The organism is Rhodopirellula baltica SH 1 (assembly GCF_000196115.1).
Taxonomy (GTDB): Bacteria; Planctomycetota; Planctomycetia; order Pirellulales; family Pirellulaceae; genus Rhodopirellula; species Rhodopirellula baltica.
Genome location: NC_005027.1, coordinates 1 through 115,343, shown reverse-complemented (window position 1 = coordinate 115,343; position 115,343 = coordinate 1). Strand labels below are relative to the sequence as shown.

The window sequence follows — 115,343 nt, the reverse complement described above, 5'->3', positions numbered from 1 at the left end:
GCTGGCTGCTTCGATGAAGGTCGGATCGTTAAGCAACGTTAGCGCCTGTTGAGGCGTGTTCGCGTTGGCTCGAATCGCGACGCAATCCTCACGACTGGGGGCGTCGAAGTTGGCGAGCATTGGGTGCAAAAACGTTCGCTGCCAGTGCATGTAGATCCCGCGACGGTATTGATTGTCGCCGGCTGTCGAGCGATAGCTGCGGCTGGGGAATTGCAGGTTCGAGTAGTAGCCATCCGGTTGATATGGTTTGACCGATGGGCCACCGATTTCGAGGTTCAGCAAACCCGAGACAGCCAACGCGTTGTCGCGAACGATCTCCGCCTCCAAACGACGCGGTGGGTGGTAAGACAGCAAGCGGTTCTCGGGATCGATTTCAGACAACTCCGGTCGAACGCGACTGTCCTGCTGATACGTTCGGCTGGTCAAAATCAAACGAGTCACGTGCCGTAGATCCCAACCGGAATCGATCAGTTCGATCGCGAGATAGTCAAGCAGTTCCGGATGCGAAGGCGGGTCGCCTTGAGCACCCAAGTCATCGACCGCCGCGGTCAAACCGACGCCGAAGAATTGCTTCCAAAGTCGGTTCGCGACCACTCGGGCTGTCAACGGATTGTCTCGATGCACGATCCAGCGAGCCAGATCCAAACGGGTGAGACGTTTGGCATTGGCGTCTTTGTTGTCTGCTTCTTTGTCCGTTGCGATGCCATAGCTTCCGAGGAAACCCGGTGTGGCGGGTTCAACAACGGCGCCGGATTTGTCCTGCCAATTGCCACGCGGCAAGACTCGCACTTCCATTGGCTCGGTTGCTTTCGTCACCATCGTCCATGTCCGCCCGTCGCGGCAGGCGAGGTAGCGGTCACGCCAATGTTTGATCGCACCGGCATCTTTGGCTTGTTTGGGATTGGACATCATCCAGCTCAACAAGGCGTTGGGTTGGCTGATTGAGTCGCAGATCTGAATCGCCTCCAATTCCGCTGCATCAAACGGTCGCAACCGGACCAACGGCGACGACTCGAATGTCACTTCGGTGTCGCTAGCCAATCCTTTGATCTCCGCGATCAATGACTGACCTTCCTTCAATTGCAGCGGTCCCGACAGCTCAAACACCGCTCGCATCGGATCGTCAGCGTGTTTGGATTGATCGATCATGAACTGATGCGGACGCTGTTTGACCGCGCGTCCGGCAGCGTCGGTCGCCGGGACGGACCAACGGGAAGCAACGTTTTGCTGAGCGACCGTGCTGGAGAAAGAGGGCAACCAGCGGTTGGCTCGGGCGAATGAAACTGAAACGTCCGTGCGAGTTCGCTTTGCTTCTTCCTTTTTCTCGTCCTTTGGTTCTTCTGACCCGGATTCTTCCGACGTTGGCGGTTTGGTCTCCTCGATGTAGAAGCGGACTTCGACATTTTGAGGTGACTGGTTGGCCGCCGTCAGCAGGTTGACTTGGATTGACTGTGGCGACAAAGATCCGAGCGAGACCGATTCATCGTTGGCCGTCCATGCTTGAACTTTTTTGTCCTTCGATGGGACGGAAGCCATCGGAAGCGACTGCCAACCATCGGCTTCTCGTTCGAGCCAACCGTTGACGTTTGCCAGCCAATCATTCGCGGCGGTCTTTTGGTCGTCGGGCATTGCCGCCAATTGCAATCGAGCCAGCTGAATGAGTTCCTGTTTGGCTTGCGTTTGCTCTCGCAACAAGGCGGGGCTGGTGAGTTCGATTTCTGGAGGGAATGGGAAGTTGTTGTTGTATCCCTTCAAGTCAGGGTTGGGCGTGTATCCATAATCGCTGTAGACACCCCACTGTTCGATGTCCGCGAAGAACGCACCCAACGAATAAAAATCCTTGGCGGTGAACGGGTCGAATTTGTGATCGTGACATTCGGCGCATCCCGTGGTCAGCCCCATCCACGCCATGCCGACGGTTCGGACGCGGTCGGTCGCATACTTGGACAAGTACTCACCGGGTTGAGCACCGCCTTCGCGGGTGATCATGTTCAGTCGATTGAAACCTGACGCAATCAAGTCATCCGTTTTTGGGTTCGGCAGCAAGTCGCCGGCGAGTTGTTTGATCGTGAACTCGTCAAACGGCATGTTGTTTTGGAAGGCGTCGATCACCCAGTCCCGATAGGGGAAAATGTGTTGGTTTTGGTCGCCGTGGTAACCAACCGTGTCCGCGAATCGGACCAAGTCCAACCAGAACGCCGCCATGCGTTCACCGTGATGTGGGTTTTCGAATAGTTCGTTCAGTTGTTGATCAATGAGTGCTGACCGAGCGTCGGCGGATGCCTGCGTCTCCTGAACGCGAGTGAAGAAGTCTTGGGTTTCCTCCCAAGTTGGCGGCAATCCAACCAGATCCAAATGCATTCGTCGAAGCAATCGATCCGGTCTCGCTGGACCGGAAAGATCGTGACCCTTCGCCAGCAAACGGGCGCGTATGAAAGCATCCACCGGGTGAACATCATTGCTTTCGACCGTTTCATCCCACTTTGTCAGATCGGGGACTTCGGGGCGCTGGATCGGACTGAACGACCAGTGTTCCTCGTAAGGGGCACCCTGAGCGATCCACGCCTTCAACAATTGCTTTTGTTTCTCGGTCAATGTCTTGTGCGAATCCGGCGGTGGCATGACCAGTTCCGGATCTTCATGATCGATTCGCGCGACCAATTCGCTGCCATCGACGTCCTCGGGCACAATCGCGGCATAGTCGATCGCTTCCTCGCGAACATCCAGCCGCAAACCGGCTTGGCGATTGTTCTCATCCGGTCCGTGACAGAAGTAGCAGTTCTCGGAAAGGATCGACCGGATGTCTTGATTGAACGAGATCTCAGGTTCGTCGGCCGAAGCGCTGACGAGCCAGGAACTGCTTAGCCCGAGCAAACAAACGGTCGTCCACCGTAAAAAATCAAAAGGGAGCAATCGGAAATGCATGGGTGGAGAAACCACGATGAATGGCAAGATGGGAAGGAGAGTGGGCGGGAAACTCATTGTAACAGATCGACTCAAGATGTCAGCGAAACGGATTCGGTTCCGCGAGCTTCCTTGCAATCAAAGGCAGGGGAAAACGCCTGTGAAACTCAATAGAGTCCATAGAGCAGGGCGATCCATTCGTTGCCGCGTTGTGATGCATGAATCGCCGATTGGTCTGGCAGCACCGAATTTGCCGGTTGTACTAAATAGTTGTCCTCGAGATGCCGATGATGACGAGGATTCCAGTTGTTACATCCATCGATCAGCCGCGTGGGCCGAGTTTTATGATTCTGTTTTCGATCAAGCTGCTCAGCAGTCTTCGCAAAGCGATCGCGGGGAGGAAATATCCTTCTCAGCTCGCCTGGGGATTGGCATTGGGCCTTCTCATCGGCCTGATCCCTCACGGCAACCTGTTGGCAGTTGCGTTGGTGTTCGGAGTTCTGATGTTGCGTGTCAACCACGCGATGGTCGCTCTGACGGCAATCGGTGTAACGATGGTTGCACCTCGGTTGGATCCGATTTCGGATCAATTTGCCCAGTGGTTTTTCTCGCAACAAGGCGTGTCCGAAGTGATGGCCCAAGCGTGGGACTTTCCGCTGGTGCCTTGGACAGACCTGAACAACACCGTCGTGATGGGAAGCTTTCTGATCGGCCTGATTTCGCTGGTTCCCGCCTTTGCAATTTCTTATCCGATGTTCAAAGCGGTCTCGGGCAACTGGAACGAAGACGATGATTTGGAAGACGATGTTGTTGTGACACCCGCTCGCAAGCGACGTTCACAAAACACGGAGCAACACTTCGTCGACGCGCCACACAGCAAAGTATCGGAGCCGCACTTCGCGCCTGATACTGCACAGGAATCGGATTCGTCGACCGTCGATGCGATTGCTTTTGATTCCGAAGCCAGTTCAGGACGCGTCTTTGATTTTCGCCGCGTCGATGGTGCGGAACCGGTCCTGGCTAAGATCTCGCCATATCGAGATGAACGTGCCGATTCGAAACGAGCCTCCGCAGCGATTGACGCACCCGCGAGCGACGTTTCCTCCAAACAAAACACAACTCACATCGAAGTCCTCGACGCGGATTCCGATCTGCATTCGATGTCAAACGAGAAGGCCGTGGCATTGGGATCGGGCAACTCCAATCGCCCAGCCCTGACCACGAACGACGACCAACATAAAATCGATGAAGCGCTCAGTTATCTGCTTCGTCAATTGCGCGATTCGCAAGACAAGGATGCAGCATGATTCGTTGGAGATTCTTACTGACACGGCTTATCGTTGTCGCGACCATTTTGATGCTGCTGTTTTGGGGCCTCGGCCCGATGGCCAGCTACATCACGGTTCGCGGGTTGGAAGCCTCGACGGGAGCCCGAGCCGATATCGGTGCGACTCGCGTTGGCCTCTTTCCACCCCAGATCCAATTCGATTCGGTGCATGTCGCTGATCCACGTGATGACAAAGAGTTCCGGAACGCTTTCCAAGCGGACTCGGTGAACTTGGTCATCGACGGCGATGCGTTGCTCCGTCGACGCTGGGTGATTCGACAAGGCAGCATCGCTGGTTTACAAATCGGAACCACTCGCGAAACGAGCGGACACCTGGAAGAAACGCCGGACGAAACGGAAGCGTCCGGTCCTTCGATGATCGGAAACTTGCTTTCGTCGGCAACAAACGGGCTGAGTGCTCGTGCCGAAGCGATGGGCAAGGATCTCCAAACCGTTCGCACCGGGGAAGAGATTCGACGTCGTTGGAAAAGCGAGTACGAGCGTTTGGTTCAACAAACCAAAGAACTGGAAAAACGCGTCGAAACCATTCGCGAAGCAGCCAGCGGGATCGACAACCCATTGCGAGATTGGCCGGAATTGCAGCGCACGTTGGCTGAATCCGAAGCCGCTCGTGAACAGCTGATTTCGTTGCGCAACGCAATGAACGCGATGCCCGATCAAATGAAGAGCGACTTGGCTCGTTTGGAAAAAGCAAAGCAAGCTGACCTCGACAAGGTCGACGCGTTTGTGCCAGGCGACCTGAGCGAGTCAAAAAACTTTGGAGTCGATTTGGTCAGTGCCGAAATTCGACGTTCGCTCTCGCAATTGCGTGACTACCTCGACAGCGGACGTACGCTCGCCAACTACACCGTCGTTGCACCCGATACCGAACGAGTTCGTGGTGAAGACTATGACTTCCTCGGACGCAATCGACGTCCGGAATTGATGATCCGTCACTGTGACGTCAGCGGCACGATGCGTGCCGACGGCAAAGTCTTCACGTTGACGGGCGTGGTCGAGAACATGACGCCGACACCAGAATTGTTGGCCGATCCAACGCGAGCTCGCTTGCGGTTGGAAGGTCCTGAGACCGTTGATGTCGACTACGTTCGCGATCGTCGACAAGGCGAGCAACTCGATCGTCTGACCCTTCACTGGCCTCAAATGGATGCCGACCCGATTCACTTGGGACGTGGCAAAGACGTTGGAGTCGCAATCGCAGGTGGCGTTCGCGAAGTATGGGTGCAGTTGAGCAGCCGCGGTGAACATCTCGAAGGTCGTTTGGTCAGCAAACAAACCGGCGTCAACATGCGTTTGGATGTCAAAGGCGACGCGGGAGCTTCGACGGCGGCGATCCAAATGAATCAATCACTCGCCAACGTGGACCACGTCGAGATCGATGCTGAGTTCAATGGAACTTGGGAAGATTTGGATCTGAAGCTGAACACCAACCTGGGTCAGGTCTTCAACGACGCCGCCAAGACGGCCATCGCCAGCCAAATGGAAGCTTCCAAAGCAAAGGTTGCTGCCAAGGTTGATGAGGCTCATCGTGAGCAGATGTTGGAGCTGAACGAGTGGATGCTTGCACAACAAAACCAAGCTCAATCGTTGTTGGCCAAGGCTGACAAATCAGTAGAAGATCTCAGCCGAAAAATTCTGAGCGAAATCAATGGAGCTGATCAGTACCTTGGCAAGCTCAAGACCGCGTTTGGATCCAGTTTGCGGTAGTTCGACGAAGCAACGAGCGAAAAACAAGTGTCGGACAGCAGACGCAGCCTAGGCTTCCCGCCTGTGTTTCGCAGAATCGAAGGCTGGAAGCCTAGGCCACTTATTTTTCGCTGAGTCTGAACGGGTTGTCGATTTGATGAGCCGTACCGCGTTAGCGGCGGTTAGTCAGACGCCAACCAGGGCTGACGCCTATCGGCAAATTGTTGTCATTCGGTATGCGACGAAATCAACAGGCTGCTAAGTGACGATGACGCCGCGAGCGTGATCGTGATGACAAAGGCCGGAGGTGGGTGCACGAGTCAATCGTGCGTCGACCTCCGGCCTTTTTGCATGGCCCAAGGGCAGAGCGATGGCGAAGCGTAAAACCTTGGCATTGGCGTTCTAATCTATAGCCCTGGGCATGGTTTCTTTGGGATCGGGTGCGTTGGCATCGGCGGCAACGCGAGGTTACACTCGCTGCATCTTGTCGCCCTGGAATCCGCCACCACCATCTAACCCCAAGAACTGCCAAGATGCTGCCTCGCCGACGTTTAGGCCAAACGGATATGGAACTCACGACGCTTTCGTTTGGAGCGTCTTCGATCGGACAGGAGTTCCGAAGCGTCGATTTGGGTGAGAGCTTGCAAGCTGTTCGGGTCGCACTCGACAGCGGCATGAACTTCATCGACACCGCCGCGTTCTATGGACGCGGGATGAGTGAGATGATGCTTGGTCGAGTCCTGCCTGATATTCCACGTGATCAGTACTACCTGGGGACCAAACTCGGGCGTTACACCGGCGAGCATTTCGACTTCAGTGCCAAACGCGTTACCGAAAGCATCGACACGTCGCTTGAACGAATGAAGGTTGACCATCTCGACATCGTGCTGTGTCACGATTTGGAATTTGTCGAGATGTCGCAGATTGTCGAGGAAACGATTCCCGCGATCCGACGCGAAATCGCGAAGGGCAAAGTCCGATACGTCGGGGTCAGTGGTTACCCGATGAAGATGTTCAAGTACGTGATGGCAAACACAGACATTGATTGCTTGCTGACGTACAACCACTACACGCTGCAAAACGACATGGCACTCGAGTTGGTGCCTTTGGCAAAAGAGAAAGGTGTTGGTCTGATGAACGGCGCTCCGTTCTCGGCGCGTCTGTTGACCAACGCGGAATTGCCACCTTGGCACAAAGCAACTCCGCAAGTTCGTGAGGTTGCTGCCGCCGCAGCCAAACACTGCGCCGATCGCGGCAGTGACATCGCCAAAATTGCACTTCAGTTCAGCATCGCAAACGAAGATTTCGCGACTTGTATTCCCGGGTCGGCCAACCCAAACCGAGTCGCTCAGTGGGTTGAGTGGGCGCAAGAGCCCATCGACGAAACGCTGGTTGCTGAAGTCAAAGAGATTCTGAAACCAATCCACAATTGGTTCTACATCGAAGGCCTACCTGAGAACAACGACGAGCCAGTCGCTTCGTGAGTTCAGACATGTGGCATTGGCTTCCAACCAGTGAAGTATGAAACACAAGGGCGTTAGCCCAATGGCACTTACTTTAAAAATTCACCCTCCCCCTGGGAGGGTCGAGCGAAGCGAGGGGAGGGCTACACACCGGGTTTTAGGTTCGCCCTCCCCGGCCCGAAGCGGGCCGACCCTCCCTGAGGGAGGGTGAAGTAAGCGTCATTCGGCGTTAGCCCCGGTTAGCGTCTGACAACCGCCGCTAACGCGGTGCGGCTCATCAAATCAACAGTCCGCTATGCCACATCCAATCCATCCCCACCAATCTCCCCCACAAAGAATCAACATGACGTTTAAATCTGCCATCACGGTCAGTCTGGTCGAAGAAGCTCGCGGAGGTCCATTCGTTTACTGGGACGGTCTCAAAGACGCTTGCGAAAAATCAGCAGCACTCGGCTTTGATGCCATTGAAATTTTTGCTCCCGGACCCAACGCGGTGGATGAGGCTGAGCTCAAGGGACTGCTCCAAGAGCACGGCTTGGTTGTCGCCGCGGTTGGCACCGGGGCTGGAATGGTCAAGCACGGTTTGAGTCTTACTCACGCGGAAGCAGATCATCGTGCAAAGGCTCGAGACTTTGTCAAACAAATGATCGACTTCGGTGGCAAGTACAACGCGCCCGCCATCATTGGATCCATGCAAGGAAAATGGGGCGGAGACATCTCTCGCGATCAAGCGTTGGCATTCTTGCGAGAGGCGCTTGATGAACTGGGCCCCTACGCTGCTCAATACAACGTGCCGTTGTTCTACGAGCCGCTGAATCGATACGAGACCAACCTGCTTCGCACGGTCGACGAAGGCGTTGAGTTTTGCAAGACGTTGTCGACTGACAACATCAAGCTGCTTGCCGATTTGTTCCACATGAATATCGAGGAAGCTGACCTGGCCGCCGCCATTCGTGCTGGCAAGGGCTACGTGGGACACATTCACTTTGTCGATTCAAATCGCCAAGCCGCAGGAATGGGGCACATGAATCACGAACCCATCATCCAGGCTCTCAAAGACATCGGCTACGACGGTTACTTGTGTGCCGAAGCATTCGCGTTGCCGGATTCTGACACCGCCGCGCGAAACACCATCGAAGCGTTCAAACGCCTGACCGCTTGAGATGATCGGAACCGAAAGTGGCATAGGCTTCTAGCCTGTGGTTCGAGAACACCTATCGGGCTGTTGATTTAGTGAGCCGTACCGCGTTCGCGGCGGTTGATTAGACGCCAACCGGGGCTAGCGCCCGACGGCTAGTTGTTATCATTCGAGATGCAACTAAATGAACAGCCTGCTATGCCACTGAGCAACAAGTCGACAACCCCTGCCATACTTCCCCACCACGAGATGAACTGAATATGTCACGCACTTTGATTGGGTCACGTGCCCTGATTTGGATGATTGCCATCGCAATGGCACCCTGGGTGGTCGCCGACGATCGACCCAATATTTTGTTCATCATGTCGGATGACCACACCAGCCAAGCGGTCGGGGCGTACGGAAGTCGCCTTGCGTACTTGGACCCGACGCCGAACCTGGATCGTCTGGCCAAGGAAGGCATGTTGTTCGAGAATGCGTTCTGCACGAACTCGATCTGCACGCCCAGTCGGGCTTGCATCATGACCGGTCAATACAATCACACGAATGGTGTGTTTGATCTCAACGGCCGAATTGAACCCAAGAATCAGCATCTCGCCAAAGAGATGAAGAAGGCTGGTTACCAAACCGCGATGATTGGCAAGTGGCACTTAAAAGCCGAACCGGCAGCGTTCGACTACTACTGCGTGTTGCCCGGCCAAGGCAAGTACTTCGATCCCGAGTTCCGAATCCAAGGAGACAAGCCTTGGCCAAAGAACACGATCAAGAAAGAAGGCATGCACAGCACCGATGCGATCACCGATATCACGCTGAACTGGTTCGACGAAGTTCGCGAAGATGGCAAGCCGTTCTTTTTGATGCATCACTACAAGGCACCGCACGACTTCTTTGAGTACGCGCCCCGTTACGAAGAGTACTTGGCCGAGATCGCGATTCCGGAACCAAAGAACCTTTGGAGCCAACCTCAATTTGGATCACTCGCGACTCGTGGTGCCAATGACGAAATGATGCCGTACATCGGCACTTCCATCGGCCGCCGCAATCCACGTCGGAATTATGCGTCGCACTACGGTGTCGATTCATGGCTCAGCGACGAAGACGCGAAACGTGAGGCATACAACATCTACATGAAGCACTACCTGCGTTGTGTGAAAGGTGTCGACGACAACCTGGCTCGTTTGTTTGCGAAGCTGGAGGAGACCGGACAAATGGACAACACTGTGATCATTTACACCGGCGACCAAGGGTTCATGCTCGGGGAGCATGACTACATGGACAAACGCTGGATGTACGACGAATCACAACGGATGCCGTTTTTGGTCCGCTACCCCAAGTCCGTTCCTGCAGGATCACGCAGCAATGCGATCGTTGAAAACGTGGACTACGGCCCCACCATGCTGGCTTTCGCGGGAGTGGAAACGCCCGAGTACATGCAAGGCAAAAGCTTTCGCGAGATTTGCGAGACCGGTCAGGAACCGGAAGGATGGAAGCAGGAGGCTTATTATCGCTACTGGATGCACATGGCTCACCATGACAATCCAGGGCACCTTGGTATCCGCACGAAGACTCACAAGTTGATTTACTACTACGGAGTCAATTACGAAGGAAAGCAACAAACGCCTCCCGGTTGGGAATTGTATGATTTGGTGAACGATCCGACGGAAGTCGTCAACCAAATCGACAATCCTGAATACGCCGAAGTTGCGAAAAAGCTGAAACAGCGTTTGGCCGATCTTCGCGAGCGAGTTGGCGACGATGGATCTCACTACCCTGCCGTGGAAGACGTCGTGCAGGAGTTTTGGGACTACAGTGACGAGGATCGCCAAAAGGCGATCGAGATTTCGCATGAGTATGCAAAGGCGAAGCAGTCGCAAAAGTAAATTTGCTGCACAATTCGAGCGGCGGTTGCAGCCGGCTGCCGCTCGAATGGTCGAGACGTCGCATTTTCGCCATGGGAAGGCGGAATTGCTACCTGACACTCGCCGCAGTTCGGCTACGGTTGCTTCCCTTCCCCACAGTTCCCTTCCAGTTTGAGTCGCAGCTATGTCACGTTGGTTGTTTTGCTTGGCGTTTGTGTTCGCAGGTTCGTTGTGGGAGGGCCTTCCTCTGGCTCATTCCGTTCGCGCGGCGGATCGTCCCAACGTGGTGATGGTGATCACCGATGACCAGGGTTATGGCGATTGTGGATTCACCGGAAACAAAGTCGTCCAGACGCCAAATATTGATGCATTGGCAGCGGAATCTTCCGTGTTGACCGACTACCACGTCGCGCCGACCTGCTCGCCGACCCGGTCGGCGTTGATGACCGGTCACTGGACCAACCGAACTGGAGTTTGGCACACCATCAGTGGTCGTTCGATGTTGCGAGACAACGAGGTGACCTTTGGTGAGATCTTCAGTGATGCGGGTTACCAAACAGGCATGTTTGGCAAATGGCACTTGGGTGACAACTATCCCTACCGAGCTGAAGACAACGGATTCACCGAGGTCTACCGCCACGGAGGAGGCGGTGTGGGGCAGACACCCGATTTCTGGGACAACGCTTACTTCGATGGCTCTTATTTCCACAACGGAAAAGCCGTCAAAGCGGAAGGCTTTTGCACCGACGTTTTTTTCAAAGAGGGAAATCGCTTCATTCGTGAATGCGTGGAAGCGGATGAGCCATTCTTTGCTTACATCGCGACGAATGCTCCGCACGGTCCGTTGCATGCCCCGCAGAAATACATCGACATGTATCCCGAGATGAACGATAACGTCGCGACCTTCTTCGGGATGATCACGAACGTTGACGACAACGTCGGACAAACTCGCAAGTTGCTTCGCGAGCTTGGCGTGCATGACAATACGATCTTCATCTTCACCACGGACAATGGGACCGCAGGTGGAGCCTCGGTTTACAACGCTGGCATGCGTGGCAAGAAAGGCAGCCCGTACGAAGGCGGCCATCGCGTTCCTTTTGTGATGCACTACCCCGAGGGCGGCTTTGCTAAATCAAGAACCAACAACACGCTTTGCCATGCAGTTGATGTTGTTCCGACGCTGCTGGACATGTGTGGCGTCGAAGCACCTGAGTCAGTCAAGTTCGACGGAACATCGATTGTTTCACTGTTGAAGGACGAGGTGGATTCGTCATTCAACGACCGGATGCTGATCACCGATTCGCAACGAGTGATTGACCCAATCAAGTGGCGTCAATCGTCGGTGATGCAGGATAAATGGCGTTTGATCAATGGGAAGGAACTGTACAACATCGCGAACGATCCGGGCCAGGAGAACAACATCGCGGGCGACCATCCCGAACAAGTCGCTTCGATGCGTGCGTTCTACGAAGCGTGGTGGGCGGAGCTGGAACCCACGTTTTCACAGACGACTGAGATGACCGTGGGACACCCCGATCATCCCGTGGTCACGTTCACCGCTCATGACTGGATCGGCCAAGCCCCACCATGGAACCAATCCGCCATCCGTGCCGCAGCTGCGGTCTTCCCAAAGAAGGCGAAGAAGCAGGAACTGACGCACAACGGTCACTGGGCAATCAACGTTCACGAGGCCGGAAAGTTCGAGGTCGCTTTGCGTCGTTGGCCTGAGGAATCGGGCGTGGCGATTGCGGCGGCTGTACCGGCTGGTGAAGATGTGCCGGGAGCGTCAGCGGCATATCGAACCCAAGACGGTCGTGCGATTCCCGTTCAGTCGGCAGAAGTTCGCGTCGATGGAAAGCCCATCGCGAGCAAAACCGTGGGTGAGGGTGACAGTGTTGTGACCATGGAAATTGAGCTTTCCAAGGGCTCACACCAGCTCGCTCCAGTCTTCAAAATTCCGACGGGTGAAGTTGGGGCGTACTATTGCACGCTCTCGCGAATTGGCAAATGAGTTTGCCGCGGTGATTCAGTTGTAGGGATTGTTCCGGCACGCCAAGGATCGGTTGTGCCGGTTAGTCGGAATGCAGCAAATTGAAATGTTAAGAAATATCGAGATTTGTCCGCTCGACAATCATCAGCCATACAAGCCGCAATAAGCGATCGATGAAGACTCCGTAAGGCGACATCAACTTAAGGATTGGTTGATGCATTGATCAAGAAAACGGAGTCTCAATTCGATGGAATCTTCATCCATGCGGCGCGGCGGAAGCGTTGCCAGGCAAGCCTTAGCGGCGTTGGTTTGTTTGGCCACCAGCGGCGGGGCGCTTGCCAACGCCGATGAATGGTGGACCCCCGCGAACCAAGTAGGAAGCGACTCCGTTCTGGTTGCACCTGAGTCGGCTCCGACGTTGAACTCATTCGGTGGCATGCTGTCGAACCAATACAGCGCCGCTCCGATGAGTGCTCAGGACGGTTTGCTGGAAGACACTTTGCAGTCAACCGCTGCCGATGTTGATCAAGAACCATCCGGTTTGCAAACGCTGGCGGATGATGAGCAGAATCAAGATGCTCTCGCCGACGATGAGTCCTTCGAAGACCGTTTGGATGCATTCGCGTCGCGGTTGGAAGCTCTCGACACGTTGGAAGAAGAGTGGACGGACTACCAAGACGGATTGGCTGCGGATGCCAAGGCCAAGAAGAAAAAGTCAACGATCAAGATCGGCGGCCGAGTCCACATCGATCATTGGTCGTTTTCCAACACCGACGCTGGCATCAATCGAATTGAGAGTGGCGGCGATCCGGACCAAAGTCCAGAAAACATCACCGCGTTCCGCCGTCTGCGGTTGGAAATCTCGGGGACCGTTCCACAAAACATGAAGTACCGTTTGCAGGTGGATTTCAACAACCCGCAGACACCCGAGATCAAAGACGCCTACCTCGGTTGGACGGACCTGCCCAACAACCAAACGTTGTTGCTGGGGAACCAGAAGCGGCCACTCGGTTTGGATCACTTGAACAGTTCACGCTACAACGTGTTTGCGGAACGTCCCTTGGCTGTGGAAGCATTCAACGAAGACGCTCGTCGCTTTGGTTTGGCCATGTACGGCCACAACGACGAGGAATCGTTCTGTTGGACGTACGGTATCTACAACCTTGAGAACATCAACACGGATGGACGTTTCATCGGTGACTCAGCCCAAGCCGGCGGTTACTCGCGTCTTTGGGGATCGCCATGGTACGACGACACCAGCGGCGGACGTGGATATTGGCACTGGGGTTTGGCCGGTGCGGTTGCGAAACCAGATGGAAATGCCGGGGCGAATGACACCAACAACAACGAAGGTCGTTTCCGCACTCGACCTCTCGCACGAAGCTCGCAGCGTTGGTTGAACACCGGTCGAATCGATGGTGCAGATTGGTATCAAAACATTGGATTTGAAAACATCCTGAACCTCGGCTCCCTGCAAATTACCGGGGAATACATCCTGACCCCGATGCAGGTGGAGGACCCAGCGGCAGGCGTGGATGACAACCTGTTCTTCCACGGCGGTTACATCTACGCGTCGTACTTCTTGACCGGCGAGCACATGCCATACAACCGGTCAACGGGAACGCTGTCTCGCGTGAAGCCACACGAGAACTTCTTTTTGGTCGATCGATGCAACGGATGTCGCGGCAATGGTTGGGGAGCATGGCAGCTTGCTTTCCGATACGACCACCTCGATCTGACGGATGGCGGTGTCAACGGTGGCGTCGGAAATCTCTACACCGCCGGCTTGAACTGGTACTGGACTCCTTACTCGAAGGTTCAAAACAACTTGGTTTGGGGTGAAATCAGCGAAAGTGGATTGGCGGCCAACGGTGACAATCCACTCGACGCACCCGTAAACGCGGGAAACTTCCTGATCTTCGGAACTCGCTTCATGATCGATTTCTGAGTTGATTGAAACGAAGCGTTGATCCAAAACCATTCTTTGTGCGGGGCTGAACCTCAGCCCCGCACACAAACCGCACAGAACTGAAAAAGGAATTTCAAATGAGCCGATCCATTCAATTCGGTCGCATCGCGTTGCTGGGACTGTTCGCGTTGACCGCTTCGGTCGTCTTCTCAAGCACCGCCAGTGCATTCGGACCCGCCTGCTGCTTCTGCCAAGCCGGACGCTGCGTTGTCGAAGTCGAAAAAGAAGAAGTGGACGTCACGTGCTTTGACGTTGAATGCGAAACCATCTGCATTCCACCCCTGCGTTTTCCATGGGAATGCGGCCCGCTGAAAAAGTGCGGCAAGGTTCGCACGATCAAAAAACTGGTCACGGACAAGAAGAAGGAAACGGTCTGCACCTACGATTGGTCCGCTATCGCCTGTTGCCCGGATTGCCGTCATCGCGCCCGTGGCATCTTTGGTTGTGGCAAAGGTTGCAATGATGGCTGCTGTGCCGCCGGAAATTGTGATTCCGGTTGTGACGTGGGCGGTTGCGACATCGGATGTTGTGCCAGCAACGAAGCCGCAGCTTCATTGCCGCCAGCCGCTTTCGCCAACAACGCGGGCGAAACGATCCAATTGGATCAACAAGAGTCCGTCGCATTGGCCTCGGCAATCAGCCGTGCTGAGCCCGACGCTGAAGGTTGGGTCACGATCACGAACCCCAACAAGACGTCGCTCCAAGCGGAAGACGATCTGATCGAAACTTCGGTTGAAGTCCTCGTTCGATAGAAAATTTTCCAGCGTCACCAACGTTCGGAACGCATACCACCGGCACGACTCAGTCGTGTCGGTGGTTTTTTGTTGCGCTGTTGAATGGCGGATCAGCCTTCAGTTCGTGGTCAGTGCAATCACAGACTGGAAGCCAATACCAATGGTTTAGACCGGAACGGTTTGTTTGCGATGTAGCAACATGTAGACGCATGGAACCAAGATCAGCGTCAGCAGCGTCGAAACCACCATGCCGCCCAGCAACGCGCGAGCAAGCGGAATCATCGCTTCATTGCCCGGTGCGAGTTGGAAGGAAAGCGGCAACATCGATGCGACCAAAGTCAAGGACGTCATCAGGATCGGTCGCAAGCGGACTTGAGCGGCGGACAAAGCTGCTTCGTGTGGGGATACTCCAGCGGCAAGTCGTTGATTCGCGAATTCGACCAAGAGGATCGAATTGTTGACGACGACGCCGATCATCATCAACGTTCCCATCATGGATTGGATGTTGAGGTACGTGTCCGTCAGATAAAGGGAAATCAAGACACCACCGATCCCCAGCGGAACGGACAACATGATGATCAAGGGATCGAGGAACGATCGAAACTGAGCCATCAACACCAAGTAAACAAGTAGCGTCGCAACGGCCAGTCCGGTACCCAGCATGTTCATGCCGCCACGCATCTTTTCAATCGGTCCGCGAAGAGCGACGGAGACTCCGTTTTCAAATTCCATGTCGGCGATCACGGCGTCAATGTCCGCCGCGACGCTTCCGAGGTCTCGTCCCGCGACGTTGACGTGAATGTCGTTGACACGGGAGATGTTGTAGTGGGCGATCTCGCCTGGGATCGTGACTCGATTGACCGTGGCGATGTTCGAGAGTGGAATCGTGATGGGACCATCGGGTGTGTCAAGCGACAGTGGCATGTTTCGCAGTTCATCCAGCGATTGGAACTGGTTCGATGCGTATTGAACTCCCATGAAGAAGTCGACGCCGCTCTTTGGGTCAATCCAAATGGTCGGCGAGTATCCGACGCTGGATCCCAACGCGGTCAGGACGGTTTGGGCCACTTTTTCTTGATCGAGTCCCAAATACTTTGCCCGCGTTCGATCAACTTGTACATCGAATTGAGGGTAGTCCAAAGACTGAGCGATCTGCACGTCTCGAGTGCCTTCGATGGGCGAGATCTCTCGCACGATACGTTCCGCGGCGTCGCGACACTGTTGCAATGTCCCCGCGGAGATTTGCACGCTGATCGGAGTCGGGACGCCTTCGTTGAGTGCCATGTTGACGATGCCACCGGAGACAAACATGAATTGTTCCAGTGGGAATTTCGCGTTCAGCTGCTCACGCAAAGTGTCAATGTATTCCTGTGTGCCGACTCGCCGGTTTTCCTGCTTGAGGTTCACGATCAAGTAGGCCGTGTCGGGACCGGAGTTCGAACTCAGAACCGTGGAGAAACCGGCTCCCTTTCCGACCGGCAATCCGATGTTCGAGATGATCGTGTCAATCGACTCGGATGGGATCACTTCTTTGATCGTGTCTTCGATCTTCGCGACCAATTCCTCGGTCTTCGGCAGCGCGGTACCGGGCACCGTTTTCAAGCGGATTTCAAAGCTGCCTGAGTCGACATTGGGAAACAACTCGGTTCCGATTTTCGGAAGCAGCAAAAACGATGCTCCCACGCCAATGATGATGACGATGGCCGACAAGGCGGGTGCATGCATGGCGGTTGAAAGCACACGCCCGTACAGTCCAGATGGTTTGGTCGAAGTTGGCTGCTCATCGCTGGCTTGTTTGCCAGAAGCCTTTGCCTGGACACGTTCCCGAACGAAGGTGGCACACATCGCAGGGACAACCGTCAACGCTAAAATGTAGGAGGCACCGATGGTCAGCGTCGCGGCCAACGAGAGTGGTGCAAAGAGATACTTGATCATCCCCGTTAAGAAGATGGCTGGTAGGAAAACCGCCAAAGTCGTGATGGTGCCCGCCAGGATCGCCCCCGAAACCTCTTGGGTTCCTTCGCGTGCGGCTTCCATCGGTGATTTGCCCATTCGCCCGTGACGGATCACATTTTCGACAACCACGATTCCAGCATCCACGACCGTGCCGATCGCCAATGCGATCCCGCCCAAAGTCATCACGTTGATGGTTTGGCCGGAGAAAGCGAATCCCAAGGCACCAATCAGAATGGCCAGCAAGATGGTCGAGACAATGATCACGGTAGGAAGCAAGCGTCGCAAAAAGATCATCACCACGAGCGCGACCAGAACCGAACCCAGACCGATTTGCGACAACAGGTTCGACATCGCTTTGCGGATGTAAATGGACTGGTCCGAAACCAGTGTCACATCGGTTGCTTCGGGGATGTCACCACGTTCCTTCATCTTGGGGATCTCATCCGCGATCCCGTCGTAGATTCGGTCCACCACCGCGATGGTGTTTTCGCCGGGTTCGCGAAGCAGCGGGCAATAGACGCTGCGGTTGCCGTTGACTCGAACGATGTTGTATTGCAACGCCGCATCATCCTTCACCGTTGCCACGTCTCGGATGAAGATTGGGCGATCGTCGCGAACGGCGATGGGAATCGCTGCGATCTCTTCGATGTCGGGCAGCGTGTTTCGAGGGTGGATTTGGTAGTCAGTTCCGCCCATGGTCGCGGTGCCGCCGGCGAGCACCAGGTTTGATTTTTTGAGTGCGTCGACCACATCGGTCGCACTGATGTGGTAGGCCTGAAGTTTGACTGGATCGACGTAAACCATCATCTGGCGGAACTTGCCGCCAAAGGGGTGAGGGATTTGCACGCCTTTCAATCCGCCCATCTTGTTGCGGACCGCGTAGTAGCCGATCGAGTAAAGTTCGGACTCGCTCAGGCCTTCGCCCGAGATCGCTGCCAGAACCACAGGCAAGTTCGACGGTTCGCTTCGCAGCGTGAACGGCCACTCGATGCCGGGTGGCAAGTGAAACATGTCACTGGCTTCCAAGTTCACGATGTCGTTCATCGCAGAGCTTGGATCGGCCCCGGGTTGGAAGAAGACTTTGATCACGGCCGCACCAGGAACCGTTCTCGATTCTTGATGTTCGATCTTTCCCGCCAGCGTCAGGGCACGTTCGACTCGCGAGGTGACGGATTTCTCCATGTCCAAGGTCGGAAGACCAGGGTAGGAGAAGAAACTGACAACCACCGGCTTTTTGAAGTCCGGAAGGATGTCAATCGTGATACCCGGGATGACGGTTGCACCGAGCACGCACAAAGCAATGGACGCGGCCAGAACCGCAAATCGATTGCGAAGAGAAAATTGGATCAACGACATCAGTGAGCGGCTCCCACGACGGCAACTTTTTGCCCGTCGATGAAGCGGCTCAAGTGAGCGTCCACGACTGATTGGCCGGGCTCAACTCCGGTGAGGACTTCGATGAAGTTTCCATCATCCATTCCGGTTGAGATTTCTCGAATCGAAATTGTGTCGTCGCCTGCAACCACGTACACGAAGGCATTGCCAGACTCATCGAACCGAATGGCTTGCGCGGGGAGCATGTTGGCCGCGTCTTGCGTAGCCAGTTGGATCGTTGCTTGTCCGAACATCCCTGGGATCAGCTTGCCATCAGGGTTGTCCATTTCGACTTCCACCATCATCGTTCGCGTTTGGGCATCGAGACTTCCGCTGCGACGCGTGACCTGCGCGGTGATGGATGGTTCCGATGCAAAGGATGGAAACGTCAGGCTGACCTCGTCACCGGGACTGACCAGAGGAGCGTGGTTTTCAGGAACGGGGATTTGCACGCGGACGCGGTCGATTTGGCTGATCACAAACAACGGCTTGCCGAGTCCGACTTCGTTAGCGGCACGGACCAAATCACCTGGTTCGATGTTTCGTTCCGTGATGATGCCGGAGAAAGGGGCTTTGATTTCGGCGTAGTCGATCCATGCGTCCAGCTCATCCAGTTCGCGCCGTACGACATCGGTCTCCGCTCGCGCGGTCTCAAGATCTGCTCGTGCTGACTCGACTCTTGCCGATGCGACTTCCACGTCTGCCTGCGCGGATGCGACGGCCGATTGGACTGCCTGTTTGCGAGCCGACTCACTGTCGCGTTTCATCCGGGCTTCATCCAGCATTCGGTTCTGCAAGGAACCTCGGCTGACCAAGTCTTCGGTTCGGTTGAATTCCGCGTTGGCGGCGGCGACGGAAGCTTCCACCGCGTCGACTTCTGATTTGGCTTGCGCGAGTTTGGCTTCGGCGGATTTTTTGCTTGCCTGGGCCAGTTCGACTTGCGACTCGGCTTGCTTTTCCTGCGATTCCGATCGCCGGATTTTGGCTTCCATCACCCGGCGTTGTTGTTGCCGTTCAGGAACCGAGATCTTGGCTAGGACGGTGCCGGACTCGACGTATTCACCGATGTCCGCAGTGAATGACTCGACATAGCCCGACGCTTGCGAGCGAAGTTCGGCTCGGTAGTAGGCGTGGACGGTCGCGGGCTGAACGCTGGTTCGAGTGACCTCGGTCGGAGTGACGGACACCGTTTTGACCGGCGTGGCCTGCTGCGGCTGAGTTTTCTTGGCGACGCGATTCGCGTCAGAGCAGCCAGCGAGAAGGCACAACGCCGCAACCGTCGCGAGCGGGGGGAAGAGTCGAGGCGGGATTGCGAAAAGCATGTTGAGACTCGAGGACTGGCGTCCTTGGCTCCGCTGGAATAACTGGAGGAATCGGAAGAATCGATCTGACCGGGCGCGGTTCGCCAAACGGTCGATGTAGTCTAGTTCGCGCAATGAGCGTTTTCGATGCGCAGCAGATTAGATCTGACTAATCCAAGGCATTCGATCGTTACCATCTGGATGATCATTTGCCGAAGTGCATTAGTAGAAACTGATGCGTTCGGGACGAGCTGAGCAAGGCGAACGAACGCTGTCTTCCGAACAGATGAACCAGGAGAGCATGGATGTCCCGTTCGTTGCTATACACGCTGATCGCCCTCTCGAGCACCGTTCCAGCGATTGGGTGTGTGGCGCAAATGAACCAGGCATCGGTGCAGAGTCCCCCGTCATCATCAGCGGTCACTGCGAGGTCCGCCGCGTTGGACCTGCATGCGGAAACGGCCCGTGAAAAATCGTCGGTCGACGAGTCCAAGATTCGCCCGGTGGCCCATCGTGATCCGGTGGCCCATCGTGATGTTGTGCAGCCAATTGCTGATCAAGCATCGGCGGCCGAATCGGTTCTTACGCTCGACGGCAAACGCGATCGGTTGCAACCACTCGAGGAAAAAGCCGTCGCCAGCAACAGCGACCATTCGCTGGCTGCTTATGAAAGTGCACCCGTGTTGGAGGTGCAAGAAAGCGGACTGGAGGGGCTGCCTCCTGAACCGGTTGTCGTTGATTCGATGGACCACTCATCCGATCTGGCAATGGTTCCGCCGCATACGGTGCAGATGAACTTGCCGACGGCGCTAGCGATGATTGACTCTCAGCACCCCGCGGTCGGATTGGCCCAGTGGCGAACGCGTGAAGCTTATGCGGCGCTGGATCAGGCCAACGTTTTGTGGTTGCCATCCATCCAAGCCGGATTCAGCTTCCATCGCCACGATGGCAACTACCAATCCAGCAACGGAGACATCGTTGATGTCAATCGAAACTCGTTCCAGTACGGATTGGGAGCCGGTGCCACCGGTGCCGGAACCACCAACACACGCCCGGGGTTGGTCGCTCAATTCCACATGGCCGATGCAATCTTCCAACCAAAGATCGCAGAGAAAGCTGCCTGGGCTCGTGGGCACGCTGCCTCGAGTGTTTTGAATCAGCAACTGTTGCAAGCCGCGACCGCTTACACGGAATTGTTGGAGGCTTACCAAGACGCTCGCGTGTTGGAAGAGTCTCGTGAACGAGTGAGAGAATTGGCAGGGATCACATCCGATTTCGCGGCCGCCGGACAAGGCATGCTTGCCGATGCGGATCGCATGCAAACGGAACTCCGATTGATCGACAGCCGATTGGTGGGAGGACAGGAACGGGTCGCGGTCGCGTCGGCACGGCTCGCTCAAGCCATCAGCATGCATTCAGGCGAGACGCTTCTACCAATGGACGTCACCGTCGTGCCATTGGAGTTGATGGCCGCCGGCGCGGACAAAGCCTCGCTGATCAGCACCGGCTTGGCTTCGCGGCCGGAACTCAAAGAGTCGCAATCATTAGTCGCCGCTGCATGCGAAGCTTACAAACGCGAAAAGTATGCACCGTTTGTTCCAAGCGTTTTGTTGGGGTACAGCACAGGCGGATTTGGAGGAGGTTTGGGCAACGACTTGAATGATGTGGACGGTCGCTACGATTTCGATGCCGTGGTGACTTGGGAACTTCGTAACTTCGGGTTGGGCGAACGAGCGGCACGCAATCGAACGTCCGCGCGAGTGCAACAAGCACGATATGAAAAACTTCGCGTGATGGACCAAGTCGCGGCGGAGATTTCAGAGTCGGCGAGCCAGATCGAATTTCGGCGTCAGCAAGTGGACCTGACACAGCAGGCAATTGCGACGGCGGAACGGTCGTACGAATCCAACTTGGAACGAATCAAAGACGGTGAGGGGTTGCCGATTGAGGTACTGCAGGCGGTTCAGGCTTTGGAGTCCGCACGTCGTGCTTATCTGCAAGCCGTGACAGCCTACAACCAAGCTCAATTCCGTCTGCAGTGGGCATTGGGTTGGCCTGTTGGTGACGGCCAGGCATCGATGGCGTACTGATTGCCCAATCGAGTCGCTACAATCCGAATTGCCGGTTTCGAAACTAACGTTCAAATCCTACGGGCTTGGCATGGTCAATCCTTACGCAGCACCGGAAGTTGACGTTGATGTTGAGGCGGAGACGACGGAGCGGCCGACCACTGCATTCCTTATCGGGTTTCGCAATGGCACGCTTTGGTCATTGATCGTGCTGGTTTTGGTAGTGCCCGCGTTCTACATCGAATTCGCGATTCCCTTCACGCAGCGCGAGACATCGGATTTATCTGCTGACGGCATGAGCTGGGCGACAACTGCGTGGCTGTGGTTCGCCGCTTGCGGAACCGGGCTGACGTTCATCACATTGCCATGGGCGATCACGGCAGGGTTTGTTAAATGGGCATCTGAACGCCGTGGGTCAGATACAACCAGATAAACATTGGCGTGTTAGGATGACGAATGAATCGCATGTGAAGCCCCACCGGCATGAGACTCACATCGTCTTCTCCAACCTCTTGGTGGGGAGGTTTTCAACGTCGCCGAGGATGGGTGAGTGTCAAATCCGTATCAGACGCCATCTGAGGAAGTTCGCAAAGAAGCGTCGGACGCGCCCGTTTGGCACTGGTTTGCAGCCAGTCTGTTCTTTCTCAGTGCGGCCGTGATCAGTAGTCCCGGTGTCGTCTTTGGAGTGGCCGGCGCGTTTCGTCCGAATTCAGGCGGGCGTCAGTATGCGACTTACGATCCAGAGGTCTTCCTGTTTGGAATCACTATCATGCCGGCAACCGCTCAATGGCTTGCTTTTGCTGTCGCGCCCGCTTTGGTTGTCATCTCCATCGGACTGATCTGGCGAGGTATCTTGGTCAGAAGAAGGTATCGAGCGACGACGTCAAGTGATCAGTGATGGTCTTGGTCGACTGAATCACGATCCATTTGGTTCTTGAAATGGGACGATCAATGAGCGCCCCGCTCGTTTCTTGATTGAGCCTATTTGATGGGGTGAGGCTGAAGGGGCACCTGCGGTTCGTCCTCGCGTGACACACCAGAGTTTTAACGAGTGGGAGAATGGCGATGGACCATGACAATCAAGATGCGGAACAACTACGTTTGTTGTCCATTTTCCACTACATCGTGGCTGGAATGTTGGCGTTGTTCTCGATGTTTCCGGTGATCCATTTGGCGATTGGCGTTGGGATCGTAACGGGGGCGTTCGATGGAACTGGGACGGGCGAAACGCCGCCCGCGTTCATGGGGTGGTTGTTCATCGTGCTCCCACTCGTATTCATTGCCGTGGGATTGACCATGGCGTCTTGCATCGCTCTGGCTGGGCGAAAGCTGATGCAGCGGAACGGCCATCTCTATTGTTTGGTTGTTGCCGGAATCGAATGCTGCTTCTTTCCATTCGGAACCGTTCTGGGTGTGCTGACGATCCTCGTTCTGACGCGTCCAATGGTAAGACAGGCCTTCGGTGTTGCTGACTCTGGGATTTGACAGTCGGTGGTGATTGCTACCCGCTAGATTGGCGATGGTTGTTGTCGATTTGCCGAAGCGGCTTGATCCGGCCTAGGCGATCACCACGAAGGACACGAAAGGTACGAAGGTTCAGGTTTGTTGTGGACGGATCGGTTTGTTTGGAATCTTGATTGCGAAGTGGCTGAGACTTCTGGTTTGCGGTCTGTCGCATTCGAATTGGAATCGGGGTTGAGATCGAAGAGATCGGTCCGTTCGTGCTGCCCTTTCGTGCTCTTCGAGTCCTTCGTGGTTTGAAGATTTGCTACGATAATTTGACAATCGATTCATCCACGTCGGTGGTTCCAGCATGGAAGGCGGTGGGTTGAGGGGGGGAGAGAATGGAATTCGATAAACTGTCTCACCGAGTGATCGGATGCGCGATTGAAGTGCATCGCGAATTGGGGCCTGGGTTGCTGGAGTCTGCCTATGAGCAATGCCTTGCCCATGAGCTCCGTAAGAATTCAATTCTGTTTCAGCTCCAGCAACCGCAGCCTGTTCGCTACAAAGACGTGGCGTTGGATTGTGGCTATCGGATCGATTTGTTGGTGGAGGGCTCCATCATTCTCGAACTGAAGAGCGTCGAGAAATTGAAGGTCCATCTGGGTTTAGTGTGGGTAGAGATTGAGTCCACCGCAGTAGAAATAGACGGCGGTCTTGAAGTTCTCTCGGTTTCGGTAGCCGCCGACGCGACGTTTGATCGACATGATCTTGCTGTTCATGCCCTCGGCCACCGCGTTTGTGATTCGGTGGGTACAGTAGCTGACGACATTGGCTAATCGCTCGGCGATCGTTTTGGCGACCTTCTTCAATGGCGTCAGCTTGGTGTGGATCACTCGCTTGTACCAGTCGCGGAAGTACACCGTTGCCGACGCCGAATCGTCGTGGTGCCAGAGGTCTCGGAGCATCTCTTTGTAGGCCCATGCTTTGCCGGTTTCGAGTTGTTGCGTGTAAACCGCATCGAAACGTTCTCGTTGATGCTCGCTGAGGTTCTCTTGGCTACTGAGCCATAGATAGCGAGTCCGTGACAAGCGTTTGTCGCCCTCCGCATCCAGCTTGCGATGTTCGCCGCGTCGAACCTTGTCGACCGCTTCGGTGGCAAGCTTCATCACATGAAAGCGGTCATGAACGATTTTCGTTTCGGCCAGTGGGATGCTTGCCTTGGCGGCTTTCACGTAGGCAGCGCTCATGTCCATCGCGATTGCCTCGACACCATCGCGTTGAGACTGTGAAAGCTGTGAAAAACAAGCGTTTCCGGCTTCTGTGTCGTTGCCATCGGAGATCGCTTCGACGGTGCTGCGGTCCAAGTCGTAGATCAGCGTGATGTAGTTCTGTCCCTTGCGAAAGGCTTTCTCATCGATGCCAATTCGTTGCACGACAGTGTCCGTCTTTCGAGCTTTGCCACGGGCGAATGCCTTCTTCACGATGTGCCAAGTCTCATCCCAGCTGGTTCGCAAAATACCTGCCGCTCCCTGACTGGAATTGCCCACGAAAAGTTGACAGTGGACCGGTCTTAAGGGAAAGGTAAACGGTGAGTCCTGTGAGTCAGGACTCACTTACGAGTGACGGTTCTTTGATCGCTTGCTCGAAATCGATTGGACTGAGGTAGCCCAGCGACGAGTGCAAGCGATGAGGGTTGTAAAATCGTTCGATGTAGTCAGATACGCCGCGTGTGGCGTGTTCGTGCGTGTCGTAAATCTGCTGTGCTTCCTCGGTTTTGTAACTCTTGAAGAACGATTCCATCGGTGCGTTGTCGTAGCAGTTCCCGCGACGGCTCATGCTTTGAACTAGCCCACTGGCTGCCAGGCGTCTGCGGAAATGATCGCTCGCGAATTGGGAGCCACGATCGCTGTGAACGATCAGGCCCGCGTTTGGCTTGCGAAAAGTAAGTGCTTGATCGAATGCCCCGACCACCAATTCCGAATCCATGTTCCGGCTCGTTTTCCAGCTGACAATCTTGCGGGAATGCAGGTCAACGAATGCACAGAGGTAAGTGGAGCCTTCTTGGGTTGGGATGTAGGTGATGTCCGTTAGCCAGACGCGATTGATTGCCTCGGTCGTGAAGTTTTGGCCAAGCAAATTTGAGGCGATGGGCTGATCATGATTGGAGTCAGTGGTCGATATTCTGAATTTGGTGCGGCGATTGGCTTGTATTCCCGCATGACGCATGCATTTGGCGACGGTATTTCGGCAGCACACCACACCGCGTTTGACTATTGCTCGTTGCATTCGCGGGCTTCCATACGCATCGTGATGTTTTTCCAGTCGGATTTCCTTGACGGCTTGAATGATTTGGGTTTGCTTGATCTCGGTGGCTGTGGGACCGCGACCGGCGAATCGGTAATAAGCGGCGCGAGTGACTTCGAGGGTTCGGCAGAGCACTGCGATCGGCCAGCGATCGCGGCACTCTCCAATGAACTTCAACCTCAGTGACTTTCTTTGGCGAAGAATGCCGTCGCTTTTTTTAAAATGTCGCGTTCCATCTTGAGTTGACGATTCTCTTCGCGAAGTCGTCTCAGCTCGGCTTCAATGGATTGGCTACCAACTACTTCGGCCTGGAATGTTCCGTCTTCGTCAAAAGACTTCTTCCACTTGCGAATCAAGCTGTCCCCGATCCCCAAGTCTTTAGCGACAGCGGTGTACGACAAGCCTTGTTCGATGACTTTCTTGACTGCGGCCAGCTTGTATTCGCGGCTAAATGTTCGACGTTTGTCCATGGATCGGTTCTCCTGTCAGAGAAGTCTGACGTGCGCCGGCCCACTGTCAACTTTTCGTGGGCAATTCCAGACGGTCTGCGTTGCCAGCAAGACGTCGATCGCGAACCGCTCAAAGAACACTGTAAAGCGACTGTTCTTCTCGGCCCAGGGCAAGTTCACTTGCTTGACGCCGTGCTCGGGACACTTCACACGTGGTGGCTTCGCATGAAGGATCGTGCGGTACTGCATCGTGTCGAGGTGTCGCCAACGTCGTTCTGAGACATGGTCGTAGCAGGCAAGTTGGCGGTCGCATTCGGGACAGCAAAACTTCTCGCCATCAGCGTGCTCGACATGGACATCAAGCTGGCCGGCTTCGAGATCAAGCTTCACGTCAGCAACCGTCCAGGGCGACCGTAGACCAAGAATCTGCTGAAATACTTCGGTGTCGTGCATGGGGGTTCTCCTTGGAGGAGAATCTTAGTGCGCCTGCAAAGGCGATTGAATAGTCAGGTGTAAGTCCTGATCGGGGAACTCGTTACCGCCCCGTAGCTGATGGTAACTGTGAGGTGGCCTGGGTTTTGGGGGCCACGCGAGTCCTTAAACTGAAAGGAACTCAAGGAACCCCAGATGCCACGAAAGACCAAGCCTTCAGCTAATCCTGAACGACGCACCTATACAGACGAATTCAAACGTGATGCAGTTGCCATGCTGCTCGACGGTCACTCAGCGACATCGATTGTTGAGCGATTGGGAATCTCTGGAACGAACCTGCTTTACCGCTGGAAGAAGCAGCAAGTCGAGTCGGCCGGACCGGTTGGCGAGGTGCTCGATAGCCGCGTTGCCGAACTCGAGGCGGAACTGCGACGAGTCGAGCGTGAAACGCGATGTTTTAAAAAAAGCTTTGATCATTTTCGGCCGAAACGAGTGAGCCAGCTCTATTCCGCAGCGGCCAGCATTATTCGCGATGGCACGGCATCGCAACGAGCAGTCGGTGAGATCCTTGGTTTCTCACGGTCTGCGTTTCAGCGATTTCAAAGCGAACCTTCAAGCCGAAGAGAACAGAGCGACATGGATGTCTTGCCAATGGTGATCACCACGTTTCATCGACACCGCAGACGCTACGGTGCCCGACGGATCGCTGCAGACCTGAAGCTACAAGGAGTTGCGATCGGACGTGAAAGGGTCGCCAAACTGCTGCGAATCGCGGGGCTATCGGCGTTGCAGCCGAAATCGTTCAAGCCGCGAACGACCGAAAGTCGGCACACGCTGGGCTACAACGAGAACCTATTGCTCAAACAGCCTGAGCCAACGAGTGTGAATCGTTTATGGGTAGGTGACATCACCTACATTCCTATCGTACGAACCGGATTCGCTTACATGGCGACCCTCATGGATCGCTTTTCCCGGCGGATCATCGGCTGGTCCTTGGAAATGGATATGACCGAGAGCCTGGTGATCAAAACGCTTCAAAAGGCGATTCGAAGTCGACAGCCTTCAAGAAATCTCATCCACCACACTGATCGCGGCGGACAGTACGCCAGCAAGAAATATCGTGCGATCATCCAACGCAGTTCGATGCGTCAAAGCATGAGCCGAGCTGGTGACTGCTACGACAACGCGTTTATGGAATCTTGCTTTGGAACGATCAAGACAGAGCTGCAGATGACCGAATATGAGAGCTATCGCGAGGCATTGAGTGAACTGACTGAGTTCATTGCCTACTACAACACATCGCGTCTTCATTCATCGCTCGGCTATCTCTCGCCGACCCGATTCGAATCAACCGTCCCCTGCTAAAAGAAGAGGACGCGTGGCCCCCAAAACCCAGGCCACCTCACTTGATCGTTGATGTAGGCACGGGTGTTGTGTCTGCCGCGAAGGTTTTTGGAAGCCACGAGTAACTCCCGCAGCAGCGACAGTCGCCTGGGGCCGAAGTCGGCTGCTGGAAGATCCCCATACTCTTCATCAACGAAGTCACAGAGTCGCTTGTGACGGTCATAGCGTTTCTTTGACGAAGCGTATTTTTGAGCGGCGTAGCGGAGGTAGTCTGCCGTGACGCACCTGACCGTTATGGCAGCATCCTCGTCCGGATGCGTCTCATAGTCCTCCGGCATTTTGCAGCCGTTGTCCTGGTACAGCTTGCAGAGGGCAAAGTACCTGGCGTGACTCTTGGGCGAGTCGTAGGTGCCGAGGTAGAAGTACCGTCCATCGAGATAGACTCGGGCTTGGCCCGAGACGTGGTAGAGGTACTTGGGGAGCTTTGCTTTTTGTCTTGGCATGCGATTCAGTTCCAATCGTTTGCGGTACGCTGTACCGCAAATGGTGAAAGTGAGTCGCGTAGCTTGACGAACTAGTAACGCCTGAGAGGCGTTTCGACCGGTGATTTACGAGGTTTTCGGCAAGTTGCCGAAATGGGCGATACAGAATTCGAATCTGTGACCTCTGCCGTGTGAAAGCAGCGCTCTAACCAACTGAGCTAATCGCCCGAAGGGCCTTTAGCCGCTGCGAGTGGGACTCGCCGCGGTACCAGGGGCTTCGTGGCGGAAAGATTAACTTCCGCGCCGATGTGTGACAAGACTCGATTGCTGGATGGGGGGAAGGCTGGTGGGTGTGCCCGGAACTTTCCGCACGATGACCGGTCCCTCGCTGACGCGTTCGGGTTGGGATGAAGATGGGTGGGGGTGGTTGGGGGTGAACAATTGATTTGCCCTGGGGACACGAAGTGACGCGTTGCAGATACACTGCTCGCCATGAATTTTCCGGATCCCTCTCGCTCGACTGAATCAGATGCCTCGCACAAGCCCGGCGGCCGCACGGACGATCAGTATGAGTTGGTCGACTTTGGTGGCGGGCGAAAGTTGGAACTGGTCGCCGGACGTCTGATCGATCGGCCGTCTCCTGCAGCGGATGGTTTGGCTGCGAAACAACGTGCGCGGTGGAAGGTGGTGGCCAGCCGTTTTGACGAAAAAGAGAAACGATGGAATCATCGGGCGGAGTGGAAACCGGGACGCTGTGTCGAGTGTGGCGGATTCCGTATGCCGGTCGCGCCGACTCCATATGGACACATCGGTGTCTTCCCGGAACAACAAGCCAATTGGGATTGGTTGCGAACCCATTCGTTGCCGGAAGCCTCAGCGGACAATCGTCCCAAGGCACTCAACTTGTTCGCATACACCGGTGCATCGACCATGGCGATGGTGTCGGCTGGGTTCGCGGTCGCGCATGTGGACGCAGCCAAACAGAACGTTCAGTCGGCTCGTGCGGCGGCCGAAGCGAACGGATGGAACGATCCACCGATCCGTTTTTTGGTCGATGATGCGGTCAAGTTCACGGCTCGAGAAGTCCGACGCGAAAATCGGTACCACACGATAGTGATGGATCCACCGGCCTACGGGCATGGTCCCAGTGGGAAGGCTTGGCGTTTAGCTCGCGATGTGTGGCCGTTGATCGATGACAGTTTGAAGTTGTTGGAACCGGATGCGTTTCGATTGCTGATCACAGGGCATTCGCCAGACGTTGACCAAGACGATGTGCAGGCGTACTTGGTGGACCGGATTCCTCAGACTGTTCAACCAGCGGGAACGCTTCGGTTCGATACGGGACGTCTCCGGTTGCCGGACCAGTTTGGTCGGAAGCTGGACGCGGGGTTCTTTGTTCGCGTCTGGAATGAAGGCTAGCTAAAACGGAGAAATTGCAAATTGCAAAGTGATCAATGCAAAATGGCAATTGATTGTGGTGGTGTGGCCTTGCTGACGCTGCGGGTTTGCGGTGCGCGTGGTCTCGGCGGGGGACCGCCGAGTTACGGGTTGGCGGAGGTTCGGGTTGGTTAGGATTCTTATTCGTTGGATTCGCTTGGGGCCGCGGGTGCGGGTGTAGGTTCGCAGTGATCCATGTAGTCCAACTGCACGCGAACGATTTCTTTGGTGCAATCGAAGAACGCATCCAAGACATCGGGGTCGAAGTGTGAGCCGCGGCCTTCCTCAAGAATCGAGAAACACTTCTCACGTGGCATCGCCTTCTTGTAAGGTCGCTCTGCGGACAGGGCGTCGAACACATCGGCGACGGCGGTGATTCGGCCTTCGAGAGGAATGTCACTGCCAGCCAACCCGAGCGGGTAACCCGAACCATCAAATTTTTCGTGGTGGGTTTGTGCGATGCTGGCGGCGAGTCGCATCAATGCACTGCCGTTGCTAAGCATATCTGCACCAAGCTCCACATGCGTTCGCATTCGGCGAGCATCCGTGCTGGTATGAGGCTGGATGATTTGGTGGCCAAACTTGACGTGGTTCTGGATCACGTCGAACTCTTCTGGTTCGAGTTTGCCAGGTTTCAGCAAGATGGCATCGGGAATGGCGATCTTGCCAACGTCGTGCAACTGAGCGGCCATTTCGATGTCACGAACAAACCAATCGGGCAATCCCATCCCGGCGGCGATGATCCCGGCGAAGCGACCGACTCGAATGACGTGGTTGCCAGTGTCATTGTCTCGCATTTCGGCGGCGCGAGCCAAACAGTAGATGACTTCGCGGCGGGATGCTTCCAGTTCTCGTGTGCGTTGTTCGACTTTGAGTTCCAGTTCGGCAGCATGATGCTGCAGTCGATCCTGAAAACTTTTGCTTTGCAATGAGTTGCGGACGCGAGGTGTCAAATCCATCGGGTCAACAGGTTTGAGCAAAAAGTCAGTCGCGCCCAATTCTAAGCAGACTAATTTGATTCGTTCATCCGTGTTGGCAGTCAGGATCAACACGGGCAAGTGTTTGAAACGTGGGTCCTGTCGCACCCGCTCCAAGACTTGGATGCCATCGACATTGGGCATGTTGATGTCGAGCAACAACACATCCGGCATGCTGGTTTCGAGGATTCGAAACGCGGAAGTCGAATCGGTCGTCGTTTCAAAATCTCGATAACCCGCTCGTTCCAAGTACTTCTTCACGACCAAAACGTTGGCGATCTCATCGTCAACGATCATGATCTTGCCGGGCAATGCCGCGACGGGCTTGGCGGAGTTTCCTTGAGGAAGAACACCATGACTTCCAGGAACGACGGGCGCGCTGAAGACGGCCGTATCAGTGGAGGTATTGGAAGCGTTCATCAAGTGTGGTCCGAAGGGAGCGGTTTCAAAAAGAGCAGTGTCGAGGACGTTTCAAAAACATGCCTCACGGTACGATGCGCAACGCGGACCAGCACCAATTGATGGAGATTGCTTTTTGCCCCCCGAACGACCCGAACGATTGTGTCGGTCGCACCGATCGAGAAAACCTCGCCAGCAGAAACCGTTGTTCGACGATTCTCGCATTGCGTTTCTCGACAGCACGTTCACACGGTGAACTCAGACCGATTGTGGCAACGGTTCAGGAAGGATCATGCGTGCACGAACTGATTCAATTTGCGACAGATAGGTTTCGCAGTCCGCTGGATTGGCTGCCAATGCGGCGTCGATCAAGTCACGTGATGGTTGGGTCAGGTCGCCATAGCCAACCGTACCGCCGGCTCCCTTCAGCCAATGGGCGCTGAGTTCTAAAGCATCAAAGCGTTGGTCGCGAAGCTCGTTTCGCATGTCCACCAATCGCTGGTCGAGCCGAACGATGAAGTCTGAGACAATGGCGTGGAAGTCTGGGTCGTCCAGCGGCAACGCACAGTGAATTGGGTTGATGATGGTCGCTGGATCGACCGATGCGATCGCGGGACTGAGAGAGTCGCTCTGGTTCGATTCCTTTGACAGATCCATTCCCGGGATCGCCACTCGACCATGCAGTTCGCGGATGTCGTTGAGAATCGATTGAGCGATGTCGGGCGAACCATCTTTCGCAGCTTGTTCCAATGTCCGTGCCGGTTCGGTGAAGACATCCAAACCGACGGTTCCGCCGGCACCTTTGAGCCAGTGGGCTTCGCCGTGCACAAAGTCAAACTTGGATTCCTGGATCGCTTGTTCAATGCCATCCAATCGGGTGTGCAATCGAGACACAAAGTCACCCGCAATGGCGCGGAAGTCTTCGTCGTCCATCGGCAAGGTTGGCACAATGGCGGAAGATGGCAAACCACTTGATGCTGCCGCTGGTGAACCAGATGACGACAAAGACGCGGAAGCGGCGGATACTGGTGTCTGCATCGATGGCAGAATGCCTGCACTGCTGAGGCTCGCCGCGGAGGACGTTTCGTTCGCCATGGTTTTGGTATTGAGCAACGTGCCCGGATCGACCTCTCCCAAGTATTGCGAAACCATTTCCAGCAACTCGTCCAAGTTGACGGGTTTGGTGAGGAAGTCATCGCAACCAGCATCCATGCACTTCTCGCGGTCACCCCGCATGGCGTTACCGGTCAGTGCGATGACAGGCGTCGTGTCTTCTCGCTCACGCAGCAATCGTGTGGCGGAGTAACCATCCAAGACGGGCATCTGCATGTCCATCAGTACCAATTCGTATGGATATCCCGACTCGTTTCCTTCGGCGATCATGTCCAGAGCTTCCTGACCGTTTTCGGCGCTCATCACGGTCGCACCGGCGCGTTTGAGCACCAGTTCGATGAGGCGACGGTTGGCTTCGCCGTCGTCGACGACCAACACTCGTTTGCCGGGCAGTCGCAGCAACTCCGAGCTGACCGAACCGGCTGATTTTTCTTGGGCCAATCGAGCCAGTTCTTCGGGACTGACCATGTCTTGCAGGCTTGCAATGCTGGTCGGAAGTTCCACGCGGAAGGTACTGCCGATCCCTACTTCGCTGTGTACCGTCAGGGATCCGCCCATTGCCTCGGCCAGACGACGGCTGATTGACAGCCCCAATCCCGTTCCACCAAATTTACGAGTGGTCGAACTGTCGGCTTGCACAAACGAGTCAAAGATTTTGGCTTGCTGATCCGGTGTCATCCCGATACCGGTGTCAATGATGTCGACGCGAATGATTGGGTCGTAACCTTCCAACGCATTGGATGGCGTCTTCAATAGCGACGTGACAATCGACACAGATCCGCTTTCGGTAAACTTGATCGCGTTGCCAACCAAGTTCGTGATAACCTGCCGCAATCGAGTTGGATCGGACTGGATCGTTCTTGGGATGGCAGTTCGGAAATCAACCTTCAACGCCAAGTTTTGCTCGTCGGCTTTGACCTTCAACGTGTTCGCCACATCCGTGACGATGTCGTCCAGGCTGGTGTCGATCGTCTCGGTTTGCAGGTGCCCCGATTCAATTTTGGACAAATCCAGGATGTCGTTGATCAGTTCCAACAGGTGCGCACCCGAGCGATGGATCATGTTCAGGTGGTCAACGGCTTCGTCACCGTTGGACACCAATCCGCGGCGCAGCACATCAGTGAAACCGAGGACCGCATTGAGTGGCGTTCGAATTTCGTGACTCATATTGGCCAGGAAATCACTTTTGGCTGCGTTGGCGTTTTCGGCAGCATCACGAGCTTTCGCGAGAGCGACCTTGTTTTCTTCGATCAGCGTGATGTCCTCGAACGTCACCAGATAACCTTGCCCGGCGATGGGCGTGCAATTGACGCTGAAGGTCAGCATGCGACCGTTGTTATCGAATTGAAGAATTCGATCCATGACCGAATCGTCATTTTGTTTCGCTTCTTCCCATGGCAGCACAGCACCGGTGTCGGCGATCATCTGCCATTCCAAATCGTCAATCTTCTTCCCCATCAAATCCGCTGATTCTTGCGACAGCAATTGGTTCAGACGACGGTTGGTAAACAGGATGCGGCCTTTGGAGTTCAGCAGAACCAATCCGACCGTGATCGTATCCAGTGCATTTTCGACGTGTGTCGGGACGGCCCCTGACGGATCCAAACTTTCCAGCGTCTTCTTCAAGAAGAACGAAAACTGAATCAAACAAGCGGGAATCAAGACGATCAACAACCAAGCAGGAGCCCAATAGTTCAGACCGAACAAACCACCGGTTGATGCAAACGCGAACTGCATTTCGCCCCATTGTTTTCCGTACCGGAACACGGGGACTTTCATCTGATTGACATCGTCTTCCAGACTGTCGTCCCAAAACTCAGTGTGCTCACCAGCGGACACGAGCAATTGACCTTCGCTCGATACCAATCCGATCGACAAGATTTGGGGGTCTCGATGAACGACCGATTCCATCGTGACCCGCAATGAGTCTACCTGACCGTGACTGGCCATCGCGGTTCCACTGATTGCTAGCGTTTCGCACAAGCGCGCACGTCCATGAAGGATTTCTTCCTGTTCGTTCGGAAAGAATCCAGCAGCACTGGCGACCAGCAAACTGCCGGCCATCAGACCAACCAAACCGAGTGAAATCCGAATGCGAATCGGAATACGCTGATAGAGACTTATCATTCGTCTGTCATCGCTTTGTCGTGGCGGTCCATGAGTTCTTCGAGTGTTTCTCCGTCACCGTTTCCAGAGAATCCTTGCATGATCAACAACGGGTCGACCGCGCTCCAGGCAGGCATGTGGGCAATCAATCCTGACAACAACAATCCGCTGCGTAAGGCCCAGGCCACAACGCCGACAGTCACACTGGATGCCGCCGCACCGGCGGTACCAACCACAATCAGGTCCCCATTGATTTGAGAATTGACCCTTTGCTGATAACTGTCCAGCTGATCCCACATCTCGCCTGGTTGAGTCATCAGGGCATAGTCGATGGATGTCATCGCGACGCCGTCGGATCCGAAATCAAAGTCCAAATCCAAACGCTGGACTCGACCGCCCGCTTGCGTCAGCCCCAGCTGATTTCTTTCGATTTGCAATTCTCGTTCAGCGGCCTCTTGTGCCAATCTCGCTTCATTGACACTCGCATTCATCCGTTCGAGTTCCGTCGATGCTTCTTCAGCACCACCGGATTGCCCCGATTGCTGTGCGTTTCCATCCGGATTGGTTGTGGCCGCGTTCGGCATGCCGACGAGAACTTCTGCTGAGTCGCCTTCGTTGGCGGATTCCGAATCCGAATCATTGGAACTGTCTTCGGAATTGTCGCCGCTATCTGAATCGCTGTTGGAATCTTTGGAATCCCCATCGGTCGCGTCAGAATTGGATCCGGATGTGTCCTCCGGTGGCGTCGGTGCGGGTGAAGTCGGCACGACTGGTACGGGCAGGAATGTCAACGTCACCGTCGCCGCGGCACTGTGTTGCCGCCCATCAAACGCGGTCCATTCGAAGGAGATTGAACCAATGAATCCTGGGGGCGGTGTGAATACGAAGCTGCCATCGGCTTGCATATTCAAATTTCCAACCAGCGGGCCGGCACTTAAATGAGCCGTGAGGATTTGCCCGTCCACATCGTTGGATAGACCGTCAAAAACGGATGCGGGCACGGTGACCGTTTGACCGGCCAGCGAGTTGTCTTGCCAATCGCTGAGCGTTGGCGGTGTGTTGGTTGTGGTGACTTGAATTTGCAACGATTTGGTGTCCTCGGAACCACCACCGAGACTCGCATCGTCCAAATCAATGGTCACGTCCAAGTTGGAATTTGTGATCGCATCGAGGGTGATTCCAGCTCGCAACCACAATTCGGTGCCGATCACTTCAAACAATGCAGCATCATCACCACTTAACGAGAACGTTTCGGCACCAAGTGCATCGTCGGTGACGTCCAAATCAGCGACCTTCAAGCCGCCCGAGAGATCCTCGTCCTCCGCAACAAGTGTGATCGGATCAACGATGGAAAAACTGGGAGCTTCATTGACGTCGGTCACCGTTAACGTGAAATCGGTTGAGGAATCAATTCCGCTACCCAGCGTCGAATCATCGACGTTCACCGTCACATCCAGCGAGGGTTGCGTTTCGAAGTCCAGCGGAGCGTCGCCTTTCCAAAACAACTCCGTTCCAACGATTTCAAACAAATTCGCGTCGTCGCCCGACAAAGACAGCACGTTGGTTCCCGTGACGTCGTCCGTCACGTTGATGTCCGCCATCTTGATCCGTGAACCCGTCGCGGTCGATTCCGCAAGCGATGTTCCGCTTTGACTCAGGCTCACAACGGGAGCCGAGTTCACGTCCGTCACCGTCATGGAGAACGATGCGCTGTCATCGGGTGTGCCACCAACCGTGTTGTCATCCACCGAGACCGTGACATCCAAAACGCTATTGGTGTCGAAATCCAGCGTGGCATTGTTAATCAACCAGACTTCAGTTCCGTCGATCCGAAACAAAGCGGAATCATCGCCGGATAGCGAATATGTTTCGAGGCCTAGATTATCATCGTCAACCACGATGTCAGCCACTTTCATGCCCGAGGACAAGTCTTGACCTTCGCTGATCGTTGTCACGATGTTGGCCAAGCTCACGCTGGGTGCTTCGTTGACGTCGGTCACCGTCAACGTGAAGTCGGTTGAGGAATCGATTCCGCTACCCAACGTCGAATCATCGACGTTTACCGTCACATCCAACGAGGGTTGCGTTTCGAAGTCCAGCGGAGCGTCACCCTTCCAAAACAACTCCGTTCCAACGATTTCAAAGAGATTCGCGTCGTCGCCCGACAAAGACAGCACATTGGTTCCGGTGCCATCGTCCGTCACGTTGATGTCAGCCATCTTGATCCGTGATCCCGTCGCGGTCGATTCTGCAAGCGATGTTCCGCTTTGACTGAGACTCACAACGGGAGCCGAGTTCACGTCCGTCACCGTCATGGAGAACGATGCGCTGTCATCAGGCGTGCCACCAACCGTGTTGTCATCCACCGAGACCGTAACATCCAAAACGCTATTGGTGTCGAAATCCAGCGTGGCGTTGTTAATCAACCAGACTTCAGTTCCGTCGATCCGAAACAAAGCGGAATCATCGCCGGATAGCGAATATGTTTCGAGCCCCAGATCATCATCGTCAACCACGATGTCTGCCACTTTCATGCCCGAGGACAAGTCTTGACCTTCGCTGATCGTTGTCACGATGTTGGCCAAGCTCACGCTGGGTGCTTCGTTGACGTCGGTCACCGTCAACGTGAAGTCGGTTGAGGAATCGATTCCGCTACCCAACGTCGAATCATCGACGTTTACCGTCACATCCAACGAGGGTTGCGTTTCGAAGTCCAGCGGAGCGTCACCTTTCCAAAACAACTCCGTTCCAACGATTTCAAAGAGATTCGCGTCGTCGCCCGACAAAGACAGCACATTGGTTCCGGTGCCATCGTCCGTCACGTTGATGTCAGCCATCTTGATCCGTGAACCCGTCGCGGTCGATTCCGCAAGCGATGTTCCGCTTTGACTCAGGCTCACAACGGGAGCTGTGTTCACGTCCGTCACCGTCATGGAGAACGATGCGCTGTCATCGGGGGTGCCACCAACCGTGTTGTCATCCACCGAGACCGTGACATCCAACACGCTATTGGTGTCGAAATCCAGGCTCACCCCATCCTTCAAATACAGTTTCGTGTCGGAATCACGCAGCTCGAACAGGTTTGCATCATCTCCCGTCAACGAGTAGGTATTCGTGCCAATTCCATCATCGGTAAGCGTGACATTGGCCACGTGCACCCCACCGGTCAAATCCGCATTCTCGGCAATCGAACCTAGCACCGAAGTCACGGTCAAAGAGGGCGCTTCGTTCGCTTCAATGACCTGGACCGTAAACGTCTCTTCGGTAAATGAAGAGTCTGCACTGGTCGCACGAACGGTGAAACTATGCTCCGTCGCAGTGTCATAGTCCAACGTGGCCGCCAGCGTCACGATCCCCGTATTGGAATCGATCGCGAATTTGGAATCGGGATCGCTGATAAGGCTATACGTGACCGCTTCGCCGTCCGAGTCGGTCGCGAAGGCCTGAATTCCGACCGCGTCTCCGATTTCGGCGTCTTCGTCGACACTGTCGGGATCTGCATCGGCATCAGAAATCGCTCCGATGGGCGTGTTGGGAGAAGTTCCAACAGCAAAAGTCAGTGAGTTGATTTCTTGATCATCCAGTTGATCCAAACCGATATCCGATCCATCAAACAGCAACTCGACATTGGCCACGGAATTGCTTCCGCCAATCCGAGTGGACGTCATGGTCAAGCGAAAGACATCTTGGTTGGTGCCGGTCACGCCACCGATCGTTGTGTTTGCTTCGCTACCGGCGTGGACCGAGATCAACAGATCGCCCGCTGTGACGGCGACGCCCCCGATCGTTGTGCTGGATTCAACTAGATGCAGCCCTACGATCTTCTCGGTGAAGCCAAGATTGCCCCCGTCGCTGCCCTCAATCAAAACCGTCTCGGTGCCCGACGTGTTGGACTCGCCCACCGTATCGGCGTGGTAGGTGATCACACGGTCATGCTCGCTGCCACCGGAATGAGAAAACAGGAACGTGCCTTGAGCAAGAGTCGTGTCGCCCACGGTGACGCCGCCTTCGCTCTCGACCAGCGAGATGCCTCGAATGTCATCTCCATCAAGCGGATCGTCGAGCAAGAAAAAGAAGTCACCTGAGGAGTAGTCACCCGGCGTCGATGCCCGGAACACGATCACATCTTCACGATCAAATTCCTTGTCGGGTTCCGTTTCGCTAGAAAAATCAATGCCGCTCTTGTCGATTGAAAAGATCAGGTCACCGGCCAGCAATTCAAAACTGTTGGCCCCCGACCCGACACTCAGACCGGACCAGACCGCATGCATTCCGGAGATGCCGACATTGGTATCGCTGATAAAGTTCTCTAGACGAAAGCCGACTGTGGACGCGGTTCCCGACGTGGTGCCTCCGTTCCCGTCCAGCGTCAACCCTGGGTCGCTGATTTGAATGACCTGGTCTTCGCCCCAGTTTGTTAGACCGGCAACACCCGACTCACTCACATCGTTGTCCGTGGTGAACCAAAGCCCATCAATCTCTGCTTGATTGGCGACTCGAATCGTGATTGTTTGCGTGGTGTTGTTGCCAGCAGAATCCTCAACATTCACGACCACGGTGTAAGACGATTGATTTTCGTAGTCCAACACCCCATCGGTTAAAATCAACTCGTCTGAATTCCCGCCTCCGATCGTGAATTTGGCGGCATCGGCACCACCGGTGACCGTGTACGTAAACGTTTCGTCTTCATCAATATCCAACGTTGACAGTGTTCCTACCGAAACCCCAGCAGACGTGTCCGTGTTTTCGACAACGTCAGAGGGCCGGAACCCGATATGCATCGGGGACGTGTTTGTATCTTGGGCGCCTAACCCGAGCCCATGAGGCTGTTGAAGACCTGCAATTCCCAGATTTGTAACGTTAGAACCATCGAGGTCTGCCATCGAAATCTGGGGCAACCCGCTGTCCGCCCAATAGATTTTTCCTGACGCAGGATCGACTTCAATTCCATTCGGCCCATCCAAACCAGAATCGATCAACGTTTCTCGGTTGGAACCATCTAGATCGGCTCGTCTGATTTCACCATTGGAATAAGCACCGACAGCGTAATACAGCTTGTTGTTGACTGAATCGATCGCGATTCCTCGCACACCCTTGTCCGACGAGATCACTGTGACGCGATTCGATCCATCTAAATCCATGCGGTTGATTTCGAGCGTCAACTCGTCGGACCAGTAAACGTGCCCGTTGACAAGATCGAGTTCAATGTCGTCGGGAATGGTCAGGTTCAAAAAAGCGGTGATGGTTGCGAGCGTTTCGACATTGCTACCATCCAAGTCGGCTCGTTTAACTTCATTGTGAGATCCGGCACCGTCTTCCACCCAATAAATTTTTCCACCGACTAAGTCGACTTCCATGCCTTGTGGAGCTACAAGCCCGGTCAACACATTGACCAGGCCGGTACCATCGAAATTCACTCGTCGAATGCGGTTCTCACCGGCTTCTGAAAAGTAGAGATGTTGATTCACAGAATCGACATACAACTCTTCGGGATTCGACAGACCGCTCACCAAGGTTTGCACGTTCGTTCCATCCAACGCGGCCGATTGAACGGTGCCCAGATCGTGATCGATCCAAAAGAGGCGGTTGATGACGCCGCCCTGCCGCTGGAAGGCTCCAACATCAGGTAATCCATCCAACGTTGAAAACTGCCTCGCGTCAATGGCGACGGCATTCTCAGCAATGGCTTGATCAATCGCGGCACTGCCAGCTTGCAATGCGTGAGTCTGTACGTAGCCACCATTACTGGCCAGTGCCCCAAGATTCGCCGCCACCCCAATAAAGTCTTGCCCCCCAAACCCGCTCGCCGATCCAACATCGCCGATGAGGTTTCCGCCGTTGGAGGTGAATGCCCCATGAACGTCTGGATTGCTAGAGGTGGCCGTGTTGCCAGAGACGATCGTGTTGGCAACGGTTGTGGTGCCAGCTTCGACAAAGATGCCCCCGCCAATGTTGGACGTATTCAAAGTGAATGTGGAATGAATGATCTCGGCATTCACCTTTGTGTAGAGACCACCTCCCGCATTGGCACCCGTGTTGCCACTCACCGTCACATTCGTCAGTGACAGCGAAGTCGCACTGTTTTCGACAAAGATCGCACCCCCGGCCGTCGCAACGTTGCCCGACAAAGTGACCCGGTTAAGCGTCGCCGCTCCTCGGTTTGTGATTCCGCCGCCCGTATTGGTCGCATAGCCATTCACACCACCATTGCCGATGATCGCAACGTCGGTCAACTCGATCGTTCCCTTGTTGCCAATCGCACCGCCTTCCGTCGCCGTGTTGCTGGTCAACAAAGCTCGCTGCAAATTCAGCCCCGCAGATGGAGCCTCAACTCGGATCGCACCGCCCATGTCGCCCGAGGCATTCCCGCCCTGCAACGTTACATCCGACAATGTCAATGTTCCGCCATGAACGTCAAAGATCCGACTCAGATCGTCCGCGTCAATGATGGTGATGTTCATGCCGTGCCCGACGATGGTGAGATCTTTCAGGATGTCGAAGTCGCCGTAGGAGTTCGCATCGTCTTCGGTTTGTTGGCGAGTGAGTTGGAAAACGGTCGGAGTGTCCAAGGAGGCACTGAAGACGATGGTGTCGCCACCGGCGCCGGCGTTCGCCTGCGTGATTGCTTCGCGAAGCGAGGTTTCACCGTTGTTGTTCGATTCATCCAACCAAGTGGTCACCGTGATCGTCGCGAGTTTGTGTCCCCAAGTCTCCTGAAAGGATTCACTGACGACGATGTCCGCATCGATGACACCGGTCGCGTATTCCAAATCCCAATCCGCACCGTAGCGTGCGTGCCCGGTGTCATCGTCGCTGGCCGCGACATCCGCACCGGTGAGCGCCGCGATGGAATCAACCAGCGTTCTACCATTTGCATCGGTCGCGAGATCGCAACCATAAAACAGGATGTCGGCATCGGATGTCAGCGCATGCTGCCACGATGCGATGTCACCAGCGTAGGCGTCCAGGTTCTCTGCCCCGAGCCAAAGATTCCCCAAGCGAACCGAAGCGTGTTCGGAGTGTGAAATGATTTGCAGCGCACGAACGTTGGTTCGTGACTCCAAAATTTCAGTGATCTGTGTGACCCCGTCTCGGTTCGCATCCAGAACGATCACTTCGCTGCCTTCGCGATGCAAACGCAGGTCTTCGAGCAACGCCTCCAGGTCCGGCGTCAAGGCATCAATGATGATGATTTCGCTGGCAACGGATGCCGATTGCTGATCAGGGTTTTGGACACTCGATGCGGTGTTGCTCTGCTGAGATTCAGCTTCCGAATCCAAAGGGATTTCCATCACCGTTGCGGTCGCCGCTCCTTCGCCCGCGGAGGCGTCCATCATCGCCGGATCAATGGGCGTGGCACTGAACAACACCATTGGCTCAAGCGTGCCGATCTTTGGCAATCGTTTGCCGAGTGCCACCGGCCGACGCGCCCGCACGGACTGCTGTGCCAATGTCGCGACATGATCCACCCTCAGACAGCATCGCTGCCACCAGTGATTCGCGAATTTTGACATCAGATACCTCGCACAACGGCGCTCGAACAAGGGACAACGTCTTCGAGGCACGTCTGTTCACGGTACAGCCCATTGGTGTGGGCCGGTCGTCCGCCGAAACGTAGGCGACAAAACAACACCTGGCCGTGAAAACTGATTGGGGAAGCCTAGTTTTCTTTGTCAGCTGGAGAATCTGTGCGGCTTGCAACGCTCATTCGGCGCTCGGTTCCGGTCGTGCGGGCTGAATGCCTCTTTGCGGCTGATTCGCTGACTGAGTCCGGTCGATCTCCCAAATGCCCCGTGTCTGGATTGCAGAAGGAACCTTCCTTCAGATCCAACCTGCCCGATCGAATTGATGAAACAAATTGTGAAACCGACGACCGCCATCATTGATGGCTTGCGCTCGCGCAAGCTTCGGCGGACGGTACGCACACTCACTTCATCCAGACGCCGATGGGTTCGATCGATCATTCTGGCAGGAATCCTGGTTGGCCCATCCCACTTGGCACTATGGGCAGAAACGCCCGGTCACGCCGATGGCCATTCGCCTCATTCGGTTTCGACCACCTATCGATCTCACGAAGCGGTTCATTTACCGATCCCCAATGCCATCTCGAGTGGCCCCTACGCTCATCAAGTCGACCGGTATCGCGATCGAGTCCTTGAAAACGAGCTCATAGCGGAGGCCGATGGAAACTGTTGGTTCAAAGATTCACCGGCGTTGTCGTCTGGATCATCCATCGCAGGTCAGATCAGTCAGCTCGACCCGCAAGTCGTTTGGTGGGACGAGGACGTCACGCAGCCACTCGGTTTGGCCGAACAACACACCTCCGTCGATGCCTCGGGATTGGCCCAGACGGCGTTGATTGCCTCGCCCTATGTCCGCAGCTTGCTGACGGAACCTCAGATCTCAATGACCGACATTGTGATCGCCGACGCCCAGTTCGATCCGCTGACGTTTTTGGATGCCAACTACACCGATACGAACGATCCGGTTGGCAGTGAATTGACCACGGGCGACCAATCGGAACGATTCCGAGACAACCTGTTTGCCTCATCGGCGGGTGTACGTAAGAAGCTGACCGGTGGCGGGAACCTGGAAGTCGTGCAGCGTGGTGGCTTTCAGAACAACAACTCGACGTTTCTGACCCCCAACCCGCAAGGAACGTCGCGGTTGGAACTGAATTTCTCTCAACCGTTGCTTCGTGACCACGGCAAAGCGGTCAATCGCACGCGAGTCATCCTCGCAAAGATCGACGCACAAATCACCAACAGCGAAGTGCGAGAAGAAATTCAGACGCACTTGGTCGATGTCACCACCGCGTACTGGGAACTTTACCAAGCCCGCGCCGAATGGCTGCAACGCAATCGTTTACTCGCCAGTGCACAGGAGATGCAAACGGTCCTGCAAGCTCGCGGCGCGGTCGATTCGCAACAACGGCAAATCCTGCGTGCCAATGTTGCAGTGGCCAAACGGCGAGCCGATTTGGTCCGCATCGAAACCCGAATCCGCAACGCTCAATCAAAATTGCGTTTGTTGACTGGTGATCGCCAATTCGCCCAGTTCGCTCAATACGAAATGGTGCCCGTTGAGCGTCCGCTGATGCAGTCGATCGAGTTGAGCACGCGAGATGCGACTCTGACGGCGTTGGACAATCGTCCCGACATCGTGCAAAGCCTGCAACAAATGCATGCTGTGTCGACACGCGTCGGTGCCGCACGCAATCAAGTTTTGCCGCGACTGGATTTGCTGCTCAGTTCTTACGTATCGGGTTTGGATTCAGGCACCAACACATTCGGAGCAATCGGTCGCCAATTCAGCGAAGGCGGTCCAACATATTCCGCCGGTTTGATCTTCGAACGCCCGTGGGGCAACCGAGCCAACCAAGCCCGTTTGCGACGCAACCGATGGGAATGGACACGATCGTACGCCGAGTTTCAACAGACGACCGAAGCGGCAATGACGGAAGTCGAAATCGCCGTTCGCGAGACTCAAACGTTGTTCAACGAATTGATCGCCAAACAACAGTCGACGATGGCTGCCGCTCGCGAAGTCGATTATTTGCGGCAACGTTGGACGCACCTGCCCGATCCAAACGAGAACGCGATTCTTCTGATCGAAAACTTACTGGACGCGCAAGAACGCTTGGCGGATGAAGAACGCAGTCTGGTACGGTCGCAGGTCGCTCACGCGTTGTCATGGGTTACCCTTCGCAAAGCGATGGGCGTGCTGCTGGTTTGCAACGTCGCAGATGTTTCACCGGTACCGTCCAATGTCTCGGTATTCCTGCCTGACGAAACCGAACCGTTCGGAGGGATGATCGAGAGTGAAGAATTGATCCTCCCAACGCCGGAGGAGTGGAACTCACCATGAGCCTTCTCCAATCCAACTCGGGATGGCGATCTCATTTCGCATCCGCAACCCGCTTCGCATCGCTCACCCAACTCGGTCGATTCACTGATCGTCCCGCGGTCGACATCGAAACCGTTCTGCAGTCCGCATGCGACCAAATCTCGAATCGGTCCGCGAATTCGAAACAGGATTTGCAAGATCGCTGGCAAACGCTGCGGTACAAATTGCTGGAAGCGACCTCGGACCAGACTCGTGACTCATCGAACCAGTTGGATGCAATCTGGCGTGAGTGCTTGGCGGACGCTTTGATCTTGGCCGCCGATGCGATTCGAGCAACTCACGACATTGAGCTTTTCGAAGTGCAATTGCGTGCTGGTTTGATCGTGTCCTCGGGATGGATCTCACGACGGGGCGGCGTGGCGGAAATGCAAACCGGCGAAGGAAAGACCTACGCGTTGTTTGTTTCGTCGTTGATCGCTGCTTTGCCAGGCCGAGGCGTGCACATCGCAACGCCAAACGCTTACTTGGCCCAACGTGATCACGAACAACTCCGCGAGACTTGGTCGCTACTCGGTGTCAAATCCAGCTGTTTGCCCGAGGACTCATCCGCCGACGCCGCGCATGCAGCTTACCGAGCGGACGTGACCTATGGGCCCGGTCACGCGTTTGGTTTTGATTACCTTCGTGATCAATTGGCAATGGACACGGCGGCACGTCAGCGCCCCGGATCGACGTTGCTTCGAAGATTGAATTCAGAATCATCCACGCCTCGTTTGCAGCGAGGGCTCGCGGTTGCGTTGGTCGATGAGATCGATCATGTCCTGATTGACGATGCTCTGTCGCCGCTGTTGTTGTCAGGAACTCTGCCGGGCGAGGCCGATGACGCCGCGGTCCATCGACACGCATTGAAAACGGCAACATCGCTGCATGGCGAGGAAGACTTCCTAGCGACCGGTCAACAAATCGAATTGACCGACACGGGACTGAATCGTGCCTACGAAGCGGTGGAAGACTGGTCCGACGCTTCGCTACGTCGACCATGGCATGAGTACGTTGAACTTGCATTGCAAGCAACCCATTTGCTTCGTCGAGACATCGATTACGTGATTGAGGATGAGTCCGTCCGGATCGTTGACCAATCCACCGGTCGCATTTACGAAGACCGCACCTGGTCAGGCGGATTGCAACAAGCCATTGAAGCAAAAGAAGAATTGCCGATCCAGCGTGAGAGCGAATCGCTCGCAAAAATCACACGTCAACGTTTCTATCGATCGTACGACTATTTGGCCGGAGTCACCGGAACGGCGGGTGATTGCCGCGAAGAATTGAAATCGGTTTACGGACTGAACGTCCAAACCGTCCAACCTCGGTTGCCATCGAAACGCATCGTTCATCCGACGCACGTTACGCTCACCGCAAAACAAAAATTCGCCGCCATCGCCAACGAAGCCCGCCGGATAGCGGACTCTGGGCGATGCGTTTTGGTAGGCACTCTGGACATCGAAACCAGTCACCGGGTTGCAGAAGAAGTTCGTCGGCAAGGTCTTTCTTGTGAGCTGCTCAACGGCCTGCAAAACGCCGAGGAAGCTGAGATCATCGCTCAGGCGGGACAACCGCATGCGATCACTGTCGCAACGAATTTGGCCGGGCGTGGCACTGACATCCGTTTGAACCCCGAAGTGGCCGCCAAGGGCGGACTGCACGTGATCGTAGCCGAGCACCATCGCTCCTCGCGTGTCGATCGGCAATTGATCGGTCGGTGTGCTCGTTGTGGCGACCCAGGCAGCAGTCGCCATTTCTTGTCCGCCGAAGACAACTTGGTCAGCCAATCGGCACCTTGGGTGGGTCGTGCTATCCGACGTGCCATCGCCGCCGAACAAATCGAATCACTTTCTGTAGAGTCTCAAATCGCATCGATCCAAACACGGCAAGCCAAACGAGCTGCCGCGGCAAGACGCCAATTGCTGGAAGCGGATGAACGCGATTGCGGATTGGTTCGCAAAGCCCAATCGAACCATGATCCCGCCCCACACCTTCAAGCATTGGATGCAGGATGATGAACCGTCACTGGATAACAAAGCTCTGCGTCATCGTGAGTTTGCAATGCCTGTGTCTGCCGGGCATTGCGTCGGCGGACGAATACGAAGCGTTTACCGAACCGTATCGACGAATCCAAGTTTCGTCATCGGAAATGGGAGTGATCACGGAACTGAAAGCTCGCGAGGGAGCCGAGGTACGCGAAGGACAAGTGCTGGCACAACTCGATGATGCGTTGCTGCGAAAAACGCTGGATGTTTCGCGGGCCGCAAAAGATGCCATCGGTGGCAAGACTGCTGCGGAAGCGGAAGTCGTCATCCGCGAACAACAAGTCCAAAGCTATCGCCGTCTGTTCACGCAGGGCAACGCGACACCCCGAGAACTCGAACGCGCCGAAAACGATCATCGTCAGGCACTCGCTCGACTGCAAAGCGTCACCGAAGAACTTTCCGTTCGCGCTCTCGAATACCAACGTGTGATTTGCCAACTGGAGCAACGCCGCATCCTGGCACCGTCCGACGGGGTCGTCGTGGCACTGGCCAAAGAGGTTGGCGAATTTGTCTCACCGACCGATCCGATTCTGCTGCAGCTGGTCCAATTGGATCGATTGAAAGCCGTTTTCTCGGTGCCGCTGCGACGAATTGACAGTTTGTCTGAAGGCCAATCTGTCGTCGTTCGCGTGGGTGGATCTCGAGCGACGGTTTTTGGAACGTTGGAATACATCTCGCCCGTTGCCACGGCCGAATCCGGTACCGTCCGCGTCCGCGTTGTTCTACCAAACGAAAAACGTACGATTCGCAGCGGCGTTGTTTGCTGGTTGGATTTGGAAGCGTCCGCGAGAACCAACCAATCAAAGGCTCGCATCAGCGACGCCCCCGTCATTCTCTCGCCTGCGTTGCGCTAGCACGTGTTCACCGCATCGTCACTTTCGCCGGACGCGACCGGTCGTGATTCACATCACGAATTGTTACAACGCGCCGAGACATTGGCGGCGGCGATCGAACTTCAGTCAGCCCTCGATGCCTGTCAGGAGTTCGACGAAGCCGCATCGATCGCAACGCGATCGCTCAGTGAATGGTTGCAGGCAGAAGGAGCGATTCTGTGTTGGCGGAATCGTCCCGCATCAGGGCTGAAGTGCATCAGCGATCATGCCCACGGCGGCGGGACATTTGCAACCGACCATCCTCGCGAAACATTGGCCGCAGCGGAAGAAGCCTGTTTGCGGGATGGACTCAGCAAAGTCGCCGCGACGGAGGTCGCATCGTCGCCCGGTACGATGGCGATGCGGCAATGGCTGAAGACCATTGGATCGAACAACCTGCTCGCTTGCCCACTAGCGGACTCGAGCGGCAATAGCCTCGGCGTTTTGTTGATCGTCGCCCCACGCGAGCGATCGGCCTCTGCAACACTGGACGCGTTTGCACCGCTGCTGTCGTGCAAACTTCAAAGCATTCATCGTCTGCAACCGACGGGCGTGGAAGCATCGTTGGTGCGTGGCATTCGATCGTTTCGTGCGACTTGGCAACGTGCGACCGTTTGCGTTTTGTCGACGATCATTTTGTTGATGTTCCTGCCGGCTCATCACAACATTCGCACGGATGTTCAACTGCAACCGGTCCAACGTCGCTTCATCGCGGTCCCGTTTGATGGCCCGTTGCAAGAATGCATGGTGCGTCCCGGCGACACCGTGACCGAGGGGCAGTTGCTGGCCAAAATCAACCCTCGCGAATTGGAATACGAACTGGCTGGATTGCGTGCTCTTCACGGGCAAGCCGACCAGGAACGCCGAGGTTCGATGGCGTCGCATGATTTTGGAAAGAGTCAAATCGCGGCGTTGGAAGCCGATCGGCTGAAGACGCAAACCGAACTGCTGAACCATCGCAAGGACAACCTCGAAATCCGCAGTCCCATCGATGGAGTCATCGTCAGCGGCGATTGGAAGCAATCCGAGGGCGCACCGCTGACACGAGGTGAAACGCTTTTCGAAATTGCGCCGGTCGGTTCGATGAAAGTTGAGATCGCGATCCCTGAAGAGAACTTCGCTCACGTTCAACCGGGCATGCTGACCCGGGTTCACACCCACGCGATGCCGGACCGAGTGATGCACGGTGCAATCACGCGAGTCCACCCCGCCGCAACGATTCGTGATTCCGAAAACGTGTTTCTGGCCGAAGTCACCGTGGACGATCAAGACGGATTGCTGCGACCGGGGATGAAAGGCCGGGCGACGATCTATGGCAATAAGCGTCCGATCGGATGGATTGTTTTTCATCGCCCGTGGAATTTGCTGCTTCGTTGGTTGGGCGTGTGACCATGCAGCGAGATCCGGGAACCATCGATTGGCAGCAACAACCCATTCGCATCGCCGCCGATGTGAAGGTCTGGCCCGTTCGCGAAACAGGCGAACCGATTTATCGGATTGAAATTCCTGCCACGCATCAATTCTTTCGAGTTGGTTTGTCCGAGTACACGTTTTTGTCGGCCTTGGATGGGCATCGCACCATTGCACAGGCATGCGGGTTGGTCACGGCGAAGATGGGTCGTGCTGCACCCTCGTCCTCGCAGTGCGAATCAATCGCGAGATGGTTGATCGATCACCGTCTGGCGCACTTCGCCGACGCACCGCCGCCGCGTCGAGAACGCTCGCACCACGGCACACCGGCGGACAACTCCCCGCCAAAATCGATTTGGACACGATGGAACCCGTTTTGGATCAAGATGCCGGTCCCGGGTGCGTCCGGACTGCTGCAACACATTTCACGCGGGCTCGGCTTTCTGTTTTCAACGCCGATCCTGATCGTGGGAACATTGCTCATCACCGCAGCCTTGGTTGCACTGGCTTCCCGTCAGTCCGAATTCATCGCTGGTGCGTCATCGATCTTTGATCCGTCCAATTGGGTCTGGCTGTTGTTCACGGCAATCGGCTTGAAACTGATTCATGAAGTCGGACATGCGATCGCCTGCCATCGCGCCGGCGGATCCGTGCGGGAAGCCGGCTTGGTCTGGGTCTTGATGACCCCGTTGGCGTACGTCGACGTTTCGAGTTGCTGGCGATTGCCTTCGCGATGGTCACGAATCGGCGTCGCGGCAGCGGGCATGTTCATCGAAGGAATCGTCGCTTCGATTGCGATCGCAGGATGGATACTCAATGAAGACGACATGATCCGATGGTGGTGTCACCATGTGATCTTGACCGCGGGACTATCGACCATCTTGTTCAACGCGAATGTGCTGATGCGATTCGATGGCTACTTCATGCTTTCGGACCTCATGGATGTGCCGAACTTAGCCACCGAAGCGAATCAGTCGGTTCGACAATTCCTTCGCCGTTGGTTTCTCGGTGATGCGTCTTGGCACAGCACTCACACGGGTTGGCGGCGCTCGGCGGTCTTCGTTTACGGATGGTCCGCTGTCGCTTGGCGAGTTCTCGTGTGTGTCTCGCTCGCCATCGCCGCGTCAACGATGCTGGGCGGTGCCGGAATCGTTCTGTCCGTGTTGGGACTTTGGATGTGGTGGGGAAAGCCACTCGTCCAATTCCTGCAATCGATGCGTAATCTGTGGCAAACGGAACCGTTCCAAGTTTGCCGAGGTGTGGTGCTCGGTGCGATTGCGATCAGCGTCTTCGGTTGGATGTTGTTTTCGATGCCAATCCCATCGTCGGTCCGTGTTCCGGTGGTGGTGCAATACGATCCCGATTCAGCGATCCGTGTCGGAGCAGAAGGTTTCCTGGTCGCATTGAATGTAAACGGCGGCGACCAAGTCGAAGCTGGCGATCTGATTGCCACGATCGAAAACCGTGAACTCAAACAACGCGTCGCGGAGCTGGAAATCGCTCAAAAGCAAAACGACATTCGACTTCGCAAAGCGATCGAGTCTCGCGAAGAATCGGAACGGTTGATCCTGCTGGACAATCGCCAAGCGATCATCGACAAGCTCGCAACCTTGCAAACGCAGTCGGATCAACTGAACGTTGTGGCGAACCGGACCGGAGTCGTGATCGCGAATGACTTGCGGTCCAAACTCAACACGTATGTTCACGAAGGCGACGTGTTGATGATTGTTGCTGCCGACACGGACAAGGAAGTCTTGGCGGTGATCAATCAGTCACAGGTTGACGATGTTCGCAAGCAGATCGGCCAACCGGTTCGCTTGGTTGCACCCGGTCGACAAACGTTCTGGGCCACGCTTGATCAACTTCAACCGCGTGCATCCGACCGAGTCCCGAACGCGTCGTTGGCGGCGACGCATGGTGGCCCATTGGTTGTTCGCGTCGACGATGCATCTGACGACTCGTCCAACGATGATCGTTTGGGCGAAGAGATGATCGACAACATGCGTTTGCTCCAGCCACATTTTCGAGGCGTGCTGAAACTCCCTCATAAAGAAGCACAACGTCTTCCCGCGGGTTTGCGATTGGAAGCTCACTTTGGCTGGCACCAAGCTTCGATCGCCAAAAGAGCGCGTCTGTGGTTTCAAGACGCACTGGCTCGAGCCTCCCAAGAAAATCGCTGAGCAGTTAGTGGCAACGCCATGTAGCTACGCAAGCAAACAACGCTTGCCGCGTATCCCAACCGATCGCCCAAGCAGCACACCAATTGCGCTGGCATAACCTACGGAGATGGATTCGTCTGAGCGTCCGTTAAACGACGCCGGGACGCAGCACGGGGAAGGCTTCCCCAGCGGCAGGCAACGTTCGTATGGAGTCAAACTGAGGGTGCTTGATCAACAGCAACGGCAACATGGGGCTGCGCGTTTGCAGCAATCTTGCCAATCGTTGTTCGGCGGGTTCTCGAGTCACCACGTCAGTTCGACGAAGCTGCAAAATGGTTTCGTTCAACGTTGGTCCGTAGGGACCATAGGGAAGCGTTTCCAATCTCGCCTCACGCAGTTCCCAATAACGGTCCGCGCCATCGGATTCCGACCAATTGAGTCCTGGATCCAGATCCGCCGCCAATTTCAAATCGCTGCTGTGCTCGTACAAATCGATGAGCAACCCGCGAGTGAAACTTTCGGGGCCGACTTGATTCCCATCTGTCTTTGGCATGACACCGGTGGCTTCATCAATGGCACGACGCTTGTTTGCAACAAACCACTGGGCGCGTGCCAGATCGGACTGCAACAGCTTCGATGTTGAGTGCAGCGAAGCCGCTCGACGAAGGGAAACGACGCCTGCCATTTCCTCATAGAGCATCAACTGAACCCAACCGAGTTGGTGAAAGACTTGCCAAGAGTTATTCGCCTCTTTGGACAATGCCAACAAAATGTCGCGTGCTGGTTTCAGATCGCCGAGCCGTTGATACATCAACATCGCCGAAGCCAAGCGAGCTTCCACATTGGTAGTGTCCAACTCCAAAGCGCTCTCGATTGATCGCTGAGCCTGGATGATGAGCTCTTGAGCCTCCTCGTCCGCGACCCGTCCGGCCAGCGTCAGAGAAGTCAGCCCTTTTCCCGCGTGTGCGGGAGCGTAATTGGGATCTTCTGAAAGAGCACTGTCAAAGCACTTTAGAGCGGAACGCATCCCATCGATGCTGTCTGGGTCGGCTTGCGTACGTCCTTTCAACAGACAGGTAAACGCCCCCGGATCGCGAGGTCGTGATTCGTGTGGATTCTCCAGCAGACTTCGGTTGATCGCCGAGGCAACTTGCCGAGCCAAATGGTTTTGCTCAATCAAATTGTCGCCACCGCTGGTGCGTATGACCTTGCCCCAAATTTGCGTGCCGCTTTCGGCGCAAATGATCTGGATGTTGACATCCATGAAACCAGGCTGAGCACCGGTGGCTTCTGTGAAAGTCCCTGTCACCAACGCGTCCACCTCCAACCGCGAAGCCGCGTCGCGATACTGATCGGGGAAGCTAGCCGTCATCGGCACATACTTCGGTACCGACAATCCTTCCAAGCGACTGAGTTCATTGGCAACCAAACCGGCCAACAACTCACCTCGCTGGAGCATTCGTCCACGGGCCGGCTGTGGATCGACCTCGTTCTTTGTTTCGACCTGGGTCGCGGGCGTGAAGCTGAGGACACCGATGGAACGAATCCGGTTCAGCTTGGCCCAGTTGCCACTCAAGCCCGACATACCAACCAACGCGCCGGCAAAACTTCCGCCAATCATCTCGACAAATCGACGACGAGACACTCCGCCGGCAATGCGAATTGGCTGTGTCATCGACGCGCCGTCCATCGGCGTGGCCAACGTCTCGCCGTCATTGGCTGGCAAGATCGCGCCACCGCTCGAGAGTGCTGCGACAACGGTTGCCGCGGTCGGACGTTCAGCGGGTACCTTGCGCATCATCGCCATGATCAAATCGGCCAGGGCGATGTCGTCGCGACGACGGCCTGGATCAGGCAACGGAGTCTTTTCCAGAACCGCGGCATAGCGACTGGCCGGTGATTTTCCGGTGAAGGCGGGGCGACCGTAGAAAGCTTCGAACAACACGCAACCCAACGAAAACACATCGGCAGCCGGTGTGACGGTTTCGCCGCGAGCCTGTTCGGGTGCCATGTAACCTGGCGTGCCCAAGATCATGCCGGCACGGGTCTTGGCTTCATTGGCCTCGTCGTTGCCCGCGTCCTCATGCTGACTCTCCGGATCCGATTCTCCGGGGCCGAACACCGCTCGGCCCACGCGAGACAATCCAAAGTCGAAGAGCTTGACCGACGGCAACGAGGTCTCGTTGGATGACTGCATCGCTATCGAATGACCGCTGATCGTGTTGCTGTTGGCGGGCGAAGGCGTCGGCGATCCGCTGCGACGGCCAACGAGCATCACGTTCTCCGGCTTGAGATCACGATGGATCACACCGGACGCGTGCGAGGTTGCCAAGGCCTCAGCCAATTGCCGTCCCCAGTACCGAACCATTTGCGTTGTGATCGGTGCCACATCGGTTCGTCGTGATTCCATTCGTCGCATCAGCGTTTCGCCACGAAGATGTTCCATCACGGCGTACGGCATGCCTTCGTGAACCCCAACGTCGAATAGCTCAACAATGTTGGGATGCGTCAACGAAGCGACCGCCTTGGCTTCACGCTGAAAACGCTCAACCAAATTGGGATGTCCGTCGATCGACAGCATTTTCACCGCGACGCTGCGTTCCAGTCTCGTGTCGGTGGCGCGATACACGACGCCCATGCCGCCGCGTCCCAAAACACCATCCAACCGGTAGGGACCAATTTCGGTGCCCAGTGGCGGCAGCGAATCGGAGGAACCATCGCTGGCGACTTTGGCCAACGCCTTCTTCACGCGTGCTTCCGCCGATGGAGTTGAACGCAATGAATCGTCCATCTTCATCGCATCAACCGCTGGTGTGTCCAGCGCAGCCGCCTCCCGAGACGGCGTGTCGTTGGAAGCGGCCAAAACCTGGGTCAATTCACCCGAATCGCCATGAATTCCTAGGTCGCCATCGATTTCCGCTCGAATCGCTTCCAATTCAGAACGCAACAAATCCGCATGCTCGCCGCCGTGACGTTCGACGAGCGACTGAATGCTGGTCAAATCCGAGGGTGCCGGCTCTCCATCGGCGACTTGCCGCAGCGAGGATTCATATTCCAAGCAGACCGCATCGAGGCGGGCCAATTCGCGGGCAGGCAAATCACTTAAATTCATCGCGAATCACTTCCGTAGCTATCTGTGATCGAAGTGTGTTTTCGAGAGTTCGGCACCGCTTTTATGTTTGGTCGGGCACGGACTCCGCCGCTTCGGTCCACGTTTTGCGAATTAACTGCAGTCTTCGTTCGACCGCACGTTTGCTCACGCCCAATTTGGTCGCGATCTCGTCTACCAAAAAACCATCCATCCGCATCACTGCGATTTCTCGCAATTGTTCGTCCGGCAAATCATCCAACAATCTCTCGCACGCCTCCGCCAATTCCAACCTCAAATCCGGTGGAGTGTTGTCGGATTCGCCTCGTCCAGCGAATTGTTCCAACCCAGCCCGGCCGGAATCGCCCGACGCGTCCAAGAAGACTGACTCACCGCGGACTTGGCCGCCACCGCGTTTTTGCCGCGTTTGACGACGCAAATGAGCGTTCACCTTTCGGCTGGTCAACGTGATCAGCAATCCCCACAAATTATCCGGCCCCGACAAATCGGGGAACTTTTCACGTCGAACTCCCGCAATGAAACTGTGAAACGCAGAGAGCGCTATGTCTTCTTCGTCGCCAGACCGCCGAAGGTTCTTTGGCAGTCGAGTTCCTGCCAGCCGAACGAGGGGTTGGAAGTAACGTTCCCACAAGACCGCGGTTGCGTCGTCGTCGCCCTGGCGAACCAGTTCCAACAGATCGGCGAACTCTTCGAGCGTTAAATCGTTCATTCCGGCGAATCTCCCAACACGGGCGGTAACACTTCTGCGGTGTAGGCCACATCGCCCACGTCCCCCGCCGATATCATGCCGGCCAATTTCTCACCGGCTTCGAAATGGCTCCGGCGGGCATAGCCCATCGCCAATCCTTCGCCTTGATCGTCGATCCGCCCAACGCTGGTGATTCTGCCGACCGGCTTGGCATCCTCCGGTGCGTCCAACGCTCGCAGTTTGTCGTCCGCCGCCGGCTCAGCCCCCGCGGGCAAACCTGACAATTTCCAACGCACCAATTTCTTTTGGACCTGACCCAATGCGTCGAGCCGGGCCACGGTTTCTTGCCCGAGATAGCAGCCCTTTGTGAAGCTGATCGTTTGGGTTTCTCGATCGGCTTCTTGCGGCAGATGAGCGTCGGTCAGATCGATCCCGAACCATGGGAACCCGGCCGCAACGCGGTGAACATGAAAATCGTTTTCGTCACCCATCGCCAACGATTCGGCATTCACACCCAAACGGTCCGCGATCCGCGATGGATGTTCCGCGGCGGTATCGATCGGCAGCAGGAACAATGTGCCGGATTTTACCCACGGCAACTGATACGAATCGACGCCGTCTTGGTTGGTCATGTTCGGCAACGGAGTCGTCTGAACTGGTTCAGCGTCACCATCGATGACCATCCAAGCGGCCAACTCTTCGTCACGAATCACCGGCGTCGCGTCTTCGCGAATGGTGTATCGGTCGGCGTGTTCCGCGATCGCTTGTGACTGGCGGACGGTACCAGAGTTGTCAGCGGTCGCGACGATGCCTGGAGCACCAATCATTCGGTAGCCATCTTGCGTGGCAAAGACGACGACGTGTCCCAAGCACTTTCCACGAACATTGGTGATGAACGTTTCCAATCCAGCGTGCTGCGGACCATCGGCGGTCAGCTTTTTGACGTCGTTTGTGGTCAAGTTGTGCAGGATCGCGGTGGCGTCTGCACCCACCAAATCCACAATCGACAAAGCGGGCAATCGGATCAGCGACAAAGAAGATGGCATACCGGCGAATTGATAAGAGGGCTGAATAGGCGAGCCATCTTACCCTGATGGGGCCCATTCGCGTTCCAAGAACAGCCAAATGAGGGGGCCAATTGGTTTCATTTGCCCACTGAATTGCTGATTCTCACGCCAAACCTAGGTCACAACCGGTTTCGCGACAATCCAACGCACACTGGGCGTTTCCGCTGACCCCAGTTTTGCACTGGATCAATGCCGACTGAGGGATATCCCTCGGCACGACAGTGGCACACTTTCCAGCGGTTGCAGTTCCCTTCCCAATGCTTTTCTCACCTGAACAATTGTGTGACAATTCGCGAGCGTCTCCGATTGGACCGACGCCCTTTTCTTTTCAAAAACGAATCAAACAGCAGGTGCGGCATGCGTTGGCGTGGACGACGACAAAGTGACAATGTGGAAGATCGTCGAACCAGCGGCGGTGGCGCGGTGGTCGGTGGCGGAATCGGAGTGATTGTCATCGCGATCATCATCGGATTGCTGGGCGGCAACCCACAGCAGTTTCTACAACAAGCCGCTCAACAACCTGCCCCCGGTGGTGCCGGCGGCGAAGTCGAGCTGACCCCGCAAGAAATCGAAGCCGGCGAATTTGTCAGCACGGTGTTCGCTGACACCGAAGATGTCTGGACGGATCTGTTTGCTCAGGCCGGTCGCGACTACAAAAAACCGACGTTGGTGCTTTTCAAAGACCAGGTCAACAGCGGATGCGGCATGGCCAGCAGCGGCACGGGCCCTTTCTATTGCCCGGCCGATGAAAAGGTTTATCTCGACACATCCTTTTTCGGCCAACTCGCTCGCCAACTCGGTGCACCGGGGGACTTTGCACAAGCCTATGTGGTCGCCCATGAAGTTGGCCATCACGTTCAGAACCTGCTGGGATACACCGACCAACTGGATCAAATTCGCCAAAGGGTTCCCGAAGTCGAATACAACAAGTATTCGGTTCGATTGGAATTGCAAGCCGACTTCTTCGCTGGAGTGATGCTGCATCATGCGGAAAAGAAATACCGCATCATTGAAGACGGGGACATCGAAGAAGCGATGACGGCCGCGCGGGCCATCGGCGACGACACGCTGCAAAAACGTAGCCGAGGTTACGTCCAACCCGAGACTTTCAACCACGGCACCAGCGAACAGCGATTGCGTTGGTTCACCAAAGGCTTGAAAACAGGTGACCTGAATCAAGGCGACACCTTCCAAGCCGACCAACTTTGAAGTGAATGCCGGAACTCCACTTCGTTTCGGTCCGGCCTACGAAGGCAACCCAGCATCCCAACCTGTAGCTCAGTGGTCCTCCACCGAGACATACGCGAACTCACGGTGGAGACCACCGTGCTACGGAAGAGTCAAACCATTGTTCTCAGTTGTTTGCGTGTTGGCGTTTAGAGAGCTGCCGGAACTCCACTTCGTTTCGGTCCGGCCTACGAAGGCAACCTAGCATCCCAACCTGTAACTCGGTGGTCCTCCACTGAGACGAGCGCAAACTCACGGTGGGGACCACCGTGCTACGGCAGTGTCGAACGATTGTTGTCTGTCGTTTGCGTGTCAGCGTTCAGAGAGCTGCCGGAACTCCACTTCGTTTCGGTCCGGCCTACGAAGGCAACCTAGCATCCCAACCTGTAACTCGGTGGTCCCCCACCGAGACGAGCGCAAACTCACGGTGGAGACCACCGTGCTACAGCCGATGCCAACGGCCTGAATACAAACGAGAATCAGTATTCATAGTCGAACATCTCACTCTGATCACGAGTACCAAGAGCGCCCCACAATCCGAAAGGACTGGGACTCCCGGGTGCGCGCTCGCCTTCCCCATTGAGAATCACGGTCCCAGCACCCCACCCGGCATCAATCGAATCGGTGATGAATTTGATCGATCCGTCCGCCATCGCGATATGGCCGCCGCCCTGATGACGGCTGCTCATCGTCAGCGTGCCGATCGTGGTTGCATTGCCCCCAAAACAAATTTCTGCATTGGGACGCAATGTCGTGTTGAACCCGGTCATCAAAGACGACGCGTCTGCCCAGCGAGCACCGCGTCCATGCCCTGGGTTGGTTGGAAGCTGAACCTTCCCAGCTTCCCAAAACATAGGCCGCGTGGAATCGATTTGCGTTCGACAGATCGCGACATCATCCAGCACGCCGCCGCCCCAGCCGTTGTTCAACGAAGGAAACGTTCGAATGTCGTTGTCGCCCAAGTCCGTGCAAATCTCCCCAAGCAAAATCGTCGCGGACAAACCGTCTTTCACATCGCTGTAGGACGTGATCTTGCGAGGCACGAACATACCGCGCCCGGTCGCTTCCATTTGCAACTTGCCACTGGCTGACCAAGCGGTTCCGTCGTGTATCCACAATCCTTCATCCAACCCTTCGATCGCATCACCAAGGCACGCGGCGTAGTTCGTTCGCCCGAGCGAGGGCGATCCCAATCCGGGATCAGATGGGCACCGATACATCCCGACTTCGTTTTCCCATGGGGTGTACGCCGCGATGGAAGGCGATGGTCCCATGGGTTCATACCGATGTTGCACGTCACCCCCGCCCATCACTCCATAATCCACTTCGTCGTAGGGTAAGAAGTCGTAATCCACATCACTGTGATCGCCCTCCGGCGGCTGCCCCACATAGCCTTCGCTGATCGCTTCCCACAGAGGAACCTTGCCAACGAACGGAGTGATCGACACCAGATAACTCAACCGAAACTGGTTGGTGGTCAGCGGATCATTGGCGTTGTTGAACGTCCCGGTTCCATGCGGTGGCAGATGCCCAAACGCGTCGTGGTACTGAGTCACGCCAAGAGCGATTTGCCCAAGGTTGTTGCTGCAGCTCATTCGCCTTGCCGCCTCACGTGCCGCCTGCACCGCAGGCAACAACAACCCAATCAGGATCCCAATGACGCCGGTCACAACGAGCAACTCCAACAGAGTGAATCCGTTTCGACGTTGTGATCGCTTCATGTCATCCTCGCACAGATAGAAAGTGGGATCGGCTTCCAGCCTGTTGTCTTGTTCGAAACTTTTTACGCTCGACGCATACTTCCCTCGGGGGAATCCGTTAGTCTAACGTCCTGCGGCACGTGGCGGTTTCGTGCCCCGAATTTTCGCTGGAGAACTTTCATCGGTGATCAGCCCCGCGTCTCGTCTGTCTCCCGCGGATCCTAACTTCGCAATCGAAGTGATCCAGTCTTGCTTGACGTCTGCCATCCAGTGCGGTGCCAGCGACGTGCACATTCAACCGCGAATGGAATCGTGGGAGATCTCCTTTCGAATCGACGGCGTACTGCAACCAGTTGAATCATTCCCACGGAGCGACGAAAGCGATCCAGTAGCACGACTGATGGCGCTGGCGGGATTGCCGTCGTACCGGATGGGAGTGCCTCAGGAAGGACCGCTGCGTTGGCGAAGTGGCGATGCAGAACGCAACGGAAGCGATCTCGAGCGTGAGATGCGATTGGGAGTCTTCCCGACCGTTCATGGCAATCGTGCCGCCATCCGAATCATGGAAGAACGCGAAAGCGTTCGACAGTTGCACGAACTCGGCCTTGGTGCTTGCACGCTGGATCGTCTCCAAACGATTTGCGACGCTCGCGATGGTTGGTTGTTGGTCGCCGGGCCTGCCGGGAGCGGGAAGACGACGACGCTGTACGCCTGCCTGTCGCACATCGCCGGCGGAGAGTTTCGCAGGAGCGTTCTATCGATCGAGGACCCAATCGAATCCGTGATCGACTCGATCAGTCAAAGCCAACTGCAATCCGGCAGCGGTTTGACACTGGCGTCCGCGATGCGTGCCGCCGTCCGACAAGATGCGGAGGTGTTGTTGGTCAGCGAAATTCGCGACGTTGAAACCGCCGAGGCTGTGCTGGCCGCATCGATGACGGGTCACCTTTGTTTCTCGTCGATTCATGCGGGAACCGTGGGCGGAACGTTGCGTCGATTGGTGCAAATGAATTTGCCTACTTTCGCGATTCAAAGCGGACTGCGTGGCGTGATGTGCCAACGATTGCTGCGCCGACGATGCGATGCCTGCGACGCCGGCCCAAAGGCATCGCGGGATTGTTCTTGCTGTCACGGCACGGGATACGCTGGCCGGGTGCCGGTCTCACAAATCGTTGACTTAAACCATTCCCAATGTGGACCGGCCATCTTCGATGCCTTGGCAAAGCAATTGCCCGCACTGGAACTCGACCGAATCCTCGAAGCGGCCGGAATCGAATCGCTGCGTCACCAAGCCGAACGATTGATTGAAGAACGCGTCACCGACCAGGAAGAAGTCTTCCGCGTTTTGGGGCGAACGTCATGACGAGCAACCCCACTCCGACACCCGCCTCGTCAACCAAATCGTTCCAACTCAACGACGAGTCGCTCGCGATGTTGCTGGAGGAGGTCTCCGCGATGGCCGCTTCAGGGCGTTCACTCGTATCCGGCCTGGCAGGATTGAATGACGTGGCACTCGGGCGTCTCGGTCGCGCCGCAGAGTTTGTTCGTGCGCGGGTCAAGCATGGCCAATCCCCATCAGTCGCGATGGCCTCGTTGTCCTTGCCGTATCAAACGCCGATTCGCATCGCCATGCAAATCATGGCTGAGACTGGTTCCACGGCGGCCATCCACGAAACCGCCCGACTGATCCGCCAACGCGAGGACCAACGACGACAAGTTTGGCTGGCTGCAATCAATCCGATTCTCAACATGTTGGTCGCTGCGGTGGTGGCGTTCTTTGTCTTGCCATGGATCTTGATTTCGATCGCCGAATCGCAACACATCGCGTCACCCTTTGCACCTTCCGTCGAACAGATCGCCCAAACGTTTGTGCAACACTACCTGTTTGCCGCATTGATCGTGATCGTCATTCTCGCGTGCTTCGCGGCGTGGATGAACTGGGGAATTCGTCGTTCGATCCGCCACGCACAACCCTCTCGTCACTTGGCCACGTTTTGTCGATGGCTGGCGATCCAGATTGAAATCCCAAACGCGAACATCGATACCGCTCGAGCAATCGACTCCGCCGCGGAAGTCGCTGTTTCGGATACGCCCGCCCTCTGGCGAACAGTGGCAACGAATGTCCGTGCCGGTGCGACGTCCGAACAATTGCTCGACTTCCCTCCTGACACACCGGCTCCGGTCAAAGAATGTGTCGTTGACTTGGTAACCGGCAAACGAGATGCCGACTTGATCGCCCATGACTTGCGCAAGCTAAGCGAATTGCACGATGAAAGAGCGAATCGGCAACAAAGTTGGTGGTTGCAAAACGTCCCCCACTGGATCGCGTGGATAGTGATGATTGCGATCATCATCGTTTTGTTGCGGACGGCGATATCACCGCTCCTGAATGCTATTGGGGAGTTCGTTTGATGACTTCTCCGACCATCTCTGACCAAGCCGAAGCAGAAATGTGGTCCGTCATCCGAGATGACGCTCGATCCAGTCTGTCTCGCGCAACCACGGTTAGCTTCATCTACCTAATCGCCGCTTTGGCGGTGGGTGCCTTTCTGCTCTCCGCGGTCGCAGAACTCAGTGAGGACGCCGTCTACTACGTGGGTTGGGAAGAGAAAGAGGTGTTGATCACTTGGATGCGAAGCTTGATCTGGGTTTACGCTGGCATCGCTGTGGCCGCGAGTGTTATCTGGATCCTGGTTCAACTCTCTCTTCGCGGCAGTTTGCCGGTTGTCATTGCAACGATTGTCAGCAAAATCCCTGGGCTTGGGCGAGCGATCCAGACGATCGCCCTGGCCAATTTCTGTCAATCGATTTATCGATCGGTGGTCAACTCAAAAACTTATGGCGACGCCTTTCGAGCCGCCTCTGACGAAACTCGATTCACTCCGCTTCGGCTTTGGATCGATCGCTCCGCCGCGAGATTGGACTCCGGCCAATCATGGGAAAACGCCCTTCTCCGCCCACCAATCAAAGACCATCCCTTGGCGGCGGTGATTGCGATTGGTCAAAGCCAGCTGTCACGTGAGGAGACCATCCACATGTGGCACCGAGCAGCGTCGGATAGCCACTGGTTGCTTCAAACAAGATCGCAGCGCACCGTCAGACATCTCTTCCGAGTAGGGTTGATTGGTTCGTTGTTCACCGCCGGACTTGCAATCTTGGCGACCAACACAAACATCGTTTTGATGATAGAGGGCCTGACATTCACCGGCTGGTGGTTTTAGAAATGGGACACTCACTGCCCTTCATCCTAGGTTCTATCGCGTGCGGATTGTTCGCCGCCACATTGCGTACGATCAAGTGGAATTTGATCACGCAGCCAGTTCCGCGATTTCGTCCCTTTACCATTCGAGTCTTTGCATTTCTTGAATGGGTGCTCTGGTCAACCAGTATCATCGCTTTGGCGAGCTCGGCGCCCCATCCGATCACGTTTGTGTTGCTGGCAATGATGATCGGATCGCTGTTCGTCGCCAGGCGTTGGACTTACCGCGAAGAGGCCGAGTCGTTGAACCGTTGGATGCGATTGGCTGCCGGCACTCGAGCCTCGGTTCCTGTCCTGGCGGAATCGCTCGCCAATGGTTCGTCCAGTCGCATTGCTTTCCAAGGCAAGACTTTCTCGGCACGTTTGATGCGCGGCGAATCTTTGGTCAAAGCGGTCCGGCGATCGAAGCTGCCAATCACCGCGGACACATTGGCTGCGATTCAGCATCCTCAGGCCACAACCACGCCGCCCAACTCGTTTGACGACGAAACTCTCCGGTCACATGTTCGCCAACAACAAAGCATCGACGGGGGCACACCCGTCTCCGCTCCGATCGTGGCGGAACAACTGATCTACCTGATCGCCACACTGTTTCTGGCGTGGGGTTTGGGGTACTTGATGCGAGATTTCCTATTCAAACGGTTTGAGAAAATCGCCGATGAATTTTTCAATCTCAAGTCAAACATCCATGACTTGTTGCAAACCATCATGTCCATCTATGAAGGCGTGATGATCCTCGTTTTCATTTGGTTCGTGATGGCGATCTTGATTCGCTGGCAACCCGCCTGGTTGATCCGGTGGATCCCGTGGTTCGGCAAAGATTCCATCGCTCGTTGGCGTTGCGAGATATTGCGTTCGCTGAGCATTGGCATGCGATCGGAACATGCCGAGTCGGAACTACTGAGATTGGCATCGCAATCATCTCGCAATCATTGGATTCGAAAGCGATGCCGCAAGGCATCCCAGTTGATCGAAAACGGAACCACGTTTCCCGTCGCTCTGCGAAGCTCGCAAATCATCACCGCGAAGGAGCAATCTTGGCTGACCAGTGCAGCCAACAATCATCACCTGCCATCGGCGATCGACCAAATGGTCGACAACATTTCGCGCCGCCGATCACTTACTTGGAAGGTCCGGATGTCCTGGTTGATTCCGCTGGGAATCGTCGCGGTCGGGATTTACGTGATTGCCCACATCGTGACCGTGTTTCTGTTTCTGACCAAACTCACCACATCAATCAGCTAATCGCATGAGAGCGGCTCCATCCTACCGGTCACGACACAAAACCCGCCAAGGCTTCACATTGCTTGAAACCATGGCTGGGTTTGCGTTTTTAGCCGTCGCGACGGGTTTCGCTGTCCAGATGCATCACAGCGGGCGTTCGTTCGCTCGACACTCCATGGATCGGCTGGAACGACAACTCGCGGTGGAGAACGTTGGCCAACAATTCTTGCTGGTTCCTTACGAAGATATCGAACGAGTTGCTGCACAGCGTGGCCCCGAATCCGACGTTCAAATTCAAATCGATTCTTTTGAGACGGACTCCCAATCCGGGTTGCATCTCGTCATTCAATCCACCATTGATTCGCAAACTTTGCAACACCATGTGTGGAGAATGGAGCCCGCCGAATGATTCGTCGTAACGGATACACCCTGATTGAAATGTTGATCACGCTTTCAATTGTGATCGCGATGCTCGGCGGAACGCTTGGTTTGGTGCGATTGGTTCGCACCAGCAGCAAACACGCCAGCGATGCGGCGATCCACCGCCAAGAGATTCGTCGACTGGCAAACGACCTGCGTCGCGACGTTGCATCGGCCGGCACGATCGAAGTGATTGAATCGAGTCTGATTCTAAAATCCGCTGATGATTCACAGATCACCTACGAACTCGCCCCGTCAGCATGGATTTCTCGCGACGCCGAATCCGCCGATGCACAACCGATCGCGTCCGACCGATACCTCATCGACGAACGCTCGCAAGTCAATTTTCGACTGCAGCCGATCTCCGACGAAGATCCCGAAACAGAACCATCGCTGGTTGAACTGACAATCACGTTGCCCGATCGCCCTGACCAACCAATTCAAATCCTTGCCGCTCCGAGGATGCTAAATTGATTCCAGCACCTTCTTTCGATCCATGTCGTCCCTGTCGACGTCGTCGGGCACCTCGCCGCGGCCTGGCCGCATTGGTATTGGTGCTCGCCTTGGCATTGCTCGTCGGCACATTCGCGATCGTGATCGGCAAAACCGCAGCGAACTCACGGAAACACGAACGCGATCAACAAATGATCGTATTGCTTGAATCCGCCATCCACACCGCACAAACGCTCGGCGATGAACTGGCGTCCGGCCTACGACTTCCGGTCGACGACAAAGCAAACGTTTGGATCGACGTGAAGCTCATCGATTCCAACGATCAATCCAAACAGATCGAAGCCACATTGGTTCGCAACGACCGGTCAGGCATGTCCATCCGACGGCAACTACGAGGCAACTCATGAACAATCGCCACCGTCCAATCAAACTCACAATCGCCGGTCGCCAATCACGCGATCGCCGTCGCAACCGGGCGTTCAGTAACGGCTTCACCCTGGTGGAGTTGCTGGTGGTAATCGCCATCATCGGCGTTTTGGTTGGTTTGTCTGCTCCCGCACTGCAGTCGATTCGCGAAAAGTCCCGGCGTGCCGCCTGTCAATCAAATTTGATTCCGATCGGTTTGGCAATCCAAAGTTACCACGATCGTTGGATGCACTTCCCCGTCGGGACCGTCCTCGCCCCCGACGACGGAATCACCGGGCCAATTGCAAGCACCGCAGAAGGCAACCATCACAACTGGTTGGGGCGATTGATGGATTTGTTGGATCAACCCGTTGTGGCCAATCGAATTGATCGATCCGTCAGCGTCTACGACGAAGCCAATCAACCTGTCATGCAACTTCGTCTTCCAGTGTTCCGATGCCCTTCCTCCGAACGGGACCCTGACAACGCCAGCAACTACGTTGGGCTGCACCATCCGACTGAAAAAGCCATTGACGAGAGCGACCATGGCGTCTTCATCCTCAACGTCGCTATCACGCGAGATGATGTGACAGACGGCTTGGCCAATACGGCCTTTGTTTCGGAAAAACTACTTCCGCTGGATGACCTGGGTTGGCTCAGCGGAACGCGGGCGACTCTGCGAAATGTGGGCGGTGGAATTGAAACAAGCCTGGATCGCTTCGCCAAACCGGTCGCGTCAGCGGTTGGTTCGGTCGGCAGTCGTCACCCAACCGGCGCGCACTTTTTGTTCGGCTCTGGAGAGGTTCGCTTTCACGCATCCGAAACGGACCCTCGAATCTTGGAACAAATCGTCGACCGTCGCGATGGGCAATTGCCGATGCACTTTCAGTCGATCGAAACACTACGTGAACAGAGTTTGAAATGAACGATCCGTCGATTGAAAGGGATCAAGTCGATGGGGTCTTGTTGAGCTGGTTTTTCGTCTGGTCCATCTTTCTGTCAATTTCGTTGGTTGGGTTCGCTGGACTGGGCGACCCCGAATCCATGTCGGATGAAAGCCAGTTTTTGTTCGCATGCACTTTTGGTGGACTCGCCGCAACCTGGACAGCGATGGGGACCTGGACCGCACTGATCCATGTCGAAACGGAAGCAGATGCAAGACAACAGGTGCAGCGTTGGCGAATGTTGACCGGGTGCTTCCTGCTCCTCAATGCGATCGCGATGGTCTTCGCATTGCAATCCATGCCATCGTTCGCCGCACAACTCTTTCTGTTGGCTAGCATATCGTGCTTGGGGCCGTTTTTGATTTGGCAATGGTTCCGACGCCCAATCCACCGCGGCCCGACACCGCCAACCGGACAACGCAACATCCGACAAATTCTGGGAATTGCGGTGACGATCGCCGCCGGAAACGTGCTGTTTAAAATCGCCAGCGTTTGGCTGAGTCTTTTTGGAGCGACCGTCACGATGGTTCTCGGCATCGCAGCGTCGTGGACGTTGCTTGCACTCACGTTGCTGGGACGCCAATGGGCCTGGATTTATGGATTGCTCCCACTGTTCTTGGCCCTGCCTTTTGTCGTCTTGTTCATCATGGACGTGGAGGAAAACAACGCCGATGAACGAGCACTGATTGTCACCGGAAACTTCGCCGGCTTTTACCTCTTCTCGCTGGTCTACTTGCTGCTGCTTCGATCGAGCGAACACCGCTGGTTCCGCATCACTTCCGATGTGAAAGCACCTGCCGCGGATCCCTCACACGCATTGACGCAATCGACCTCGATGAACACCGAACGCGTTCTCAGTCAGTAAACGTGTCCTTGGCCCAACAACAACAGCGTTCTAGCGGAAAGTCATACGCCCCAAACGCTGGCCATGGCCGCTTCCGACGCTCTCATTCCCTCAACGGCCTTTAGCGCAATGGCCAACGCCAATCCATGGCAAACATTGAGGTAATCTGGTTCACATACACCGCTTGATTCAGCGTTGACTTACGTGGCATGCAAGGTCGACGCTCCGCTCACCCTCATTGCCCGCGACCTCTGTCATGAAGCGACTTCACGTCTCAGCGATCCTTTCGTTCATGATTGCGGCGAGCTTCCCGATCGAATGCTGGTCCGAGCAACGCCCCAATGTGCTGTTCATTGCTGTGGATGATCTGCGTCCCTCGATTGGTTGCTATGGCGACCCGCAAGCGATCACGCCGAACATCGATCGCTTGGCATCCCGGTCGGTTCAGTTCAATCGAGCCTACTGTCAAGTCGCGGTCTGCAACCCATCGCGGGCGAGTTTGATGACGGGACTTCGACCCGACAACCTTGCCGTATGGACCTTGCCTATCCACTTTCGCGAGGCCATGCCTGAGGCGGTGACAATCCCGCAATGGTTCCGCCGGTACGGCTACACCGCCGTCAGTCACGGAAAGATTTATCACAACCCCACGCCCGATCCGCAATCATGGAGCGAGCCGATTCGGGACCTTCCACGACTGCCCGCCTTCTATCCCGATGGCACGCGGGAACAAATGAAGAAGTTCGACAACGAATTGCCCGATCGCGATTGGCGCAAGAACAACCTTCGCGGGCCCAGCACCGCCGCGCCCGAGTTGGCCGATGACCAACTACTCGATGGTGCTCGCACGAACATGGCGATCGAGGACCTTCGCCGACTTGGAAAAAGCGACGCTCCATTCTTCTTAGCGATGGGATACATTCGGCCGCACCTGGCCTGGGTCGCCCCCAAGAAATACTGGGACATGCATGACCCATCCAAGTTACCCGTGCGAACGGGCGAGCAGATTCCAAAAAACTCGCCGCCCTATGCGATGCACAACAACAGCGAGATGACTCACTATGTCGACCGCATGAATCTGCCAAAGCCTTGGGATGACGACACGGTCCCGACCGAAGATGCACGTCACCTGATGCATGCCTACTACGCCTGCGTCAGCTACATCGACGCACAAATCGGCAGGTTGCTGTCCGCTTTGAAGGAAGAAGGATTGGCCGACAACACCATCGTGGTTCTCTGGAGCGACCACGGTTGGAAACTCGGGGAACATCGAGGTTGGGGCAAAATGACCAACTATGAAATCGATGCCCACGTGCCTTTGCTGATCACCGGCCCAGGCGTGAAATGCCTCGGCCAGCAAACGGACCAACTCGCCGAACTACTCGATCTCTTTCCAACGCTTTGCGAAATGGCGGGAATCGATGTTCCTGATTTCGTCGACGGATCGAGTTTGGTTCCGATCCTGAACGATGTTGATGCAAAGGTTCACGACGGCGCGGTCAACCAGTACTACCGCCGACACGAAGGCCGGCAATACATGGGATACTCGATTCGAACGAGCGACTACCGCTTGGTCGAATGGCGAGACTTTTTCAGTGGTGAAGTGGCCGCCAAAGAGCTCTACGATCATCGAAACGACGATTCCGAAAACGAAAGCATCGTCGACTCAACCGAACCGAAAGTCATTGACGAGCTGACCTCGTTGTTGCTCGAGACTCATCCGCGAAAGAGCCTCGTGATGACACCTACGGTTCATTCCAAACCACAATCCGATGGGGCATCGGGAACAATTTCGTTCGAAAACCACACCGAGGGGCTGGTCAAAGTGCATCCGATCACGTCGGCCGGGCGACGAGGAAGATCAAGGCGACTGCAAGCTGGCGACAAACGAACGATCCGAGCAAAGATTGGATCAGTCTTTGTTGTCGAAAGTCACGATGGAACGATTCATCAGATTCATTCTTTGTCAGGGCCGACCGAAACGGTGTCCATTCAACCCGAATGATTTCTCAACGCGTTTCGCTCTGGAAGGTTTGCGAAACCAGAACGTCACCCACGCTCTGATTCATGATCGCAACAAAGTCGATTCACTCTGTCGTTCCGATCGCAACCAATCGCTTGGTCGTGCGAATAAACAGTTTATCGCCCGAGATCGCTGGCGTCGCAAAGCAAGGTTCCCCCATCGGGTTTTCCGCCACGACATCCAATTCCGGCCCCGATTTCAAGACGTAGACGGTTCCGTTTTCTGATGCGCAGTACACGTTGCCATCAGCCGTCACGAGCGACGCGATCACGCCCGCCTCTTTTCCGAGTCGTTCTTGAAACGCTTTCTCCCCGGTCTCCGCATGGAAACACCGCACCACTCCGTTGGAGTTGCCAAGGTACAGATAGTCCCCAGCAACAACCGGCGTTGACATGTACGACCCACCTCGTTCAACGCTCCAGACGATTGCACTGGACTCTTCTTCGGAATCCAACGACAGCGTACCGCGAGCATCAGGCTCAATCACATAAATCGGAGCTTTGCCTCCGTGAGCGTTGGTGATGTAGATCCAACCGTTAGAAACGAATGGAGTCGGTATCGGGTTGTCACCGCCTCCCTCAAGACGCCACAACTCTTCTCCCGTACCAAAGTCATACGAAACGATCCACGGCCAACCATTGATGACCATCTGCGTCACACCGTCAGCTTCATGGATCAAAGGTGATCCCCAACTTCGCTCGCAAACCTCGGTCCGATCCGAACGCCAGATTTCTTCGCCATCGGATAGCTGAAGCACTGTCACGAACGGATGGTCCGGATCGTCACAGATCACTGCCACGCGATCGCCATGAATCGCAGGCGAACTTGCATAGCCCCATCCGATCCCATACTTGCTGACGTCCACGACACCCAAATCACGCTCCCAAATCTGATTGCCATCGAGATCGTAGCAGTACAAACCTTCCGAACCAAAACACGCAACCACTCGATCGCCGCTGACGCAGACACTGCTATTGGCATGAGTCGCTTTGCTATGCCGCGTCGCCTTTGGTTCGCCATGATGAGCAGTGTGCTGCCACAGTTCCTTGCCGGTCGTTTTGTCGTAACACAGCACGATCCAGCTGTACGCTCCACTGTCTTTCGCGGCGTCGATGTTCCCGCCCGCAGCAATGTTCAATTCTGTCTCGCCATCGTCCGGAACCGCGGTGAGCAAGAACACTCGATCGCCCGAGACAACGGGACTGGAATGTCCCAATCCTGGCACGTCGGTCGCCCACGCAACGCCGTCCGTTTGCTCGGCTTCAGGATGGGCATTCCATTCGGTCAGAATCGATGCCCCCGCCGCAACGCCCCGGTTGCCCGGCCCACGGAAGGACGGCCAATCAGTCGTCGACTGCGCAGATGCGTCCATCGCTGGAATGAACGCGATCCAAAACACAGTCACAAAACGCGCGGGTGATGTCCATTGCAATCGATTCATCATTGGCTCGGCCGATTAAGAAAAATGCGGTTCATGTCATCTGAGTTGGCAACAACGATATCAACATAGCCGTCGCCATCGAGGTCGCCGACGTCGAGCCCATACGAGGCCGACGCTTCACCAAACGGAACCTCGTCGAAGTTCATTTCATGTTCGCGGCGAAAGAATACCGATCCGGGTTGGTTCAAATTCCCGACAACGATATCCAGCACTTCGTCATTGTTCATGTCTGCAATCACCAGTGCATACGTTTGACTATCGCTGGCACCGAACTCTGCCGATCCAGCAACACCACCCGCACCGTCCCCAAAGAAGACTTGGTTGGCTCGACCGATATTAGCCACCACCCAATCCAAGTGGCCGTCAGTGTTCAAATCGGCGACCGCAACAGCCCGCGACTGCTCATCACCGATTCCAAATGGCACACTGCGGGAAAACTGCAGTTCTGCATCCCCCAAAAGAATTTCATTGGGTTGATGATCGCGATTGGCAAGAACGAGGTCCATGTGTCCATCGCCATTGAGATCCCCCGCCGCGACATCGATCGTTGAATCCGTGTTGCGACCAAACGATGGCCCAGAGTTGAAGTTAGCTTCGCCGTCATTGACATAGATACGATTGGGGCGTCCGCGGCACGTCGCAATCAAGTCAATATCGCCGTCCTGGTCGATGTCATGAGCTAGCAAACTACGAAGACTCGAGACGTCACCATACTCGCCATGCAAACGGAATTGGCCGCTCCCATCGTTCAAGAAAACCTGGCCCTTCGCCATGTCATTTCCCGAGGCGATATCCAAGTCACCATCACCGTCGAAATCAGCGAACTCGCAGGCGTAGCTAGTTCGTTGGTCCTCCCCAAGCCAACGAATGATCGAAAATTTCGCCCGACCCTGATTGATCACCAATTCATTCTGTTGCGGCCAATGGCGACCGTTCGCGACCACCACATCAAGATCACCATCGCGATCGATGTCCCCTATTCGAACCGACGCTGACCGAAGTCGTTCCGTGCCGAGCGTCAGTCGATCGCTGGTGACGAACACCCGGTGCTGTGCCAAACCGCAATTCGCGGCGCACATCATCCAAACAATGGCGAGCAACCATCTCGTACAAGGTCCGGCGGCATTCATATGGTCCATCCGTTCAACCATCGGATCCGAAATTGGACAAAAGATTCAAATTGAGAGAACGCCACTTTGATTCAACACACGCTTTCAAACAACCGTTCAAAAAACCTTTCGACCTCTCTCGATCCGTCAAACGTTGCACTGTGCCAACGATGAGCTCCTTCGAAACCGCTACCGTCGGCACGTTCACCGCTGTTCCCGATGGGTTGGCTGTCAAGCTGACACAGAATTCTGAATTGGTGCGTCGATCGGACACCCCCACAACGACGAACCGAAGTTTCCATCTTCCAAAACCGCGACTATCCTTGAACGCTCGGTTTACCTTGCTTCCTGGGACCCTTCTATGCTTTCTGTTTTTGATCTTGGACGTCGCATTGGCCCCCAGGCATCACTGTTCGCCGTCGTCTTCCTTGCTGTTTGCAGCAGTCTTCATTCGCAAGACATCACACGGCGAGTGCTGGAACATAGCGACTACGACCATTGGAACACACTGACCGGCACCGGCATTTCCAACAACGGAAACTGGATCATCTACACCGTCCAAAGTGGCGAGATTGACGGCGAAGGCACGCTGCACATTCAACACGCAGAAACTGCTCGCGAGTACATCGTGGAGCGTGGGACCGGTGCTCGCTTCACCCACGACAGCCGCTTCGTGATATATCGCGTGCCGCCGGAAAAGAAGAAAATCAAAAAGCTTCGAGAGCAAAAGACAGCTGCTGACGAGATGCCTCAGACGTCATTGCAAATCCTGGAACTGGATTCCGGGGAATTCCTAACACTGCAGGGCGTGCGTTCATTCGGAATACCGGAAGAGAACAGCGATTGGGTGGCGTGTCTGATGGAAAAATCAACCGATGACAACGAAATGAAGAAAACCGAGAGTGATGATCGCGAAGTCTACGAAGTCACGCCCGGGGGACTGCAACGGCCGACCAAAAAGCTGAAGCTGAAAAGTCGTGAAGAGATCAATCGCCAACGCGGACGAATCGAATCGCTGGTCCAAAGCAAAAACTCAAAAGAAGCCCAAAAGAGCCAGCCAACCAAAGAGAAGGCGGACGAAGACGACAACCAAGATCACGAGCCGAAAGAGAAATCAACAGGCACAGCCTTGAAGCTCATTCACCTTGATACCGAGGTGCTGCGTACGTTCCCGTTCGTGCGGTCCTTTCAATTCTCAAAACGCGGTGAACGGCTCGCCTTTGTGACTTCGGTCGAAGCACTCGAGCCAAACAAGTCCTCCCCATCGCAAGAAGGCAAAGGAACGTCAGATAAACAACAGGACGACAAAGAGCGCGGTCCGGTTGATGGTGTCCACACAATCGAACTCGATTCGCTTCGACTGCGAACGATCATCAGCGGAATCGGCGAATACAAGAACCTGACCTTCAGCGAAGATGGTTCTCAGCTAGCCTTCATTGGCAACCGAGATGACTACGATTCCGAATCACCCTCTTGGGCACTCTATCAATGGAAGGCGAATTCGAAAAAGGCGAATCGTCTCGTCAGCGAAGGCGACCCGGGACTTCCGACCGGTTGGTGGCTGTCTCCACAATCCAACCAAAGCTTCTCGGAAGATGGGCGTCGACTGTATTTCGAAACAGCACCCGTTCCTGATGAGGTCCAAAAACAACGTCTTGCCAAAGCGGAAGGCCGAGAGCTAGAAGACGAATCCAACGATCACGCGAAACTGGATATATGGCACTGGCAAGACCCTCAACTCCAACCGCAACAACTTCTCGAGGCCGAACGAGAACGCAAGCGGCGCTACCGTGCGGCTTTCATCTTGAAAACGAATCGCGTCGTTCAATTGGAAGACAGTGAAATCCCATCGCTTCGTATCGACCTTCGATCACCTTCCAACATTGCGGTCGGCAACACCAACGTCCCCTATCGCAAAACACTCTCCTGGGAAGTCCCCGGATTCCAGGACGTCTACCTCGTCAACCTCAATTCCGGACACCGCGAGCGTGTGCTGGAAAAGGTCCGTTGGAATGCAGCCATTTCGCCTCAAGGAAAACACATTGTTTGGTTTGATGCGGAAAACGGCAAATGGTTCGCGAAAGCGACCAAGGGAAAGAACACCGAGACCATCGAGATCAGCAAGGGCATCAAGCATCCGCTCTACGACGAACTAGACGATCGCCCGACGTTGCCATCCGCGTACGGAACCGCGGGCTGGCTGGACAACGATCAAGCGTTCTTGGTCTATGACTCGCATGACATTTGGCAACTGGATCCAACGGGCAAAACGAAACCGATTTGTGTCACGCTGGGAGAAGGCCGTAAGAACGACGTGCGGTTCCGTTACCTGCGTCTCGATTCCGAGCGACGGTTCATCGACCGTTCCGAGACAATGATCCTGAGTGCATTTCGACGAGACACAAAGGCCAGTGGGTTTTACGCTCTTGATCCACCGAGCAACAAAGACGACGCGGAAGAAAACATCCTGCGTCCATTGATCATGCTGGATGAGAATCTTTCGGGATTGAACAAGGCCGAAGACAGCGACCAAGTCGTGTTCATCCGCAGTACGTTCAGACGCTTCCCGGATCTTTGGACAAGCACGATTGGTTTCGAAAAGATCCAGCGTGTCAGCGATGCGAATCCGCAACAGGAAGAGGTCTCTTGGGGCACCGCCGAACTCACACACTGGAAAGCGCAAGACGGGCAAGAGCTGGACGGGATCTTGATGAAGCCGGATGGATTCGACCCATCCAAGCAATACCCGATGATCGTTTACTTCTACGAACGCAAATCAGACAGCCTGCATAGTCACTACCCACCTGCTGCGGGTCGATCGATCATCTGCTTCAGCTTCTACGTCAGCCGTGGTTATCTCGTGTTCATCCCTGACATTCCGTACAAAACCGGAAAGCCAGGACAAAGCGCGGCCAATTCAATTCTTCCGGGCGTGGACCATTTGGTTGCTCAGGGCTTTGTCGATGAAGATCGGATTGGAATGCAGGGTCACAGCTGGGGCGGGTACCAAACAGTCTATTTGGTCACACAAACCGATCGCTTCGCGTGTGCCGAAGCCGGAGCTCCGGTGAGCAACATGACCAGCGCATACGGTGGCATACGTTGGAGCAGCGGGATGAGTCGCATGTTCCAATACGAAAGAACTCAAAGCCGGATTGGAGAAGACCTTTGGTCCGCTCGCGAGAAATACATCGCCAATTCGCCACTGTTCTTCGCTGACAAAATCAACACGCCGCTATTGATTCTGCACAACGACGAAGATGGGGCGGTCCCGTGGTATCAAGGGATCGAACTTTTTGTGGCGCTTCGACGTCTCGAGAAACCAGCCTGGATGCTGAATTACAACGGCGATCCGCACTGGGTCATGGGGGACCACAACCGCCGAGACTTTACGATACGGATGCAGCAGTTCTTCGACCACTATCTCCAAGATGCCCCCGAGCCCGAGTGGATGGCTGTTGGTGTTCCAGGCGTCGACAAAGGGAAACGGTTCGGCTTGGAATTGCTGGAACCAATCGAGGATTGATCTCGAGAAGAGGCACTCGCGTCGAGTGAGTAGCTTGAGCGAGTCTGATCAGCTGCAACACACCGATCGAACGCCTTTACCCCGCGCCCGACTGGTTCCTGCACAGCTCACCCCCGTCGGCTAGAATCAAGCCGATAGCACAGGCCCCGAAGCATGGACGAAATTCCTTCGCTTCAATTGGGGCGATGTCGTAAAAATCTTTCCGTTGGCCGACGAAGTCTTTCCGCAATGGCAACCGCTAACGAACATGACGATCGTGATCCGCTCTGGGTTTCGACTCTTCACTGGTTGTTGATTGCGTTTGGTGTCGCCGCGCCTTGGTTCCTGCACTTCACCGTTGCGTGGTGGGCCGCATTCTTGGCCATGTTGGCCTTCATGGTTGTGTACAGTTGGCTTTTTGTTCCCGAGGGCAGCATCTGCATGGGCATTCCGTTCATGCTGCCATTTGCAACGTCGCTCGTCTTGTTGTTGTTGCAATCCGTTCTGCTGCTGCGATGGTGCGTAGAGCGATTCTCTGGTGGATAGATTTCTGGCGATCCAATGTCGTTCAATGTAGTTTTTCGCTACGCTTTCGGCAAACCTTCCATCGTTCGTCACGCAGGCTGGCATCGGTACAATCTCCCTTAATTCAAGCATCGTTCGCTTCGTTGAGGGCCGTGCTGCTACAACCTTCCGTCGAGTGGTCCACCGCATGCCAAAGTCGACGCGCAGCGTATCGTTATGGCCGCGGCGACTCCTCTGGTACAGCGGTTGGTTGGTCTGGCTGCCTGTTTCTGGATACGGCATCAGCACGGGTAATCTACTGCTCGCATTCGCCATTGGCCCCACGTTGTTTCTTGCGTCGCTATTCTTCAGCATGCAAAAACTTGTCTGCCCGAAGTGCGGGCAAAAGATCCGAACTGTCAACACCACGATTTTCAATTGCATGAAATGTGGCGCTGCGTTCACGCCTTCGGAATCAAAGCGAGATACGTAGTTCGCCAATTGTCTAAGCAGGTACGCAGGAATGATTGGGTTTCACCATGTGAGCCGTTTGGGCGTTAGCCCCGGTTTTGCGTTGGAACCGTGGCTAACGCCAAACGGCTCACATACCCGATGACACCTGCCTACCTGCTTAACATGGCTTTTGCGATCGGGCACTCGTCTACCCTTCTCGCTTTGTGCCCCAGACTGGCATCGCACACCCTCCTGCGTTTCGATCTCGCACGCGCCGTCCAGGGCGTTTCACAAAAGTCTTCCACCAGCCGCCAACCGAAGCATCCTGCATGAATTTCCTGCGAGTTTTTTTGTTGTTCTCAACCGTGTTGATTTATTCAATGACGTTGATTGCTTCGCTTTCTGATGGAATCAATTGGCCAAGCGTTGCGACCAACGATTTGATAGCGTTCAACTGGCGGTCGCAGTTTGACACCGACTTTCTCATCTACCTTTTGCTGGGTGCCACTTGGATCACTTGGCGTGAAGGCTTCACTGCCAAAGGACACTACTACGCATTCCTGAGCGTGTTCCTTGGAGGCATGTTCAGCTTCCCCTATCTCCTGCTTGCGACCTTCAAAGCCGATGGCGATCCCCGAAAGGTTCTGCTCGGAATTCACTTCACGCGAAGTTGCGATGAGGTTGACTGCGATCGATAGAACAGCTGATATGGCGAGCGACTGGTGACGCCTTGCTAAAGAGCCAGATAAACACATCTTCTCTTCACATCAAATTCTTAATGGCTGCTTCTAATGCCAACGACTGCTGACAGTCAGGACAAACGGCGAGACAGCTTCTATAGTGGATCCATCCCGCCCATCGCTCGCGTGTTCAGTGCTGAATTGCGTTGATCACCTCCCACCTGAAGCACTCGCCATGTTCGCTTTGTTCCGTCTATCAGCTTTGCTGTTGTTCATTGGCTTGCCATTATTCATGGGGCAGCCCGCCTCTGTGCTGGCCCAGTCTCCTCACTCGGACGATGCCGCCACGACCAGCATCCTGCGACAAGAGAATTTGGTGGCTTGGTGCATAGTACCCTTTGACGCCGCCAAGCGGACTCCGGCCGAGCGTGCTCAAATGCTTCTCGATTTGGGCATCCGTCGTTGTGCTTACGACTGGCGAGCTGAACATGTCCCAACCTTCGAACAAGAGATCCTGGAATACCGGGAGCACGGCATCGAGTTCTTCGCCTTTTGGGGCGGCCATCCGGAAGCGTACCGACTGTTTGAAAAGCACGATCTGCATCCGCAAATTTGGATGATGCCGCCCAACATCAAAAATGGGACCCAGGAGCGGAGAGTCCAACAAACCGTTCAGCAAATGGTTCCTGCCGCGAGAGAAACCCAGCGATTGGGCTGCAAGCTATCTCTGTACAACCACGGAGGTTGGGCGGGTGAACCAGAGAACTTGGTCTCAATGTGCCGTTTGCTTCGTGAGCAAGGGTTTGATCACGTTGGCATCACCTACAACTTTCATCATGGCCACGATCACATTGACAACTGGAAGCAATCGTTCAATTCGATGCGACCATTTCTGCACTGTCTGAATATGAACGGGATGGTGGACAACGCCAATCCGAAGATCCTGGGCATCGGCAAAGGGCAGCATGAAGTGGACATGATTCGAGTCGTCATGGAAAGCGATTGCCAGGGCCCCATTGGTATTCTCGACCACCGATCGGAATTGGATGCCAAAGAATCATTGAATGAAAACATCGAGGGTGTTCGCTGGGTTCGCCATGAACTGCAACTGCCAGGCAGTGGCGGTGCGAAACCGAAATCACCGGCACCACTTACCACTCCGTAGCGAACAACTGTTTTGATTCAGCTTGACACCTTGGCCTTCCACCCCGCAATTCAACTGACGCGACTTTCACAATACATCATGCCCCCTCACAGAATTTGTCCAATCGTCCTTTGCTTTTCGTGCATGCTTTTGATGATTGCGGTGCCGACCGCATCTCACGCCAACGACGTGGTAGGCCCACTGGTGGGCTCAATCGATAGCACCTCCGCACAATTGCTCTACCGAGCCGGTGCATCCGAGCAACCACTGCAACTCTCGGTTCTTCAGGAAGGAGATGTTGTCCAGCGAATTACGTCGATCGGCGGAGAACAAGATGACTACGTGGCGAAGTTTTCCGTCACGAATCTTCAGCCGGACACTGTCTACCACTACCAGATCGACGACGCGGACACGCAAGCGACTTTGATCAAACCAGACGGGCAGCACTTTTTTCGGACTACTAACCCGAAGCGTGAAGGGCACCGTGTTTCGGTCGGATTCGTTTCGTGCGTGGACATCGAGCCCAATGGCATTTGGAAAGAGATGCAAACTCTGGACCTCGACATGGTTTGCCTGATGGGCGACACGCCGTATATCGACAGCACCGATCTAGCGAAGGTCAGGTCACGGCATCGGCAATTTTTGCAAATGTCAGACCTGGCGGAACTGTCTGGCAACACCTCCACCGTTGGCACTTGGGATGATCACGACTTCGGTCGAAACAACGGGAATGGACGCAATTTGTCGAAAGGAAAAGCGGACACGCGTCGCGGATTCGTCAACTACCGGGCCCATTCACAATACGGCAACGCAACGGAAGGCGTTTACCACAAATCGGACCTGGGCATGATGGAAGTGTTCTTCCTCGACCCGCGATACTTTTCGCAAACCGAACCCTCTCCCGTCGATGCGTCCCAGCCAACTTGTTTTGGATCGGAGCAATGGACCTGGCTGCTCACCGAATTGCGAGACTCGAAAGCCCCGTTCAAGGTGCTGGCGTTTGGCGCCATTTGGGAAGACAAGAAAAACAAAGAAACCGATGACATGTTCACGTATTGGTATGAACGTGACGCTCTCCTGGACATCATCCGAAACGAGAACATCAGTGGAGTCGTTCTACTGGGCGGTGATATCCACGTTGCACGGCATCTGATTCATCCTCAGCGGACTGGGTACGACTTGAACGACTTTGTTATCTCGCCAGGTCACAAACGCACCATTACTGAACTGGATGTCTTTCATCCATCCTTGGAATGGTCGCTGGTGGAAGGTTGGCAATTTTTGACGCTCACAGCGGACGGCACCACCGACGAGCCATTGCTCACCGCCGAATTCCGTCAACCAGACGGAATTGTGAATCGCAAAGTTGAGCTGCCCCTCACATCTTTGACGGCAAACGAAGAGAAGCATCCCAATCGGCGAGCACACTGGTCGTTTGATGAAAACATGAAAAATGATTCAACTCTCGGCCATCGCATTGACGCGGTCGCGGAGAATGGTGCCCGCATCGACAACAACGGTCTGTCTGGTGGAGCGTTGAGACTCGATCGATCCAAACAACAGTACATCCGTATTCCGCGAAGTTTCCTGGATGACAATTCGCCTCATCACACTGTTTCACTTTGGTTCAAACCGACGAGCCTTCCGAAGCATGGCACTTCGGAGCGACACTTTCTCTTTGAAAGCACTGCGGAGGGAGAAGTCTCCGCAAAAACCGCCTGGCACCTTTCACTAGGAATGAGATCGTCGGAATCACCGGACCAGATCAACCTGCAACTCTACACTCATACGCTTCAACCCGCCAAGCAACCAGAGGCGGCTCCCGAGGCGAAGTCGCAGGGCGGTTTCGATTCGTTGGTTGCCCGCGAGAGCTTACTGGGTCGCTGGAATCAAATCACGCTGACGTTTGATTCAAAGACACTCAAACTGTCTCTCAATGAACAGCAAATCGCGAAGCACACGTTGCCCGTCTCCGGCCCCGCGTCAGAGTTCGGAGGTCTTGTCATCGGCGGTCATCGAGAAGGCACGGGACGCAACTTCGATGGCTGGATCGACGAAGTGTCCGTGTGGCAAGGTCAGACCGGTCAGTAAGTGACAGACAACTCACGCAATAACGTTTTTCAATGACTGGATGGATTGCACGAAAGCTTCACTCGCTTCATCACGAAGCGAATGAATTCGTTCACTTCTTGTGGATGAGTCAATGACAACACGTGTCCCGCACCAGGGACAATTTTGTCTGGCAGTGTATTCTTTGCCGGCATCACCCAATCCCGTGCACCATGGATATGGTAGATCGGGAAAGAACACGCTGGTGCTGATTTCCAGTTTAGAATTTGATGGAGCGACCATCGAAATACCGCGGGGTCGCTTTGCAAAAATTGGCTCAGCAACCCATGCACGAATGGCATCGCCGTTCGGAGCGGACCACAAAGCAAAGGCTTCATTGCCCACTGCATTTCCCGAACCGGCAACCATAAGGTCAGACATCGCAGCGGTCTGGCCAGCCTGGCGTACATCGGCAGTTCGGATGGCGAGCGTACACTACCAATCAAAATCACCGCTTCCGGGTTCAGATGACGCGCCAAATGCATCGCGACGATCCCTCCGAATGAAGCACCGCCAATCACACAGGGCCCAGGGCCGATTTCAGAAGCAAGACGCTTTGCATAATCATCCAGTGGTTCGTTCTTAAATGGAGCGAGCCACTGCGGAACGCTTAGTTGTGGAAACGCCAACTTCTGCGCGACAAAGATCCTCTCGTCTGCGGCTAGGCCCGACAGAAGCATCAATCGTGGCAATTCATCGGCGACGTTCCTTCCGGTCACTCCGCCGCCTGCAGCTGGCTTCGTTTCAACGTCAACTCATAGACCTTCTGGTCTTCCATTGTGATGCACTCAAACGTCATTTCAGGATCGGTCTTCTCCAAGTCAAACTTCAGCATCCCGAAGAAGTTCCCTTCGTTGTAAGAGAAGACGGCTTCCTTCTTGGTCGGATGGGTGTGATCGTTGGTCATCTTTGATGTTTCAAACTCGAACAAGTCGTAGCTGTTTGGACGTTCGATCTTGTACACATCGGTGCGGTGCCGATCGGCGGACAGCAGAATCACGCCGCCGATGTTTTCTGTTTCGATGAAGTCGAAGATCTCGTTGCGTTCTTCTTTCACGCCCCACCACGAATCCCGACCTGCTTTGTCAGCGTGTTCGGTCCACAGCGTCCCTGAGGCAAGGACCTTGAACGTCGCATCGGACGCTTTCAGCTTGGCCAGCAACCATTCTTTTTGTTCGGGCCCCAACATCGTCCCATCCTCGAACGATCGATAGTAACGGTTGTCGAGCATGAAGAAGTCGACATCGCCGATCGAGAAATCAAACCAACACCCCGGAAGCTCATCGCCGCCTCCATACGCAGGGTTGTTCCAATTTTCGCGAAAAACCTTCCACGATTCGAACTTCCAAGTGGGCTTGAAACGACCAGGACCACCGGATGAATCATCCACACCTAGATCGTGATCGTCGTAGACCGCGTACACCGAGGTTGACGCGGTCAGTCGCCGAAACTCGGGTCGCAATTGTCTGCGGTAGTAGTGAACTCGCTGTTTCGTTCGTGATTTGGGTTGATCGATGTAAACGTTATCGCCGAGCAACAGAATCGCTTCCGGTGAACGCCCCGCGATCACGTCCCAGATCTTTTCCTTCGGCGGGTTGTAACGGGCACCACCGCCAAACGCGACGCTGAACGTCGATTTCTCATCTTTGGATGGGTAAGTCTGGAACGTTGGCTTCTGATCGCGGAAAACGCTTTGCCCATCGACCAAGACGTCGTAGGTGTAATCCGTGGCGGACTGCAATCCTTCCAGATCCAACAATGCGGTGAAGTCCATCTGCGGCGATGTTGTGACGACCTCGCTTGCTTTGCCGTCCATCACAACTTGCACGCTGGCGGCTTCTGTCGTTCGAACCCAAATGCGAGCGCTATGATCGGTGACGCATCCCAGCATCGGCCCGCCCAAAAGCTTCAAATCGTGCTTCTGAATCAGTTCCCGGAATTCCGGAGAGCTCACCACGCGGCTCAAACTCTCATCGTTCTCCTTCAACCCATACATGGACTCGAGAAAGAAGTGGTCCATGTCGCCCACGACCGGAGTTTCTCGCGGCGTCGGGATGGGTGGTTTGGCGTATGAGACAAAAGCAACAAGAAGGATCGCAAACAGGATCCCGGACAGCATTCTCTTCATGGCGGCATTCGCGGTGGAGGTTCAGGCAGGCCCGTGTCAGAACGGGCCGACCATCTTATCACAGCCTGATGCGCGAGAATGCCGACGGCCGCTCCAGCCTTTCAGATCCAACTGGTACTCAAGGGTCGTCGGGTATCTGAGCCGCTTGGCGTTAGCCACGGTTCCCGCACTCAACCGGTCGAACGCTTCAGCGTTTTCGCGTTCACGGCATACAAGCATCCAATGTCATCAGAACAAATCCGGTGCCGTAAGGTTGATGGTAATCGTACAGCGGGTAGTCCCACCATGAACCATCCGTCTCTTGGCGATCCAGCATCAGCTTGGCCAGCATCGATTGGTACGGAGCACGTTCTTCTTCGGGCAACAAATCCATTCCCACTGCGGCGTAGTAGTGGCCAAAGAAGTAGAAGTACCCAGCCACCTGCATCCAGGCTTCGTGAGGCACCGGTCGCTTGCGTCCAATGTCGAGCCAGCCGTTGCGCAGATAGAGTCGACAAAGCCAGACCTTCACGACATCATCGGTGATTTTAGAATCACCCCAGACTCGCATCGCCACATTGCAACACTGGGACCGGCCCAGACTCCCACCCGGGCGATTGATCTCGCGCATCGGTTGGTATTGCAGGTTTTCGCTATACAAATAGCTGAAGTCCGGTTTCTGTTGTCGCCCCAGCGCGGCCACCGCCCGATCCACCATCCGTTTTGGTGGGGTGACACCGAGTGAGTCGGCTTCCTTCAGTGCCACCAACACCGCTCCGTTGACAAAGCTGGTCGACGATGATGTTGGCTGGTCAGCTTGGTAGCGAAAATCGTAGTAGCCCCAGCCACCGTCGACCGATTCGTAACGCTGCAGCATTTCGAATTGATCCTGGATCAGGCTGACGATGCTGGCTTGGCGATCCGCGTCGTCCTTGTGCCAGTCATGCAATCGCACCAGGGCCTGGATCGAGTAACCGTGCCCCCAAACGTTGTACATGGCCGAGCCATCGGCGCGTCGCAGTTTCGGTAATTCGCGGAACAACCACGTTTCCGCTCGTTCGACCGATTCGCGGACTTGAGTTCGCAATCCTTGTTCGGACGCATCCGCTGGTAGGTGCTCTAGAGTGTCAATCAATCCAGCGATTCCTAGCGACGTGGTCGCGGCGCGAAACGCATGGTGTGCTCCAGGAACCGGAGCGTAGATGTTCAACCCTTTGGTCCGCGTTGGTGAACCCCAAGAACCGTTCGAGTTCTGATCATCGAGCATGAACTGGACCCCACGCACGATCGCGTCGCGGATCTCCGATTCGGTGGGCGCGTCAATCTCGGGTGGCACCGGGGTGCGAGTCACATCGAAGTGCTCCACCGCCGTGAGCTCTTCCGCATAGGATGCTCCGCTCAGTATCAGCGGACAAATAGCCATCATCCACACGCAGCAAGCGGAGAAACTTCGGACAATCGGAGTGCTCAAAGTCGTCCCGAATGGGTGATCGGCTTGCTTAATATTCATTGCATTTTCCCGAGGATGACTACGATCACTTCGTCAACTCAATGGACGCCGTCATGGTGGGCTTCACCGCTTCGGGCAATTGCCCAACGACCTTCACGGTGGCATCAAACTTGGTTCCCATAAATGGCACGGTCGCAACCGAATCAATGACGCCTTTCACTTCAGCTTTGGGGTCGATCGCTGGTTTGATCACGCATGAGTCGCCGGTCTTGATACCAACCAAATCTGCCTCGCTCAAAGTCAAACAAACTCGCATCTTTTTTGGCTGGACGACGGTAGCGATGACCTGTTTAGTCGAAACTTTCGACCCCGCCTCGATGGGACTTGGTTTGGCGTTGAGAGCACCACGATTGAGTTCTCCGTAAAGCAGGATGCCGTTGCCGGGCGATTTGATGACAATCGCCTTTCGCTGTTGGCGAAGCTCTTCGAAATCAGATTCTTTTTCGGCCAATGCTTTGGCCGCCTTCCGGCGTTCAAGGTCGCGTTTCTTTTTGGCACTGTCGAGGTTCCGAATGGTTTTCTCGTATGTCATTTGAGCTCGTTCCCACGTCGCTTCCGTTTGAGCATCCTCGGCAGGAATGGATTGCTCCAAGGTTCGTTTGGATCGGATCTCCGTGCTTTCCAATCGAAACTGAGCGGACTCAACCGCTCGCTTGGCACGCTTGAGCACGATCTCTTCGGACTCTTCCGTCAAATCATCAGCGTCGTACATTTGTTGAAGTTGCTTCAATTCCTCCGCGGCGTTCTCCAACGAGGCTTTGGACATTTCGAGGTCAAACTCAGCACTCTTGATTTTCCGATCCCGATCAACTTGCAGATAGTTGTCGTAAGTCTGCTTGGCGGACTGACGTGCACGCTCCGCATCTTGGCGATCGAGCTCTTGAGAAGCAACGAATTGGTCAAACGCGAACTGTTCATCAGCCGCGTCAATCCTCGCCAAGCGAATATCGTTCTCGGCGTCCGAAAGTTTTTTGTCGATGGATTCCGTGTCAAACCAAATGACCGTCTGGCCTTCTTTGATTTCGGTTCCGTGAGGCAAGATCTTTTTGATCTCGAGTTCACCAAACTGATCCAACCCGTGAATCAACTCCCAACTTTGAGTTGCCTCGAAGGTCCCTTGCACCTTGATCGGTTCAGCAGCCTTTTCAGTTTCCTTGTCCTTCGGCGCGTCGTCCAACGCGAGGACTGAATTGACCCCAAGGCACACACAGAACGCCGCAACGGCAGCTCGAGTCATCCGATTCAACAAACACTTCATGATGTCATTCTCTCAAGGCAATATGGGACGACGGTGATTGGCAATTTGCGTTCGGTCGTCTGTTTCAAGACAGCTCACTTCGGTGTGGCATACCGCCGAAAAAGCGGCGTGGCTTTTCAGGGTATCTCCAGCGATCACCAAATCAATCGACCGAAACTCAACGAGTTGATTCCAAACACTGGAAGAGGACAGTGCCGCAATCTCGTCGCTACTTAGCTGGCGCAGGAGGGCTCAGCCCCTCTTCGGTTTCATCATCACTTGGCGGGCACCTTCAAGAAGGCATGAAGACAAGCACCGAGCAACCGTCGCGACACAATCGAACACGCCGCGACGGTGCTTCCATTATACCGTTTAGCGGAGGCCGGTTGCCTTCAACCGACATCGGGCAAATCGTTGGACAGCTCAAGCCAATCGTCGTGCCGTCTCAGCCGTTCGACCACGTCCGGATGTGGCGTTGGCCAAATCTCCGGGAGATCACGTTCGCCTTCCAAATCCGTTCCAAACGCAAGCTGTTCATGGGGCGGATCAAACTGGGCGTTCACACCGGGTTTGTTCCCACGAGCGTCAACCCGAAACCAGCCATGCCCTGGCAGATGAACCGCGTTCAATCCATGCAAGCAAAACGGTGCGCCATCGCCGTCGATCGACAATCGCTGGTAACACATTCCGGCAGGGATTTGGTTGGCTCGTAACAACGCACAAAGCAGATGACTCTTGGCGTAGCAGTATCCGATCCCATGCCGCAGCACATCCGACGCTCGACATGTCACCGGGTTCCGCTGTTCATCTCCGGTGTGCTGGATCGAGTCACGCACAAACTCAAAACAGTTTTTCGCGGTTTCCTTGATTGATGCCCCCGTCAACTTGCGTGCACATTCAACGATGTCCGGATGACCAGCATCAATGTCCTCGCAATGCCCGAGGTAGTCGTCTGGATTAGGAGATGAACTCATGTCGATTTCGTTAAACAGTCTTGGAATGTAATCACGTCGGCAGGAATGATTGGAAAACAAATCGCATAGCGGCCTGTTGATTTAATGAGCCGAACCGCGTTAGCGGCGGTTAGTCAGACGCCAACCGGGGCTAACGCCCATCGGCTAATCGTTGTCACTCGGTATACGACTAAATCAACAAGCTGATAGGCTTCCAGCCTGCGATTGCGCAGAACACAGGCTGGAAACCGATGCCACCATTCCTGTCCGAGTAGCGTCAGTTGGTAGACGGACAAGCCTATCCACCGGCAGGTTCATTCAGTTCAAGTGCCGCCCGCAAGAACGCCTTGAAGTTGAGCAGGTCACCTGGTGGACTGCGCGAGAACCATGACACCAATTCATCATCGGGATAGATTGAAAACCTCGAACGCAACTCTCGAACAAAATCGTCTGGTGTTGTGCACTCCAATAGCCCCAAGGCCCGTTTTGCAAATGCCTTGCTATGACCAGGAGTGTCAACGGCCGCATCGATTGCCGCTTCGCGTTCCCAGTGCATCAAAATCGAACGAGCAATTTCGTGATTCAAGAAACGCAAGCTCGATGGATCGTCATAAAAATGTGGGTGAAATTCCAGCAGCTGACAACTCGCAGAACCGTACTCGGCAATCGCAATGTCCTTGCGGGTTTGATAGAGAGCATGTTCCAGCGCAGCAATCCGTCGCTGATGCCGGAACTGGCTACCGACGAGCGCAAGTCCCAAAGCAACAACGAGGACGGTGGTCAAAATTTGCGTCAATGTGAAACGCATGAGGCACCTCTTTCGAAACTTGCTGCAACTTCAACCCGCCCACTCGCCAAACATTCGCGTTGCTTCTCTCTCGATCAAACGGAAGCATCGTTTTGATTCAGTATTTGCCTGCTCGCGAAATGGTAGCCCCAAAACGCTGCTGACAGAACAAGCAGAATGGTTCCGATCCAGTTGGCCGCCCATGCTCGGAATACTTGATGACTCAGCGGTCCTGACGGCGGCTGCCAAAGCTGAATTTGCCCAAACGCGAACGCCGCGGATCCGAAAACAACCAGAACGACTCCGAATCGAAACGGATTGATCCAGCTCGATCGCGAATGGTCGACATCCGTCTCCTTCATCTCGTTTGTCTTCACCGGCCTCTTGGAACGTGTACCAAGTTGGAAACACAAAAAGAATGCGATGGTGAAGATCAACGTGGACGCAAGGTCCGCGGGCGATAGCAAGGTCGCGCCGCAGGAACAGGCAAAGGCAATCACCGCCGTTTGCTGATACTTGCTGTGACGCCACCGCAGAAGCAGTGAGACAAGCCCAAGAACGACGGGCAAGACGAGTTCGAAGATACCAACGGAAAGGTGCATGGCTGAATTCTCCAACAAACAAATGGACTGGAAAGTTCGCCGAATGCACTCCGTCGACCATTGGTCACGAAAGGGAAGCGATCACGTGATCTTATTGCCCCTGCTTGGCCGAGTCAAACATGATCGAGTCAATTTGCCCGTTGTGAATCAATCGTCGCTTGTTCACAAGCCGAACAAACCCAAGAGGACGACAATCGTGATGGCCTCACGATAGGCGAGGAAGCGGATCGAGAACAAATCTGCGACCAATCGATTCCAGAATTCGCGAATGAACCATGCGGAAATGAACATCATGATCAGGTAGCGAACAAAATCGATCAACGATGTAAGCACCAAGCCTTGGATGGGTACGTTCTGGGCTTTGTCCGAAAAAGCGAACGTGATGAACCCGGTCCCCGCCGAGTACAAAATCAGCAGAACATTGAACCCGAGAGTGATGGTGGGGCGTGGGGCTTTCAAAATTGGCTCCGACGATGGGCTCAGTGGATTTCAGGTGGCCGATGAATGGAACTCAGGCGTACTCGCTTGGCCCCAGCATCACCGTCTCTGAGACGCCGCTTTCGGTTTCGAATCGGACGTGGCCATCGGCCTCGACCAGCGAGCGTTCATGATCCGTCAGCTCTTCTTCGAACTGTCGTTGAATCAACTCCGTGTCGATGTACTTGACCGCCAACTTCGCCGAGACCGTGGTCGCCACAATCACCACGGATAAAATCCGCATCCCAGGATATGGCAAGAAGAACACTCGCGGGCCAATCATCCCCGACACGATTTCGTAGCCTCGCAACGCAACGCGGTAACGTTCCAAGTTTTCGGTCGATGTCTCATCGACGGCTTCCTCGACCTGCGTTGCCACACGCTCCACCGATGCCGTGATGGGCTCTGTCACCTCGCCCGAATCACATCCCGTGACCGATGCGGCGGCAGCGAACGCTGAGAACGAAAGAAAATGTCTTCTCTGCATGTAAACGCTCGAAGTGAGAGAACGAACAAGCTCATCGACCGAAGATCGTCGGATGATCCCCGTCTTCATCAGGGGCCGAATCAATCGTCAAAAGGGGCGCTGATTGTCTCTGAACTCATTGGCCATTCGGTCGTCGGTGAATCGTCCGGGAAATGCAGCAGGCCAATCAAGCCGATCCCCAGCAAAACGATGCTCATCAGCACCGCGTTGGCGGCCCACTCTCGGGCATGAACCTGGACCGCAAATGGCCCGAACTGCACCGTTTGCGATGTCGAAACCGACGTCACGACGGAAACAGTGATCTTTTGCGACCTTGTTCCGTCCCCGTTGTCGATGACCGGACCTTCATAGGTCGTCTTGGGCGTGAGATCGACCTGCGCGACCGCACGCGATTGCTGCCGAGCGTTCCACGCCACTCCCGCGAGGGGAATGGCGAACAATAAAAACAGCAACCAGACCAATGCCAAAGGAAGGTTTGTCATGACATCGGTCACTTCATGCAGCGGGGATCGCACGGACACAGCCCATGCCAACTCGGTCTACTCTTGGACAGCTTCAAAAACTGCAATTTGCCCATCGTTGGGTTGGCCATTCGAATTTTCGCTGGCACGTCGCCATGAAAGAACAACGCCGTACAGTTTGCCATCGATTTCAACCGGGCAGAAACCATGCATGTGTTGCATCAACTGCAGCGTTTCATAGGTCGCGGGCACCAATGCACCAGATGGCTTTCCATTGTCCATCACCAACACGGGCGCTGATCCATTTGTCGTCGGCAGTGCGTTCAACAACGGCAGGAACATGCTGTCGCCAATGCTTGAAATGTTGCAAGGATTCGAACCCTTTGGCAACTGAATGTAGTACTCCTTTCCTGCTCCCGGTGTGCGAAGCTGAGCTCCACCTGGAGTGAAGGCAAAAATCCGACCGTGAGAACGCGATGCGATCTCAACAATCTCTTTACCGTTTTCGGTTGCAACTTGAACGCCGTGCCCAGTGTTGAGCATGCCGCCACTGCCTTCTCGGCCGCCCCATGCCGGACCATTCCATTTCCACTGGCCGTCAACCAACTCTGCGGACAACGCAAAGTCACCCGGTGCGTATCCGATGACGACAACCAATCGCTTCGCATCCGGCAAAAAGACAACATCGCATGGCGTGAATCTTCCACCTGACTTGAAGTATTCGTTGACGGTCGGGTTGTCGAATTCATCGCCTTTGGGCTGAGTCAGTTTTGCAAGGACTTCTCCGCGTTTCGTCACGAATACTTCTTGCGTGTTGGTTGAAGCAAACGCCCAGTACGATTCGCCATCCAAGACAAAACAATCAGTCCCGTGAGCGTTCATGCCGGCAGCGAACGCTGGATCCTGCCCTTCGACGAGTGTCCATTCCTTCAACTCGGGATCAAGCGTCACGAGTCCGTGCTTGGCAACGGCCGTCACGATTTCTCCGGTCAACAAATCTCGATCGGCATTGTTGTGCAAGCCACCTTTGGCCGCGTCGATCATCGCTTTGGATTGCTTGCCCAACTCAGGGCGATGTTCCCAGCGATACGTTTTGCCGTTCACTTGAAACTTGTTGGTCGGTGCAGTTGGATCAAACTCCGCGGAGGATTCCTTTGACGCGTCGGAATCTCCGTGCTCGTGGCCTTCATGAGCCATTCCGGCCAAAGGAATTCCGGAGAGGAACGCAAAAACGGAGCAGATGAATATTCGGGTGTACGACACGATTGAGAATCTTTTTGGAGGACGGTGGGTCTGAAATGCACCGGCCGTGGTTGTGGTTTCCACAAGCCAAGCTGGTACATCCTGCGGGTGCCAATCTCTGTTTTCCGAGCCGGGTCTGTCAATTGGGCGACGAAATCAGGTGCCGTTTTAAGCTCGATCCTTCAGGGAAATCGCGGCAAACGGCTCGGCGGCGATGATTCTACTTCAAAGCAAATAGCGATTACACGCTCTTTCAAACCACGCTGTGAAATTGACAAGTGCCCAGATCGACCGGTGAAAGCCCGCCTTTCTCGACCATTGAATGCTTGAACCGGGAATTCGAACAGAGAATTCGAACTGGCTCGTCGGACCGATGTGCCCGGGAAAAGCTCCGACAGAACGTTGTCGACAAGGTTCAACCCTTCCATCCCAAGCAATCGATCGCCCTACCGGCTGCAGCAAACACTCTCGAGACACTCCACACCGCCACGGTCAGGCATCGTGAAGCGGAGACCACGGATCAGCAATACTGAGGTCAAACCTGACGGAACGCACGCAAGAATTCCTGCTTGTTCTTTTCGAACTTGCAGTGTTCTTTGTGATTGATCCGTCGCCGTTTTTCGGTGAAGGCAGGTGTGATCAGTCCCCAGTTAGCATTGCGAGCAATCAAGACCACGTAGTCAATTTTGCACGGAGACCAACAATTGTTAATCTCTTGATTTTTTCCTTTGCTTTCAAACGTCTTGATCTGGATACGATGAAAGTTCGGACCATCTGAGATCAATAAATCTGTTTTGTGCCCATGGTCCACCATCGGCGAATAAAGCTGCCAACCATCCTGCATCAACCAGCACGCGACCAAGCTTTCGAATGAGACATTCCTGAGTGTCTTCCGTGTTCCGTCTGGTGTTTTGGTTCTGCGAAGTGGCAAGGGTTGGGCGCACCTACCAATGAGTGAGTCGAATCAAGACTGATGAATTTGACAAGCGTTCTTGCAAGCTGATTCATCGGCGGCAGACAAATCTGAAACGCAAGAATACCGTCGGCTATGCGGGTAAGATGAGGTCATTGAGTGGCTCAATCGTCTAGCGTTGGCCAGGGTCGCAATATGGAACCACAATCGACTGATGGGTTCACTCAAACCATTTCTTCGTACTCGCTAGAAAACCCTACCTTCCCCTCTCAAGAGAGAAACCAAGAATCCTAGCTGGCGGTATGATTCGATACTTCGCGGCGACAGGCTGTTTTTCGGTTGTGCAGCTTGAAACGGTTGTAGGTGCAACGAAGCACGTACCTGCCGAAGCAAGCGAGTGCGTGAGCGTAAAAATTCATCCTCTACATTTGTGCCAAACACGAGAATGACGTTGTCCGACTCCAGTCCAAGCCGTCATCCTTTCGGACTCGCTATATCGCGTCGCCGAAAAGTCATCGCAATCATCTCTGTGTTATTAGTAACTTTTATTTTCTATGCGTTGCATCAAACGGACCGCAGAAGACCCACTTCGTCCTCAACGGTGCCACCCAATTTTGCATCGTTGCCAACTGCTACTTGGTTTTCTGACACCGGCGCTACGTTTTAATTTCGGGCTGATGGCTCCGGTCGATCCCGTGACCCACAATCCCCTGCTCTTCCCGTTCAATACTTTGAATGGGATATCGACGGCACGGCACTAACCATTCACTACGTGCCTCAGGGTCGCTTGGAAAATATCCTGGCCTACCAAACGGGTCACGACACTGCCGCCATGAACTTGACCACGGTAACGAAGGACAAAATCGTTGCGACCTTGGACGGTGTTCAGATCCAGTTTTCCACCACAACGGATGCATTGCTCGATTCGCTCCCTAGTATTTCAATCAACGAAACTTCGTCAGCAAGTTACATTCATTTCGGCAGCAAAGTCGACGACCTGCTGAACTCATACGATCGGTCCGAAGCACGAATCAAAGCGTGAAAGGCGTCGCGTTTTCCAGGATCAACTCGGAAATCGAACGTCCCTCGGGGAACCAATACCTTTCGACGGTTCCACCGAATTCCGAAGCTGAGTGCAGCTTCGATCGTTGAGTGCGGTTCCCGCAGCACGTATGCTGAAGAGATTGCAACGACGAGAGCCCACGACCAAACCGGTCAAATCACGTTTGCTGCAAACAAGAATCCGACGCAATCGTTGCCAATTTCAGTGTTTCCGAATGACCCAAAAGCAAGCCAAGTCAGCCATCGTTGGGCCTCGGCAGTTTCAGTGGCAAGGCAGTGGTTGGTTTGGATGCGTTGTCGGCGGATCCGCTTGGCTGGTTCCCATGTCGGCAATCCTGGCGCTGAACGGCCACCCCTTACTCGCTCTCGTACCTTTGGGATGCTGCTTGCTGGCGATTCTTTTGGGGATCGCCCTTTGGCACAACCGTGACCGGGTGCGTCCGTTCCGAGCGTTGATAGGCATGTTGATGCTGTTCTCGATCACGACTCCGTTTGCTTGGTTCACCGTTTCAACCAACGCATCGCCAGATTCCCTTGAGCTCCTCAATTGGCCTCAGTCAATTGCGATCACTGCGATGGTCGCGGTGATCTGCCCCACCATTGCGATCTGGTTTTGCTTCCTCGAATACGCTCATCACGGCACGTCGAAACGGGCAAGCCAAGACGCGTGAGCTCTGATCGGACGCGCAGCGAAGTGTTGAGAATCTGATGCCGTTGCCCGCCAACCGAGCAACGTTCCCCGATCAAAATCACTCGTAAAGATCGAATCTGTTGACGAATCCCTATCAAACGCCGTAGGCTGATGCCAGTTTTGATTTCGGCCATCAAGCAGTTCGCAAACGAGTTTCTCGACCAGCGACTGCACTGCTCATCATGGCGTCGATCCATGCTGTGATTGTGACGATCCACCTTGTTTCAGCAGGCTTTGTCTACTACCGACAGCTTGGCTCGGGTATTTCACTGCTCGCGACTGGCATCGCCGCTGGGCAACTCATGTCGATGATCGTCATCTCCATCGGTGCCGCCAAGCTTGGATTTCTAGAATCGTATCGAATGGCACGCGTCGGATCGATTTTGGCGTGCATTCCCTTGCTGACACCATTCGTCTGGCTGGGTATCCCGTTCGGTATCTGGGCCCTGAGACTTCTTCGCGATCCCGAGATCCGAGCGACGTTCCCTGATTGCCCCGCATTGAATGAGCGTCACGGGAGCCGCAGTTAAACATTCGTCGTTAGAAACTGGAATCAATTAAACTGACGGAAGATCGCGATTCGACGATTGGCATGCAACTGAAGTTTCGCTTTCCGCACCGGCTATCGTTTAGCTCCCACCTGTTGTGCGTGAATTTCCATTGTGGCAACGCATGCTTCGTTCGCCTCGAAGATGTCGTGCAATCCCTTCGCTTTTAAGACTCACGCCATGTTGCACCGAAACGTCGCCTCGCTCATTTGCTTGATGGGGATCGCACAAATGACTTCACTCATCGGATGCAACCATCCGACCGAGCGAGAATTGGCGGCCGCGAAAATTCAACAGGTTCGAGAGAATCCAACCATGCCTGACAATGAGGCGGTTCAGCTGTTGGCGGAGGGCTACTTCCGAACTGATTCCGTCGTCGTCAGCCCTGACGATCAAACTGTAAAAATCGTGGCGAGGCCAGCTGATCTGTCGAGCATGGTGGACATCGGTCAAGACTTGGAGGACGCGAACAAGAGAGCGCAACGAGCGGTCATCTTCTTTGCTCTTCAGAATTTGAACAAACTAACCCGAGCTGTCAAAGATCGAGAAGTCGGTGACATTCAACTGACGCTCGAAGAAGCGGTGATTTACCAAGATCGAACGGACTGGTTCCCGACCTACCGCTTGTCGCTGCCTCCCGAAAAGTTCGATGAGTTTGAAGCCCTCTTTGAACAAATCGAATCGGCCTTTGGAGAGGCCGACAGGGATTTCAATCGTGCCTTCGATGCTGGATTGATAAAGCTGGAGAGGGTTTGGGACGTCGAGTTGGATGCGTTTGACCAAACGCAATACGAACGCGGTGAGCGCTGACCGGACAGCGTCAGGTTGAATCGACCGTTTGGGCTGGCTGAAGAAACCGTGGCTAGCGCCAAAACGGCTGAAGTGTTCGCAGGAACAATCCTGGAGAGCCGATCGCTCGCTACCACTGTGTGTTGATCAACGCTACTTTCTGCAGACGCATCTCGAAGCTCATCAAATAAACCTGTGCATCCACAGCCTTCACCCCACGCGAAGCAACTTTCATGACGCCACTTCTTTTCTCTCGTGAGCTTGGCAACGATTCCATGCACCGCCTCCATTCTCCGGTAAGAAATGCGTCCGCATTGATCTTTGCCGTGGTGGCATTCTCAACATCGATCAATGCGTCTGAACCAAAGCCGATTGAAGCGTGGGACAGAGTTGTTTGCATTCAAAGCCAGGTCGAATCGAAACCTGACACTGGCAAGCTTTGCTCGGCGTTTCTCGTCACCGCAGACGAACGACTATTTCTCGTGACGGCTGGCCACGCTTCCGCTGAAACCAACCTCAAAAGCAAGCTCCGGTATCGAGATCCAGATGGGGTAACGCAGTGGGTATCGCTCAAGACATTCTTCCGAACATCGACCAACCCGTGGCAACGAAACGAACAATCCGACTTCGCGATCGCAGAGCTCCCCAGTGTCGACGGAGCTGAAACGTACCGTTCTCACCTCTCTGCACTCTCGATCTCCTTGGATTCCATTTGCACCGAAACCCCGCCACGCACGACCGAGATCGTGGCGGTCGGTTTTCCGCTCGCGATCGGAGCCGGTGATGTGATCTCACCCGTCGCGGTGGTGGGACACATCGCATCTCGCGAAACGAACACGGCAAACACTTGGGGGCACGAACCAATCGTGTATTGCTCGCCAGCCCTCGCTCAAGGGACCAGCGGTGGCCCAGCTTTTTTGAACAACCAGCCCGACGGAGAATTGACGGTGATTGGCATGCACATCGGTGTGGTAAAGGACGTATCGGGTGCCAAACTGTCGAAGATGGTCCCCGCCAATCTGATCCGAGACCAGATATCGTCACATGCAACGGACGAATAGCAACGGATTGACCGAGAATCGATCACGTGTAATTCGCCTTCCGCGAACAGCCATCAGCACCGGCGATTCATTTTCTCGATCGGTGACCGCGTACCAGTGGGCAGCAGTCAAAACCGCGATTGATCGGCCTATGATCGTCAGCGAACGAATCAGTGGAACCTTGCCTTGCACATGGGCAACCGGGACAATAGATCCCGTTGGGATGGGAACAGGCGAGGACAAATCGCCCCCTCAAGACTCATTCTCACCACTGAACCGTCCGGAACATCCTCCAACACATGATCTCACCCGGTACAACAGGTGAGGATCGAGCTATCGGACTGAACCATGGCTTCCTATCAGCAACTCGACGATTGGCTCGTGGCAAACCGGCTCGACTACCACCGGCTACTTCAACCACCTGCTACTCATTCCGAACTGGCAGCGGCGGCCACTGTGTACTGCTGCACGCTCCCTGAGGAGTTCGCCGAACTTTATCGGTGGCACAACGGTCAGCAATCCGGCGACTTTACCGAACTGTTATTGAATCTGACATTCATGACGTTGCGTGAGTCCATGGCGACCCACACAATGCTCACTGACATGGCCCTTTCCGAAGGTTGGCCATCCGAGCACTGGCAGCCTGCGTAGCTTCCCTTCCTGGACAACGGCGGTGGCGACCACTTGTGCTACGTCGTCAGGGATGGGCACGGCTTCACGCGGGGGCAGGTGATTTGGTTTGACCAAGAGGGTGGAGAACCGCATGAGGTTATCCACGAATCGCTGCTTGACTTCCGTCGCGACTGGTACGACCGGATGCTCAACGATCGACTCGAACTGACCGGATAACCCTCGGATGCGCCGGAGTGGGGCTTGCGGCCATTTTCAAATGGATGACTTTTCTCTCCCCACGCGGTGATCCGCAATGTTCGCCGTACCTACAGCATATTCTTTGATGACACAGAATTCGAAACGGCAGTCAAGACTCGTTCGATACCAATTACGGACATTGATCTTGATTGTCGCAGTAGCGGCAGTTGCGTTGGCGATCGCACGCCCCCTATTTGACTGGCTGGATTCGACTCCGCTGCCACAAGCAGTCGCTCAGTTCAACGATCAGATCTCGGATACAGTCAAAGTCGATAGCACGCTGCTCGACGAGAATGCGGTCCTACAAGCTATTCAATCGACGCTGTCGCTGGGGAATACTCCAGAGCACGTAACGACGCTGCTCAAGAAGATACAGAGTAGTCACCGACTCCCGCGCAATACGTTCTTCGACCACGATGTGTACTACAAAGGATCTACGCCCGGCGAGCCACCAATCGAGTGCCTCGGCGTAACGCTCGTGCTTCCGTCTGGGCCAGATGAGAGATTTAGGCTGCCGGTCATCGAAATCGAGAACGGATTCTTGGTCGAATGATGATCACGACGAACCATCCCATGCAACGGAGCACGCGATCAGGCGGCTTGGCAGTGATTAATTATCTCCGCGAGCCCGCTGATGGGTGACGTTCCCCGACTAACCCCAAGACCGTTGCTACAACGTTTGAATGATCGACGACTCCGACTCTGAGCTGGTGGGTGATACTGTCGAGCGAATACTGAAACTTCACGGCAACCAACTCGACATTTACTCGATCCCCAAGCCGCATCAAATTGTGCTCGCGGTCAACCAAGCACACGCTCGAATTTCGAACGGCGGATTCCAATTTTTGCTCGAACGAAAGGATGCTGACTTCGACCTCTGCACACTCATGCCCGAATCGCATGCAACAATCGGCGCTGAACAAGCACATCGAGCATTCTCCCGATTTCTTCGTGGCACTTTGTGGATTCGCCCCACGTCCGCGATCTCGCGACCGTTAAACAGGCTTCGATTACCGCTTTCGATGATCAAAGCACTGCTTGGATTTGAGACTGCAGACACTCTATACTTTGAATCATCAGATGAGACATTCCGGCTGCTCGCTGAATACGTTCGTGCCAATACTGGCGCGTTGCCCACCGGCTAGCTGAAGAACGTGAATTCAAACCCGAAACGCAATTTTCAGAGCGTTGAAAAAACGAAAGGTTTTTCAACGCCCCCTGGCGAAACACCGACTGAGCCCGCCAAGCTGTTTGGAGCTTCAAATCCCAACAACTCATGCGGGCTCAGTCAGCTATGCACATCTTAAGCAGCAAATCAGCCATCAAACGATCTACAAGTATCTATGGTCTTTGGATCGAAACTACCCAATTCGCAAAGTGATGCGGCGAAGCGGGCGTCGCAATCGCAAGCAAAAGCCGGGATTCATTCGCAAACAGGCTACTGACCGTGTGTCAATTCACGACCGCCCAAAAGTCGCCAGCAACCGGAAACGGGTTGGCGACTGGGAACTCGATTTGGTGGTCTGCAAGAAGAGCACTGGCTACCTGGTAACCGCCGTGGACCGCAAGACTGGCTACACCTTAGTTGGTCGCTGCCAAAAGAAGTTATCGCGTTTGGTGATGGATACGATTCGGTCGATGTTCAAGAAGGTGCCGAAGGAATACATCAAGACAATGACCTTCGACAATGGCACCGAATTCTTCTACCATCCATTTCTTTTTACTTGGTTCAAAGTCATGGTGTTCTTCGCCGATCCATACTGTAGTGGCCAACGAAGGACCAATGAGAACACCAATGGTCTTCTGCGTCAGTACTATCCAAAGGGAGTGGACTATGGTTCGATCAGCTGGCAGCAGGTTCGCAAAGCCGCTATGCTGCTAAACCTACGACCTCGTAAACGACACGGCTATCAGACACCGGCGTCGCTCTCCCAGTGATTTCGCGAAAAATTGCGTTTCGGATTTGAATTCACGGAATGGGTGAACCAAGCAATGAACACGTAAACGCGGACTCGTGTTTCCGAATTGGATGATCGTTCGCCGTAGTCCGGTCATCGCTATCAACATGAGAGGTCTCCGTGATTTGAGGTGTCAACGTGCAAGAAGTGTTGATAGTGACGTCTCGAAAGAGAACGGTCACGGCCTGGTCAGCAGCGTGCAGCAACCGACTCGCCTCATACCACGGACTTCTTAAATTCTTTGTCCGACTGAAATGCACCTCACCAAACGCACCACGCATTGAATCCATACTCATCAGCTGACACGACTGTCGCACGGTTGCACACGCCTACGCACCTGCATTGGGCCGTAGACGCGATTGCGATTACTTGGGCGTCACTTGGTTTTGCCGCTCTTGGGCTGATCGTAATTGGAGCGTTTGCGTTAACTGGCACATTGTTGTCGTTGGCGACCGATGAAGACGCTTACATTTCGTTGATTGCTGTTCCGTTTGTTGTGACTTTTGCCGCTGTTGGCGCATTTGTGGGCTGCTACTTCAGATCTCGCTATATCGGTGCTGCAGTGTGTTTCGTTCCGCTGTTTCTGTTTGCATCTTTGCTCTGGCTCTCCGACCGTTTTAGCGATCTAGGGGAGGGCGAACAGGTCGTAACGCTATACGCAAACGGGCTCTATATCGGCGGGCTTTCAATGGTACCTGCGTTCATTCGTTTCCCTCGGGTTGCTCAACTCATTCCATTGACGCTCCCGCACACGTTGGTTTGTCTCGTCGGCATGTACTTCCTTTACACTTTCGGTCTCTAACGCAGGATGCGTGAATTCACATCACGCAATAACCAATTCATGCCGTGGAGTGACGGTAGAGACCTCCAGCAACTGCAAATCTGGTTTCCGCCACCACGCAGATGCTTCCCGTTCGCCGACGCAAATCGCATGATGCTACATCGCTATGGATGATATTACTCGCGCCAAAATACTTGCCGCGGCCGAAAAGCTTTTCGATCGCGATGCTCTCTATAAACTCGCGTCTTCCGTTAGTGAGACGCAGAAACGCAAAAGCCTTCGCTTTTGGCAGGACGAAATGCTGTCAGAACTGAGCAAGCGGGTTGGTGTCGACATTACGTCGAAACCGCATTTCATTGATGTATTTAAAGGCACGGCTGAGAAATACTACACGCCGCTGTCGCCCGACGGGCAAGCAGAGCTCGACGAAGCCAAACAACAACTGCGGGATCAAGTAAACAAGATCGGCAAAAAAGTTCGCAAAATCACTCGAGGTGGGCAAGAGACTATTCCGCCAGGCGTACCACAGGAACCGCTAAATGATGCAGCGCGCGAAATAGGATTCCATGTCGCTTTTTCACTTCAAGAACTCGTGGAGTCACTGCTCCGACATGCTGAAGAAGACGTCCGCAGCAAACGCAACCTGCATATCTGTTGCGAATTGATACGCGCTCGGCATTTGGGTGCGAACGTCCCGGTCCCTACGCTTATCGAGCTAGCGAATGATTCAGTTGATGCTGCAATCGACGACTTCGACGCTGGAAGAACAAGCCTTGAGGGTTGGTACCGGCCACTCAGCGAAGGCATATTTGCCTGCGCTTTCTTAGGCATGAACCGAAAAATGGCACGGCTCTGTCAATGGGCAACGCCCCGTAAGAAACCGGGCTACGAAGGTCCGCTCGACAACGAGATTCAAGAACTGACACTGGTTACTGCCGGTCTCTTTCAGGGTAGTCTCAAGCCTGGTTTCGTTCGAAAACTCTCGCGGTGTTCCGAGAGCCGAAAAACTCGAATACGACTCCTTGCAAACATGGTGCAAGCGATCTACGACTGCGATCAAGACGCTTTCCAGATCTCCACTCAGAAAGCAGTGCAAAACTATCGCAAACGCAAGACTCCTGATCCCAACCTAGCAATCCTTTCTAAATATCTTCCGGTTCATATCAACACTGCATACTATGCCGGACTATGTCACGGGATGACCCGCTGTGGTTTTCCCGACAGCGTTGCCGCGTATTTGTGTGACATATTCGACGATTCGAAACTGTACAATTGACGGCGAACCACGGGATGCACGCGGAGGACTAGAAAACGTGTTTTGGCTGTGGTTGCCTTTCCGTTCGTCTCCGGTGATGCCCGACGTTTCCCGAGTAAAGAAATCACATGCAACCACTACCCTGCATCATTGGCCTAGACGCTGACGAACTCGCCGACATCAAACAGCGCTACGGTGGCCCTATGGTGTGCCACGAGCTATTGCCGCAAATGATGGTTCGTGATCGCCAGCTCTTTGTCCAACCCGCGAGTGGCGCTCGGCTCCTTCCGATTTCGCGAATGGTCTTTCACGGCATCTTCGCTGACGATCACGACTTCATCACTGGGCTAGCTATCTGGGCCGGTGAATGCTTGCCGAACGCCGCGGCAATGATGGACTGTCGGCTCAAATTGCCATGCTTAGCCCGTGCTTTGCGTTTTGCGTCGTTTGCGGATCCTCCGCGTGGATACTCATCACCTGGCCTTGAATACATTGCCAGTGGGCCGTCCGTCGCAAAATGGGGCAACTGGCATTGTGGCGAGAACAAAGAACGATTTGACGATTCGATGGTGACCGAGAATGCCTCCATTGTCGAACCATTCGTTTCTGGCGAGGCCATTCGCGTCGTTGTTATTGGCGACAGTGCGTGGCAGATTCGCCTCGAGGGTGACGACTGGCTGAAGTCTATTCACCACGACACCGCTTCTTTGATTGATCTCGATTCCGCTTTAGTTGATGATACGCGTGCCGTCGCACGCGGATTCGGGCTTGAGATCGCTGCAAACGACTACATCGTTGACACCAATGGCGTCCCCCACTTGCTTGAAGTTAACCACATTCCGAACGTCACACGTTTTCCCGAGACTTGGGAAGGTTACTCGACGTTCGTGCTCGACTGGCTGACGGCAGACTGTGGATAGACATGCCTTGCGGCGGAACGGCGTCAGTGCGTTTCCTGATGGTTAGCTTTACCCTCAACGCTCGGTGCCGGTGGACGTTCCCCCCGTCACTCACACCATAACGATGAACCTCGAACTGCTTCGCAATTCTGTTGGCGCAAACGATGACGAAGCAGAAGACGCAATCGACGACGCTGAGCGGTTTGTGCCTGATTGGAGACTCAAAGTTCGACGAACTGGTTCTCGCACTTAAAAGCAATCTTGATAGTAGTACGCTCTCTACGACCGAGACGGCTCCTCCTGGCGAATGGGCGATACCGCGGTTCGACTTTGACGACCGAAACTCATTGGCAGCGAGCAATCGAAGAATCGGTCGAAGGTGTCGCGGGCGGTGTCGTCCGTGCTGAACGGAGGAAAGCAGGAGCCATCGACGATGACTCGAAACCCAGCAAAAAGCCGATCCTGATCGGTGCTGAGGAATCAGGATCGGCGGAAAGGCACGCCCAGGTGGATTCGAACCACCGACCTACGGATTAGAAGTCCGTTGCTCTATCCAGCTGAGCTATGGGCGCGAGAGGAGGGTCGCTCGATGGCGACGAGCGGCAGTTTAAACCACCGGTTTCGATTTGGCGAGTTGACCTGCCGCGTTTTGATGGCCGCTTGATTCGCGACTCAGTCGGCCTCGCTGCTGGTCTGCCCGTAGGACCAACCGCACTCCCTGCACTCGTCGTTGTCTTCCGCCATTTCTTTGCCACACGCCAGACACGCGTCCTCGTTCGTGTTCGCCATCATCTGAAGCCGAGCCTTCGATTGAGTCCTCAGTTGGCTGGCAATCTGCTTGGCATGGGCCTCCTGAGACTCGGGCACCTTCACCTTGACGCCCCCATACGCTCCGGAATGCATCCAGTTCATGCCGACGGTGTGGTTGTCCACGAGCTGAGGCGTCAAACCTTCTCGCGTCAACAACATGGCCAACATCTCCGCATCAACCACGTGATCAAACACATCGACGACAACAAAATTGGTTTGCATGGGATGGATCCCGGTGGGTTTGCATTGGAAACGCGAAACGTTTTCACGCTGGAGATGAGGCTTGCAGATAGACGGGCGAGGAATCCGTTGCTTGTGGGCGCTCCAATCGTCTGCGTAGGAATCTTCACGAGTTTCGTTGGTAAACCGTTTCGATCGCTTTGGCCTCTTCTCCGTCTGGCGTGACGTTGTAGGCGGTGATGACCAGGCCGGATTCTTCATCGTACGCGTAGCGAGTTTTCCAGCCCCAGCGTGGGTGATCTTTGCCAACGTCGTAGTGGCCGAAGACTTCGAACGCAGCACTTCGTTTTGACAATCCTTCGGGCACCGTCAACGGTCCACGCGAAATCATGATGGCGCCGCTCATGTGGAAATCGTCTACCCAGGAGATCTCAAAGTTCTCCGTGACTTCATTGAAGGCGATCCATTCTTCGCCGTGACGCGGACGGCCTTGGATCTGACTTTGATAGACGTGACGCAGGAAGCGACCTTCCAGCATTGGCTTGATGCTGCCGGAGACTTCGGATTTGTCAGCGAGCTTGCCTGGCTCGAACCAGGTTTGACAGGCCCCTCGCCAATCTCCTTCCAGGGCACGCAGCAGTTGTCGGGGTGGCACAGCATTTCCTCGCAATAGGAGCGGCGGTTGATGAACCTCAAGGATAGCGACTTAAGGAAGCAAGCATAAAAAACGACCCCGGAGAGGCAGACTCTCCGGGGCCGTTTGTCTTTGAAATCGATCGCTGGCGAACTATCGCGTCGCGACTGGTTGCGTGTAGATCGCGTGCTTGGCGTTGCCACCGGCTCGCAGGTAGGCAACTAGATCAGCGATTTCTTCCTCGTTCAACGTGTCCAACAATCCGTTGGGCATCATGCTGACGGTGGATTCACGCGTTTGGATGACAGCTTCGCGGTCAACCTCCGCCAACGAAGATGGATCAAGCATGTTGGTCATCACGTTCAGGACTTTGTTCCGCATGTTGATCACACGACCGGTGATGACTTCTCCATCCTCGGTCAGGAACTGCGTCGAACCATACTGGTCACTGATCACCTTGCTGGGTTCGATGATCGAAACCAACATGTCACGAGGACTGAACTTGCCACCGGCACTGGTCAGATCAGGACCGAGAATTCCGCCCTGCAGTCCCATTCGGTGACACTTGTAACATGTCGCAGCGGCAAACATCGCCTTGCCGTTTTCGAAGTCGGGACGACGGTTTTCGTCGCTCACCAAATCGACCAAATCGTCGACCTTCCATTGCTTGACAAACTCACGTGGCGGTCCGGCGGGAGCCTCGTCGGTTTGCTTGGGCTTGGCCAGCACATCGGCGAGCGATTGCTTGTCAGCGTCTGACAAACGCTCAACCGTGACCTTTTTGATGTTGTCCAGGAATCCGCCAAACGACATCCCGCCACGAGCGGTCGCCATCTCGTTGAACCACGCTAGGTAATCACGACGGAGATCATTGCTCCAACCTTCTTTGGCTGCTCGCAACGCCATCGCGTAGTGGATTTGGCTCTCTTGGCTCGGCGAATTTTGCAACGCGGCAACAACCGAAGCGGTCGATTCCGGGTCGCCCAAGTAGATCGCCATGATTGCCAGCTCACGGTCGAGCGAATCAAGGCCGGTTGGGAATTGGCCTTTGATCTTTCCGAATAGAGCGTCACGTTGCGTTTGCGTGAACTCGCCCAAACGCATCGCCACCAAGCCAGCCGCACGGAGGAAGTCGATCTTTTCACTGGCCGCCAATGATTCCAGATCGATCGTTTCCAACGCTTTGACAACATCGGCTTGATCCGCTTTCTCGCCCGTACGCGCCAAAGCGATCACGCCGAGAATTTTGGCTTCGGCGTTTGCTTCGTTCAGTGCCGCTTTCTTCCAGCTCGAAGGCGAACGGTGTTCCAGAGCAATGCGAGCGGCGAAGCGAATCGCCCGGTCATCATGGCTCAGGTTCTCGATCGCTAGCTTGACAGCCTCCTCTGGACTGACCGATAGATCCGCGTCGTCCACATGCAAAGCTTCGATGCTGTGACGCAGTTCACGAAGTTGCTTGGCTTCGTCAGACGCGGCAACGACTTCTTCCGCCGCATCAGCAGCGGCGATGTCACCGGTGTACTTGATCCGGTACAGACCGCTTTGCGTGCCACGACCACCGATCGCAAAGTACAGGGCTCCATCGGGATGAATGACCAAGTCGGTCACGGGCAACGGTGCTGCGGTGGCGAAGGTTTCGTAAGTCCCGCTGTAGCTGGAACCATCTTCGGTCAAATGCACCGCGTGGATGTTGCCATAGCTCCAATCCGAAATAAACAGAGCGTTTTCGTACTTCTTAGGGAATTTGGCGCCGTAGCCAAACACGATGCCCGTTGGCGAACCCGGACCGATATCGACGGCGGATCCGAACGAGTCGGGATAGTACGCAGGCCATTTGCCGGTACCGTTTCGCCATCCGAATTCTGAACCACTGATCACGTGGTTGATTCGGGTGGGGCGGTACCAAGGCGTGCCGACGTCCCATTCCATGTCAGCGTCGTAGGTGAACAGTTCGCCCTGACGATTCAAGGCAATGTCGTACGGGTTACGAAAACCAGTCGCGATCAATTCCACATCGCTGCCGTCAGGGTTCAACGAGCAGATGAATCCACCAGGAGCCATTCGGTTGGCGTTGTGACCTCGAGCATCGGGCATGCGGCCGAGCAAGTGGTCTTCGTCCCAAACCTTTGGCACTCGAGAGTGGGCGATTTCTTCCGGCAGATTGGTGTTGTTCCCGGCGACCATGATGATGCGTTTGCCATCGGGCGTCACCAGCAACGCGTGAGGCCCGTGCTCACTGCCGCCGTTGAGCGGAATGATGTGTTCCTTTTTGTCGTACTGATCGTCGCCATCGGTGTCGGTCAAACGCCACAAACCACACGGAAACTCTCGAGCGTTGACGTTGGCGTACAACGACCCGAACGCGCACAGCAGACCTTGGGCACCGACGAATTCAATCTCGAGCTTTTCGACCTTGGCTTCGCCCGAGCTCATGTCGATTCGGAAGAGTCCGCCAGATTGATCGCAGGCGATCAGGCGTCCTTTGGGGTCGACGGTCAAACTGACCCAAGAACCTTCCGACTCGGGGGCGACTTCGTGCAACAGCTCGACTTCAAAGCCTTCCGGGACTTTGAACTGCTCGGCGGGTGTGACGCCCAGCCCAGCCGAAGCATTCGGAAGATGAAGCTGGCTCAGCCCAAGGACGCCAACGAAGGCCCCCAGACGAAGAACAGAGGACGTCGCTGCGAAAACTCGCCGGGACAAAACGTTTCCCGCGTGCGAGCTCGCGAAAACGCCAGCGGACGTGGAAGAACAGAGGGATTTCATGGACGAAGCAGTTGCCGGAGGGATGGGGAGGGGTGGGGGACGCGGTCGCAAACCACGCCGTCGAGCGATCGCTCGGAGAAGTCCATATATTAACCGCCTGCCGGGGCGATCGCCAACCAACGCGGAGAAGATCTTCGATTCCCTCTCCCCCACCCCAAACCGGCGTGAAACCGTCCCAATCGATCCCGCCATGCCCTGGTTGTCCCCGCATCCGCACTGGCTCGTGAGCGAGCTGACTCTCGTTCAGAGTCCCACGACTGATCGAGGTTGAAGTGCTGTGTTCTTGACGTCCTGCCAGCCTCGCCCGTACGGGAGGCCGTGCAGTTTCCAAGCTGTTTTTTTGCCACGCGTTTGTCATCATCCTCCCCTTGGGAGGGTGAAGCAAAACTGCGCGACCTCGGTCCCCTCACAGGGGTTCAGCACCGGGTTTGGTATCGACACACCGGCCGGCGGCTTGCTACAGGCCACATGGAGTGTGGTTTTTGCCACGCGTTCTCGTTTGTTTTGTGTTGGTGGCTGCCATGAATACTTGGATCGGAATCCCGTCGTTTACCGCCCTCGTCTGTATGTTGGCAGGCATTCTGGCTGGACATTTGCTGTGGTACCGCGATCGCAGCCGCGATGTGCAAGCCATTAAAGACGCCGAGAAGAAGTACGCAAAAGCGAAAGCGGCAGCCCGAAGTCGCAAACACCACTTCCTCAGCATGCAGGGCGACATCGATTCGCTGCAATCCAGCCGAGACGAAGTCAAAGCCGAAAGCGAACAACTCCGTCAGTGGCTCAAAGACCAAAAGCAATTGACGGCCGAAGCGGAAACCGAACTCGGACATCTGCGGACCGAACACAGCCGTTTTGAATTGGCCAACAAGGATGCGGAAGAAGCTCGCCAAGCTGCGACCGCTTCGCTGCAACAAGCGGAAAAAGAAATCGAGTCACTGCGTTCTGCTTTGGCAGACAACGAAACCCGATTCGAAGAGTCCGCTTCCAAAATGCGTGAACTCGCTGAAACCGCCAACGCCACCGGCGATGAGCTCGCCAACAGAGAAAAGCAGCAGGAATTCCTGATGCAGGCCAACGAGCAACTGAAGAAACAAAATGCCGAGCTCGAATCGCAAATCGAAGTCACCCGTGGTGAAGTCTTTGCCGCCGAAGAAGCCCTCAACGCATTCCGGCAACAGCAAACCTCGCTGCAAAACGAACAAGAAAACACTCAAAGCCAGGTCCAACAAATTCTCGCGGACCTCAACGCTGCGAACGAAGAGATCGACTCACTGAGCCAAGCCAACGAATCGCTTCTTCAGCGAGTCGAAGAAGCCGTTACTCAGCGTGACGCCGCGATCCTGCAGCGTGATCAATTCGCTGCTGAGCGAGAGAACGTTTCCAACGAATACGACGAGACCGGTCAACGCTTTGCCGAGCTGCAAAAAGAATACGAGAACCTGCGATCGCAACATGAGATCGCTATTCAAACCGCGACCCGCCACGAAGAAACGGTTCAATTGGTTCGCGAAGAATTGGAAACTCGCAACGAAGAAGTGAGCGAACTGAAAACGGCTCGCACCCAGCTGGAATCCACGTTGCAAGAGAACGAGCTGAAACTACAGACGCTGCAAAGCGAACGCGAAGAGCTGGCAGAAGAACTCGACGAGCGAACGCTTCGAATTCAAGAAGCCATCGACAGCCGTGTGGTTGCCGAATCGGCACTGTCAGAACTCGAAGAACGGCTGAGCCTGACTCACGCGGAACTGAACTCCAAATTGGAACACACCGCATCGCAACTAGCGTCGACGGAATTGAGCCTGACCGAAACCCAGTCGCAACTCACGCAGACGGTCGAAAAATTATCGACGACCGAGTCTCAGCTGGAACAAACACGAACAGAGCTGGCGTCGGTTCAAACCAGTTGGACCGAAAGCAAAGCCAAGTTGTCAGAATCAGAATCCAGGCTTTCCGCCACCGCGCAAAAGCTGTCGTCGGTTGAGTCTCAACTCGAAAAAGCTCAAACCGAACTGGCATCCACCGCGTCGCGTTTGGAAACGACGGAGTCTTCGCTCGCGTCCGCGATCGTCCAACGCGACCGTCACGAGAAAACGCTGCAAGAAATTCACGCGTCGACGGAACAACTGCGCAACGAAGCCACACAATTGGAAGCCACCATCGCGTCGAAAGACGATGCGATCTCGCAACTGCGAAACGATCTGCAGGTGCAGCAAGATTCCGTGTCGCGGCATCGTGCAGAAATCGAACGACTTCAATCGGTTCGTCCCGAATTTGAAAAGCTGAAGCAAACCGTTTCGGAACGCACCAACGAAACCACGCGTCTGGCTCAACAGGTCAAGAATCAGCAACAACGCGAGACGCAGTTGCAGCAAGAGATCGATGAACGCAATCAGCAAGTTCAATCGCTGCGACGATCGCAAGAACAGCTCGAGTCACGAATCAGCGAACAAACCTCGCTGGTGCAACGATTGACTCAGGAGTTGAAGTCGACCAAGGAATCTCTGCAAACTGCTCGTCAGCACGAACCGCGTGCCGTGGCGATGCAATCCCAGGTCGCCGACCTCACCGTCGAACTCAAACGCGTCTCCAGTGAACTCGATCAAAGCCTCGATGCAAACGCGGAGATGCAAGAACGCATGCGAGTGCTGGAAGGCAAACTGCACGAGAGTGCCGCCGTCATGCGGGACCTCCGTCGCAAGCGAGCACATGTGCCCGTGTTGGAATCCAACGAGAACCAACGTCGCGCCGCGTAGCGTTGCAAAAGCAACACTCCCAGGACGATGGATTTCCAAGTCCGTCGAAATGAAATCCCGACGCGTCCGCGAGGGACACGTCTGAATTTTGGCGAAGCCACCAACGTAGGCCAGGTCATTACCTGGCACCCAGCCGATGCTTTGGAACAGAGCGAGCCGTCCAGCCGGTCACGCAAGACTCAGCGATGTTCGTCCATTCACCCAGCCAGGTACAACCTGGCCTACATCTCTGTCCCAACCCGACGCGTCAGCGAGAGACACGTCTGAATTCTGGCGAAGCCACCAACGTAGACAAGGTCATTACCTGGCACCCAGCCGATGCTTTGGAACAAAGCGAGCCGTCCAGCCGGTCACGCAAGGCTCAGCGATGTCCGTCCATTCACCCCGCCAGGTACAACCTGGCCTACATTTCTGTCCCAACCCGACGCGTCAGCGAAGGACACGTCTGAATACTGGCGAAGCCACCAACGTAGGCCAGGTCATTACCTGGCACCCAGCCGATGCTTTGGAACAAAGCGGGCCGTCCAGCCGGTCACGCAAGACTCAGCGATGTCCGTCCATTCACCCCGCCAGGTACAACCTGGCCTACATATTTGTCCCAACCCGACGCGTCAGCGAGAGACACGTCTGAATTCTGGCGAAGCCACCAACGTAGGCCAGGTCATTACCTGGCACCCAGCCGACGCTTTGGAACAAAGCGGGCCGTCCAGCCGGTCACGCAAGACTCAGCGATGTCCGTCCATTCACCCCGCCAGGTACAACCTGGCCTACATATTTGTCCCAACCCGACGCGTCAGCGAGAGACACGTCTGAATTCTGGCGAAGCCACCAACGTAGGCCAGGTCATTACCTGGCACCCAGCCGATGCTTTGGAACAAAGCGAGCCGTCCAGCCGGTCACGCAAGACTCAGCGATGTCCGTCCATTCATCCCGCCAGGTACAACCTGGACTACATTTCTGTCCCAACCCGACGCGTCAGCGAGGGACACGTCTGAATACTGGCGAAGCTACCAACGTAGGCCAGGTCATTACCTGGCACCCAGCCGATGCTTTGGAACAAAGCGAGCCGCCCAGCCGGTCACGCAAGACTCAGCGATGTCCGTCCATACACCCCGCCAGGTACAACCTGGCCTACATTTCTGTCCCAACCTGACGCGTCAGCAAGGAAAGACACCCTCCGCTTTCAGATCAACATCTCTTCGCGGATTTTGGTGAGGTAGGCAAGCATCGGACGTGGTCGGCCTTTGGCATCGATCACTCCCGCGTGCGGCGTCATGTGAGGATGCTGGTCCGACCAACCGTCCCACACCACCGCGTGAACGATTTGCTTGGATAGCAACGTCTCAATCAGTGGTTGCACAAATTCAATCTGAGCCTTCGCCCAAGCGTCGGGCTCGCCATTGATTTCGGGTGACAACGGCCGTGTTTGAATCGGCAATCGTGCGGCGGCGTCTTTACCGGGTGCGCCGGCGACGGACAACTGAACCATCAGCGGAGCGTTCAGGGTTCCCCAACGGTCGATCATTTGCCCGAACTCGACCGCCGATCGAGGGTGAGTGTCACCGTCGTCGAAACCAAACCGGAAATTCAATCCGATCCCAGCCAACCCCAAACCGCTTCGCAGCAAAGCATCGGCGAAGTGCAGCGGGCTGATCCCTTGTTCATCGCGGGCGAGGTATTCGCCACAAGGTTGGTCCAGGGACATCAGAACGGGCGTGTTCGGATCGCATCGCCGGATCGTCTGCAAAATTCCGATCGAAAACCGCATGACTTGTTCATCGTCAAAACCGAGCGGTCCGGCGACGTTCAGTCCGGAGGCGGCGTTCCAAAGGTTCACGCGTCCGCGAAATTGCACGACCGTTTTCTCGACGAAGCTGGTCATTGTCGACATCAACTTGTCGAAGTCGTCGTCCAACAAAGTCAACCAATCCGGCAGCAGACCTTTGCGGTAATCGATAACCGGTCCGCCGATCACACGCAGTCCCATTTGGGCACACGCGGTCAGGGCTTCATCGGTGGGTTCGTAATTCGGACGCCCCGAATCGGTTTCGATTTCGCCCCAGCTGATTCGAACCGCGGCGGCGTTGAACGCTCGCGTGATGGTGGCTTGTTCGTCAATTGAATTGCTGGCACGCCCGGATTGCATGTCCGCGGTGACTTCGGTGGCAGGCAGCGGCGGCAAGACTCCGACGGCCAACATGGTGCTCAACCGAGTTTCGCGACTACGGCGATAGGCAACGGACTGAGTCGAGAACAGATCGCCCAGTTCGTTGGAGGCGTGCTCGAGAGCTTCGATGGCTTCCAAGGCGGCATCCACGCACGACGGATCGTCTGGGGCACACTGCGCCGCATCCAGAAAACGCTTGGTGCCTCGCGTTAAGAAGTCGTCGAATCGATCACTGAGAACCAACCCGCCGCGTTGCCAGACATCGGCTTGAACACGAACGCGATAACAACTTCCCCGAGCCAATTCGACAAACAGTCGGTGGGAACGGTCCAGACAACGCAAACTGCATGTGCTGAGTTGGCGATACCCGATGGAGGGAATTGGGCAAGTCAGGAACAATTTGGCCGATGTATCGACGCCGCGAGTCAGCGTGAAGCGGCCGTTCGAGTAAGAATTCCGCGACTGCCACGGCACCCCTTCGATGCCGCATAGATACGCGTCTTCCCAACGAGTCGATTCAAAGAACTCGTTCGCTGCGTCAGGGACATCAAAATGCATTTGCCCCATGGCAACCAGCGATTCAAAGACCGAACAAAAAACTATCGGGAAACGTCCGAAACGTTACTCAGGACCATCCTGGCAACCGAGACGGTGCGGCTCACCCCTGTCGCCCGCCATCCGTTTCCCCGACGTTCGTTCGAGTTGATGGAAACGCCTGAATCAAGCGATCCTCAACTTTCGAAGGATTGTCCGAAAATCCCCTCCGGAACGATCCCTGGCAACAAAGTGTCTTGTCCGAGTGTCATTCCCAAGGAACTCCCGCACACAACGTGTGAACAACCACCTTTGTCCAACCGGGCTGGAAACAACCGAGTCGATCTGAAAAGGGGCCGGGTGGGATGGTTTGGCACGCGACCGGTGCCACTCCGCCGGCTTTCGCCTTAGCGCCATCATAGTAGTCGGTTCGGTCAGTCGCCGCGAGATGGCTGGTTCGAGGCACAAGAGCACCCTTTGGGGGACGAATCGTCCATTGAGCTCCGACGTGGGAGGTTGTCGCTTTGCACCATCGCTTTACGCCGTCATCGCGTGTAACCTGTTTCGCTCGTTTTTTGAATTGCACCTTCTGAGAAGCAACACGCATGGACTGGATCGCGGAAGACCAACTCGGATCGCTTGGATTGCTGATGGGCGAGGCGGTGGAGCGTCTCGTTGATTCGCACGACCAGGGTTTCGATTCCCGCGCAGCAATGCTGACGGTGAAGACCCCAACCCTGACTCAAGGCGACAACGGTGTTCGCTTTGATTTCCAAGTGGTTGGCAACCGAGAAAAGCAGCAAACCGTTGCTCTCGAAATCGTCCCGCAAGTCGACGAGGACGATCCCGGCGGAGTCGGCGAACTGTCCAGCGAATGCCAGTGCGGATGCGTGGCTTTTCTGCGAGACAATTCGTGCCCGCACACACTGGCCGCCGCGTGGTGGTTGCAAGAACAAATCGCTCGCAGAAACGGCAACGGGCAGCTGATCGAATTTTTGGGCGGCCTGAAAGCTGACGCGGTCGCGGCGGGCAAGCAGTTCGTTGATGAACTGTTGCGACGAGCTAAAAATTCGCGACCGGCACCCGCCGAAGACGCTGAACCCACTCGTTTGCAATGGCGAGTTCGCGTGAACATGGCATCGCAAACGGCACCACTGACAATCACGCCGTTTGAACAAAAGCAACGCAAGGGTGGCAAGGGTTGGACGAAGGGTCGCGAAGTCCGCAGCTTTGATTTGCTGGATCAAAACTTGTTGACCGATCCACTGGACAGCAAGATCGCATCGCTGACGTCGGTGCCGACACACGGCGTTCATGACGACAACTACGCCATCTTCGAAGCCTTGCGAATGCTGGCCGGCCACGAGAATGTTGCCTGGGACGATCAAAACGCACTTCCCGTGGAAGTTTTCTGCAGTCAGTTGTTGTTGACGTTGCAGCCCGTCGAAGTCGAACAGTCCAAGAAACCCAAAGCATCCAAAAGCCAAACCGACGGCGAAGCTTCGAAGAAAAAGACCGCGGCAAAAACCACTCGCAAGTCATCAGGCAAACGTTCGGGTAAATCGGCCGATGAGTTATTGGGCAACGTCACCGCAACGATGACGATGCCCGAATCGGAACTCGACTCCATCGAGGCTCCATCCGCTGATGGTTTGATCCCCGACGATTTGATTCCCGATGACGAAAAGGTCGAGGTGCAATTCCAACCGCGACTGTCGGTCGACGGAATCGACATCGATGTGCAAAAGTGCGAGATCGTTGTCGGCGGACTGAGCCCCGTCGAGCCGGCGATCATTTTGGCCGACGCCGACGAAGACCGCATCGTCCTGTGCACACTGGCCGATCCCGCCGCGATCGGGATCATTCAGTTCTTGCTGCGCGGCGATTACCGCGACACCCTGCTTGATCACGCGACCGCTTCGCGTTTGGCTCTGGCCGCTGGATCGATCGACTCGCTGATTCGAGTGGAGTTGCCACCGCAATTGGCCGGCCCAATCGTTCCGGCTCCGTGTGAGTTGGTGCTGCAAATGCGTCCGCGTCCGGGGGCAGGACTGAAGGTATCTCTGCGGGTGTACGAGTCACGTTTACGAGATTCGTTGATTCCTGGGGATGCTCCCGAGTTGGTGCCGTGCCTGGCCGAGACCGGTCCGATTCGATTGCAACGCGATTTGAAAGCGGAATTGGAATCTGCCGAAAAGATTGTGCAACGTTTTGGACTCAGCCGCCTGTCTCACGAAAGCACTATGGAGTGGGTCGCGCTGACCGATCACGCCGCATTGGATTTGCTCGGTCGTTTGCATGACGCCGGTGATGAATCACCCCGAATCGTTTGGCCCGAAGGAGAAACGTTCCGCGTTCGTGGTGAGATCACACCGAAGTCCCTACGAATCAAAATCGATGACTCACCGGACTGGTTCGGCATGACGGGAACCGTGACCGTCGATGGTGTCGACGTGCCACTGCAAGATCTGTTAATGGCGGTCCGCGAAGACCGGCAACTCGTCCGTGTCGGCGATCGCCGTTTCGCGAAAATCAGCGAGGCGTTTCGCAAACGTTTGACTCAGTTGGGCGATACGCTGGTCAGCGAGAAAGGACAACTGCGATTGGCCGGAGCGGCCGTGCCATTGGCTCGCGACGTTCTTGGCGACGACGTGACGCTGGAAACAACCGCGGCTTGGCACCAAGCGATTGAGCGTCTCGATTCGCTTCAGGATTGGTCGCCCGATCGTCCGGAAGGCTTGGACGCAACGCTTCGTGATTACCAGTTGGACGGCTACCGATGGTTGGCTCGTTTGAGTCGCTGGGGCGTCGGTGGTGTTTTGGCCGATGACATGGGTCTCGGTAAAACGGTTCAGACGCTTGGCATCTTGGTCGAACGTGGCCCCGTTGGCCCCGCGTTGGTCGTGGCGCCAACCAGTGTCGGTGAGAACTGGGTCCGAGAAGCGGAGAAATTCACTCCCGCGTTGACCGGCAAGCTTTACCGCGATTGCGATCGAGACGAAGTCATCAAGACCGCGGGCCCGAACGACTTGCTGATTGTCAGCTACCAATTGCTGCAACGCGACGCGAAACGATTCGCTTCGCGAGGTTGGCACACGTTGGTGCTCGACGAAGCTCAATTCATCAAGAACTCGCAAACCAAAACTTCGCAAGCCATTCGAACGATCCAAGCGGATTGGCGTTTGGGGCTTTCCGGTACGCCACTGGAGAATCACCTCGGCGAGTTGTGGAGTCTCTTCCGAACGTTGAGTCCCGGCTTGCTCGGATCATGGCAAAGATTCCGAAGTCGATTCGCCGAACCGATTGAACGACACAGCGACGCGGATCGCCGTGAATCGTTGGCGCGTTTGGTTCGCCCATTTGTGTTGCGCCGGACCAAAGACAAAGTGCTGAAAGAATTGCCGCCTCGAACCGAGATCACGCTTCGCGCGGAATTGTCGGCGCCCGAACGCAAACTTTACGAAGACGCTCGTTTGGCCGCGCTAGCGGAATTGACCGCGGGCGGCGGAGCACCATCGCACGAAGGCCGGCGTCGAATTCAAACACTGTCATGGTTGACCCGTCTGCGTCAACTTGCCTGTCACCCATCGTTGGTCGAACCAAGCTGGAAGGGAACCTCTTCCAAATTGCAACTGTTCTTGTCACTGGTGGAAGAGCTTCGCGAAGGTGATCACCGCGCCCTCGTGTTCAGCCAATTCGTCAAACACCTCAGCGTGGTGCGAGCCGCTTTGGACGAACGTGGAATATCGTATCAGTACCTTGATGGTGCCACTCCGTCGCACGAACGACAACGCCGCGTCGATGCTTTCCAAAACGGCGAAGGCGATCTGTTCTTGATCTCATTGAAGGCTGGTGGAACCGGTTTGAACCTGACCGCGGCTGACTATGTGTTGCACTTGGATCCATGGTGGAATCCCGCCGTCGAAGACCAAGCAACTGACCGAGCGCACCGCATTGGGCAAGAACGTGCGGTGACGGTTTATCGATTGGTCGCTGAGCGAACGATCGAGGAGCAAATCCTTCAGTTGCATGCAGACAAGCGAGAGCTCGTTGCCGGCATCTTGGATGGCACCGATGCCGCCGCGAAGTTGCAAACGCAAGACTTGATCGACCTGATCAAGGCTGAAATGGGCTGATCCACAACAGCGTTTCGCAGCGGGAATCACTGGACTTTTTGCTTTCCACCGCGGCCCGCTGCAACGCCTGAGAGTTTCCCGCCAAAGCGATTTGGTTGCGCAACTCTCGCTGCGCCAATGTCTTTTTTGGCATCGACTTTGCGGCCATTTGTCTCCTGAACGACGCTCTGTGAACGTGAACGCACGCGTCAATTTGTGCCCCTACACAGGAGACCGAAATGACTAAGCGACTACCTACACGCCAACGACGTCTTGTACTTGCTGTTGCGGCCGGACTGATCACGCCACTGGCCGCTGCATCCACCGCGAAAGCAGGTTTCGGATGGGAATGGGAAACCGGATCGCCTTATTACGAGGACGATGCCTGGTATGACGTCAGCGAATGGTTCGACGGAAATGATTACAACCCAACCGACGAAGCGATCGGACGGTGGGACAACGAAACGTACGACCGCGATGAAGCCCTGACGTCCAGCGACTCAGACAACGACATCGACTGGACCAACAAAGATCACGGGTACTACGCCGATACTGATTCGAGTGACACTTGGTTCTACGATTACTACGACCACGGGTACTCGGACTACGGTGACTCCAACAACGACGGCAACTACGAGTACACCTCGAACTACTACGACTACGACAACGACGGCGTGTACGACGCCTTCGCTTCGTACACAGACACCGATGGCGATGGCATCTACGACGACGCCACGTATATCTCGTTCTCAAACAGTGCTGAGCAAAATGACTCGCAGAAGACTGCTCAGAAGAAAGCCGATCAACAGAACGCATCGGCCAAAAGCCAATCGTTCACCGGAACGATCACCCGAGCCAAGAAGGTGAAGACACCGGCAACGACCAATGTCGTTGTGGAACTTCAGAACCAAAGTGAAGGCAAATCGATGATCGCCGACTTGGGCCCTGCGGATCAACTCGACCGCATGCCACAACTGAACGACACCCTGACGGTCAAGGGTTCGCCGTTCAAAGCGGGAGATACGAGCGTGTTGCTTTCGCGATCGATTGAACACAACGGCCAACAGATGCAAGTTGAACGCAGTGGTCGAGAATACTCGGGCACGATTGAAAGCACGAAGACCGTTGATGTGCGAGGTCAGCAACGACAGCTTGCAAAAATCAAAACCGATGACGGCAAAAAGATGCTCGTCGATTTGGGACGCAAGCAAGACTTGGACACCAACATCACTGAAGGTAGCCAAGTGACAATCAACGGTCCCGCCGTTCAAGTGAAGGACCGCGTGATGTTGCTCGCGACGAAAGTGACCTTGGATGGTGACACAATTGAGATTTCGCGAATGGCCCAGAAGTGATTCGACTGATCTTGTTGGCAAGTCGATGACGCAATGCGTTCGGCAACTCGCCGAACGCATTTTTTTTGGTTTCAGGTCACGCAACTGACTTTGTCGAATGCCCTCGCTCAAGACCAAATTGGGCTGTGGCTACTTGCGTCACGGACTGATCCGTAGAAGAATTAATTCTCGGACAAGTTTTTCACACTCATTCCTTGCATCCATCGAGCAATAGTAATGTCGCGATTGTTTTTCTCCGCCCTGTTTGCGTTCAGCGTTTCTGTCTTCACTGTTGGTTGCGGAGGCGGCGGCAACGAAGTGATCGAAGACACCCGCTCGCCAGCCGAAGTGCAACAAGAGCAAGAAGATTACGAAAAGCAAATGGAAGAAACGATGGATTCCGCCACGAACAGCTAGTT

General features: G+C 55.1%; 84 protein-coding genes, 2 tRNA genes and 5 pseudogenes (1 of these 91 running past the window's edge). 58 read left to right on the top strand and 33 right to left on the bottom strand.

Annotation, left to right across the window (positions count from 1 at the left end):
• Positions 1-2,982: the 5' portion of a PSD1 and planctomycete cytochrome C domain-containing protein gene (locus RB_RS00460; protein ID WP_164921281.1), read on the bottom strand. The gene continues 303 nt to the left of window position 1, outside the view; 2,982 of the gene's 3,285 nt are visible here — the first part of the coding sequence; it begins with the start codon at positions 2,980-2,982; the stop codon falls past the left edge of the window.
• Positions 2,983-3,248: 266 nt separating this feature from the next.
• Here RB_RS00460 and RB_RS00455 point away from each other — a divergent pair, with 266 nt between their 5' ends.
• The 8 genes from RB_RS00455 to RB_RS00415 all read left to right on the top strand — a co-directional run bounded on the left by RB_RS00455 (position 3,249) and on the right by RB_RS00415 (position 15,109).
• Entirely contained in the window at positions 3,249-4,211 is a 963-nt protein-coding gene (locus tag RB_RS00455) for a DUF2062 domain-containing protein (protein WP_164921280.1), read from the top strand.
• Positions 4,208-5,959 carry a TIGR03545 family protein gene (locus RB_RS00450; protein WP_011117798.1) on the top strand — a complete coding sequence of 584 codons (1,752 nt, stop codon included), beginning with the start codon at positions 4,208-4,210 and terminating at the stop codon, positions 5,957-5,959. Before RB_RS00455 ends, RB_RS00450 begins: the two co-directional genes overlap by 4 nt.
• Positions 5,960-6,471: 512 nt before the next feature.
• Entirely contained in the window at positions 6,472-7,422 is a 951-nt protein-coding gene (locus tag RB_RS00440; RefSeq protein ID WP_164921278.1) for an aldo/keto reductase, read from the top strand.
• 322 nt (positions 7,423-7,744) lie between these two features.
• Positions 7,745-8,563 (top strand): sugar phosphate isomerase/epimerase family protein, encoded by an 819-nt coding sequence (locus RB_RS00435; protein ID WP_164921277.1) that lies wholly within the window; start codon positions 7,745-7,747, stop codon positions 8,561-8,563.
• Positions 8,564-8,799: 236 nt separating this feature from the next.
• Positions 8,800-10,419: a sulfatase family protein gene (locus RB_RS00430; RefSeq protein WP_011117793.1), complete on the top strand. Its 1,620-nt coding sequence runs from the start codon at positions 8,800-8,802 to the stop codon at positions 10,417-10,419.
• A gap of 163 nt (positions 10,420-10,582) precedes the next feature.
• The gene (locus RB_RS00425; RefSeq protein ID WP_011117792.1) at positions 10,583-12,409 is read left to right on the top strand and encodes an arylsulfatase; all 1,827 of its coding nucleotides are present in this window, start codon (positions 10,583-10,585) and stop codon (positions 12,407-12,409) included.
• 226 nt (positions 12,410-12,635) lie between these two features.
• The gene (locus RB_RS00420) at positions 12,636-14,336 is read left to right on the top strand and encodes an OprO/OprP family phosphate-selective porin (protein ID WP_011117790.1); all 1,701 of its coding nucleotides are present in this window, start codon (positions 12,636-12,638) and stop codon (positions 14,334-14,336) included.
• 98 nt (positions 14,337-14,434) lie between these two features.
• Entirely contained in the window at positions 14,435-15,109 is a 675-nt protein-coding gene (locus tag RB_RS00415; RefSeq protein ID WP_011117789.1) for a hypothetical protein, read from the top strand.
• A gap of 147 nt (positions 15,110-15,256) precedes the next feature.
• Here the strand turns inward: RB_RS00415 and RB_RS00410 are convergent, their stop codons facing one another.
• Both RB_RS00410 and RB_RS00405 read right to left on the bottom strand, forming a co-directional pair.
• Positions 15,257-18,403: an efflux RND transporter permease subunit gene (locus RB_RS00410; protein ID WP_011117787.1), complete on the bottom strand. Its 3,147-nt coding sequence runs from the start codon at positions 18,401-18,403 to the stop codon at positions 15,257-15,259.
• Complete coding sequence (locus RB_RS00405; RefSeq protein WP_011117786.1) at positions 18,403-19,857, bottom strand: efflux RND transporter periplasmic adaptor subunit; 1,455 nt, start codon at positions 19,855-19,857, stop codon at positions 18,403-18,405. Before RB_RS00405 ends, RB_RS00410 begins: the two co-directional genes overlap by 1 nt.
• 170 nt (positions 19,858-20,027) lie before the next feature.
• On the opposite strand from RB_RS00405, the gene RB_RS00400 reads away from it, so the two are divergent.
• The 5 genes and pseudogenes from RB_RS00400 to RB_RS00380 form a co-directional block, all read left to right on the top strand.
• Positions 20,028-21,812: a TolC family protein gene (locus RB_RS00400; protein ID WP_011117783.1), complete on the top strand. Its 1,785-nt coding sequence runs from the start codon at positions 20,028-20,030 to the stop codon at positions 21,810-21,812.
• 70 nt (positions 21,813-21,882) lie between these two features.
• Positions 21,883-22,224 (top strand): hypothetical protein, encoded by a 342-nt coding sequence (locus RB_RS00395; protein WP_164921276.1) that lies wholly within the window; start codon positions 21,883-21,885, stop codon positions 22,222-22,224.
• 117 nt (positions 22,225-22,341) lie between these two features.
• Positions 22,342-22,689, top strand: coding sequence for a hypothetical protein (locus RB_RS00390; RefSeq protein ID WP_011117781.1), 348 nt, complete (start codon positions 22,342-22,344; stop codon positions 22,687-22,689).
• 161 nt (positions 22,690-22,850) lie between these two features.
• The gene (locus RB_RS00385; protein ID WP_011117780.1) at positions 22,851-23,276 is read left to right on the top strand and encodes a membrane protein; all 426 of its coding nucleotides are present in this window, start codon (positions 22,851-22,853) and stop codon (positions 23,274-23,276) included.
• A 359-nt stretch (positions 23,277-23,635) separates the two neighbouring features.
• Positions 23,636-23,878 (top strand): annotated as a pseudogene (locus RB_RS00380) (GxxExxY protein); the annotation flags it as partial.
• 24 nt (positions 23,879-23,902) lie between these two features.
• Here the strand turns inward: RB_RS00380 and RB_RS00375 are convergent.
• The 3 genes and pseudogenes from RB_RS00375 to RB_RS00365 all read right to left on the bottom strand — a co-directional run.
• A pseudogene (locus tag RB_RS00375) lies at positions 23,903-24,772 on the bottom strand (ISL3 family transposase); the annotation flags it as partial.
• 67 nt (positions 24,773-24,839) lie between these two features.
• A protein-coding gene (locus RB_RS00370; protein ID WP_164921275.1) for an IS3-like element ISRba6 family transposase occupies positions 24,840-26,011 on the bottom strand; the annotation gives its coding sequence in 2 pieces (ribosomal slippage) (positions 24,840-25,762 and positions 25,762-26,011; 1,173 coding nt in all).
• A 69-nt stretch (positions 26,012-26,080) separates the two neighbouring features.
• Positions 26,081-26,443, bottom strand: a pseudogene (locus RB_RS00365) (transposase family protein); the annotation flags it as partial.
• Positions 26,444-26,617: 174 nt separating this feature from the next.
• Between RB_RS00365 and RB_RS00360 the strand changes: the two are divergent.
• Positions 26,618-27,787: an IS3 family transposase gene (locus RB_RS00360; protein ID WP_011117773.1), complete on the top strand. Its 1,170-nt coding sequence runs from the start codon at positions 26,618-26,620 to the stop codon at positions 27,785-27,787.
• Here RB_RS00360 and RB_RS00355 read toward each other — a convergent pair.
• Both RB_RS00355 and RB_RS00350 read right to left on the bottom strand, forming a co-directional pair.
• The gene (locus tag RB_RS00355; RefSeq protein WP_231846071.1) at positions 27,784-28,269 is read right to left on the bottom strand and encodes a hypothetical protein; all 486 of its coding nucleotides are present in this window, start codon (positions 28,267-28,269) and stop codon (positions 27,784-27,786) included. The two genes, RB_RS00360 and RB_RS00355, sit on opposite strands and share 4 nt — an antisense overlap.
• 133 nt (positions 28,270-28,402) lie before the next feature.
• Positions 28,403-28,476: transfer RNA gene (locus tag RB_RS00350), tRNA-Val, on the bottom strand.
• 264 nt (positions 28,477-28,740) lie between these two features.
• On the opposite strand from RB_RS00350, the gene RB_RS00345 reads away from it, so the two are divergent.
• Positions 28,741-29,667, top strand: a complete 927-nt coding sequence (locus tag RB_RS00345) for a class I SAM-dependent methyltransferase (RefSeq protein WP_011117771.1) — start codon at positions 28,741-28,743, stop codon at positions 29,665-29,667.
• A gap of 158 nt (positions 29,668-29,825) precedes the next feature.
• Here the strand turns inward: RB_RS00345 and RB_RS00340 are convergent, their stop codons facing one another.
• From RB_RS00340 to RB_RS00330, 3 genes are all read right to left on the bottom strand, one after another.
• The gene (locus RB_RS00340; RefSeq protein ID WP_007337813.1) at positions 29,826-31,082 is read right to left on the bottom strand and encodes an HD domain-containing phosphohydrolase; all 1,257 of its coding nucleotides are present in this window, start codon (positions 31,080-31,082) and stop codon (positions 29,826-29,828) included.
• Between the two features lie 237 nt (positions 31,083-31,319).
• Positions 31,320-34,301 (bottom strand): ATP-binding protein, encoded by a 2,982-nt coding sequence (locus RB_RS00335; RefSeq protein WP_011117769.1) that lies wholly within the window; start codon positions 34,299-34,301, stop codon positions 31,320-31,322.
• Positions 34,298-41,794, bottom strand: a complete 7,497-nt coding sequence (locus RB_RS00330) for a DUF4347 domain-containing protein (protein ID WP_164921274.1) — start codon at positions 41,792-41,794, stop codon at positions 34,298-34,300. The genes RB_RS00335 and RB_RS00330 overlap by 4 nt, the downstream gene beginning before the upstream one ends.
• Before the next feature lie 334 nt (positions 41,795-42,128).
• Between RB_RS00330 and RB_RS00325 the strand changes: the two genes are divergently transcribed.
• Genes RB_RS00325 through RB_RS00305 form a run of 5 tightly spaced genes read left to right on the top strand, consistent with a single transcriptional unit; the run spans position 42,129 to position 50,675 of the window.
• Complete coding sequence (locus tag RB_RS00325) at positions 42,129-44,147, top strand: TolC family protein (protein ID WP_011117765.1); 2,019 nt, start codon at positions 42,129-42,131, stop codon at positions 44,145-44,147.
• A complete protein-coding gene (locus RB_RS00320; RefSeq protein WP_164921273.1) occupies positions 44,144-46,183 on the top strand; it encodes a preprotein translocase subunit SecA in 2,040 nt (679 codons plus the stop codon). The genes RB_RS00325 and RB_RS00320 overlap by 4 nt, the downstream gene beginning before the upstream one ends.
• Positions 46,180-47,067 carry an efflux RND transporter periplasmic adaptor subunit gene (locus RB_RS00315; protein ID WP_011117763.1) on the top strand — a complete coding sequence of 296 codons (888 nt, stop codon included), beginning with the start codon at positions 46,180-46,182 and terminating at the stop codon, positions 47,065-47,067. Before RB_RS00320 ends, RB_RS00315 begins: the two co-directional genes overlap by 4 nt.
• Before the next feature lie 3 nt (positions 47,068-47,070).
• Complete coding sequence (locus RB_RS00310; RefSeq protein ID WP_011117762.1) at positions 47,071-48,474, top strand: efflux RND transporter periplasmic adaptor subunit; 1,404 nt, start codon at positions 47,071-47,073, stop codon at positions 48,472-48,474.
• Positions 48,420-50,675: an efflux RND transporter periplasmic adaptor subunit gene (locus tag RB_RS00305; protein WP_011117761.1), complete on the top strand. Its 2,256-nt coding sequence runs from the start codon at positions 48,420-48,422 to the stop codon at positions 50,673-50,675. Before RB_RS00310 ends, RB_RS00305 begins: the two co-directional genes overlap by 55 nt.
• Positions 50,676-50,802: 127 nt before the next feature.
• Here the strand turns inward: RB_RS00305 and RB_RS00300 are convergent, their stop codons facing one another.
• From RB_RS00300 to ygfZ, 3 genes are all read right to left on the bottom strand, one after another.
• Complete coding sequence (locus RB_RS00300) at positions 50,803-53,766, bottom strand: serine/threonine-protein kinase (protein ID WP_011117760.1); 2,964 nt, start codon at positions 53,764-53,766, stop codon at positions 50,803-50,805.
• Between the two features lie 61 nt (positions 53,767-53,827).
• The gene (locus RB_RS00295) at positions 53,828-54,472 is read right to left on the bottom strand and encodes an ECF-type sigma factor (RefSeq protein ID WP_007325064.1); all 645 of its coding nucleotides are present in this window, start codon (positions 54,470-54,472) and stop codon (positions 53,828-53,830) included.
• On the bottom strand, positions 54,469-55,497 hold the full coding sequence (ygfZ, locus tag RB_RS00290; RefSeq protein ID WP_011117759.1) for a CAF17-like 4Fe-4S cluster assembly/insertion protein YgfZ: 1,029 nt from the start codon (positions 55,495-55,497) through the stop codon (positions 54,469-54,471). The genes RB_RS00295 and ygfZ overlap by 4 nt, the downstream gene beginning before the upstream one ends.
• 378 nt (positions 55,498-55,875) lie before the next feature.
• Here ygfZ and ypfJ point away from each other — a divergent pair, with 378 nt between their 5' ends.
• On the top strand, positions 55,876-56,727 hold the full coding sequence (gene ypfJ, locus RB_RS00285) for a KPN_02809 family neutral zinc metallopeptidase (RefSeq protein ID WP_011117757.1): 852 nt from the start codon (positions 55,876-55,878) through the stop codon (positions 56,725-56,727).
• Between the two features lie 497 nt (positions 56,728-57,224).
• Here the strand turns inward: ypfJ and RB_RS00280 are convergent, their stop codons facing one another.
• Positions 57,225-58,466, bottom strand: coding sequence for a DUF1559 domain-containing protein (locus tag RB_RS00280; RefSeq protein WP_011117755.1), 1,242 nt, complete (start codon positions 58,464-58,466; stop codon positions 57,225-57,227).
• Positions 58,467-58,596: 130 nt separating this feature from the next.
• On the opposite strand from RB_RS00280, the gene RB_RS00275 reads away from it, so the two are divergent.
• The 10 genes from RB_RS00275 (at position 58,597) to RB_RS00230 (ending at position 67,999) form a co-directional block, all read left to right on the top strand.
• A complete protein-coding gene (locus RB_RS00275) occupies positions 58,597-59,808 on the top strand; it encodes a GspE/PulE family protein (protein WP_011117753.1) in 1,212 nt (403 codons plus the stop codon).
• Positions 59,805-60,857 carry a type II secretion system F family protein gene (locus tag RB_RS00270; RefSeq protein WP_011117752.1) on the top strand — a complete coding sequence of 351 codons (1,053 nt, stop codon included), beginning with the start codon at positions 59,805-59,807 and terminating at the stop codon, positions 60,855-60,857. The genes RB_RS00275 and RB_RS00270 overlap by 4 nt, the downstream gene beginning before the upstream one ends.
• A complete protein-coding gene (locus RB_RS00265) occupies positions 60,857-61,666 on the top strand; it encodes a hypothetical protein (RefSeq protein WP_164921272.1) in 810 nt (269 codons plus the stop codon). The genes RB_RS00270 and RB_RS00265 overlap by 1 nt, the downstream gene beginning before the upstream one ends.
• Positions 61,667-61,815: 149 nt before the next feature.
• Positions 61,816-62,949 (top strand): type II secretion system F family protein, encoded by a 1,134-nt coding sequence (locus tag RB_RS00260; RefSeq protein WP_231846070.1) that lies wholly within the window; start codon positions 61,816-61,818, stop codon positions 62,947-62,949.
• A 70-nt stretch (positions 62,950-63,019) separates the two neighbouring features.
• Complete coding sequence (locus tag RB_RS00255) at positions 63,020-63,337, top strand: hypothetical protein (RefSeq protein WP_164922642.1); 318 nt, start codon at positions 63,020-63,022, stop codon at positions 63,335-63,337.
• Positions 63,313-63,822 (top strand): PulJ/GspJ family protein, encoded by a 510-nt coding sequence (locus RB_RS00250; protein WP_011117748.1) that lies wholly within the window; start codon positions 63,313-63,315, stop codon positions 63,820-63,822. The genes RB_RS00255 and RB_RS00250 overlap by 25 nt, the downstream gene beginning before the upstream one ends.
• The gene (locus tag RB_RS00245) at positions 63,819-64,208 is read left to right on the top strand and encodes a hypothetical protein (protein WP_011117747.1); all 390 of its coding nucleotides are present in this window, start codon (positions 63,819-63,821) and stop codon (positions 64,206-64,208) included. The genes RB_RS00250 and RB_RS00245 overlap by 4 nt, the downstream gene beginning before the upstream one ends.
• Positions 64,205-65,131 (top strand): DUF1559 domain-containing protein, encoded by a 927-nt coding sequence (locus RB_RS00240; RefSeq protein ID WP_011117746.1) that lies wholly within the window; start codon positions 64,205-64,207, stop codon positions 65,129-65,131. Before RB_RS00245 ends, RB_RS00240 begins: the two co-directional genes overlap by 4 nt.
• Entirely contained in the window at positions 65,128-66,015 is an 888-nt protein-coding gene (locus RB_RS00235) for a hypothetical protein (protein WP_011117745.1), read from the top strand. Before RB_RS00240 ends, RB_RS00235 begins: the two co-directional genes overlap by 4 nt.
• A 235-nt stretch (positions 66,016-66,250) precedes the next feature.
• The gene (locus tag RB_RS00230; protein WP_011117744.1) at positions 66,251-67,999 is read left to right on the top strand and encodes a sulfatase; all 1,749 of its coding nucleotides are present in this window, start codon (positions 66,251-66,253) and stop codon (positions 67,997-67,999) included.
• A gap of 82 nt (positions 68,000-68,081) precedes the next feature.
• Here RB_RS00230 and RB_RS00225 read toward each other — a convergent pair whose 3' ends face one another.
• Positions 68,082-69,461, bottom strand: coding sequence for an outer membrane protein assembly factor BamB family protein (locus RB_RS00225; RefSeq protein WP_011117743.1), 1,380 nt, complete (start codon positions 69,459-69,461; stop codon positions 68,082-68,084).
• Positions 69,458-70,588, bottom strand: coding sequence for an FG-GAP repeat domain-containing protein (locus RB_RS00220; protein ID WP_231846068.1), 1,131 nt, complete (start codon positions 70,586-70,588; stop codon positions 69,458-69,460). Before RB_RS00220 ends, RB_RS00225 begins: the two co-directional genes overlap by 4 nt.
• Positions 70,589-70,928: 340 nt before the next feature.
• Between RB_RS00220 and RB_RS00215 the strand changes: the two genes are divergently transcribed.
• The 5 genes from RB_RS00215 to RB_RS00195 all read left to right on the top strand — a co-directional run bounded on the left by RB_RS00215 (position 70,929) and on the right by RB_RS00195 (position 78,944).
• The gene (locus RB_RS00215) at positions 70,929-74,093 is read left to right on the top strand and encodes a S9 family peptidase (protein ID WP_011117740.1); all 3,165 of its coding nucleotides are present in this window, start codon (positions 70,929-70,931) and stop codon (positions 74,091-74,093) included.
• A gap of 228 nt (positions 74,094-74,321) precedes the next feature.
• Positions 74,322-74,618 carry a hypothetical protein gene (locus RB_RS00210; protein WP_144043657.1) on the top strand — a complete coding sequence of 99 codons (297 nt, stop codon included), beginning with the start codon at positions 74,322-74,324 and terminating at the stop codon, positions 74,616-74,618.
• Positions 74,619-75,358: 740 nt separating this feature from the next.
• Complete coding sequence (locus RB_RS00205; RefSeq protein ID WP_164921270.1) at positions 75,359-75,727, top strand: hypothetical protein; 369 nt, start codon at positions 75,359-75,361, stop codon at positions 75,725-75,727.
• A 142-nt stretch (positions 75,728-75,869) separates the two neighbouring features.
• On the top strand, positions 75,870-76,874 hold the full coding sequence (locus RB_RS00200) for a hypothetical protein (RefSeq protein WP_164921269.1): 1,005 nt from the start codon (positions 75,870-75,872) through the stop codon (positions 76,872-76,874).
• 132 nt (positions 76,875-77,006) lie between these two features.
• Entirely contained in the window at positions 77,007-78,944 is a 1,938-nt protein-coding gene (locus RB_RS00195; protein WP_231846527.1) for an alkaline phosphatase D family protein, read from the top strand.
• 29 nt (positions 78,945-78,973) lie between these two features.
• Here RB_RS00195 and RB_RS00190 read toward each other — a convergent pair whose 3' ends face one another.
• The 6 genes from RB_RS00190 to RB_RS27945 form a co-directional block, all read right to left on the bottom strand.
• Positions 78,974-79,642, bottom strand: a complete 669-nt coding sequence (locus tag RB_RS00190; protein ID WP_165447229.1) for an alpha/beta fold hydrolase — start codon at positions 79,640-79,642, stop codon at positions 78,974-78,976.
• Between the two features lie 35 nt (positions 79,643-79,677).
• The gene (locus RB_RS00185) at positions 79,678-81,081 is read right to left on the bottom strand and encodes an alkaline phosphatase D family protein (protein ID WP_164922641.1); all 1,404 of its coding nucleotides are present in this window, start codon (positions 81,079-81,081) and stop codon (positions 79,678-79,680) included.
• Between the two features lie 211 nt (positions 81,082-81,292).
• Positions 81,293-82,579, bottom strand: a complete 1,287-nt coding sequence (locus RB_RS00180; protein WP_011117732.1) for a hypothetical protein — start codon at positions 82,577-82,579, stop codon at positions 81,293-81,295.
• Positions 82,580-82,604: 25 nt separating this feature from the next.
• Positions 82,605-83,837, bottom strand: coding sequence for an HlyD family secretion protein (locus tag RB_RS00175; protein ID WP_011117731.1), 1,233 nt, complete (start codon positions 83,835-83,837; stop codon positions 82,605-82,607).
• A gap of 371 nt (positions 83,838-84,208) precedes the next feature.
• A complete protein-coding gene (locus RB_RS00170) occupies positions 84,209-84,790 on the bottom strand; it encodes a transglutaminase-like domain-containing protein (RefSeq protein WP_231846066.1) in 582 nt (193 codons plus the stop codon).
• Between the two features lie 277 nt (positions 84,791-85,067).
• Positions 85,068-85,355: a hypothetical protein gene (locus tag RB_RS27945; protein WP_231846065.1), complete on the bottom strand. Its 288-nt coding sequence runs from the start codon at positions 85,353-85,355 to the stop codon at positions 85,068-85,070.
• Between RB_RS27945 and RB_RS27940 the strand changes: the two genes are divergently transcribed.
• Entirely contained in the window at positions 85,347-85,673 is a 327-nt protein-coding gene (locus tag RB_RS27940; RefSeq protein WP_231846064.1) for a hypothetical protein, read from the top strand. The two genes, RB_RS27945 and RB_RS27940, sit on opposite strands and share 9 nt — an antisense overlap.
• Here the strand turns inward: RB_RS27940 and RB_RS00155 are convergent.
• From RB_RS00155 to RB_RS00135, 5 genes are all read right to left on the bottom strand, one after another.
• Positions 85,652-86,158 carry a hypothetical protein gene (locus tag RB_RS00155; protein WP_164921266.1) on the bottom strand — a complete coding sequence of 169 codons (507 nt, stop codon included), beginning with the start codon at positions 86,156-86,158 and terminating at the stop codon, positions 85,652-85,654. The genes RB_RS27940 and RB_RS00155 overlap by 22 nt on opposite strands.
• A gap of 162 nt (positions 86,159-86,320) precedes the next feature.
• Entirely contained in the window at positions 86,321-86,617 is a 297-nt protein-coding gene (locus tag RB_RS00150; protein ID WP_011117724.1) for a hypothetical protein, read from the bottom strand.
• A gap of 52 nt (positions 86,618-86,669) precedes the next feature.
• The gene (locus RB_RS00145) at positions 86,670-87,122 is read right to left on the bottom strand and encodes a hypothetical protein (protein WP_164921265.1); all 453 of its coding nucleotides are present in this window, start codon (positions 87,120-87,122) and stop codon (positions 86,670-86,672) included.
• Between the two features lie 80 nt (positions 87,123-87,202).
• Positions 87,203-87,604, bottom strand: a complete 402-nt coding sequence (locus RB_RS00140) for a hypothetical protein (RefSeq protein WP_164921264.1) — start codon at positions 87,602-87,604, stop codon at positions 87,203-87,205.
• Between the two features lie 57 nt (positions 87,605-87,661).
• On the bottom strand, positions 87,662-88,780 hold the full coding sequence (locus RB_RS00135; RefSeq protein ID WP_231846526.1) for a hypothetical protein: 1,119 nt from the start codon (positions 88,778-88,780) through the stop codon (positions 87,662-87,664).
• A gap of 1,790 nt (positions 88,781-90,570) precedes the next feature.
• On the opposite strand from RB_RS00135, the gene RB_RS00125 reads away from it, so the two are divergent.
• The 12 genes from RB_RS00125 (at position 90,571) to RB_RS00070 (ending at position 99,652) form a co-directional block, all read left to right on the top strand.
• Positions 90,571-90,780, top strand: a complete 210-nt coding sequence (locus tag RB_RS00125; protein ID WP_164921263.1) for a hypothetical protein — start codon at positions 90,571-90,573, stop codon at positions 90,778-90,780.
• Between the two features lie 235 nt (positions 90,781-91,015).
• Entirely contained in the window at positions 91,016-91,471 is a 456-nt protein-coding gene (locus RB_RS00120; RefSeq protein WP_231846063.1) for a hypothetical protein, read from the top strand.
• Positions 91,472-91,673: 202 nt separating this feature from the next.
• Entirely contained in the window at positions 91,674-92,021 is a 348-nt protein-coding gene (locus RB_RS00115; protein ID WP_011117714.1) for a hypothetical protein, read from the top strand.
• A 249-nt stretch (positions 92,022-92,270) separates the two neighbouring features.
• Complete coding sequence (locus tag RB_RS00110; protein ID WP_231846062.1) at positions 92,271-92,849, top strand: hypothetical protein; 579 nt, start codon at positions 92,271-92,273, stop codon at positions 92,847-92,849.
• Positions 92,850-93,061: 212 nt separating this feature from the next.
• Complete coding sequence (locus tag RB_RS00105) at positions 93,062-93,889, top strand: S1 family peptidase (protein ID WP_011117712.1); 828 nt, start codon at positions 93,062-93,064, stop codon at positions 93,887-93,889.
• Between the two features lie 327 nt (positions 93,890-94,216).
• A complete protein-coding gene (locus RB_RS00100; RefSeq protein ID WP_011117710.1) occupies positions 94,217-94,519 on the top strand; it encodes an SMI1/KNR4 family protein in 303 nt (100 codons plus the stop codon).
• Between the two features lie 358 nt (positions 94,520-94,877).
• On the top strand, positions 94,878-95,291 hold the full coding sequence (locus tag RB_RS00095) for a hypothetical protein (protein ID WP_231846061.1): 414 nt from the start codon (positions 94,878-94,880) through the stop codon (positions 95,289-95,291).
• 130 nt (positions 95,292-95,421) lie between these two features.
• Positions 95,422-95,883 carry a DMP19 family protein gene (locus tag RB_RS28440; protein ID WP_011117707.1) on the top strand — a complete coding sequence of 154 codons (462 nt, stop codon included), beginning with the start codon at positions 95,422-95,424 and terminating at the stop codon, positions 95,881-95,883.
• A gap of 106 nt (positions 95,884-95,989) precedes the next feature.
• Complete coding sequence (locus RB_RS00085) at positions 95,990-96,676, top strand: IS30 family transposase (protein WP_231846060.1); 687 nt, start codon at positions 95,990-95,992, stop codon at positions 96,674-96,676.
• Positions 96,677-96,976: 300 nt separating this feature from the next.
• Positions 96,977-97,498, top strand: a complete 522-nt coding sequence (locus RB_RS00080; protein WP_231846059.1) for a hypothetical protein — start codon at positions 96,977-96,979, stop codon at positions 97,496-97,498.
• A gap of 145 nt (positions 97,499-97,643) precedes the next feature.
• Entirely contained in the window at positions 97,644-98,753 is a 1,110-nt protein-coding gene (locus RB_RS00075) for a hypothetical protein (RefSeq protein WP_011117702.1), read from the top strand.
• A 545-nt stretch (positions 98,754-99,298) separates the two neighbouring features.
• Entirely contained in the window at positions 99,299-99,652 is a 354-nt protein-coding gene (locus RB_RS00070; RefSeq protein ID WP_164921261.1) for a hypothetical protein, read from the top strand.
• A 477-nt stretch (positions 99,653-100,129) separates the two neighbouring features.
• On the opposite strand, the gene RB_RS00065 is transcribed toward RB_RS00070, so the two are convergent.
• From RB_RS00065 to RB_RS00050, 4 genes are all read right to left on the bottom strand, one after another.
• Positions 100,130-100,203 (bottom strand) — tRNA-Arg (locus RB_RS00065).
• Between the two features lie 100 nt (positions 100,204-100,303).
• A complete protein-coding gene (locus RB_RS00060; RefSeq protein WP_164921260.1) occupies positions 100,304-100,663 on the bottom strand; it encodes a hypothetical protein in 360 nt (119 codons plus the stop codon).
• Between the two features lie 124 nt (positions 100,664-100,787).
• The gene (locus RB_RS00055; RefSeq protein ID WP_164921259.1) at positions 100,788-101,276 is read right to left on the bottom strand and encodes a DUF1579 domain-containing protein; all 489 of its coding nucleotides are present in this window, start codon (positions 101,274-101,276) and stop codon (positions 100,788-100,790) included.
• A gap of 132 nt (positions 101,277-101,408) precedes the next feature.
• Positions 101,409-103,958: a c-type cytochrome gene (locus tag RB_RS00050; protein WP_164922637.1), complete on the bottom strand. Its 2,550-nt coding sequence runs from the start codon at positions 103,956-103,958 to the stop codon at positions 101,409-101,411.
• Between the two features lie 536 nt (positions 103,959-104,494).
• On the opposite strand from RB_RS00050, the gene RB_RS00045 reads away from it, so the two are divergent.
• The 6 genes and pseudogenes from RB_RS00045 to RB_RS28420 all read left to right on the top strand — a co-directional run bounded on the left by RB_RS00045 (position 104,495) and on the right by RB_RS28420 (position 107,994).
• On the top strand, positions 104,495-106,774 hold the full coding sequence (locus RB_RS00045; RefSeq protein ID WP_164921258.1) for a hypothetical protein: 2,280 nt from the start codon (positions 104,495-104,497) through the stop codon (positions 106,772-106,774).
• Positions 106,775-106,801: 27 nt separating this feature from the next.
• On the top strand, positions 106,802-107,041 hold the full coding sequence (locus RB_RS27935) for a DUF1589 domain-containing protein (RefSeq protein WP_011117695.1): 240 nt from the start codon (positions 106,802-106,804) through the stop codon (positions 107,039-107,041).
• Positions 106,971-107,342: pseudogene (locus RB_RS28435) on the top strand (DUF1589 domain-containing protein); the annotation flags it as partial. The gene RB_RS27935 and the pseudogene RB_RS28435, both read left to right, overlap by 71 nt.
• Positions 107,275-107,769: a DUF1589 domain-containing protein gene (locus RB_RS28430; RefSeq protein ID WP_011117692.1), complete on the top strand. Its 495-nt coding sequence runs from the start codon at positions 107,275-107,277 to the stop codon at positions 107,767-107,769. The pseudogene RB_RS28435 and the gene RB_RS28430, both read left to right, overlap by 68 nt.
• A pseudogene (locus RB_RS28425) lies at positions 107,699-107,881 on the top strand (DUF1589 domain-containing protein); the annotation flags it as partial. The gene RB_RS28430 and the pseudogene RB_RS28425, both read left to right, overlap by 71 nt.
• On the top strand, positions 107,821-107,994 hold the full coding sequence (locus tag RB_RS28420) for a DUF1589 domain-containing protein (protein WP_276665474.1): 174 nt from the start codon (positions 107,821-107,823) through the stop codon (positions 107,992-107,994). The pseudogene RB_RS28425 and the gene RB_RS28420, both read left to right, overlap by 61 nt.
• Here RB_RS28420 and RB_RS00025 read toward each other — a convergent pair.
• Positions 107,958-109,508, bottom strand: coding sequence for a hypothetical protein (locus RB_RS00025; protein WP_011117691.1), 1,551 nt, complete (start codon positions 109,506-109,508; stop codon positions 107,958-107,960). The two genes, RB_RS28420 and RB_RS00025, sit on opposite strands and share 37 nt — an antisense overlap.
• Positions 109,509-110,080: 572 nt before the next feature.
• Here RB_RS00025 and RB_RS00015 point away from each other — a divergent pair.
• The 3 genes from RB_RS00015 (at position 110,081) to RB_RS00005 (ending at position 115,341) form a co-directional block, all read left to right on the top strand.
• Entirely contained in the window at positions 110,081-113,611 is a 3,531-nt protein-coding gene (locus RB_RS00015; protein WP_011117689.1) for a DEAD/DEAH box helicase, read from the top strand.
• 218 nt (positions 113,612-113,829) lie between these two features.
• Positions 113,830-114,945 (top strand): hypothetical protein, encoded by a 1,116-nt coding sequence (locus RB_RS00010; RefSeq protein ID WP_011117687.1) that lies wholly within the window; start codon positions 113,830-113,832, stop codon positions 114,943-114,945.
• Positions 114,946-115,161: 216 nt separating this feature from the next.
• Positions 115,162-115,341, top strand: a complete 180-nt coding sequence (locus RB_RS00005) for a hypothetical protein (RefSeq protein ID WP_007329084.1) — start codon at positions 115,162-115,164, stop codon at positions 115,339-115,341.
• The last annotated feature ends 2 nt before the right edge of the window (positions 115,342-115,343 follow it).

Bases quoted from the DNA above. Each gene is read 5' to 3' on its own strand.
- RB_RS00455 (WP_164921280.1), top strand. From the start codon at position 3,249: ATGATTCTGTTTTCGATCAAGCTGCTCAGCAGTCTTCGCAAAGCGATC.
- RB_RS00450 (WP_011117798.1), top strand. From the start codon at position 4,208: ATGATTCGTTGGAGATTCTTACTGACACGGCTTATCGTTGTCGCGACC.
- RB_RS00440 (WP_164921278.1), top strand. From the start codon at position 6,472: ATGCTGCCTCGCCGACGTTTAGGCCAAACGGATATGGAACTCACGACG.
- RB_RS00435 (WP_164921277.1), top strand. From the start codon at position 7,745: ATGACGTTTAAATCTGCCATCACGGTCAGTCTGGTCGAAGAAGCTCGC.
- RB_RS00430 (WP_011117793.1), top strand. From the start codon at position 8,800: ATGTCACGCACTTTGATTGGGTCACGTGCCCTGATTTGGATGATTGCC.
- RB_RS00425 (WP_011117792.1), top strand. From the start codon at position 10,583: ATGTCACGTTGGTTGTTTTGCTTGGCGTTTGTGTTCGCAGGTTCGTTG.
- RB_RS00420 (WP_011117790.1), top strand. From the start codon at position 12,636: ATGGAATCTTCATCCATGCGGCGCGGCGGAAGCGTTGCCAGGCAAGCC.
- RB_RS00415 (WP_011117789.1), top strand. From the start codon at position 14,435: ATGAGCCGATCCATTCAATTCGGTCGCATCGCGTTGCTGGGACTGTTC.
- RB_RS00410 (WP_011117787.1), bottom strand. From the start codon at position 18,403: ATGTCGTTGATCCAATTTTCTCTTCGCAATCGATTTGCGGTTCTGGCC.
- RB_RS00400 (WP_011117783.1), top strand. From the start codon at position 20,028: ATGTCCCGTTCGTTGCTATACACGCTGATCGCCCTCTCGAGCACCGTT.
- RB_RS00395 (WP_164921276.1), top strand. From the start codon at position 21,883: ATGGTCAATCCTTACGCAGCACCGGAAGTTGACGTTGATGTTGAGGCG.
- RB_RS00385 (WP_011117780.1), top strand. From the start codon at position 22,851: ATGGCGATGGACCATGACAATCAAGATGCGGAACAACTACGTTTGTTG.
- RB_RS00360 (WP_011117773.1), top strand. From the start codon at position 26,618: ATGCCACGAAAGACCAAGCCTTCAGCTAATCCTGAACGACGCACCTAT.
- RB_RS00355 (WP_231846071.1), bottom strand. From the start codon at position 28,269: ATGCCAAGACAAAAAGCAAAGCTCCCCAAGTACCTCTACCACGTCTCG.
- RB_RS00345 (WP_011117771.1), top strand. From the start codon at position 28,741: ATGAATTTTCCGGATCCCTCTCGCTCGACTGAATCAGATGCCTCGCAC.
- RB_RS00340 (WP_007337813.1), bottom strand. From the start codon at position 31,082: ATGAACGCTTCCAATACCTCCACTGATACGGCCGTCTTCAGCGCGCCC.
- RB_RS00335 (WP_011117769.1), bottom strand. From the start codon at position 34,301: ATGATAAGTCTCTATCAGCGTATTCCGATTCGCATTCGGATTTCACTC.
- RB_RS00330 (WP_164921274.1), bottom strand. From the start codon at position 41,794: ATGTCAAAATTCGCGAATCACTGGTGGCAGCGATGCTGTCTGAGGGTG.
- RB_RS00325 (WP_011117765.1), top strand. From the start codon at position 42,129: ATGAAACAAATTGTGAAACCGACGACCGCCATCATTGATGGCTTGCGC.
- RB_RS00320 (WP_164921273.1), top strand. From the start codon at position 44,144: ATGAGCCTTCTCCAATCCAACTCGGGATGGCGATCTCATTTCGCATCC.
- RB_RS00315 (WP_011117763.1), top strand. From the start codon at position 46,180: ATGATGAACCGTCACTGGATAACAAAGCTCTGCGTCATCGTGAGTTTG.
- RB_RS00305 (WP_011117761.1), top strand. From the start codon at position 48,420: ATGGATTGTTTTTCATCGCCCGTGGAATTTGCTGCTTCGTTGGTTGGG.
- RB_RS00300 (WP_011117760.1), bottom strand. From the start codon at position 53,766: ATGAATTTAAGTGATTTGCCTGCCCGCGAATTGGCCCGCCTCGATGCG.
- RB_RS00295 (WP_007325064.1), bottom strand. From the start codon at position 54,472: ATGAACGATTTAACGCTCGAAGAGTTCGCCGATCTGTTGGAACTGGTT.
- ygfZ (WP_011117759.1), bottom strand. From the start codon at position 55,497: ATGCCATCTTCTTTGTCGCTGATCCGATTGCCCGCTTTGTCGATTGTG.
- ypfJ (WP_011117757.1), top strand. From the start codon at position 55,876: ATGCGTTGGCGTGGACGACGACAAAGTGACAATGTGGAAGATCGTCGA.
- RB_RS00280 (WP_011117755.1), bottom strand. From the start codon at position 58,466: ATGAAGCGATCACAACGTCGAAACGGATTCACTCTGTTGGAGTTGCTC.
- RB_RS00270 (WP_011117752.1), top strand. From the start codon at position 59,805: ATGACGAGCAACCCCACTCCGACACCCGCCTCGTCAACCAAATCGTTC.
- RB_RS00265 (WP_164921272.1), top strand. From the start codon at position 60,857: ATGACTTCTCCGACCATCTCTGACCAAGCCGAAGCAGAAATGTGGTCC.
- RB_RS00255 (WP_164922642.1), top strand. From the start codon at position 63,020: ATGGCTGGGTTTGCGTTTTTAGCCGTCGCGACGGGTTTCGCTGTCCAG.
- RB_RS00240 (WP_011117746.1), top strand. From the start codon at position 64,205: ATGAACAATCGCCACCGTCCAATCAAACTCACAATCGCCGGTCGCCAA.
- RB_RS00235 (WP_011117745.1), top strand. From the start codon at position 65,128: ATGAACGATCCGTCGATTGAAAGGGATCAAGTCGATGGGGTCTTGTTG.
- RB_RS00230 (WP_011117744.1), top strand. From the start codon at position 66,251: ATGAAGCGACTTCACGTCTCAGCGATCCTTTCGTTCATGATTGCGGCG.
- RB_RS00225 (WP_011117743.1), bottom strand. From the start codon at position 69,461: ATGATGAATCGATTGCAATGGACATCACCCGCGCGTTTTGTGACTGTG.
- RB_RS00220 (WP_231846068.1), bottom strand. From the start codon at position 70,588: ATGAATGCCGCCGGACCTTGTACGAGATGGTTGCTCGCCATTGTTTGG.
- RB_RS00215 (WP_011117740.1), top strand. From the start codon at position 70,929: ATGCTTTCTGTTTTTGATCTTGGACGTCGCATTGGCCCCCAGGCATCA.
- RB_RS00210 (WP_144043657.1), top strand. From the start codon at position 74,322: ATGGCAACCGCTAACGAACATGACGATCGTGATCCGCTCTGGGTTTCG.
- RB_RS00205 (WP_164921270.1), top strand. From the start codon at position 75,359: ATGAATTTCCTGCGAGTTTTTTTGTTGTTCTCAACCGTGTTGATTTAT.
- RB_RS00195 (WP_231846527.1), top strand. From the start codon at position 77,007: ATGATTGCGGTGCCGACCGCATCTCACGCCAACGACGTGGTAGGCCCA.
- RB_RS00190 (WP_165447229.1), bottom strand. From the start codon at position 79,642: ATGCTTCTGTCGGGCCTAGCCGCAGACGAGAGGATCTTTGTCGCGCAG.
- RB_RS00185 (WP_164922641.1), bottom strand. From the start codon at position 81,081: ATGCTGTCCGGGATCCTGTTTGCGATCCTTCTTGTTGCTTTTGTCTCA.
- RB_RS00180 (WP_011117732.1), bottom strand. From the start codon at position 82,579: ATGAATATTAAGCAAGCCGATCACCCATTCGGGACGACTTTGAGCACT.
- RB_RS00175 (WP_011117731.1), bottom strand. From the start codon at position 83,837: ATGAAGTGTTTGTTGAATCGGATGACTCGAGCTGCCGTTGCGGCGTTC.
- RB_RS00170 (WP_231846066.1), bottom strand. From the start codon at position 84,790: ATGAGTTCATCTCCTAATCCAGACGACTACCTCGGGCATTGCGAGGAC.
- RB_RS00155 (WP_164921266.1), bottom strand. From the start codon at position 86,158: ATGCACCTTTCCGTTGGTATCTTCGAACTCGTCTTGCCCGTCGTTCTT.
- RB_RS00145 (WP_164921265.1), bottom strand. From the start codon at position 87,122: ATGCAGAGAAGACATTTTCTTTCGTTCTCAGCGTTCGCTGCCGCCGCA.
- RB_RS00140 (WP_164921264.1), bottom strand. From the start codon at position 87,604: ATGACAAACCTTCCTTTGGCATTGGTCTGGTTGCTGTTTTTATTGTTC.
- RB_RS00135 (WP_231846526.1), bottom strand. From the start codon at position 88,780: ATGGCTCATGAAGGCCACGAGCACGGAGATTCCGACGCGTCAAAGGAA.
- RB_RS00125 (WP_164921263.1), top strand. From the start codon at position 90,571: ATGAACTTGACCACGGTAACGAAGGACAAAATCGTTGCGACCTTGGAC.
- RB_RS00120 (WP_231846063.1), top strand. From the start codon at position 91,016: ATGACCCAAAAGCAAGCCAAGTCAGCCATCGTTGGGCCTCGGCAGTTT.
- RB_RS00115 (WP_011117714.1), top strand. From the start codon at position 91,674: ATGGCGTCGATCCATGCTGTGATTGTGACGATCCACCTTGTTTCAGCA.
- RB_RS00110 (WP_231846062.1), top strand. From the start codon at position 92,271: ATGACTTCACTCATCGGATGCAACCATCCGACCGAGCGAGAATTGGCG.
- RB_RS00105 (WP_011117712.1), top strand. From the start codon at position 93,062: ATGACGCCACTTCTTTTCTCTCGTGAGCTTGGCAACGATTCCATGCAC.
- RB_RS00100 (WP_011117710.1), top strand. From the start codon at position 94,217: ATGGCTTCCTATCAGCAACTCGACGATTGGCTCGTGGCAAACCGGCTC.
- RB_RS28440 (WP_011117707.1), top strand. From the start codon at position 95,422: ATGATCGACGACTCCGACTCTGAGCTGGTGGGTGATACTGTCGAGCGA.
- RB_RS00075 (WP_011117702.1), top strand. From the start codon at position 97,644: ATGGATGATATTACTCGCGCCAAAATACTTGCCGCGGCCGAAAAGCTT.
- RB_RS00070 (WP_164921261.1), top strand. From the start codon at position 99,299: ATGGTGACCGAGAATGCCTCCATTGTCGAACCATTCGTTTCTGGCGAG.
- RB_RS00060 (WP_164921260.1), bottom strand. From the start codon at position 100,663: ATGCAAACCAATTTTGTTGTCGTCGATGTGTTTGATCACGTGGTTGAT.
- RB_RS27935 (WP_011117695.1), top strand. From the start codon at position 106,802: ATGGATTTCCAAGTCCGTCGAAATGAAATCCCGACGCGTCCGCGAGGG.
- RB_RS28430 (WP_011117692.1), top strand. From the start codon at position 107,275: ATGCTTTGGAACAAAGCGGGCCGTCCAGCCGGTCACGCAAGACTCAGC.
- RB_RS28420 (WP_276665474.1), top strand. From the start codon at position 107,821: ATGCTTTGGAACAAAGCGAGCCGCCCAGCCGGTCACGCAAGACTCAGC.
- RB_RS00025 (WP_011117691.1), bottom strand. From the start codon at position 109,508: ATGGGGCAAATGCATTTTGATGTCCCTGACGCAGCGAACGAGTTCTTT.
- RB_RS00015 (WP_011117689.1), top strand. From the start codon at position 110,081: ATGGACTGGATCGCGGAAGACCAACTCGGATCGCTTGGATTGCTGATG.
- RB_RS00010 (WP_011117687.1), top strand. From the start codon at position 113,830: ATGACTAAGCGACTACCTACACGCCAACGACGTCTTGTACTTGCTGTT.
- RB_RS00005 (WP_007329084.1), top strand. From the start codon at position 115,162: ATGTCGCGATTGTTTTTCTCCGCCCTGTTTGCGTTCAGCGTTTCTGTC.